Here is a 112967-nt window from a genome sequence, read left to right as displayed (position 1 = left end):
ACTGACCAGCGCAAACCCCTACCCGTGAGTAGTTTCTGAACCGGTCAAGCGTCAGAGCTTCTTTGCAAGATTTGCAATTCTTTGGAATTGGTTGGCCGAAATTTGCACGTGAAACGGGTGGACCTGCGCATATGGCATGAGGCATCCTCGGGTTAACACGACAGCGAAGCCGCAGCAGTGTTAACAAAGTTGATGAAGGAGCCGCCATGTCCACCGTTGGCACGCCGAAGAGCCCGGAGCAGATCCAGCACGACTGGGACCACAACCCGCGCTGGAAGGGCATCACCCGCACCTACACCCCCAAGGACGTCGTTGCCCTGCAGGGCTCGGTCGTCGAGGAGAACACCCTGGCCCGCCGCGGCGCCGAGGTGCTGTGGGAGCAGCTCCACAACATGGACTACGTCAACTCGCTGGGCGCGCTGACCGGCAATCAGGCCGTGCAGCAGGTGCGCGCGGGCCTCAAGGCGATCTACCTGTCCGGCTGGCAGGTCGCCGGTGACGCCAACCTGAGCGGCCACACCTACCCGGACCAGAGCCTGTACCCGGCCAACTCGGTGCCGCAGGTCATCCGCCGCATCAACAACGCGCTGCTGCGCGCCGACCAGATCGCCAAGGTCGAGGGTGACACCTCGGTGGAGAACTGGCTGGCCCCGATCGTCGCCGACGGTGAGGCCGGTTTCGGTGGCGCGCTCAACGTGTACGAACTGCAGAAGGCCATGATCGCCGCCGGTGTCGCCGGTTCGCACTGGGAAGACCAGCTCGCTTCGGAGAAGAAGTGCGGCCACCTCGGTGGCAAGGTGCTGATCCCCACCCAGCAGCACATCCGCACGCTGACCTCGGCTCGCCTGGCGGCCGACGTCGCCGACGTGCCGACCCTGGTCATCGCCCGTACCGATGCCGAGGCCGCCACCCTGATCACCTCCGACATCGACGAGCGCGATCAGCCGTTCATCACCGGTGAGCGGACCAAGGAAGGCTTCTACCACGTCACCAACGGTGTCGAGCCCTGCATCGCCCGCGCCAAGGCCTACGCCCCGTACTCCGATCTGATCTGGATGGAGACCGGTACCCCGGACCTGGAGCTGGCCAAGAAGTTCGCCGAGGCGGTCAAGGCCGATTTCCCGGACCAGATGCTGGCCTACAACTGCTCGCCGTCGTTCAACTGGAAGCAGCACCTCGACGACGCGACCATCGCCAAGTTCCAGAACGAGCTGGGCGCCATGGGCTTCAAGTTCCAGTTCATCACCCTGGCCGGCTTCCACGCGCTGAACTACTCGATGTTCGATCTGGCCCACGGCTACGCCCGCAACCAGATGAGCGCCTACGTCGAGCTGCAGGAGCGCGAGTTCGCCGCCGAGGAGCGCGGCTACACCGCGACCAAGCACCAGCGCGAGGTCGGCGCCGGCTACTTCGACAAGATCGCCACCACCGTGGACCCGACGTCGTCGACCACCGCGCTGGCCGGTTCGACCGAAGAGGGCCAGTTCCACTAAACCGATGACGCTCTGCACAACAGAGGGTTGGTAGCGTCAGGCCCCGTCCGTGTCCTGCGGGCGGGGCCTTTCGCGTGTCCGAACACCGAGGAGAATCTGTGAGCATCGAACGAGTCGGCGTCATCGGCGCCGGTCAGATGGGCGGCGGTATCGCCGAAGTGTGCGCGAAGGCCGGGGCGCAGGTCCTCGTGTTCGAACCCACCGACGACCTGGTCACGGCCGGCAGCAAGCGCATCACCGCGTCGTTGGACCGGGCCGCCTCCAAGGGCAAACTCAGCAAGGCCGACCGGGACGCGACGCTGGCACGGTTGGCGTACACCACCAGTCTGGCCGACATGGCCGACCGTCAGCTGACCATCGAGGCGATCGTCGAGGACGACACCGTCAAGGCGAAGGTCTTCGCCGAACTCGACCGCGTCATCTCCGACCCGGACGCCGTGCTGGCCTCGAACACCTCCAGCATTCCGATCATGCGGATCGCGGCGGCCACCCAGAACCCGCAGCGGGTGCTGGGTCTGCACTTCTTCAACCCGGTGCCGGTGCTGCCGCTGGTGGAGCTGATCTCCACCCTGGTCACCTCCGAGGCCGCGGTGACACGCACCGAGGAGTTCGCGGCGAACGTGCTGGGCAAGCAGGTCGTGCGCTGCGGGGACCGGTCCGGGTTCGTGGTGAACGCACTGTTGGTGCCGTATCTGCTCTCGGCGGTGCGCATGGTGGAGTCCGGCTTCGCCACTGTCGAGGATGTGGACAAGGCGGTTGTGGCCGGATTGTCACATCCGATGGGCCCGTTGCGGTTGTCAGATCTCGTCGGACTTGACACCCTGAAGCTTATTGCGGACAAGATGTACGAGGAGTTCAAGGAGCCGCTGTACGGGCCGCCGCCACTGCTGCTACGCATGGTCGAGGCCGGTCAGCTCGGCAAGAAGTCGGGCCAGGGGTTCTACACCTACTGAAATCGGCAGAAAGTTAGCCAGATTAACATGGGGTAGAGTTTCCGCGTTGCGGTGTGGATAACTTAAAAAGTGGGTAACCGACCGCCACAAAATTCGAGGGACACAGAGGGTTAATTTCGCATGTCAAAAGTTGAGACCGAGCTGGAGCCGTACTACGAGGAGTCCCAGTCGATCTACGACATCTCGAATGAGTTCTATGCCCTGTTCCTCGGGCCGACCATGGGTTACACCTGTGGTTACTACGAGCGCGAGGACATGAACCTCGAGGAGTCGCAGAACGCCAAGTTCGACCTGGCACTCGGCAAACTGGGCCTGGAGCCCGGCATGACGTTGCTCGATATCGGTTGCGGCTGGGGCGGCGCGCTGGAACGGGCGATCACCCAATTCGACGTCAACGTCATCGGCATCACGCTGAGCAAGGCACAGTCCGACTACGCCCGGGACCGGCTGGCGAAGCTGGAGACCAACCGGACCATCGACATCCGTCTGCAGGGCTGGGAAGAGTTCAACGAGCCCGTCGACCGGATCGTGTCGATCGGCGCGTTCGAGGCGTTCAAGGCCGAGCGCTACCCGGTGTTCTTCGAGCGCGCGTACAGCATCCTGCCCGAGGGCGGCACCATGCTGCTGCACACCATCCTGGCCCATACCCAGGAGTTCTTCCGCGAGAACAACATCAAGCTGACGATCAGCGACCTCAAGTTCATGAAGTTCATCGGCGAGGAGATCTTCCCCGGCGGACAGCTGCCCGCGGTCGAGGACATCGAGAAGCTGGCCGACGATTCGGGCTTCACCCTGCAGCGCACGCATCTGCTGCAGCCGCACTATGCCCGCACGCTGGACATGTGGGCGGCGAATCTGGAAGCCAAGAAGGACGAGGCCATCGCGTTGCAGGGCCAGGAGGTCTACGACCGGTTCATGAAGTACCTGACCGGTTGCGCGGACTTCTTCCGTCGCGGCATCACCAACATCGGCCAGTTCACCCTGGTCAAGTAGCCGCCGCGGACAGTCAGGCCTGGGCCAGCCGTTTCTTCTCCGCGTCGACGTCGAAATCGGCCGGCGGCCACTGCAGGTCCAGGCTCTTGAGCGCCTCGATCATCAACTCCAGCACCGCGAGTCGGCTGTACCACTTGCGGTTACACGGCACGACGTACCACGGCGCATGCTCGGTCGAGGTCTTGTCCAGCATGGCCTGATAGGCCTCCTGGTAGAGCGGCCACTTCAGCCGCTCGTCGATGTCGCCCGGGTTGTACTTCCAGTACTTGTCCGGGCGATCCAGGCGTTCGGCCAACCGCTTCTTCTGTTCGTCCAACGAGACGAACATCGCCACCTTGACGATCGTCGTCCCGGCGTCGACGAGTTCCTCTTCGAAAGCGTTGATCTCGTCGTAACGCGCACCCCACACCTCCGGTGGCACCAGATTGTGCACCCGCACGATCAACACGTCCTCGTAGTGCGAGCGGTCGAAGACCCCGATGTGCCCGGCCGCGGGAAGCGCCTTGTTGATCCGCCACAGGTAGTGGTGAGACAGCTCCTCGGGGGTGGGCTTGCCGAAGCTCTTGTACTGGATGCCCTGCGGGTTGCTCGCTCCGACAACGTGTTTGACGATCCCGCCCTTGCCCGCGGTGTCCATGCCCTGCAGCACCAGCAGCACCGAGCGGTGGTCGCCGCTGCGGCTGTTGGCATACAACATCTCCTGCAGGCCGGCGAAGCGTTCGTTGCGTTCGGCCATCAGCGCGGGCGCGTCGGACTTCGAACCGGTGAACCCGGGCGTGGCCTCGGCGTCGATCTCGGCGACCTTGTCCCCGGCGCGGAACTTCAGATGGGTGCCGGGTTCATGGCTCCACAGATCGGGCAGTTCGGAGGTCTTGTCCTGGCTCACGCCGCTAGTCAAGCAGGTGCGGAGGCAGGACGGGGGACGGATGGTTCTGGGAGTTGAACTTCTCCAGCGACCCGCCGACCTCGACGATGCCGCACAGCGAGCTCCACGACAACATCGTCAGGTAATCGATCAGCTCGTCGGTGCTCATCCGGGGATTCGACATCCAGGAGTGCGTGGCCAGCTGTACGCCGCCGACGATCATGAACGCCCAGGGCTCCACGCCGGAGGTGTCCATCCCGACGGCCTGCATCCGGCGGCGCAGCATCACCGCGAGCATCCGGGCGATGATCGTCTCGGAGTCGTTGATGGCTTTGGTCCGGCTTGAGCTGTTGTTGGACATCACGAACCGGTAGGGCTCCGGTTCTGAGGCGACGGTCTCGACGTAGACCCGGATGATCTCGCGCACCAGCGCGTAACCGTCCAGGTTCGACGACAGCGCGGCGGCCATGTTCGGGATCAGGGTCACCTGTGCGAACCGCATCATCACCGCGGTCGTCAGGTCGTTCTTGTCGACGAAATAGCGGTACAGAACGGTCTTGGAGACGCCGATCTCTGCCGCGATCTCATCCATGCTTACATTGGCGCCTCGCTGCCGGATAGCCTCCAGCGTGCCGTCCACCAGCTCGTTTCGTCGTTCGACTTTGTGCTGGTGCCAGCGTCGTTTGCGGCCGTCGGTCTTCACCGCTGTCGCGCTCTGCTGTGCCACAGTCGTGATAATTCCATTCACTAGGTCGCCTTGATACTACGGTGGATGGCCCACTGGCGCCGTAGCGGATGATGGGGGAGTGGTTCACACGAGTTTTGCGGAGTCGTTGGCCGGTGCGGATTCTGAGGCCGATCGGGAACGGCAGCGCGCGCTACGGCAGATGAAGGTCGTCGCACTGGGCTTCCTGCTCGGGGCGACGGTCATCTTCCTGGTCTGCACCTGGCTGCAGTCGCGCGGTGATGCGGGCCCGTGGGTGGGGTATGTCCGGGCCGCCGCGGAGGCCGGCATGGTCGGTGCGCTCGCCGACTGGTTCGCGGTGACCGCGCTGTTCAAGCATCCGCTGGGCATCCCGATCCCACACACCGCGATCATCAAACGCAAGAAGGATCAGCTCGGCGAGGGGCTCGGGGCCTTCGTGCGGGAGAACTTCATGTCGGCCGAGGTGATCGAGACCAAGCTGCGCGACGCCGAGGTCGCGGGTCGGATCGGTAAGTGGCTGGCCGATCAGCGGCACGCCGAGCGGGTGGCCGCCGAGGTGTCCACGGTGCTGCGGGTGCTCATCGAGATGCTGCGCGATGAGGACGTCCAGCAGGTGCTGGACCGGATGATCGTCAAGCGCATCGCCGAACCGCAGTGGGGCCCGCCGATCGGCCGGGTGCTCTCCAGCCTGCTCCAGGAGGGGCGCCAGGAGGCGCTGATCCAGCTGCTGGCCGACCGGGCGTTCCAGTGGTCGCTGAACGCCGGCGAGGTGATCGAGCGGGTGATCGAGCGGGATTCGCCCACCTGGTCACCGCGCTGGGTGGATCACCTGGTGGGCGACCGGATCCACCGCGAGTTGATGGACTTCACCGACAAGGTGCGCCGCGACCCGAACCACGAATTGCGTCGTTCGGCGACGAAGTTCCTCTTCGAGTTCGCCGACGACCTGCAGCACGATGACGCCACCATCGCGCGCGCCGAGAACGTCAAGGAACAGATCATGGCCCGCGACGAGGTGGCGCGGGCGGCCGAGACGGCCTGGGCCGCGGCCAAGCGCATCGTGCTCGAATCCGTCGACGACCCGTCCTCGACCCTGCGCACCCGGGTGGCCGGCACCGTGGTGCGCATCGGTGAGTCGCTGTGCGACGACCCGGAGATGCGCGACAAGGTCGACAACTGGATCGTGCGGGCCGCTCAGCACCTGGTCACCCAGTATGGGACGGAGATCACAGCGATCATCACCGAGACCATCGAGCGTTGGGACGCCGACGAGGCGAGCCGCCGGATCGAACTGCATGTCGGCCGTGACCTGCAGTTCATCCGGATCAACGGCACGGTGGTGGGTGCCTTGGCCGGTTTGGTCATCTACACGGTGGCGCAACTGCTTTTCTGAGAAGTGCTAGCAGAGTGCTTGCAATAGTTAGCACTGATGTGTCACGGTGGATTCGTCAGCCAAAAACCGACGGATCGAGGGTTCATCATGACGCAGGACGAAAATCTTGCAGCTGTGGTGAGCAACGCAGCACAGGACATCGGCAGTTACATCAGGGCCCAGCGTGAGGCGGCGCAGGTATCGGTGCGCCAGCTGGCCGAGAAGGCGGGGGTGAGCAATCCCTACCTGAGCCAGATCGAGCGTGGGCTGCGAAAGCCATCGGCCGATGTGCTCAACCAGATCGCCAAGGCGCTGCGTGTCTCCGCCGAGGTGCTCTACGTACAGGCTGGGATCCTCGAACCCAGCGACGCCAGCAAGGTGCGCGACGCGATCGTCACCGATACCGCGATCACCGAACGGCAGAAACAGGTGCTGCTCGACATCTACACCTCGTTCTGTCAACAGAACGAGGCCGAAGCCGAAGTGGAAGCGGCGGCCGAGGCGAGCGCAGAAGTCGAAGTAGCAGAACCGGATACCCAACCGCACACTCTCTGAAAGGAATCACCATGAGCGAGAAGACCCAGCCGACCGTCGAAGACCTCAAGGCTCCGTTGTTGGCGGCCGTCGGTGCTGCCGATCTGGCCCTGGCCAAGGTCAACGAGATCGTCGAGACCCTGCGTGACCGCGCCGGCGACGCCCGCACCGACGCCGAGTCGCGTGTCGAGGAAGGCCGTGCCCGGCTGACCAAGCTGCAGGAGGACCTGCCCGCCCAGTTCGACGAGCTGCGCGACAAGCTGACCTCCGAGGAGCTGCGCAAGGTCGCCGAGAAGTACGCCGACGAGGCGCAGAGCCAGTACAACAAGCTGGTCGAGCGCGGCGAGGCCGCCCTTGAGCGGCTGCGCAACCAGCCCGCGCTGGAGAGCGCCAGCGCCCGGGTCGAAGAGGTCACCGACCAGGCCGTCGAGCTGACCCAGGATGCGCTCGGCTCCGTGGCCAGCCAGACCCGCGCGGTCGGCGAGCGTGCCGCCAAGCTGGTCGGCGTGGAGCTGCCCAAGAAGGACGAGAAGCCCGCCCCGGCCAAGAAGGCCCCGGCCAAGAAGGCCGCCACCCCGGCCGCCAAGAAGGCCACTCCGGCCAAGAAGGCTCCGGCCAAGAAGGTCACCCAGAAGTAGGTTCGCCGGCTTCATTCGCCAACTCGAACGGCACCCGCATAGGCTTGCAGGCGTGATGCTTGCAAACCTGGCGGGTGCCATTCTTCTTGTGCTGGTCGGAGTCGTGGTGCTGGCCGGCGTGTACTCGTTCGTGCACGCCGCGATGCAGCGGCCCGACGCCTACACTGCCACCGGCAAGCTCACCAAGCCGGTGTGGCTGTTGATCCTCGGCGGCGGAGTGCTGCTCGCCCTGCTGCTGCAGGACGCGTTCGGCGCCGCCATCTGCGCCTGCGCGACGGGTATCTACCTCGTCGATGTGCGGCCCAAGATCCTGGAGATCCAGGGAAAATCGCGCTGAGCAGATGCGCCTCCTGATCGCCGCACTCGCTGCGGCCGCCGCGTGCGCCGCAGCGGCGCCCGTTGCACACGCCGACGCCCGCTACATCGACCGCACCGAATGGGCGGCCTGGGGCGATCTGAAGAGCCTGCGCGTGTACCCGACTGCCGCCGGCCGTGCCGAGGCCGCGATCCCGGGCACCCAACCGCAGCAGAACCAGGCCTGGGCCGAAGTGCTCGCGCTTTCCCCCGAGGCCGATATCCCGGGCATGCAAGCACAATTCAACTGTCACTGGCAGTTCGCCGAGTTCGTCGAACCCGGCAAGACCAGCTGGAATCTGGAGCCGTGGCGGCCCGTGGTCACCGACGCCGAACTGGTGGCCGCCGGCTGCAACCCGGGCGGCACCGAGGAACCGTTCTGATCGGTTACCCCCGGGCCGTGCTGGGCGGACTGTCCTGACCGGAGCGGTCAGGGCAGGCCGGCGAAGCAGGGATCGCCGCCGGAGCCGCTGCGCCCGGGCGGCATCGTCGCGTTGCGCGTCGAGTATTTCGCCGTCACGCCCTTGTCGGTGACGTCCACGCTGTCGGCGTGGATGCCCAGCGGAATGTTCTCGGTGATCTGCTTGATGAACGCGTCCAGGGCGGGCTGGACCGTCTCCCGGGGCAGCATGAAGCCCAGCCCGGTCAGGCTCTGCACGCTCAGCGCCAGCTGATCGTTGACGACCTCCGGCTTGACGACGATGCTGCCCAGCGTCGCCTCCAGCTCGATGGTGCCCGAACTCGGGTTGGTGGTCACATTGCTGACGAAGCCGCCCACCAGCGGGATCTGCTCCTGGATGGTCCGCTTGATGCCGTCGGCCGTCCAGCCGATCGAGGCGTCGAGCGCACCGATGGTGCCCGGCGAGTTCTGGTTGCCGGTCAGCCGGACATCGTTGATGACGATCTCGGCCTTCATGCCCTGGGCCTCGCGGACCCGGTTCCCGGCGGTGGTCACCGTGATGTTGTTGTAGTTCTTGCCGAAGTGCTGCAGCAGGAACGGGCGCGGCCCGAAAGACACGTCCACGTCGTCCTGGACCACACAGGAGGTGATCCGGGTGACGGTGCGGTCGGCGATCTGACGTGCGATCAGCTCGGAGGCGACGACCCCGGCGACGGCCAGTGCCACCACGATGACGACCACCAGCACGATCGACAGCGGGTCGCGGAACAGCCTCTTGAGCTTGCCCTGCTGCTCCGGTTGCGGCTGGGGCTCGGAGTGGCCCTCCTGCTGCGCCTGCGGTTCAGTCTGCGGGTGCGGTGGCTGCTCGGGCTGGGCGGGCTGTGGCACGGGCGGGGGCGGCGGCACCTGTTCGGTGGGGCGGGCCCAGGGATCGGTCACGGACTCGATTGTGCCTTAGCGAACCGAGTGCGGTTACCGAGCACCGCGATCGTCTCGCGGGCCTTCGCCGCGGCGGCCAGGTCCAGATCGGTCACCACCAGCTGCTCCTCGGCGCCGGCAGCCGCGATGACCTCGCCGGTTGCCGAGGCGACCAGACTGCCGCCCACACCGGTGGGACCCAGCGCGGCGACCTCGTCACCGGGGTAGGCCTGATCGACGGCGGCGACGATGCCGGTGGTGTCGATGGCGCGCGCCCGGGCCAGCAACGTCCACTGGTCGAGCTTTCCCGGACCGGTGCCCCAGGACGCATGCACGGTGATGAGCTGGGCACCCCGGTCGGCCAGGTCGAGGTACAACTCCGGGAACCGGACGTCGTAGCAGAGCGTCAGCCCGACCTTGACCCGCTCGGGTTGTTTCCCGTCGCTTCGCTCACCCTGGACCTCGATCACCGTCGGCTCGCTGCCCGGCGCGACCGTCTTGGACTCGGCGAACCCGAACGCGTCGTAGAGGTGGATCTTGTCGTAGTGCGCGTCCACGTCCGGGCCGGTCGCGATCAGGGTGTTGGTGACCCGCCCGTCGCCCGACGGGCGGAACATGCCCGCCACCACCGTCACACCGGAGCGCTGCGCGGCGGCACGGACCCCGTCGGCCCAGCGGCCGTCCAGCGGCTCGGCGACCGGAGCCAGCGGGACCCCGAACCGGCACATGGTGGCCTCCGGGAACAGGACGAGCGCGGCGCCGGCATCGGCGGCCCGGCGGCTGAACGTCTCGACGAGATCCAGGTTCGCCGCGGGGTCGGTGCCGGACCGGATCTGGGCCAGGGCAATCCGCATACCGCCCAGCCTAGGGCCCGTCGAACGGGCCCGTCGGGGACACCGCGGCCCACGGCACCGTGAGCACCCCGTCCCGCAACCGGCGGCGCGGCGGATCGACGGGAAAGCCCTCCGCACGCAGTTGCTCCAGCATCGCCCGCCAGCGCACCCGCGGCCCGAACACGCCGTGCCCGGCGGCGGTCGCCCAGGCGCGGTCCGCGGCCTGCAGCAGGGTGTGGACCGGCTGACCCGCGACATTGTGGTGGATCAGCACCTTCGGCAGTCGCTCGGCCAGATCCGAGGGCCGCTCGATGGCGAACGGATCGCAGGCCAGGGTCAGGCTCACCGGACCGTCGGCGTTGAGCAGCACCCAGCAGCACAGCCGGCCCAGTTCGTCACAGGTGCCGTCGACGAGCAGCCCGCCGGGGGACAGCCGGGTGCGCAACTGGGCCCAGGCGGTGTCCACATCGGTGACCGGGTACTGCCGCAACACGTTGAAGGCCCGGACCAGCACGGGGCGCAGGCCGGCGAGTTCGAAGCCGCCGAGCGCGAACTCGACCCCCGCGACGGCCGAGCGCTGCGCGAGGGCGACCCGCTCCGGGTGGATCTCCAGGCCGACCACCCGAACGTCTGGCCGCACGGTCTGCAGCCGCGCCGCCAGTTCCAGGGTGGTGACCGGCAGCGCGCCGTAACCGAGATCTACGACCAGCGGATCCGCGGCGCCCAGCAGGGCCGCCCGCACCCGCGCGGAGTGCACCAGCCAGCGATCGCTTCGACGCAGCCGGTTGTAACCGGTGGTGCCCCGGGTGGGCAGTCCTACCGGCCTCAGGCCCGGGCGCTGATCCATGCGGAGGTGAACTCTTCTTCCAACCGGACCATCTCGGCAAGCTGGCCGCCGATGAACTCCTCGACCTTGCCGCCCACCAGCGGGATCCGCACCGTGACGGTGGCCCGCACATCGGCCCGGGCGCCGGCCGGGGTGCTGGTCAGCTCGGCGGTCCCGGTCACCTTCACCGGGGCGCCGGGCACCGCGCCCGAGATGGTGGCGCCGACGCGGTTGTCCCGCACCGGGGTCCAGATCTCCTCGCGGACCAGGGTCAGGTCACCGGCGTGCAGCGCGCTGACGAAACCGGGCAACCGGTTGAAGCGGACCGTCTGGGTGGTGCCGATATCCAGGCCGCCGTCCGCGCGGACGGTCAACTTGTCCAGGGACACCGCATCGCAGCCGGACTTCTCCAGGCGCTCCAGCCAGTAGGCCTTCTCGGCGAACGCGCCGTAGACCTCGGCGACGCTGCACGGGTATTCGGCTGCCATGTCATAGGAGCGCGGCATGGCGGCCACGCTACCGTTAGCGTCCGTGGCCGGACCGAATTTCGCTGGCGCGGCGGTGACCGAGAACGCGCCGCTGGCCGAGCTGACGACCCTGCGTATCGGCCCCGTGGCGGAGCGGTTGATCACCTGCGCCACCACCGCCGAACTCGCCGCCGCGGCCTCGGCGCTGCCCGTCTGCGATGACGTGGTGGTGCTGGCCGGCGGCTCCAACGTGGTGCTGGCCGACGACCTGACCGGATTGACCGTCATCGCGGTGGCCAACACCGGCATCTCCGTCGACGGCGCCGTACTGCGCGCCGAGGCCGGCGCGGTCTGGGACGACGTGGTGGCCACCTCGTTGGCGCACGGCCTGGGCGGGCTGGAATGTCTGTCCGGCATCCCCGGGTCGGCCGGGGCCACCCCGATCCAGAACGTCGGCGCCTACGGGGCCGAGGTGGCCGACACCATCACCGCGGTCCGGCTGCTCGACCGCGCCACCGGCACCGACGAGTGGGTCCGGCCCGACCAACTGGGTTTCGGTTACCGGCACAGCGTGCTCAAGTACCAGTCCTCGGTGATCGTGCTGGAGGTCGAATTCACGCTGGACCCGGCCGGCCGCAGCGCGCCGCTGCGCTACGGCGAACTGGCCGCCGCGCTCGATGCGCAGCCCGGGGACACCGCGGACCCGGCCCGGGTGCGGGCGGCGGTGCTGGCCCTGCGCGGAGCCAAGGGCATGGTGCTCGACGCCCGCGATCACGACACCTGGAGCGTGGGCTCCTTCTTCACCAACCCCGTGGTGGCACCCGAGGTGTTCGAGCGGCTGCGCGAGCAGGAAACGGGGCGGGTGCCGCACTACCCGGCCCCGGACGGCGTCAAGCTGGCCGCCGGCTGGCTGGTCGAGCAGGCCGGTTTCGGCAAGGGATATCCGGGACCCGACGCGTCCGCCGGCCTGTCCACCAAACATGCGCTGGCCCTCACCAACCGCGGCACGGCCGGTACCGCCGACGTCCTGGCCCTGGCCAGGACCGTTCGTGACGGCGTGCGCGACCGGTTCGGGATCGAACTCACACCGGAACCGGTGCTGATCGGCTGTGAGCTCTAGGTACGCTGGGTCCACGTGAGAGACGCCGGGGAGTACCAGCACACGCCGTTGAGCCGGCGTCGTGCGCTCACGATCCTGGGAATCGGTGGTGCGGGCTTGCTGGCCGCCTGCGCGGGGACCGGTCCCGCCGGCAACGCGCCCGAATCCGAAGAACCCGCCGCGGCGCCGAGCATCACCCTCAATCCCGGTGACGCCGCCGAGGATGTGGTGCCCACCGAGCCGGTCGGTGCTGCCGTCCGCGACGGCTGGTTCCAGCGGGTCGCGCTGACCAATGCCGCCGGAAATGTGGTGGCCGGAAAGCTCAACCGCGACCGCACCGAATTCACCGTCACCGAGCCGCTGGGGTACGGCGGCGAGTACACCTGGTCCGGGTCGGTGGTCGGGCGGGACGGCCAGGCCGTGCCGGTCACCGGATCGTTCAGCACCGTCAACCCGCAGACCACCGTCAACGGTCGCTTCCAGCTCGCCGATCACCAGACCGTCGGGGTCGCCGCGCCGATCATCCTGCAGTTCGACGCCGCCATCGCCGAAGAGGACCGGGCGACCGTGGAGAAGGCGCTCAAGGTCACCACCACCCCGGAAGTCGAGGGCAGCTGGGCCTGGCTGCCCGATGAGGCCGGCGGTTCCCGGGTGCACTGGCGCACCCGCGAGTACTACCCGCCCGGGACCACGGTGCACGTCGACGCCGACTTCTACGGGGTGTCGTTCGGGCCCGACGCATACGGGGCGGCCGACTCGACGCTGGACTTCACCATCGGCAGGCGCCAGGTGGTCAGGGCGGAAGCGTTTAGTCACCGCATCCAGGTACTCGACGAGGCCGGCGCGGTGACCATGGACTTCCCGTGCAGCTACGGCGAGGGCGACCTGGACCGCAACGTCACCCGTAGCGGCATTCACGTGGTCACCGAGAAGTACGAGGACTTCTACATGACCAACCCGGCGGCCGGCTATGCCAACGTGCGGGAACGCTTTGCGGTGCGGATCTCCAACAACGGCGAGTTCATCCACGCCAACCCGGCCAGCTCCGGAGCCCAGGGCAACAGCAATGTCACCAACGGCTGCATCAACCTGTCGCTGACCGACGCCGAGCAGTACTTCAACACCGCGATGTACGGCGACCCGGTCGAGGTGACCGGCACCCGCATCCAGCTCTCCTACGCCGACGGGGACATCTGGGACTGGGCCGTTCCGTGGGACGAATGGAAGGCCATGTCCGCGCTGTCCGACGACGAGCCACCGGCGGACATCCCGGCGTCGGCACCGGTCACCCCCAGCGATGCGCCGACCCTGTCCGGCACGCCCACCACGACGTCGGCTCCGGCGACTACGTCGTCCGGCGGTTGACCCGTGAGCCGGCCGCGCCGGTGACCTGGTCGCGCGGCCGGACCACGATGAGGTCCAGGTCGACGTGCGACGGGCGGCTCGCGACGAACCCGATCACCTCGGCGATGTCCTCGGCGACCAGCGGGGTCACCCCCTCATAGACCTTGTCGGCGCGTCCGGCGTCCCCGTCGAAGCGGTTCACGGAGAAGTCGGTCTTCACCATCCCGGGCGCAACTTCGGTGAGCCGCACCGGCTTTCCGAACAGCTCACTGCGCAGCGTGCGGTGCAGGACGCCTTGGGCGTGCTTGGCGCTGGTGTATCCCGACCCGTTGTCGTAGACCTCGTGGGCGGCGATCGAGGTGACCGTGACGATCAGACCGTCGCCGGAATCGATCAGCTTCCCCAGCAGCGCCTTGGTCACATGCAGGGTGCCCAGCACGTTGGCCTCCCACATCCACCGCCAGTGCTCGATGTCGGCATCGGCCACCGACTCCAGTCCGCGGGCCCCGCCTGCGTTGTTGACGAGCACATCCACCCGGTCCAGCTGTTCGGCGAGCGCCGCCACAGCGGCGGGGTCAGTGACGTCCGCCACAATTGCGGTGCCGTCGATCTCGGCGGCCAGCGCCTCGATCGGCTCCTTGCGCCGGGCCACGCAGATCACGTGAAAACCAAGGCTGGCAAGGGTTTTCGCGGTTGCTTCACCGATCCCGGCGCTGGCTCCGGTGACTACCGCGACGCGGCGCTGATCTGTTGGGGTGCTCATGGTGACAACACTAGGCCCGGATATCCGACCTTCGCGTAAGTCCCGATAGTCGTGCTACGTTGACGGCGTGTCCCAGATCAGTCAGGCGAGCCGTCTCGCCGTGCGGCGTGCGTGTTGTTGTTGCGCACACGCCGCCGCGCCCTGCTGACCTCTAGGACCTTCCGGTCCCGCTGAGTCGCCCGGTGTGGCAGATGCCCACTCCTTTCAGACTCAGACCAGAGGACCCTCATCGTGAGCACCGCAACCGCCGCCACCACCCTTCGCCCGACCTCCGCCGCGCACGCCAAGCGCGCCCTGATGGCCCGGCACCACATCGTCGCTCCGTCACTGAAGGTCGCCGACGTCGCCGCGGCCTCCGTCTTCGGTGCGGCCCGCCAGCGCGGCCCGATCGCCCGTGACGCCATCGCCCGGGTCACCGGACTGAGCATCGCCACGGTGAACCGCCAGGTCACAGCCCTGCTCGACGCCGGAGTGCTGCGGGAACGCGCGGATCTCGCGGTGTCCGGGGCCATCGGCCGCCCCCGCGTCCCGGTCGAGGTCAACCACGAGCCGTTCCTGACCCTGGGGCTGCACATCGGCGCCCGGACCACCAGCATCGTGGCCACCGACCTGTTCGGACGCACCCTCGACGTCGTCGAAACCCCCACCCCGCGCGGCACCCAGAACGCTGCGCTGGCCTCGCTGGCCGGCAGCGCGCGCCGCTACCTGAGCCGTTGGCACCGTCGCCGCGCGCTGTGGGTGGGCGTCGCCGCCGGTGGCGTGGTGGACAGCACCTCCGGCTACCTCGACCACGCCCGGCTGGGTTGGTCGGAGGCCCCGGTCGGCCCGGTCCTCGCCGAGGCCCTGGGGCTGCCGGTGTCGGTGGCCTCCCATGTCGATGCGATGGCCGGCGCCGAGCTGCTGCTCGGGGTGCGTCGTCCCAGCACCCAGACGGGCACCAGCCTCTACGTCTACGCCCGCGAGACCGTCGGCTACGCGCTGTCCATCGGTGGCCGGGTGCACTCCCCGGCCAGCGGGCCCGGAACCATCGCCGCACTTCCGGTCACTTCCGAACTGCTCGGTGGCACAGGCAAATTGGAGTCGACGGTCAGCGACGAAGCGGTGCTGACCGCGGCCCGCGCCCAGCGCATCATCCCGGCCGACGGACCGAGCTCGACGCTGGCCTCGGTACTGCGTGCCGCCCGCAGCGGGCACGACGGCGCCCGTGCTCTGCTGGCCGAACGCGCGCGGGTGCTCGGCGAGGCCGTGGCGCTGCTGCGCGACATGCTCAACCCCGATGACCTGGTGGTGGGCGGCCAGGCGTTCACCGAATACCCGGAGGGCATGGAACTGGTCGAGAAGGCGTTCGCGGCACGGACTGTGCTGGGCGCCCGCGACATCCGGGTGACCGCTTTCGGTAACCGCGTGCAGGAGGCCGGCGCCGGCGTGGTTTCCCTCGGTGGGCTCTACGCCGACCCGATCGCCGCGATGCGTCGCGCCCAGCTGCGGCGCGAAGCCGGTGTGCTCGGCGCGTCCTGATCCGGCAGGTGTAGACATGAGCATGTGCGTGTCGTCCCCGAACCGTCCGGCCTGTTGGACACCGCCCGTCGCGTAGCGGTGCTCTCGGTGCACACCTCGCCTCTGGCCCAGCCCGGTACCGGCGACGCCGGCGGCATGAATGTGTATGTGCTGCAGACCGCGCTGGAACTGGCCCGGCGCGGTGTGGAGGTCGAGATCTTCACCCGGGCCACGTCCTCGGCGGACGCCCCGCTGGTGCAGTTCGCGCCCGGGGTGCTGGTGCGCAACGTGGTCGCCGGCCCGTTCGAGGGACTCGACAAGAACGACCTCCCCACCCAGCTGTGCGCGTTCACCGCGGGTGTGCTGCGGGCCGAAGCCACACAGGAGCCCGGCTACTACGACATCGTGCACTCGCACTACTGGCTGTCCGGACAGGTCGGCTGGTTGGCCGCCGACCGCTGGGCGGTGCCCCTGGTGCATACCGCCCACACCCTGGCCGCGGTCAAGAACACCGCGCTGGCCGAGGGGGATGCCCCGGAGCCCGCGCTGCGCTCGGTCGGCGAACAACAGGTGGTCGATGAGGCGGATCGGCTGATCGTCAACACCGAAATCGAAGCCCAACAACTGGTTTCGCTGCACAACGCGGACCGCCGCGGCATCGACGTCGTGCATCCGGGGGTCGACCTGGCGGTATTCACCCCGGGGGACAGGGCGGCCGCCCGCGCCGAACTGGGCATCGACCCGCGGGAGAAGGTGGTGGCCTTCGTCGGCCGGATCCAGCCGCTCAAGGCGCCTGATGTGCTGCTGCGCGCAGTGGCCAAGCTGCCCGACGTGGTGGTCCTCATCGCCGGTGGGCCGTCGGGCAGTGGGCTGGCCGCACCGGACTCGCTGGTTCGGTTGGCCGACGAACTGGGTATCAGTTCGCGCGTGCGTTTCCTACCACCACAGTCCCGGGCGGCGCTGGTGAACGTCTACCGTGCCGCCGACATCGTCGCGGTGCCCAGCTATTCGGAGTCCTTCGGCCTGGTCGCGGTCGAGGCGCAAGCCTGCGGAACCCCGGTGGTCGCCGCCGCCGTGGGTGGCCTGCCGGTGGCGGTGCGCGACGGGGTCAGCGGCAGCCTGGTCGACGGGCACGATCCCGGTGACTGGGCGCGGGCGATCGACGCGTTGTTCGAGCAGGATCCGGGAACCTTGCGCGCCGCCGCGGTGGCGCACGCCGCGACCTTCTCCTGGGCGCACACCGTCGACGGGCTGCTGGACAGCTACAGCCGCGCCATCACCGAGTATCGGGACCGGCATCCGCGCCGGGAGCCGTCCGGCCGGCGCACCGGCCGCCGTTTCGCACTGCGCAGAGGGGTTCGGGCATGAGTCCGGTCGCCAACCAGGTGGCCGAAGTCATCGAGCAGACGCTGCAGGACAACGATCTGGAATACACCCATCATCAGGGCACCGGCGGGGGGCTGCCCGGACTTGTGGTGGCGCTGCCGGGGGAGCGCAGGCTCAAGACCAACACCATCCTGAGCATCGGCGAACACTCGGTGCGGGTGGAGGCGTTCGTCTGCCGGCGGCCCGACGAGAACTTCGAGGCCGTCTACCGGTTCCTGCTCAAACGCAATCGCAGGCTCTACGGGGTCGCCTACACGCTGGACAATCTGGGCGACATCTACCTGGTCGGCTGGATGGCCAACGGCTCGGTGACCGCCGAGGAGATCGACCGGGTGCTCGGTCAGGTGCTCGAAGCTGTCGATGCCGACTTCAACACCTTGCTGGAGTTGGGTTTTCGCTCCTCCATTCAGAAGGAATGGGAGTGGCGGGTCGCCCGCGGGGAGTCGCTGAAGAACCTGCAGGCTTTCGAACACCTCATCGATCAGGACGACGATTCTCCCGCATGAGAAGATCTTCGCCATGGCGAATCTGATCCTGCTGCGCCACGGCGAAAGCACGTGGAACGAGAAGAACCTGTTCACCGGTTGGGTCGATGTCGACCTCACCGACAAGGGCCGGGCGCAGGCCGTCCGCGGTGGCGAGCTGATCGCCGAGCAGGGTGTGCTGCCCGACGTGCTCTACACCTCGCTGCTGCGCCGCGCCATCACCACCGCCAACCTCGCACTGGACGCGGCCGACCGGCACTGGATACCGGTGCACCGCGACTGGCGGCTCAACGAGCGGCACTACGGCGCCCTGCAGGGCCTGGACAAGTCCGAGACGCTGGCCAAGTACGGCGAGGAACAGTTCATGGCGTGGCGTCGCAGCTATGACACCCCGCCGCCCGCCATCGAGAAGGGCAGCGAGTACAGCCAAGACACCGATCCGCGGTACGCCGACATCGACGGCGGCCCGCTGACCGAATGCCTCGCCGACGTGGTGGCCCGGTTCGTGCCCTACTTCGAGCAGACCATCGTGCCCGACCTCAAGGCGGGCAAGACGGTGCTCATCGCCGCCCACGGCAACTCGCTGCGGGCGCTGGTGAAGTACCTGGACGGTATGTCCGACGCCGACGTCGTGGGTCTGAACATCCCGACCGGGATTCCGCTGCTCTACGAACTCGACGAGGAGCTCAAGCCGACGGTGCCCGGCGGGCGGTACCTGGATCCCGAGGCAGCTGCCGCCGGGGCGGCTGCGGTCGCCGCCCAGGGAACCAAGTGAGCTAACACCGGGTGAACTCAGGTGAACAGCGGTCGAACACCTGTCTTTGTGCGTGTGACTTATCCCGTTTCGGCCGCTCGCTGCTGGGTTGACGTTCACCCGATGCGTACGATTTTCGCGTGAGTGTCGGTTCCGCGTTGCTGTTGGCGGCAGCCCTGGCATTGCTTACGCTGGGGATCGGCGTAACCGCCGGACTGATCTTGTCCGCCCGGCTGGCCGAGCGCCGGGCTCGGCAGCTCGCCGCCGAGGGGCGCGGCATCACCATCTCGCAGATGCTCAGTCATATCGCCGCGATGTCGCCGATGGGCATCGTGGTGGTCGATGCGTTCCGTGACGTCGTCTACATGAACGACCAGGCCACCGCGCTCGGACTGGTCCGGGACCGGCTGCTCGACGACCGCGCCTGGCAGGCGGTGCAGCGATGCCTGGCCACCGGCGCGGACGTCGACGTCGACCTGTCGCCGCCGAAGCGGCAGACGCCGGGCCGCTCGGGGGTGTCGGTGCGCGGCCACGTGCGGCTGCTGGTCGAGGAGGATCACCAGTTCGCGGTGGTCTTCGTCGGCGACCAGTCCGAGCAGGCGCGGATGGAGGCGACCCGCCGCGATTTCGTCGCCAATGTCAGCCACGAGCTGAAGACCCCGGTCGGGGCGATGTCGGTGCTGGCCGAGGCGCTGCTGGCCTCCACCGACGACCCCGACAACGTCCGCCGGTTCGCCGAGAAGATGGTCGTCGAATCCAACCGGCTGGCCAGCATGATCGGCGAGTTGATCGAGCTGTCCCGGTTGCAGGGCGCCGAGCCGCTTCCCCAGCTGGAGATCGTCGATGTGGACACCGTGGTGGCCGAGGCGCTGTCGCGGTACAAGGTCGCCGCCGATAACGCCGATATCGCCATCACCACCGACGCGCCGACCGGATTCCGGGTGCTGGGCGACGAGCGGCTGCTGGTGACCGCCCTGGCCAACCTGGTGTCCAATGCCATCGCGTATTCGCCGAACGGTACGGCGGTGTCGATCAGCCGGCGCCGGCGCGGCAACGTCGTGGAGATCGCCGTCACCGACCGCGGCATCGGCATCGCCAAGGCCGATCAGGAGCGGGTGTTCGAGCGCTTCTTCCGGGTCGACAAGGCCCGCTCCCGGGCCACCGGCGGCACCGGGCTCGGCCTGGCCATCGTCAAACACGTGGCGGCCAACCACAACGGATCCATCCGGTTATGGAGCCAGCCGGGTACCGGCTCGACATTCACCCTGTCCATTCCGGCCATTCACGACGAAGTAGACGAGGAAGGTAGTGCTCCGTGACCAATGTTCTGATCGTGGAGGATTTCGCGGCACGCGCGATGACGGAAGGCGCGGCACGCTGATGACCAATGTGTTGATCGTGGAAGACTTCGCGGCACGCGCGATGACGGAAGGCACGGCTGTCTGATGACCAATGTGTTGATCGTGGAAGACTTCGCGGCACGCGCGATGACGGAAGGCACGGCTGTCTGATGACCAATGTGTTGATCGTGGAAGACTTCGCGGCACGCGCGATGACGGAAGGCACGGCACGCTGATGACCAATGTGTTGATCGTGGAAGACGAAGAGTCGCTTGCCGATCCGTTGGCATTCCTGCTGCGCAAGGAGGGGTTCGAGGCCACGGTCGTCTCCGACGGACCGTCGGCGCTGGCGGAATTCGACCGGTCCGGCGCCGACATCGTGCTGCTGGACCTGATGCTGCCGGGCATGAGCGGCACCGATGTCTGCAAGCAACTGCGGTCGCGGTCCAGTGTGCCGGTCATCATGGTCACCGCCCGCGACAGTGAGATCGACAAGGTGGTGGGTCTGGAACTCGGCGCCGACGATTACGTCACCAAGCCGTATTCGGCACGCGAGCTGATCGCCCGGATCCGGGCGGTGCTGCGCCGCGGTGCGGACACCGAGGATGCCGGCGTCCCGGACGGCGTGCTGGAGGCCGGCCCGGTGCGGATGGACGTGGAGCGGCACGTGGTGAGCGTCAACGGCGATCCGATCACGTTGCCGCTCAAGGAGTTCGATCTCCTGGAATACCTGATGCGTAACAGCGGCCGGGTGCTCACCCGCGGTCAGTTGATCGACCGGGTCTGGGGTGCGGATTACGTGGGCGATACGAAAACCCTTGATGTGCACGTCAAGCGACTGCGCTCGAAGATCGAGTCCGACCCGGCCAACCCGGTGCACCTGGTGACGGTGCGCGGCCTGGGCTACAAGCTGGAGGGCTGAGCGGCACCCAGGGTGTCCAGCACGGCCCGTGCCGAGCTCTGCCAGCGGTACCGGGAGGCGTTCTCGCTGCCGAGCCTGCGTAGCTCCGCCACCAGGGCCGGATCCGATTCCAGCCGGTCGAGCGCGGCCAGCAGGGTCTGCGGGTCGTCGGGATCGAAGTACACCGCGCCCGCCCCCGCGACCTCGGGCAGCGATGCCGCGGCCGAGGACAGCACCGGGCAGCCCAGCGATTGAGCCTCCAGCGGTGGCAGGCCGAATCCTTCGTATTTGGACGGGAACACCAGCGCGGCGGCGTTGCGGTACAGCCAGCTCAACTCGGCGTCGGACAACCTGCCGGCGATGACGGCCCGGCCGTTCAGCGGTGCCGCGTCGGAGAACACCTGCTGGTTGCCGGACGCACCGACCACCACCACCGTGCGGCCGGACTCCGCGACCGCGGTGACCGGAGCGGTCAGATTCTTGTGCCGGGCCATGGTGCCGACCATCAGATAGAACGGGCCGGTCAAACCGTCCAGGTCGGGACGGGCGGGAGTGATCCCGACGAGCGCGTCCGCCGCGCACCCGGCCACCGTGAAGCGCTCGGCCGGGATGCCCAGTACGTCGTCGAGTTCGGCTGCGCTGAAGTGCGATACCGTCACCAGCCGGTCCGCCCGCCGGCCCAGCAGAAAGTACGACACGTAGTAGAACCACACGAATGCCCTGCGGAAGGTGTGCGGGTGCCGGAACGGCGTGGCGTCGTGCATGGTCACCAGCTGGCGCTTCTTCAGCAACGGCGCCGGCCCGGCGAAGTTGAGCAGCAGGCGCCCCGCTGTGACGACAGGCAAATAAAGCTGTTCGAACACAACGCCTTTCACCGGGGCGATCCGTATCGTGGCGCGCGGGTGCGTCAGCCACTCCGGCACCGTGGCCCCGGCCGGGACATGCACGACCAGGTCGACGGAATCCTCGCGCAGAATGGCGTGCACGATCTCACCCGCATAGCGCTGTGTGCCGGTCAGCCGCTGCGCCAACCACTTTCCGTTGACGTGCAGAGTCGTCATCGAGATGCGCCGACCAACGGCCCGTAGAGCTGTTCCAGTGCCTCGGCCTGGTGGCTGTCCGAATTGCGGGACAACGCCGCCATCGTGTCGCGGCGGGCCCGGTCCAGACTCTTGGTGTCGAGCAGTGCACCGACCGCCGCGGTCAGGTCCTCGGGGGCGTCGATGATCACCGGCATGTCCACACCGGTGAGGTAGGGGCGACGACGGGACACCACCGGGATCCCCATCCCGGCGGCCTCCATGATGGAGATGGGAAAGCCTTCCCACAATGCGGTGTGCAGGTACAGATCGCAGGTCGACATGATGTCGAGGGCCTCCCGACGGGGCAGCCATCCGGTCACCTCGACACCCGCCTCGTGCAGCATGTCGATGTACTGGTTATCGCCGCCGCCGATCCATACACCTTCGATGTCCGGGTGGGATGCGACCGCCGCGGCGAACGCCCGGGCGAAGAACTCGGGGTCCTTCTGCGGGCCCAGCCGCCCGTTGCCGACGACACGCAGCTTGCGTTTCTCCCCGGACGGCTCCGCCCGGGGCAGATCGGGCGGCTGGACATTGGGCACGGTGACCACCCGCGGGGAAATACCCGCCCAACGCGACAGTCGCGCCTCGCGGGGTGAACAGGCGCCCACCGCGGTCGTGTTGAACGCCAGTACCCACTCCAGTGCGCGGAACGCCTGCCGAACCGGCCACGACACATCCCGACGCTCGAAGGAGTAGCAGTGCGGGGTGTACAGCAGCGGCCGCCGGCGTGAGCGGCGGACCGCCATCCGGACGTATCCGCCGGCCTTGCTGGAGTGCGCGTGCACGATGACCACCCCGTCGCCCGCGCGCTCCATCCGGCGCAGATGGTCGCGCAGGAACCGGATCCGGGGCACCGTCCCGGCGGGCATCTCGGTGACGGACGCGAATCCCGAGAACTCGGACGGGGCCACCACCGCCTCGGCTCGGAGGCTGTATACGAGGTGATGCTCGGCGTCTGGGTAGTTCCGGACGAAGTCCGAGATGGCCGATGCGGTACCGCTGGCGAAGGACTCGGCCACATGTACCACGGTGGGGTCCGTGTTCACGTACTTCCTCCTGGATATGCAAAAGCAGCAAATTGATGCATTGCGCGGGTGGGGCTTTGGCGCTTTCGGCGGAGAGCCGGTAGCGGCACTCCGGAAATCGACGCAACCGGCCCGACGGATTTTTGCTAACTTTACACAGAGCGGGGAGTTTGGCCAGCCTATATGTCGATCAACTGCAATTTAACGCGGCCGACATGTGATCAATTCCACCGGTCGATACTTTGCTGAGATATCGCTATCGGGTTCGTGACGCTGTATGTTCCGTCCGAGGCGATGGTCGCGTCGACGGGTGATCGGTAGTGCATAGGCAAAGTTTCTGCGGATCTCGGCAGTGGACGGAGTAGGAATGGGTGGCGAGCACATATCCCCAGGTAGGCCGACGTGGTTCGGGCCGCTGGATGCCTCGCTCTTCGGTGTGGTGCACACCCCCGACAACGGGTTGGCCCGGGCCGGGGTGGTCATCTGCCCGCCCCTGGGCAAAGAGCACCTCGACTCCTACCGGGGCCTGAAGCTGCTCGCGCAGCGGCTGTGCGCCCGTGGCTTCGCGGTGCTGCGCTTCGACTACGCCGGCACCGGCGACTCCGCCATGGAACAGGACGACCCGGCCGCGGTGTCGCGCTACCTGGAAAGCATCGCTACGGCGGTCGGCTACCTGCGCGACGCCGGTGTTCCCGACGTTGCGCTGGTCGGGTTGCGCGCCGGAGCGTTGTTGGCCGGCCTTGCCGCGGACTCGATCGACGGAGTCGCCGCCCTGGTGCTGTGGGATCCGGTGACCGACGGCCGCCGATACCTGCGGGAGCAACGGGCGCTGTACCGGATGACGGTCGGTGACGATCCCGGTGCGGAATCGGCCGAGTCGATCCTGGGCTGCAGTCTTGCGGTGCCGGCGGCCCGGCAACTCAAGACGGTGAAGCTTTCGGGCGCCTTCGATTCGGCGTTGCCGGTGCTCGTCATGGCGCGTCCGGAGCGGGTGTCCGACGCGCCGATCGCGGCGCTGGGGGCGGCCCCCAACGTCGTCGTGCGCACGGTCACCGGTCAGGCCGAGTTCGTCGAGCCCGTGTCCTTCGTCGTCGAGATCCCGGTCGGGTCGCTGTACGCGATAGCGGCCTGGCTGGACGAGACCCTGCCCGCGAGCAGGTGCCACGTCGCACCGGTGATCCGGACGGCTGCGACTGTCGCTCCCGGGGTGCGGGAAACCCTGGAATTCCTCGGGCCGGACCGGCTCTTCGCGATCCGTTCCACCGCAACCGAATCCGCGCCGGACGCACCGGCTCTGTTGATCCACAACACTGCCTGTGAGCACCGGGTGGGCCCGGGCCGGGTGTGGGTCGAGACGGCTCGGGAACTTGCTGCGACCGGCGTGACGGTGCTGCGTTACGACCGCCGGGGAATCGGTGAGACCGGCTACGCCACGACCGACTTCGCACGTGTCCATTCGAACCGCGCGAAAACCGATGTGGTGCATGCGATCGACGCCATCGGTGTGCCCGCGGACCGGTTGATGATGGCCGGCGTCTGCTCGGGAGCCTGGGATTCGGCCTACGGGGCGCTGACCCGCGGCGCGCGTTCGGTGGTGATGGTCAACCTGCTGACGTTCTCGTTGCGCAATGTCGAGGTCGGTCCCGAGGAGTTGTCCGGTCCGCAGACCGGTGCGGCCGAGGTGCGGGCCAAACAGCTGATCCGGAGGTGGCTGCCTTACCGGCTGTGGCTGCTGATGGGCAGGCTGGGACTGACGGAGGTGCCGGAGGTCCTGCTCGGGGCCTTGAACCGGGCCGGGGTTTCGGTGGATCTCGTGTTGTCACCGGAAGACCATGCGTGGTTCGACAAGCAGCGCGGCGGGCGCGGGATCAAACGATTGTCGCGACGGGGCTGGTCGGGGCGCATCGTGCGGGCCGACGGCGGTGATCACTCGTTGTTACAGCGCGAGATCCAGACCTTCACCCGGGAACGCCTGCGCGAGGTCGTCGAGCGCGAGTTCGCCGCGCTGCTGCCGATGCACGCGGACTGGCGGACCGAAAGCGTGGCGTGCAGAGGTGTCCAGTTGTGACCGCTGTCGTGGTCTTGCCGGCGGCTGCGGTACTGGCCGCCGCCGTCTATGCGATCTATCGACGCCCGCAGCGCGGACTCTTGCTGGCCGCGCTGCTGGTCCCGTTCCACGGCCTGCTGCTGATCGTGCCGAACGGGCAGTCGTTCGTGTGGTGGAAGGAAGCGCTGTTGGGGGTGACCCTGCTGGCCGCGCTCATCACCCCGTACCGACGCCTCAACACCGGCGTGTCGATGCCGTGGCTGCCGATCGCGGTCCTCTTCGTCGCCGTCGGTGCGGCCTCGGCATTACTCACCACCGGATTCCCGGGTGCCGTCTACCCGTTGAAGATCACCTTCTTCTACCTGGCGGTCGTGCCGCTGATCTGCTGGTACGCCCCACTGACCGCCCGGGACCGGGACAATCTGGTCACCATCATCATGGCGGTGTCGGTCCTCACCGCGGCCTGGGGCCTCGCCCAGCAGTTCCTGGGACAGGACTTCCTGCACGATCTGGGCTACGAATACAACACCGCGCTGCGCACCAGCGGTTCGTTCATGCGCAGCTTCAGCACCTTCGTCCAGCCCTTCCCGTTCGGCCTCTACGTCGCCATGGCCATCCTCGTGGGAGGCGCAGTCGCACTGCATGACCCGGCCCGACTGCGCAACCGGATCTTCCTCCTGCTGATCCCCGTCCAGTTGGCCGGCATGGGCATGTCGATCGTGCGGGCCGCGTATCTCGCGGTCTTCGTCGGTGTGCTGTGGCTCATCGTGCACCGCTATCGGCAGCTGGCCGTCGGCGTGCTGCTGGCCGTGTTGGCCGGCGGGATCGCCCTGGTCTACATACCGGGGAAGTACGTCGACAGCCTGTTCTCCTCGTCCAGCCTGGGACAGCGCACCAGCGGCTGGTCCACGATCTGGGACTCGGTGCTGACCAGTCCATTCGGTGCGGGACTGGGCAGCACCGGCTCGGCGGCGGAGAAGTTGGAGACCGCCACCCAGAACACACCGACCGCCTATCTGGCGATGTTGCAGAATCTGAACCCCGAACTGGCGTATCAGCCGGACAACTACTACGTGAAGGTCCTGATCGAGCTGGGGCCCATCGGGTTGTGGGCGTTCGTGACTCTCCTTGTGGTGGTTCTGGTTTCGACGCTGCGGGCGTCGCGGTACACCCAGGGCGTGGATTCGGCCTTCTGCCTGGGGGTCAGTGCCGCGATCGTCGGGGCGTGTGTGGCATCGGTGGTGAGCACCTACTTCGAGATCTTCCCGATGGACTTCTACTTCTGGCTGCTGATCTCGGCAGCGGGGTGTGCCGTGGTGCAGACCCCGGCCGGGCCCGAGCGGTGGAATGTGCCGGAGTCCGATGAGTTGGCGGTGGTCTGATGGACGCCCACCGCGATGGCGCGGTACTGCAGGACAATCCGGCGACGCCGTCCGACCATGCCGCCGCCGCCGGCCGAAACACCTTGGCGCTGTTGCTGAGTCGGTTGGCCATCTCCATCATGGGTTGGGCCGGTACGGTCCTCATCGCCCGCCTGTTGTCCCCGACGGACTGGGGTGTGTTCTCCTTCGTCTTCGGTCTGCTCGGGATGATGTCGATCATCACCGACCTCGGTGTCGGCCGTGTGGTGCTGGCGCGGTTGCTCGACGAGGACTCCGATCCCGAGGCATTCGCGAGTTCGTTCGTCGCCCTGCGGGCCGCACTCGGACTTCTCGGCTACGGCATCGCGGTCGGCTATGTCGTCCTGATGGGGTACTCCGGTGACGTGGTCCGGGCCACCGCCATCGCCGGGTTGGTGGTGGTGATCGCCACCCCCAGCAATGCACTGTCGGTGCTCTACCAGAGCCGGATGAAAATGGTGACGGTGGCGACCGCCGAGGCGCTCGCGCAGCTGCTCCAGCTCGGCCTGACCATCCTCGCTGCGACGACGCATCCCGGCTTGTTGATCTTCATCCTGCCCGCCATTGCCAACGAGATCTTCTCCGGCGTCTGGAAATTGACCGGGGTGCGCCGGGGCGCGGTCGGCCCGCGGATCACCCGCGGGCCCAAGCTGCGGCATTGGCGGGAGATGCTCGTCGAGGCGATCCCGCTGAGCATCGGGCTGGGCATGATGACGCTGCTGTCCAAGGTGGACGTGCTGATGCTCGGCAAGCTCGACGAGTTCGATGCAGTGGGGCTCTACAGCGTCGCGTACAAGTTCGCCGATGTGATGTCCTACGCCGTGGTCGCCATCCTGACGCCGGTCGCCACCCTGTTGGTCGCCGCCTGGCCGCTGCTGCACGACGACTTCCGCAGGCACGTCCGCACCGCGGCGATCACCGTCGCGCTACTCACATCGCTCGCCGCGGTGGGCATGTGGGCGTCCGGACGGGAGATCGTATCGCTGTTGTACGGGCAGCGTTTCGGAGAGAGTGCGGATGCTGCCTGGATGTTGTTGATCGGGGCGGTGTTCGCCGCGCTGACCCAGGTTGTCCTGGTCGCCCTGATCTCGGCTGGGCGACACCGGGTTTATCCGTGGGTCGCCTTCGGTGCCCTGCTGCTCAATATCGTCCTGAATGTGATTCTGATACCGCACTATTCGTACAACGGAGCCGCTGCCGCCACCGTCGCGACCGAGGTTCTGATGTTCGTGGCGATGTGGGTCCTGGCCGCGCGGACACTGCCGGTTGACCGGTTGCTTCCGGCAGGGAAGTTGGCGCTGGTCGCGCTGCTCACAGTGGTCGTCAGCGCGGCGAGCTGGATGCTGGACGGCCGGGTGTCCTGGCTGGTGAACGCCATCGTCGCGGTCGTGTTGTTCCTCGCCGGCGCCTTCGTGACCCGCGTCCTGGACTGGCGGCGGTTGACCAAACTGCGGACCGGGAAGGTGGCATGAGCGTGTCCCCGATCGTCTTCGTGAACCGGGCCGGTCGGTTCTCCGGTGCCGAGGTGGTGCTGCTCGAGCTGGTGCGGGCCGCCTGCGCACGCGGCGAGAACGTGCGGGTCGTCTGCCCGAACGGTCCGCTGGCCGAACGCCTGCCGAAAACGGTGCACCACTACGCGATCGACGAACTCGACCTGGGCGGTTCGTCCGGCCCCGCGCGGGTCCGGGCCGCGGGCACCCTGATCCGCCGCTGGGCCCGGGCCGCCGCGGTGATCAGGCGCGCGACGGACACCGACAGCCCGATCATCGTCAACTCGCTGCTCGCGTTGCCCGCGGTAAGACTGGCCCGGCTCCCGCAGCGGGCGTCCTGGCTGGTCCACGACACCGTGCACGAGTCCAAACAGCGGGCGATGATCCGGATCGGTAAGCCCGCGATCGGGCGCATCTTCGCGGTGTCGCCCCCGGCGGCGGCGCCGGTCCGGGCGCTCGGACTCGACGTGGAGGTCGCGCCGCTCGGTGTCGACCTCCCCGCCACCGCCGCCGCACGCGCCGGGCGGCCCCCGGTGGTGGGCATCATGGCGCTGCTGACCCCGTGGAAGGGCCACCGTGTGTTGCTCCGTGCACTGGCCACGGTCCCCGGCGTGCACTGTGAGATCGCCGGTACCGCAATCGAAGCCGATGCGGAGTATGCCGCAGAACTGCGGCAGCTGTCCGAGACCCCGGAGCTGTCCGGTCGGGTCCGTTTCCTCGGGCACGTCGACGCGGTGGCGACCATGTCGACCTGGGATGTGCTGGTCAATGCCAGCACCTCCCCGGAAGCCAGCCCGGTGTCGGTGCTGGAGGCGATGAGCGTCGGCCTGCCGGTCATCGCCACCGATCACGGCGGCTCCTCCTGGCTGCTGCGGGACGGCGCGGGAACGCTGGTGCCCGTCGGCGACGTCGATGCCCTGGCCCAGGCGATCAGCTGGACGGTGGCCCATCCGGGCCCGGTGACCGAGATGGTCGACGTTGCGCGCCAACGGATCGCGGATGTGCACGATGCCAGGACCGCGTACCCGGCGATGCTGGACATGCTGCTGGGCCGGGTGGGGGATCGGGCGTAGTGCGCGCACAGCTTGCCACGGTCCTGGCTTCCGCCCTCACCATGGTCCTCACCGTCACCGGGTGCGCGCGACCGGACCCGGCCCACGAGCATCGTTCGGTGACCGCGTCCCCGCGTCCGACGGCGCACTGCCCAACCGACATCGGCATCGCACCGGCCTGGATACTGCGCGCGTCCGACGCCGACCTCGAACGCGATATGGCCGCCGCGCGGGATGCCGGCGCGACACGCTTCCGCTTCGATGTGGACTGGTCACTGGTCGAACCGAAACGCGGACAGTTCGATTGGGCGCCGATCGACCGCCTCGTGCAGGCGGTCACCGGCCACGGCATGCGGCCGCTCGGTGTGCTGGCCTATACACCGGAGTGGGCGCGGATCGCCGGTGCCGTGGACCGGCCCGACGCCCCGGCGAGCCACTATCCGCCCGCCGAGCCGGGGGACTTCGCGGCGTTCGCCAAGGCTGCCGCGACCCGGTACGCGGACGTGATCACCGACTGGGAGATCTGGAACGAGCCGAACCGCGCGAGCTTCTGGGCTCCTGCCCCGGACGCCGGTGCCTACACGGCACTGCTCATCGCGGCGTCGCAGGCGATCCGCACGGTACAACCGCAGGCCAACATCATCGCCGGAGCGCTGGCGCCGGGGGAGAACCATGCCGACGGCGAGATCGACCCGATCACCTTCGCGCAACGCATCTACGACGGTGGCGGACGGCGCGCCTTCACCACGATGTCCATCCATCCCTACACCTACCCGTGGATGCCCACCGATCCAGAGACGACGAACTGGAGTACGTTCCAGAAGATTCCACGACTGCACGATCTCATGGTGTCCAAAGGCGATGGAGCGAAACCGATCTGGATCACCGAGTTCGGGGCACCAACGGGGTCGGATTCCACGTCGATGTCGCGGACCGCGCAGGCCGAGTACCTCACCGCCGGCATCTCCGCCGCTCGCCGGCTCGGATACGTCCCGGTGATCCTGATCTATTCGATCCGTGATTCCGGGACCGATCCGAACGATCCCGAACATCATTTCGGGCTGCTGACCAAGGATTTCGAACCCAAGCCGGGATATCGGGCAGTGCAGCGACTCGCTGAAGTCGGACTTTGCTAAACATGCGCGATTGTGCGCGTGAATTCGATACAGGGCTTGCAATCAAGCGAAAAGGCTGATGTGCAAGATGAGTCTGAAGTTTGCTACAGTCCTGGGGAAGTGCGGGGAGACCAGGAAACCGAAGGGTCCGGTGAGTTGACGGTGACTAGTCATGTGACGATCGAGCGGGAACTGAGGCGGCATTTCAACGCGCCTCCCACGCTCGACATCGGCAACCACCTACGCGAGTTGGGGCGGGTGTTCCTCCCGGCCCTGATCGGCGCGATCGTCGTGGCGTTCGGCACGTACGCCGCCGTCTCGTCCGGGCCCGCCCAGTATCAGGTCGGCGTCACCGCCAAGATCGACTCGGGCAACGTCACCAACATGACCGACGTGACGGTGAACATGTTGGCGCCGCCGTATCTCGCGCTCAGCGAATCGAAGGCGGTGCTCGACGACATCGTCAGGCGGTCCGCGACACCGATGAGCTCCGAGGAGTTGGCGCGCAATCTCAGTGTCGCGGTGGAGACCTCACCGGCCCTGGTCCAGCTCAGTGTCACAGCGCAATCGCCCGAGGACGCGGCCACGCTGGCCGAGAACGCGGTCAAGGCGCTCGACGAAGCGGGCATCAACGTGTGGAACGACAAGGTCAAGAAGGATCTGATCGACCTGCAGTCCAGCGCCGCGGCCACCGCCGAGCAGATGGCGACGCTGCCCGATCCGTCGCCCGCCCGCGACGTGCTGCTCGCCGACTACCAAGCGCAGTTGCAGCGCGCCAATCAACTGCAGGCCGCCGTCCCGACCCGGCTCGGCTTGCTGTCCTCGCCGGGCAACGCGGTGAAGGTGGCGCCCAAGCCGGTTCAGCAGGCGCTGGTCGCCGGAGTGGTCGCGCTACTCGTGCTGCTCGAGGTGCTGGCCTTGCTCAACGGCCGGGTCGGGCGAAAGACCAATGCCGCGTGGGTTCGTCGGATCGCGGCGAAGCGGGGCTACGCCGTCTCGCCCGCATCCGGCGGCGGCTGGCCCCCGTCGACGCGGATCCTGATGAACAAGGTGGCCGGGTGGCCCGCCGAACCATTGGTGCTGTACCCGGATACCTCAAGTGCGGCCATCAGATTCGTGGACGACGCCGCCGGCCCGGACGTGGTCGTGCACACCGCCGCATCGGACTGGTGGGCCGACGGCGCCACCGCCGACCGGCCGCTCGCCGTGGTGGTGGTGGATCTCAAAGACGGTAGCCGTGCGTCCCTGGTGTCGGCATTCGATGCGCTGGACGGCTACGGGATACCCGTGCAACTCGTGACGATCACGCCGGCCAGGCGCGGATAGCCGGGCAGCGCGTTCTCATGTCTGTGGTGTCAGTTCCGACAGGACGCGTTCGATGCTGCTGATCGATGCGAAAGTGGCCTTCTTCATGGCGTCGTCGGGAAATTCGACGCCGAACTCGTCCTCAAGGGCGAGCATGACGTTGACCGATGCATGCGACGTGAGTCCCTGTTCGTACAGGTCCGCGGCGCTGTCGATGTCCAAGGGATCAGCGGCCATTCGGCCGTGTGCCGCAAGGACCTGGCGGATTCGCTCCTGCATGGTGACCATTCTAGGCTGGCCGAGCCCGGTGGGGGACCGTTGACCATGTCGAACGACGCGCCGCACACCGATCTGTCCGTTGCGCGGCTGGCATTCCGCGATGAACTCATCGCGACCGACCTGCTCGTCCCGATGGGGATAGACGGTCTCTACGGCCGCAGCGGGACCTTCGAAGAGATCGTCGAGGATGTCGATGCGCTGGTGCGGCGCACCGGCTATCGGGTGCACGGCGAGGAACCGAAGGTGCGCCGGTTCCCGCCCGTCTATCCGCGGGAAGCCTTCGAACGAACCGATTACATCGCCTCGTTCCCGAACCTGACGGGGGCGGTGTCCACGTTCACCGGCGGGGACAGGCAGCATCGGGCGCTGCTGGCCGACCGTGATGCCGGCCTGCCCTGGGACGGTCACCTCGCGGCCGCGGGCACCATGCTGGTGTCGGCGGCCTGTCATCCGGCGTATGCCACGCTGCCCGGCGTGCTGCCGGAAAATGGTGTCCTGCTCGACATCTACGGATACTGCTTCCGGCACGAACCGGCGGTCGACCCGGCTCGGATGCAGGCGTTCCGGATGCACGAGTATGTGTTCGTCGGAGACGCGCAGCGCGCACAGCAGCATCGGGACGCATGGGTGGGCCACGGCCTGTCGGTACTGGAACAACTCGGGCTCAGTGCGCACGCGATGCCCGCCAACGACCCGTTCTTCGGGCGGGTCGGGAAGATGCTGGCGACCAACCAACGTGCGGACGACCTGAAGACCGAACTCGTGGTCCGCCTGTACGGCGACCTCGACGACGGCACTGCGCTGGTATCCGCCAATTGTCATCGCGACCACTTCGGGGAGACGTTCGGGTTGCGTACCGTAGGCGGGGCCGTGGCGCACAGCGCGTGCGTCGGCTTCGGGATGGAGCGCATCGCTCTGGCGCTGTTGCGCACGCACGGCACCGATCCGTCCTGCTGGCCGGCCGACGTCCGGGCCGCACTGCGCCGCTGAACCGAAGGTCACAGTTTCATCACGGCGCCACGATCGGGCCGGAACGCGAACGGCAAACACCTCTTCACGGAGCAACCCTGGCGAACAACGGTGGTGGCCGGGTGAGTGGCAAACTCCGCACCCAGAGGCATATCTAGCAAATGCACCCTCGGGTAGGCCCGGCGCAACCTTCGCGTCGGATTCCCTGTTCAGCGCCACGATGCCCGGCGTAAGTCGCCGAAAAGATCGATGAACCACCCGCCGATCCGACATGATCGCAAACCCCGGCACGGTGCACTCCGCGTCGATGTCGTCGCACCTTGGGAAAGGGTGGCAATGGTTGACGCGAGTCGTATCGGCCGAGTAGGCGGCCTGGCAGTGGCGCTGGGGATCGGGTCCGCGATGGTCGGTGCACCCGGAATGGCATGGGCCGACCCGGAGACCGGAACGGCCGGGGCGTCCTCAGAGTCCCGGTCGGCCCGGCCGGTCGAGCGGACGATGAAACCGTTCGCCGGCAGGAAGGCCGCCGCCGGATGCGATACCTGTCGGATGTCGGCGCGCCAGGGACGACCCGCCGCACCGTCGCGACCCGCAGTCAGGGAAGTCCGAGACACCGCCGAACCGGATGACGACGTCGACACCCTGCAGCCGAGCGTCCGGAACGCCACCGAGAAGAGCGATCCGGCAACGGAAGCCACGACCGGTGCCGCGGAGTCGGTGAACCTCGAGCCGACACCGCCCTCGTCGCAACCGATTCGGGCGTCCTCTGCGCGCCCCACCATCCTGACCACTCTGACTAAGGCGGTATCGAACCTGTTCCGCTCGAACACCCGGGCCGGCACCGGCGGGCAGTTGCCCGCGGACTCCCCGGCCGACTGGGCGCTGCTGGCCTGGGCTCGCCGTACCGCAGACACCGACACCCAGTCGGCGGAATTGACCAGTGTCGTCTCCGAAACCACTGGCACCGTGGGCAAGAAGGCTCTGGGCGTGGCGGTCTCGGACACCAAGATCTACGTCGCCAATTCGGGCAGCAACACCGTGTCGGTGGTCGACCGAGCCAGCGGCGCGGTGCACACCATCCCGGTGGTCGGTACCCCGCGCGCGGTGGTGATCAGCCCAGACGGGAGCCGCGCGTATGTTTCCGGCTATCAGGGCGTCTCGGTCATCGACACCGGTACGGACACTGTGCTTACCAGGGTGGTGACCAACGGGGGCTATTCCTACGGCATCGCCATCTCCGGCGACGGTCGGCGGCTGTACGTCGGCAACGCGGGCAACAACACCGTCTCCGTCATCGACACGACGCCGACACTGCCCACGGTGATCGCGACCGTCAAGGTCGGCTCCGCGCCGCGCACCCTGGCCGTCTCCGCCGACGGCACCGGTGTCTACGTCGCCAACTGGAACGCCGGGACCGTCTCGGTGATCAGCACAGCCAGCAACACCAATGTCGGCACGATCAAGGTGGGCGCCAACCCGTTCGGTGTCGCAGCCGGTGCCGACGGCATGGTGTACGTCGCCAACTACGGCAGCAACAATGTCTCGGTCATCGATCCGGCAACGTCGGCGGTGGCCGCCACCATCGCGGTCGGGGCGCGGCCGCAGAGCGTCGCGGTGAGCGCCGACGGCGCCGTGCTGTACGTGGCGGAAGGGCGCGACACCGTCAAGCTGATCGCCACCGCCACCCGGGCGGTGATCACCACCCTCGCAATCGACAAAGCCCCCGAGACCGACTGGCACCAGCTCGCATTGAGTCCCGATGGCCACCAGCTCGTCGTCACCGACATGGCCGACAAGGTGGTCCGGGTACTGACCCTGGGGCGACCCAACGGGGCGCCGGTGGCCGGAACACCGACGGTCGGGTTGCCGGACCCGGATACCGGTGTGGTCACCGGCTCACTGAACGTCACCGACCCCGACGGAGACCCACTGAGCTACACGGTCACCACCGCACCGCGCAGCGGAACCGTCGTCGTGGATGGCTCCGGGACATACACTTTCACGCCCGGGCCGGTGGCCGGTTCGATGACGTTCACGGTCGCGGTCAGCGACGGCCGGGCCGCCACCTCCACCACCGTCACCGTGGCGGCCACACCGCCGGTCGACAGCACCACCGCGCTGCAGGCGCTGTTCGACAATCTCAAACCCGGCGACACCCTCACCCTGGAGACCCGGACCTACCGGTACTCCGGAGTGCTGTACATCCGGGTGCCGGGGGTGACCATCGACGGCAACGGTGCCACCCTGGCCGCGACCGACGATCTCACCGCACAGTTGCAGATCCTGGCCGACGGCGTCACCGTGCACGACCTGACGATGTCCTCCCCACTGATCGAGTCCCGCTCGCCGATCTCCACCGTCTACATAGCCGCCGACCATGTCACGATCCGTGACCTCACCATCGACGGGTCCGCCGGTGCGGGTGTGTACCTCACCGGCGCAGGCTATTTCGAGATGGACAATGTCCGGGTCATCCGATCCCTGGCCGACGGTATCCACATGACCAACGGCTCCCACGACGGTGTGGTGAACAACGCCTACACCGAATGGACCGGCGACGACGGCATCGCGGTGGTCTCCTACCGCAGTGACGGAGTCATCTCGAAGAACATCGTGATCAACAATCCCGTCGTCAACGGCACCACCTGGGGACGCGGTGTCACCGTGGTGGGCGGGGAGAACATCACCTACAACAATGTGACGATCGCCAACACTGATGCCGCTGGTGTGTACATCGCCACCGAACCGAGCTACGACACCTATTCGGTGACCGACGTACGGGTCGTCGGCGGCACACTGATCAACTGCAACACCAACCCTGAAGTGGTACACGGCGGGGTGCTGCTGTGGGCGGGCAATCCGAACACATCCATCTCCGCGGTGACGATCGCGGGCCTGACCGTCACCGACACCCCGGGTACCGCCACCTGGATCCTCGGCCTGATCGCGGAGAATGGTGCGACCCTGCGCGACATCTCCTTCGACACGCTCACCCTGGAGCAGGACGGCCCGCTGATGCCGAGCTACACCAACGTGTCATCGGGGGGCTACTCGTTGAATCACGTACTGCTGAACGGGATTGCGCTGCAGACGTTGTGACGGAGCTCAGTAGGCGCCGCTGCCGCGCAGCACGGTGGTCACCGTCTTGGCGATGATCACCATGTCCTGCATCAGCGACCAGTTCTCGACGTAGGACAGATCCAGCCGGACGGCGTCCTCGACTTCCAGGTCCGAGCGCCCGCTGACCTGCCACAGGCCGGTCAGGCCGGGTTTGACGGTGAGCCGGCGGCCCACCAGGTCGTCATAGGAGTCCACCTCGCGGCGCACCTGCGGGCGCGGACCGACCACGCTCATATCGCCGCGCAGCACATCGAAGAACTGCGGCAGTTCGTCGATGCTGTACTTGCGCAGGAACTTCCCGACCCGGGTCACCCGCGGATCGTTCTTGAGTTTGAAGTACAGGCTGCTTCCGTTGTTCTTGGCGATCAGGTCGGCGACCATCGCATCCGCGCCGGTGATCATGCTGCGGAACTTGGTCATCTGGAACTCGGTGCCGTCGATACCGATGCGCTCGGACCGGTAGAAGATGGGTCCCGGGCCGGACCTCTTCACGGCGACGGCGGCGGCGATCAGCACGGGGGAGACCAGCAGTAGCGCGGTCGTCGAGAAGAGGATGTCGAAGGTGCGCTTGAGCAACGAATTGGCGCGGCTGTACTGAGGTTTGGTGACCTCCAGCATGGCCATTCCGGCCACCGGGCTGCTGACCAGACGCTGGTTGGCGACATCGATGAGACCGGGAGCGATCATCAGATCGACGCCGACCTCGTCGAGTTCCCACATCAACCGGCGGATCTCGACGGGCCGCAGATGGTCGGTGGCGGCCAGGGCGACGGTCTCGGCACCGGTACGTGCGACGGCGTCGAGGATGGCCTGATCCATCCCGACGATCGGCACGGTTGCGCCGTTGATCGACATCGACCCGTTGGCCGGCGTCGGGCCGGCGGGGGTGCAGACACCCGCGATGCGGTAACCCGCCCAGGGATCCTTGCCGAATTCGGTGGCGATGTCGCGGGCCGCGGCTTCGGTCCCGACGATCAGCAGTGGCGCCTGGTCCAGCCCCTGTCGGCGCCGGCGGGCAGACGCCCGTCGCCACAGCCACCGGTTGATCATCAGGCCCGTCAGGCCCAGCGCCAGCACGATCCCCAGGAAGCGGGCCGGGATGTCGATGGACAGCAGTAACGACAGGGCCGCGAACAACCCGAAGACCTGCAGGGTGGCCATGCCGAGCACCACGTAGTCGTCGGCGCCGCGGCCCGTGTTCCGCGGGGACCAGCTGCCCACCGCCAGGAAGGCGGCCCAGACCAGCACCAGGCTCAGCGACAGCCAGGCGCAGCTGACATCGCCGAGGCCGGTGGCCCCGAGGCTGAACCGGGCGGGTGTCCCCCCGAACATCAGAATGTGCCCAAAGATCGTGGCACAGCAAATAGTGATCAGATCGCTGGTGATCATCACCCTGACCGCCTTCCGGCGGCGCTGCTCCTTCGGGGAGCGGCTTCGGCGGCCGGTCACCCGGGATCCGCGGCCCGCGGTCGTGGCCTGTTCGTCATCGGTGCCGGTGAGCTGCTGGAATACCGGATTCCGGGGCTTGCTCAGGTCGATCGATGTCATCGCGTATTGCCCGTCGTCATGTGCAGAATCCCTGGTGAATGCCCTGCAATATGAAGGGACTTTAGCGAGGCTCGGCTATCCACACAACCGCTCCGGATGTGACACCGACCACCCAAAAGTTATTAACTGATATGACAATAGCAAAGCTAACATCGGTATCTAATGCGAACGAAAAGAAATCCCGGAGCCGGGCGGCTCCGGGATCTAGATGGCTCGGTGGCTACTCCGCGGCGCGAGTGGCGGGATGCACGGCGACCAGTCCGAGTTGCCCGCGCCGCTTGCACATGGCGGCCAGCTCCGCGTACGCCTTGTCGCCGAGCAACTCGGTGAGCTCGGGTCGGTAGGACTGCCAGACCGGGCGCTCGCCGACGTGCGCGGCCGGGTCCCCGGTGCAGTACCAGTGCAGGTCGGATCCGCCTTCGCCCCAGCCGCGACGGTCGTATTCGGTGATCACCGTCTTGAGGATCTCGGAACCGTCCGGCCGGGTCACCCAGTCCTGAGTGCGCCGGATCGGCAGTTGCCAGCAGACCTCCGGCTTCATGGTCAGCGGCTCGACACCCAGCTTGAGTGCCTTCGAGTGCAGTGCGCAGCCGATGCCGCCGGCGAAACCGGGCCGGTTCAGGAAGATGCACGCGCCCTTGTACTTGCGGGTCCGGAGGTTGGGCTTGCCGTCGTACTCGTCCTGTTCCAGGTAGCCCTTCTTGCCCAGACCCTTTTCCCGGTACTGCCAGTCCTCGGCGGTCAGCTTCTTGACCGCGTCGTCGAGCATCGCGCGGTCGTCGTCATCGGAAAGGAACGCGCCGTGCGAGCAACATCCGTCGTCCGGCCGCCCGGCCACGGTGCCCTGGCATGCGGGGGTGCCGAAAACGCACGTCCACCTGGACAGCAGCCACGTCATATCGGCCTTGATCAGATGGTTGGGATTCTCCGGGTCGTAGAACTCGACCCATTCCCGGGCGAAGTCCAGTTCCACTTCGCCACCGATGCCTCCGACGGGTGATGTCCTCACAGTTGTCAACGGTAAACCCACTAACCTTGGTCGCGTGCGATTGGGCGTGCTGGATGTGGGCAGCAATACGGTGCATTTGTTGGTGGTCGACGCCCGTCGCGGTGGCCATCCCACCCCGATGAGTTCCACCAAGGCTGCGCTGCGTCTCGCGGAGGCGATCGACAGCTCCGGCAAGCTCACCCGGCGGGGTGCGGACAAGCTGGTCGAGACCGTCGACGAGTTCGCCAAGATCGCGACCAGTTCCGGTTGCTCGGAACTGATGGCGTTCGCCACCTCGGCGGTGCGCGATGCCACCAATTCCGAGGCGGTACTGGCCCGGGTGCAGGCCGAGGCCGGGGTCGGGCTGCAAGTTCTCAGCGGTGTCGACGAATCCCGGCTGACCTTTCTCGCGGTCCGCCGCTGGTACGGCTGGAGCGCCGGGCGGATCATCAACATCGACATCGGTGGTGGATCACTGGAACTGTCCAGCGGTGTCGACGAGGAGCCCGAGGTGGCGATGTCGCTGCCGCTCGGCGCCGGGCGGATGACCAGGGAATGGTTGAGCGAGGACCCGCCGGGGCGGCGTCGGGTCGCCATGCTGCGCGACTGGCTGACCACCGAGCTGTCCGAGGCCGGTGCGGTGATGCAGAGCGCGGGCACCCCGGATCTGGCGGTGGCCACCTCGAAGACCTTCCGTTCGCTGGCCAGGCTCACCGGGGCCGCGCCCTCGGGGGCCGGGCCCCGGGTGAAACGCGAGCTCACCGCCACCGGTTTACGGCAGTTGATCGCGTTCATCTCTAGGATGACTACGGCCGATAGAGCAGAACTGGAAGGGGTGAGTGCCGAACGGGCGCCACAGATCGTGGCGGGCGCATTGGTAGCTGAGGCGAGTATGCGGGCTTTGGGTCTCGAAACGGTTCAGATCTGTCCTTGGGCGTTGCGGGAAGGTCTGATCCTGCGGAAACTCGACAGTGAAGCCGACGGGACCGCCCTGGTCGAGACCACCCCAGCCACTCCCAAGGGCAACACAAGATGACAGAACCCAGCGATAACACCGCTACCCGTCCGATATCCGTCGCAGAACTGCTCGCCAAGAACGGCAACATCGGGGCCCCGGCTCCCGGTGGGCGGCGCAGGCGTCGCCGTGGCAACGCGGACGCCGTCACTGTCGCCGAACTGACCGGCGAGATCCCGGTCATTCGGCTCGACGAGGCCGAAGAGCCGGCCGTGGCCGAGCCGCCGACGGTCGAGGAGACCGCGGTCGACGCTCCGGATCCCGCGGCGGAAGTCGCCGTCGACGGGCCGGCCGAACAAGAACTCGAGGCCGCAGAAGGCGACGAGGCCGAGCCCGACGTGCAGGAAGCCGAAGCCGAGGCCGCGGCTGCGGAAACCGTCGAGGCCGACATCGTCGAGAGCCACACCGTCGAGACCAGTGCCGTCGAGACCAGCGCCGTCGAGCCCGACACCGACGAGGTCGCGCCGGTGGAGGCCCCGCGTCGGCACGCGCACCTGCTGAAGAAGCAGCACGCGCCGCACAGCCCGTCCGGGGGCGCCGAGGAGATGACCTTCGACCCGCTGCTCGACGACGAACTGGACGCCGCCGAGGACGGCGATGAGGCCGTCCAGGACAAGGACGCCACCGCCAAGAGCCGGCTGTCGTTCCTGAAGTCGCCCGCCGACACACTGTTCGGCGGGGATTCGGTCGCCGACGACGCCGCCCGCCGCGATCTCGTCGACACCCAGGACGACACCCAGAAGGTGGCGATCGACTTCGGCGAACCGCTGGATGAGGCCTCCGATCACGAGTCCGAGCAGTCGCCGTTCATGCACGGGTTCTGGATCGTCGTGCAGAGCGTCCTGGCCGTCGCGCTGGGCGCGGGCCTGTTCATCGCCTTCGACCAACTGTGGAAGTGGAACAACATCGTGGCCCTGGCGCTGTCGGTGCTGGTGATCCTCGGCCTGGTGGTGGGCGTGCGGGTGGTTCGTAAGACCGAAGACATCGCCAGCACGCTGATCGCGGTGGCGGTGGGCGCGATGGTGACGCTCGGACCGCTGGCGCTGCTGCAGTCCACCTAGTGCGCCCCGCGATCAAGGTCGGCCTGTCCACCGCCTCGGTGTACCCACTGCGCATCGAGGCGGCCTTCGAGCACGCCGCGCGGCTCGGTTACGACGGTGTCGAGTTGATGGTCTGGGCCGAACCCGCCAGCCAGCAGGTCGCCGCGGTCGAGGAACTGTCCCGTCGCTACGGCATCCCGGTGCTCTCGGTGCATGCGCCGTGTCTGCTCATCTCCCAACGGGTTTGGGGTGCGGACCCGATCGCCAAGTTGGAACGCAGCGTCCGCACCGCCGAGCAACTCGGCGCCCAGACGGTGGTGGTTCATCCGCCGTTCCGCTGGCAGCGCCGCTACGCCGAGGGATTCAGCGATCTGGTCGCCGAGTTGGAGGCCGGCAGCGATGTGCTGGTCGCGGTGGAGAACATGTTCCCGTTCCGGGCCGACCGGTTCTGGGGTACCGGGCAGCCCTCGATCGAGCGGATGCGCAAACGCGGTGGCAAGCCGGGTCCGGCGATCTCGGCGTTCGCGCCGTCCTACGACCCGCTCGACGGCGGGCATGCGCACTTCACCCTCGACCTGTCACACAGCGCAACGGCCGGTACCGACGCACTGGAGCTGGCGCAGCGGATGGGCGACGGCCTGGTGCACCTGCATCTGTGCGACGGCAGTGGCGCGTCCACCGACGAGCACCTGGTGCCCGGACGTGGCAGCCAGCCCGCCGCCGAGATCTGCCGACGGTTGGCGGCAAGCGATTTCACCGGCCACGTCATCCTGGAGGTCACCACCTCGGGTGCGCGCAACGCCGCCGAGCGGGAGGTCCTGTTGACCGAGTCCCTGCAGTTCGCCCGGGAGCACCTGCTGCGATGAGTGTGTTGTTCAGCGATGCGATGCGGCTGGAGTCCGCAGGCGACGGGGTGTATCACGGCGTGCTCGACGAGCACTGGACGATCGGGCCCAAGGTGCACGGCGGGGCGATGCTGGCGCTGTGCGCGAACGCGGCCCGTACGGAGTTGGATACACCGGGCGTGGAGCCCATTGTCGTGTCCGGGAACTTTCTGTGGGCGCCGGATCCCGGTGCACTGCAGGTGGTGTCGACCGTTCGTAAGCGAGGCCGACGGATCAGCCTGGTCGACGTCGAACTGATGCAGGGCGACCGGGTCGCGGTGCGGGCGGCGATCACGCTCGGCGTGCCAGAGCACGAGGTGCCGCCGTTGCTGTCGACGAACCCGGTCGTGCCGTTGATGACGCCGGAGCCCCCGCCCGGGCTGGAACCGATCGGCCCCGGGCATCCGATGGCCGACATCGTGCACTTGGCGCATGGCTGCGACATCCGGCCGTCGCTGACCACCATGGAACCGCGCTCCGACGGTGGGCCGCCGGTCATCGAGTACTGGGTGCGACCGCGCGGCGGCGCTCCCGACGTCCTGTTCGCCCTGCTGTGCGGCGATGTGTCGGCTCCGGTGACCTTCGGGGTGAGCAGGTTCGGCTGGGCGCCCACGGTGCAGCTGACGGCCTTCCTGCGGGCGCGGCCGGCCGACGGCTGGCTGCGGGTGCTGTGCACCACCACCCAGATCGGACAGGAGTGGTTCGACGAGGACCACGTGGTGGTGGACTCCGCGGGCCGCATCGTGGTGCAGACCCGCCAACTGGCACTGGTGCCATCGACGTAGATCTCGGCCACCGTGGGAAACTGCACCCCGTGGCAAGAATTGCGATCATCGGCGGAGGAAGTATCGGCGAAGCACTGCTCTCGGGGTTGTTGAGGGCAGGCCGGCAGGTCAAGGATCTGGCCGTCGCCGAGAAGAATCCGGACCGGGCCAAACAGCTGGCCGAAACCTATTCGGTGCTGGTGACGTCGGTGGCCGACGCCGCCGAGAACGCCACCTACATCGTCATCGCGGTGAAGCCCGCCGACGTGGAGTCGGTGACCGCGGAGATCGCCGAGGCGGTGGCCAAGGCGGACGGCGAGAGCGAGGAGCAGGTCTTCGTCAGCGTGGCGGCCGGCGTCAGCACCGCGTTCTACGAGGCCAAGTTGCCCGCAGGCGCCCCGGTGGTGCGGGTCATGCCGAATGCCCCGATGGTGGTCGGCGGCGGCGTCAGCGCGCTGGCAGCGGGCCGCTTCGCGACGGCCGAACAGCTCAAGGAGGTGTCGGCGATCTTCGACACCGTCGGCGATGTGCTCACGGTGGCCGAGACGCAACTGGACGCGGTCACCGCGGTGTCCGGTTCTGGTCCCGCGTATTTCTTCCTGATGGTCGAGGCGCTCGTGGACGCCGGGGTGGACGCCGGCCTCAGCCGGGAGGTCGCCACCGAACTCGTGGTGCACACCATGGCCGGGTCGGCAGCGATGCTGCTCGACCGCCGCGACAGCAACCCGCCGGGTGTCATGGACACCTCGGCGGCCGCCCTGCGGGCCATCATCACGTCCCCGGGCGGCACCACCGCGGCTGGTCTGCGGGAACTCGAGCGAGGAGGGCTGCGCAGTGCCGTCTCCGACGCCATCGCGGCCGCAAAAAAGCGCTCTGAGCAGCTAGGAATTACATCCGAGTAGTTCACCAATTTCGGACGGATTAGCCCACACCCGTCGCAATAACCCCAATGGCCACGCTATTCTCCTCGTGTATGCACGCGTACGTGCCAGCGGTGGGGAAGCCGCTGGCCCGGCCGTGCCTTATGGATTGGGTTGCGATGACGTCATTGAACGGGCCATCGGCGCGGGATTCCGCCGGCGACGGCCAGCCGAAGGCGCAATTTCTCACTGTTGCCGAAGTGGCAAGTCTGATGCGGGTGAGCAAGATGACCGTCTACCGGCTGGTGCACAACGGCGAACTGCCGGCGGTGCGGGTCGGTCGGTCGTTCCGGGTGCACGCCAAGGCGGTTCACGATCTGTTGGAGACGTCGTACTTCGACGCAGGCTGATCGCACCGGGACCAGGGCAGGTCCGAGGGCATTGCGGGGACGCGTTTTCCGCTATGCCAGGGTGCCCGGGTAAGGTAATTCGGTCAGTTCACTCATCGGTAGGTAGCGGAGTTCATGGGTTCAGTCATCAAGAAGCGGCGTAAGCGCATGTCGAAGAAGAAGCACCGGAAGCTGCTTCGTCGCACTCGGGTGCAGCGCAGAAAACTCGGTAAGTAGTTTTCGGCTCTCGCCGATAGGCTGGCCCGATGGATGCGCAGGCGACCGAACCCAAGGTGGTGCTGGTCACCGGCGCCTGCCGGTTCCTGGGCGGTTACCTGACGGCCCGCCTGGCGCAGAACCCCGCGATCGACCACGTCATCGCGGTCGATGCCATCGCGCCGAGCAAGGATCTGCTGCGCCGGATGGGGCGCGCCGAGTTCGTGCGCGCCGACATCCGCAACCCGTTCATCGCCAAGGTCATCCGAAACGGTGACGTCGACACCGTCGTGCATGCCGCGGCGGCCTCGTACGCGCCGCGGGCCGGCGGTCGGGCGACCCTCAAAGAGCTGAACGTCATGGGCGCGATCCAGTTGTTCGCGGCCTGTCAGAAGGCGCCGTCGGTACGCCGGGTGATCCTCAAGTCCACCTCCGAGGTGTACGGGTCGAGCCCGCGGGACCCCGTGCTGTTCACCGAGGACACCGGCGCGCGCCGTCCCCCGGCGGACGGGTTCGCTCGTGACAGCATCGACATCGAGGGTTACGCCCGTGGGCTGGCCCGACGTCGTCCGGACATCGCGGTGTCTATTTTGCGGCTGGCCAACATGATCGGACCCGCCATGGACACCGCGCTGTCCCGGTACCTGGCCGGCCCGGTGGTGCCCTCGGTGCTGGGACACGATGCGCGTCTTCAGTTGCTGCACGAACAGGACGCCCTGGGTGCGCTGGAGCGGGCCACCATCGCCGGCCGGCCCGGCACCTTCAACATCGGCGGGTCCGGGATCATCATGATGAGTCAGGCGATCCGCAGGTCCGGCCGCATCGCGTTGCCGGTGCCCCGGTCCGCGCTGGCCGCAGTCGATTCACTCAGGCGCGCAACGCGTTACACCGAACTTGATCGTGAGCAGTTGAATTACCTGAGCTACGGCCGGGTGATGGACACCGCGCGCATGCGCAACGACCTAGGGTATAACCCTAAGTGGACGACAACGGAGGCTTTTGACGATTACGTGCGGGGACGTGGTCTGACTCCGATCGTCGACCCGAAATGGGTACGCTCGATGGAGAGTCGTGCAGTGGCGTTGGTACAACGCGTCGGTGGGTGATCAGACTCGATATCGGGCCGGGGAGAGGGATATCGCGTGTCGGGTGATTCAAAGGCGAAAGTGATTCCACTGCATGCCAATTCGAGTCGATCCACGGCTGCGCGCCGGGCAGCTCAACGCGCCGACAGTGCACGCAGACATCCGTCCCTGCTGACCGATCCCGATACCCGGGCTTCCGCTGATCAGATGGCCGCGGTGGTCCGCGAGATCGATCAGAGCAGGGGAGCCGCGGCCGCCGAGGACACTCCCAACGACTGGGCGAAAGCGATCACCGCTCTCGCCGATTTCGTCACCAAGCGGATGACCGGCGACTACACCGTCGACGAGTTCGGCTTCGACGAACACCTCAACGACGCCGTCGTGCTGCCCGTGCTGCGCACCCTGTTCCGGTCCTGGTTCCGGGTCGAGGTCAGCGGTATCGAGAATCTCCCGCTGGACGGGGCTGGGCTCGTCGTCGCCAATCACGCCGGTGTGCTGCCGTTCGACGCGTTGATGCTGTCGGTGGCGGTGCACGATCATCACCCGCGCAACCGGGTGTTGCGCTCGCTGGCCGCGGACCTGGTCTTCGACCTGCCGGGGGTCGGCCAGGCCGCGCGCAAGGCGGGCCACACCGTCGCGTGCACCTCCGATGCGCACCGACTGCTCGGCGCCGGTGAGCTGACCGCGGTGTTCCCGGAGGGTTTCAAGGGGCTGGGCAAGCCCTTCAAGGATCGCTACAAGCTGCAGCGGTTCGGCCGGGGTGGGTTCGTCTCGGCGGCCCTGCGCGCCCAGGTGCCGATCGTGCCGTGCTCGATCGTCGGATCCGAGGAGATCTACCCCAAGGTCGGGGACCTCAAGCTGCTGGCGCGGGTGCTGGGCCTGCCGTATTTCCCGGTGACCCCGTTGTTCCCGCTGGCCGGGCCGCTCGGGCTGGTCCCGTTGCCGTCCAAGTGGCACATCAAGTTCGGCGAGCCGATCTCCACCGACGGCTACGACGAGTCGGCCGCCGATGATCCGATGGTGACCTTCGAGCTGACCGACCAGGTCCGCGAGACCATCCAGCACACCCTCTATCAGCTGCTGGCCAACCGTCGGAACACCTTCCTGGGCTGAGCTCATCGCTCGCGTGAGATCGACGTTTTCGCGGTCGAATGTGCGTCTCGAGCGCAAAAGTGTCGATCTCACGAGTTCAATGGAGCCGATCCGGCTTCGGGTGCGTCTGAACAGATGTGCAGATCCCGTTCGTCGGCGCCGACGCGGTCGCTTCCGGTGAGCTGACTCCGTTCGCGTTGCGTCGCTGGTATCGGCCCATCTATCGGGGGATCTATGTGCCGGCCGAGCATGAGGTCTCGTTGCGGGACCGGGTGCGCGGCCTTGGCTTGACCGCACCCGGCGCAGTCGTCGCCGGGGTCGCGGCGTCCGCGGTGCATGGGGCGAGGTGGGTGGCCGCCGACGAGCCGATCGAAGTTGTCATAAGCGGCCGCCGGACCCAACCCGGTCTGATCGTCCGAAATGACAGCCTGCACCCTGACGAGATCACGAGCGTTGCGGGAGTGCGGGTCACCACTTTGGCACGGACCGCCTTCGACCTGGCCAGATGCCGTCCGCGTGACGAGGCGGTGGCCAGGTTGGATGCACTTCGGCGGGCCCGCAGGTTCGCCACCGGTGACGTGCTGATGCTGGGCGAGCGCCATCCGCGGGCGCGGGGGTTGAGGCGGCTTCGCACCGCGTTACCGCTGGTGGACGGCGGCGCGGAATCCCCGAAGGAAACCTGGTTGCGGTTGCTGTTCGTCGATGCCGGGTTACCCAGGCCGACAACCCAGTTGGTGGTCTACGACGAGGACGGGTTCTACGTCCGGCGAATCGACATGTGCTGGCCGGAGTTCAAGGTGGGCGCGGAGTATGACGGTCAGCAGCATCTGACCAGCCGCAACGATTACGTGAACGATGTGCGGGTGGCGCGGATTCTACGGCGGCTCGGGTGGCACATCTTGCATGTGATCAAGGAAGACAGACCCGGCGACATTGTCGCGGAGGCGCGTGAAGCACTGCTGGCACGAGGCTGGCGTCCGTGAAATCGACGAAAATGCGCTCGAAACGGCCCCGGGGCCGCGGAAACGTCGATCTCGGCGCGCAGCGCGGTTCACGCCCGCTGGTTGGCGACCATCTTCGCGATGGCCGCGTCGCGGGCCGCGGCGATCTGCGCGCTGACCTCACTGGCCTCGCTGTCGCTCTGGGCCTCGCCGAGCATGGTGACCACCGTGGTCATGATCGGGTTGCCGTCGTCGTCGCTGACCTCGGTGCGGATCTCGCTGATCACGGTGCCGTGCGATTCGATGACCGAATCCAGGTACGTGTCGAACCACAGCTTGTCGCCGACCTTGATCGGGCGGTGGAAGATCAGCTTCTGATCGCGGTGCAACACCCGCTCCAAGTTGATCGGCACATCGAAGTGGTTGAACAGCTCCAACTGCACCCGGCGGCCGGCCACCGCGATGAAGGTCAGGGACGCGACCAGCCCGTCGTGACCGTGCTCGGCGGCGGCCTCCTCGGAGTGATGCGCGGGATGCTCGTCCTGGACGGCGGTCGCGAACTCGCGGACCTTCTCGCGTCCGACCTCGAAATAGTCGGGGTACCGGAAGTGGGTTCCGACGATTTCCTCAGCGATTCCCATGGCCGGTCAGCCTAGCAGCGCGCAGATCAGCGACCCGCGTCGCGCCGGGAGGCCACCGCGGCCAGCGCCCCGCCGACCGCGCCCAGCGCGAGCGCCGACGGCACCCCGATCCGGGCCGCCTTGCGGGCGGTCCGGAAGTCACGGATCTCCCAGCCGCGTTCGCGGGCCACATCGCGCAGCGCTGCGTCCGGGTTGATCGCCACCGCCGTCCCGACCAGGGACAGCATCGGCACGTCGTTGAAACTGTCCGAGTAGGCCGTGCACCGGCGCAGGTTCAGGCCTTCCCGGATGGCCAGAGACCGCACCGCGTGCGCCTTGCCCGCCCCGTGCAGGATGTCGCCGACCAGCCGCCCGGTGAACACCCCGTCGACCGATTCCGCGACGGTGCCCAGGGCACCGGTCAGACCGAGCCTGCGCGCGATCGTGTCGGCCAACTCGAACGGCGTCGCGGTCACCAGCCACACCTGCTGACCTGCGTCGAGGTGCATCTGCGCCAGTGCGCGGGTGCCGGGCCAGATCTTGTCGGCGATGATCTCGTCGTAGATCTCCTCGCCGAGCTCCACCAGTTCCGCGGTCGACCGGCCCTCGATGAAGGCCAGCGCCTTCTGCTTGCCCTCGGCGACGTCGTCGCTGTTCTCCTTGCCGGTGAACTGGAACTTGGCCTGCGCGTACACGATCCCGAGGATGTCGGAGTAGGTGAAGTACTTACGGGCGGCCAGCCCGCGGGCAAAGTGCACCAGCGAGGACCCGTGCACCAACGTGTTGTCGACGTCGAAGAACGCGGCCGCGGTCAGATCCGGCGGCGGCGGCGGGGGCGTCTCGGACACCGTTCAACATTAGGTCACCGACGCGCGATACTGGGGGCGTGGACCATCAGGTGGTGTTGCTCACACGAGCCGGCTGCAGCATGTGCCAGCGCGCGGCTCAGACGTTGACCGCGCTGGCGGACGAACTGGGCTTCACGCTCGATTCCACCGACGTGGACGCCGCGGCGGCGGCCGGGGATAGCACCCTGCGGGCCGAGTTCGGAGACCGGCTGCCGGTGGTGCTGCTGGACGGGGCCGAGCACAGCTACTGGGAAGTGGACGTACCCCGGTTGCGTACCGACCTCAGCTAATTTGGTAGCTACGTGGTGAACGATTAACTTAGATCTGTGGTGATGATGCCGTGAGCGTGCTGCTATTCGGGGTTTCGCATCGCAGTGCGCCGGTATCCGTACTGGAGCAGTTGAGCACTGACGAGTCCGATCAGGCCAAGATCATCGACGAGGTTCTGCGGTCGTCGCTGGTCACCGAGGCCATGGTGCTTTCGACCTGCAACCGCGTCGAGGTATACGCGGTGGTCGAGGCCTTCCACGGTGGCCTGTCGGTCATCGGCCAGGTGCTCTCCGAGCACTCCGGGATGGGACTCAACGATCTAACCAAATACGCCTACGTGCGGTACGCCGAGGCTGCCGTCGAGCATCTGTTCGCCGTCACCAGCGGTCTGGATTCCGTGGTCATGGGTGAACAGCAGGTGCTCGGCCAGGTGCGACGCGCCTACGCGGCTGCCGAAGCCAACCACACCGTCGGCCGCACCCTGCACGAGTTGGCCCAGCGCGCACTGTCGGTGGGCAAGCGGGTGCACACCGAGACGGGCATCGATTCCGCCGGAGCCTCGGTGGTCTCGGTGTCGCTGGAGATGGCCCAGAAGCGGCTCGACCAAGGCCTGGTCGGCAAGACCGCCGTAGTGGTCGGCGCCGGCGCCATGGGCGCGCTGGCCGGCAAGCACCTGGTTCGCGCCGGGGTGGACCGCATCGACGTGGTGAACCGCTCGCTGCCGCGGGCCCGTCGTCTCGCCGAGAACATCGCCGAACTCGGCGTCACCGCCAACGCCTACTCCCTCGACGACATCTCCACCGTGCTGGCCACGGCCGACGTCGTGGTCAGCAGCACCGGCGCGGTGCGCCCGGTGATGTCGCTGGCCGATGTGCACCACGGTCTGGCGGCCCGCGACGGCGACCGGCCGCTGGTGATGTGCGACCTCGGTATGCCCCGCGACATCGACCTCGCGGTGGCTGGGCTGCCCGGCGTGCACGTCATCGACATGGACCGCATCCAGCGCGAGCCGACCGCCCGCGCGGCGGCCTCGGACGCCGATGCGGCCCGGTCCATCGTGGCCGCCGAGGTTGCCAACTACCTGGCCGGCCAGCGAATGGCCGAAGTCACCCCGACCGTCACCGCGCTGCGCCAGCGCGCGGCCGACGTCGTCGAGGCCGAACTCCTCCGCCTGGACAACCGCTTGCCCGGCCTGGACGCGACGCATCGCGACGAGGTGGCCCGGACGGTACGCCGAGTGGTCGACAAACTGCTGCACGCCCCCACGGTGCGGGTGAAGCAGCTGGCCGGCGCCCCCGGTGGCGACAGCTATGCCGAAGCCCTGCGGGAGCTCTTCGAGCTCGACCCGCAGGCCGTCGACGCGGTTTCCGGCGGCGAATTGCCGCTGATCGCAACAGATAACGACAAGCCTGAGTAGCAGATTGGCTACTCAGCAGACGGAGCCCCAACAGTGATCAGGATCGGCACCCGCGGGAGCCTGCTCGCCACCACTCAAGCCGGGACCATCCGGGACGCACTCATCGCCAACGGCCACCCCGCCGAGTTGGTGATCGTGTCCACGGAGGGCGACCGCAATCAGGGCCCGATCGCCGACATCGGTGTGGGGGTTTTCACTGCCGCGCTGCGCGAGGCGATCCTGGACGGCACCGTCGACATGGCGGTGCACTCGCACAAAGATTTGCCGACCGCGGAGGACCCGCGGTTCAACATCGCCGCCATCCCGGCCCGTGAGGACCCCAGGGACGCACTCGTGGCGCGCGACGGTCTGGTGCTCGGGGAGTTGCCGGTCGGCTCCGTGATCGGGACGTCGAGCCCGCGACGGGCGGCGCAGCTTAGAGCACTGGGTCTCGGTTTGGAAATCCGCCCCCTACGAGGCAACCTAGACACCAGGTTGAACAGGGTAAGTAGCGGTGATCTCGACGGCGTCGTCGTCGCTCGTGCGGGTCTTGCCCGCGTCGGGCGGTTGGACGTTGTCACCGAGGCTCTGGAACCGGTGCAGATGTTGCCGGCACCGGCTCAAGGGGCTCTCGCGGTGGAGTGTCGCGGTGACGACACCGAGCTTGCCGCGGTGCTGGCGGAGTTGGACGACGCCGACACTCGCGCCGCGGTCACCGCTGAACGTGTCCTGCTCGCCGAACTGGAGGCGGGCTGTTCCGCGCCGGTGGGCGCGATCGCTGAGGTGGTCGAGTCCATCGACGAGGACGGCCGGGTCTTCGAAGAGCTGTCGCTGCGCGCGTGCGTGGCGGCGCTGGACGGATCCGACGTGATCCGTGCGTCCGGTATCGGGACTCCGGAACGGGCACGGGAGCTGGGGCTCTCGGTGGCCGCGGAGCTGTTCGAATTGGGTGCACGGGACGTGTTGGCAGATTCTGGGAGTGACAGATGACTGGGCAGGCAGGTAGCCGAGGCCGAAAGATCCGGCCCGGCCGCATTACGTTCGTGGGCTCAGGCCCGGGTGATCCAGGCCTGTTGACAACCCGTGCGCGAAACATACTCGCCAACGCGGCGACGGTCTTCACCGACCCCGATGTGCCCGAGGCGGTGCTCGCGCTGGTCGGTTCCGAACTGCCGCCGGCCTCGGGTCCCGAGCCCGCCGCCGCGGACGGTTCGGCCGCCGAGAACGCCGAGGCGGTGATGCCCGGTGGACCGGACATCCGGCCTGCCCTGGGGGACCCGGCCGAGGTCGCCAAGACCCTGGCCACCGAGGCCCGGCACGGCTACGACGTGGTCCGGCTGGTGGCCGGCGACCCGCTGTCGATCGATGCCGTCATCACCGAGGTCAACACCCTCGCCCGCACCCACCTGAATTTCGAGATCGTGCCCGGCCTGCCGGACACCACCGCGGTGCCGACGTACGCCGGTCTGCCGCTGGGCTCCTCGCACACCGTGGCCGACGTTCGGGACCCGAACGTGGACTGGGCCGCGCTGGCCGCTGCACCCGGGCCGCTGATCCTGCACGCGACGGCCTCGCACCTGGCCGACGCCGCCAAGACCCTGGTCGAGTTCGGGCTGGCGGAGAACACCCCGGCAGTCGTCACCGCACACGGCACCACCTGCCAGCAACATTCGGTGGAGACCACGCTGATCGGCTTGGGGGACAAGACGATTCTGGCTGCTGCGGAATCCAGCGGCGGAACCCCCGGCCCGCTGGCCGGGCCGCTGGTGGTGACCATCGGCAAGACCGTGGCCAACCGCGCCAAGCTGAACTGGTGGGAGAGCCGCGCACTGTACGGCTGGACCGTGCTGGTGCCGCGCACCAAGGATCAGGCCGGCGAGATGAGTGACCGCTTGGTCACCCACGGCGCGCTGCCGATCGAGGTGCCGACCATCGCCGTCGAGCCGCCGCGTAGCCCGGCCCAGATGGAAAGGGCCGTCAAGGGTTTGGTCGACGGTCGGTTCCAGTGGGTGGTGTTCACCTCCACCAACGCGGTGCGCGCGGTGTGGGAGAAGTTCAACGAGTTCGGGCTGGATGCGCGTGCGTTCTCCGGCGTGAAGATCGCCTGCGTCGGACAGGCCACCGCGGACCGGGTGCGCGCGTTCGGCATCAACCCGGAGTTGGTGCCCGCCGGTGAGCAGTCCTCGCTGGGCCTGCTCGACGAGTTCCCGCCCTACGACGAGATTTTCGACCCGGTGAACCGGGTGCTGTTGCCGCGCGCCGATATCGCCACCGAGACGCTGGCCGAGGGTCTGCGCGAACGTGGTTGGGAGATCGAGGATGTCACGGCGTACCGGACCGTGCGTGCCGCTCCGCCGCCGGCGCAGACCCGCGAGATGATCAAGACCGGTGGGTTCGACGCGGTCTGCTTCACCTCCAGCTCCACGGTGCGCAACCTGGTCGGCATCGCGGGCAAGCCGCACGCCCGCACCATCGTCGCGTGCATCGGGCCGAAGACGGCTGAAACCGCCGTGGAATTCGGTCTCCGGGTCGATGTGCAGCCGGAGACGGCAGCGGTCGGACCGCTGGTCGAGGCGCTCGCGGAGCATGCGGCGCGACTGCGTGCCGAGGGGGCGTTGCCTCCGCCGCGCAAGAAGAGCCGCCGCAGGTAAATCTCGCCGGAACAAGGAGGCGCGCGCTAGTGGCATTCCCGCTGCATCGTCCACGTCGGCTGCGCTCCACGCCCGCGATGCGCCGGCTGGTGGCGCAGACGTCGCTGGAGCCCAGGCATCTGGTGCTGCCGATGTTCGTCGCCGACGGGTTGACCGAACCGCGGCCGATCGCCTCGATGCCGGGAGTCGTTCAGCACACCCGGGATTCACTGCGCCGGGCCGCCGCTGATGCGGTGACCGCCGGCGTGGGCGGGCTGATGCTCTTCGGTGTACCGCGCGATGAGGACAAGGACCCGCAGGGTTCGGCGGGGATCGATCCGGACGGCATCCTGAACGTCGCACTGCGTGATCTGGCTGCCGACCTCGGTGATGCCACCGTGCTCATGGCCGACACCTGCCTCGACGAGTTCACCGACCACGGCCACTGTGGCGTGTTGGATGCCCGGGGCCGGGTGGACAACGACGCCACGAACGAGCAGTACGTGAAACTGGCTGTCGCGCAGGCACACTCGGGTGCGCACGTGGTCGGGCCCAGCGGGATGATGGACGGCCAGGTCGCCGCCATCCGGGAAGGACTCGACGAGGCCGGTCACGACGACGTCGCGATCCTCGCCTACGCCGCGAAGTTCGCGTCGGCGTTCTACGGTCCGTTCCGGGAGGCCGTGAGCTCGAGCCTGACCGGTGACCGGCGCACCTACCAACAGGATTCCGGCAACGCCCGCGAAGCCGTGCACGAGATCGCACTGGACATCGACGAGGGCGCGGACATGGTGATGGTCAAGCCGGCGATGAGCTACCTCGACGTGGTGGCAGCCGCCGCCGACATCTCACCGGTGCCGGTTGCCGCGTACCAGATCTCGGGGGAGTACTCGATGATCTGCGCGGCCGCCGCCAACGGCTGGATCGACCTGCAGGCCTCGGCGCTGGAATCGCTGATCAGCATTCGTCGCGCCGGTGCAGACATCGTGCTGACCTATTGGGCGGCGGAGGCCGCCGGATGGCTGGCGTGACCGAACCGTCGAGCAGCACGGACCCGGACGGGCGCCCCGAGGACATCGATACGGGTTTCTGGTTGTGGATCGCGGCGCTGCCGCTGATGGTGCTCGGGTATGTCATCGACCTGTCGACCGCGCGTCTGCCCGACGCTTCGGGCTTCATCTACGCGGTGTCCGGATTGTTCGTGGTGGTGATCGCCGCGGTGGTGGCCACCTTCGCGGTGCTGATGCGACTGGGTTATCGGTGGCCGCGCACGGTGCTGACCGCCGCCGGTCTGACCTCGGTGTTCTATTCGGTCGCCAGCCTGTTCACCGTGGACCGTCCCGAGTTGGCCGCCTTCGGCTTCGCGGCCTGCACCATCATCGGGTCGGTGCTGATCGTCGGGGGCATCGTGCTGCTGCACCGCAAAGACGCTCATCAATACCTCACCCGTTAGGCTGGCCCGGATATGACCCAACCCACATCTGCGCCGCGTCCGGCCATCGTCAACATCGCATTCTGGCTGGTAGCCGCCGGTGCGGTGCTGCTATTGGCCGGTGGCTTGCTCGGCCTGACCAGTGCGTTCGGCACGCCGCGAAGCGCGTTCGCGCCCGAACTGTCCGACGGTGAGGTGCGCAGCATCGTCATCATGCGTGGCGGGATCAGTGGCCTGCTGGTGTTGGCGGGGGTGGCGCTGAGCTTCCTGGCCGGCCGGGCCCGCAACGGAGATCTGCGCTTCCGCCGCTCGACGGTGTGGCTGTCCGCATCGCTGGTGGCACTTGTGTTCGTGCTGACGTTGCTCGCCCCGTTCGCGATCACGCCGGTGGCGCTGTTCGGGATTGTGCCGGTGGCCATCGGGGCGACGTTGTTCATGCGGCCCGCGGCCTCCGACTGGTTCCTGGAGGTGCAGTGAACGAGGGCGATACGAGCGACCCGGTGACCGCCGAGGAGGTGCTCTTCAGTGAGCCCGGCGGGACCTGGTGGTGGTTGCTGGCCGGTCCGGCGGCGGGCGGCGCGATGATGGCGATCCAGCTGTCCGGCGGCGTGGGTGTCCAGCTCGGTGTGCCCGTGGCGTTCATGATTCTGGTCAGCGGATTCTTGGCGATCCAGATCAAGGCGGCGCGGATCCACACGTCGGTGGAGTTGACGCCCACCACGCTGCGGCAGGGCACCGAGCTGGTGAACATCGCCGACATCGTCCGCATCTTCCCGGAACCCAAGCGGCACGAGACCGAGAAGTGGCAGACCTACCGTGCCTTCGGCGAGCTCAGCGGTGTGCCGCGCGGGCGCACCGGCATCGGGATCAAGCTCACCGAGGGTCGCTCTGGGCAGGCCTGGGCTCGCCGGCATCGCACCCTGCGCGCGGCGTTGGAGCAGTTGGTGGGAGAGCCGAGCTCGTGAAGCGCATCGCGCTGATCCAACTGGTGGTGGCCGGCCTCGCCCTGGTGGGGGCGGTCGTGAGCTGGCTGGCCGCGGGTTCGACCGAAAAGGTGCCGCCGATCCTGGAGGGTCAGCCCGAAATGACCACGGTGGTCTACTACCCGCCGCTGGTCGTGCTGGCGTTGTCCCTGCTCACCGCGGCCGGGGTGCTCGCGGTGCTGGGTGTCGCGAGGTTGCGCGCCTCCCGTTAGAACGGTGGCGGGTCGGGGTCGCCGTTGTTGGTGGCCCGGCTGTTGACAATGCCGCCGGGTGTGGCGTCACCTGCTGCGGTTTGTGCGAGGGCGAGTTCGGTTGCGTTGCGGGTGCGTTCGGCGTTGATGCGGTATTCGCGGTCTTGGGCGCGGGTGCGGGCCCGGGTGGGCATCATGGCGTCCCGGTGCTCGTCGTGGAGCAGGCTGATGTGTCGTGGTGGTGGGACGTCGGTGTGGATGTTCCAGTGCGGGAACAGGATCGCCGCGCCCGCGGTGGTGACATAGGTGTGTCCGGTGGGTGCGCGCCATTCTGTGCTGCCGTCGGGTCCGGCGGTGACGGTCCAGCCGTTGGGGCCGGTGCGAAATGTCTTGAGTAGATGATGTTCGCGGCAGAGCGGGCGTAGGTTGCCGGGGTGGGTGGGCCCGGCCGGCCAGGGGGTGAGGTGATCGAGGTCGCAGCGGTGCGCGGGTTTCGAGCAGCCGGGGAAGCTGCAGGTTTGCGATTGCATGCGCACGAACGCGGCCAGTGCGGTGGAGGGCCGGTATTGACGTTCGGCGGGTAGGTTCGCGGCCTCGGCCAGGGGCCGGACCTTGGCACCGGTGGCGATGAGGTCGGCCAGCATGGCCGCCGGGATGATGGCGCCGTCGAGAGTGATTCCGGCGCCGGCGCCGGCGCCGGGGTGGGTGGCCGCCGGCCGGGACTCGGGTGGCACGTGTGCGGCGGGGTCTATCGCAGGCTGGGGCTCCGGCCCCGAGGGCGCGGCCGACTGCGCCGCGGGCTGATCCGGTGTGTCCGGTTCAGGGGCCGGCTCCGGCGTGGTCTCGGGTTCGGATTTCGGCGCGGCGGACTCGGGCTCCGGCCATCCGGGTCCTTGCGGTGCCGGGGTGGGCTGGGGCCCAGTCTCAGGCGCGGGCCGTGCGCCGGATCCGGGCACCTGGTCGCTGAGTGCATAGATGACGACCGCCGTGGATCGCGGGTCTTTGCCGCTGCCTTCGCAGTCGGGGTCTCCGCATTGGCATGCCAACCGCTGTAGGGAGGGGCCGATGATGCCGAGGGTGCCCAGGGCGGCGGCGAGGCGTTCGCGCAGCGGCCGCGGATCATTGGGGCACACGGTGGCGGCCAGATCGTGCAGGCGCTGTTTGACCGCTTCCTTGTCGGTGGCCCGCAATCGCCCCCAGAACGAACACACCCCGTTCGGGTCATTGCGGTCGTCGAATTCGACGTAGAGATCCTTGGCGGCGGTCTTGGAGCGGATCACCGCGATGGGATCGAATTTCTGGACCCACAGATCGACTGCCCGGGTCAGTTTTGTTTCTGACAGGGTGCCGTAGCGGGCGGCCTCGCACGAGATCGCGGCGTCGATCAACGCCAGGGCTTCCTCGTCGATGACCAGTCGGGTGCGCCAGGCGATCTCGGCGATCACCTTCGTCGAGACGGCCCCGGTCGCGAACACCGCCGCGGTGCGGGGTAGCCGCTCCCGCAGTGCCCTGCCGATGTGCATCTGGGTGGAGGCGGCATGTTCGCCCAGGTTGCAGGCCGCGCTCACCTGGGCTTTGGCGTAGGCCCAGCCATCGATCACCACATGGGCGCTGCCGTCGTCCTCGTCATCACACTGGCGGGCGGTCACCTCGGCGATCAACGCGAGTCGGTCTGCGGCCGCGATCGCCTCGGCCCGGGTCGCGGCCGTCACCGCCGAGATGAGCGCCTCATCACTCATCCCCGCCAACGCGACCCTATCGAACATATGTGCGATTCTACCTCGACCCACCGACGCGGTATGACGCGCGCCACATCCGATTGGAACAAAGTTCAAAATCTGTAACACTGTGCCCATGACGGAACTGGTCGAGAACACTCCCGAGGCTCTGGACGACGCGTTACCGCTCGGGCCCGACTCCCTGGTGTGGAAATACTTCGGTGAGAACCGGATGTACCTCATCGGCCCTCGCCCCGCGGTGCTGCAGAACATGCTGGCCGAACTCGGCCAGGGCGTCCTGGACCACTCGGTGTTCTTCTCTGATACCGCGGCCCGGGTCAAGCGGTCGTTGCCGCCGATCTTCATGACCGTCTACGGGACCGATAGTGACAACCGGGGAACCCAGGTCCGGGACTTTCACAAGGAGATCAAGGGCGACATGCCCGACGGGAAGCGCTACCACGCCCTGGACCCGGAGACCTACTACTGGGCGCACGCCACCTTCGTCGAGCAGGTGCTGTACTTCGCCGACACCTTCGTCAAGCGCCTGACCGAGGCCGAGAAGGAGCAGATCTACCTGGAGTCCAAGACCTGGTACCGCCGCTACGGCGTGAGCGACCGCCCGATGCCGGCCACGTACGCCGACTTCGTGCAGTACTGGGACCGGATGATGAGCGAGATCCTGGTGGCCCACAAGACCGCCCAGTACGGCGTCGGCTACGTGACCAAGGGCTTCCCGCGCCCGAAGGGTGTGCACCCGCTGGCCTGGAAGGTCATCGCCCCCGTCTTCAATCCCGTCGCGGCGTTCCTCACCACCGGCGGCATGCCGCCGCAGGCCCGGGAGATGCTGGAGCTGCCCTGGAGCGATCGCAAGGAGAAGGCCTACCAGGCGTTCGCCGCTTTCTGGCGGTCCCGCCCGGTGAACTGGCTGTGGGATCGGCTGCCAATGTCGGTGCGGTACAACAAGTACGCGCTCAAGGGTTATGCCAACGCCTGACGCGACGCAGTCCATCCTGGATGCGGCGCTGATCGAATTCGAACGCCACGGTATCCGGCGTGTCGCCCTCGACGACGTCGCGCGCCGTGCCGGGGTCAGCCGGACCACGATCTACCGGCGCTTCGCCAACCGCGACGAACTGGTCAGCGCCGTCATCGAACGCGAGAATGAGTCGTTGTTCGCCGACATCGCGGTTGCGCTGAAAAATGCTGGGCCGCAATCGAATTATTACGTGGAGGCCTTCACGTTGTCGATCATGCGGTTCCGGCGTCACCGGGTGCTCAACCAGATGATCGCCGAGGACGCGGCGCTGGCGCAGGAGATGCTGCACCAGCACTATGGGGCCGCCGTCGAGCGGATGGCCGCCGCGCTGCGGGTGATCTTTCCGGAGGGTTTCGCGGAGCGGATCGGCGCGCCCGTGGTCAACGACCTCGCCGACACGATCCTGCGGTACGCGGCCATGGTCCTGCTACTGCCGAGCATGCAGCCGGTCCAGACCGAGGACGAGGTGCGCGCCTTCGCCACCAGGCATTTTCTGCCCAGTTTGCCGGCGGCGCTGCGGTCGGTATCCGCCTGATTGTTTCGTGGGTCACGTGAGCGGTCATTCCGTATCCCATGACCGAAACACCAGATCCCGAAGAAATAGCAGGCTACGAGGACAACCGTCCGACGTCCGTGCTGCCCGGCAGCGACGGAACCGTGAGCGGCACCGCCGTCAGCGACTGGCTCGACGAAGAGGGAAAGCCGATCTACAACGAGGACTCCAAAGAATAAGCTGATCGGGTGACTTCACCCCCGCAGACAAAGTTGGAGAAGACCACCACCGCGTTCATCGAGATGGCCCACTCCATCGTGTGGGCATCGGTGGCCACCGTGGATGCCGACAGCAGACCCCGTACCCGGATCCTGCATCCCATCTGGGAGTGGGACGGTACCGACCTGTTCGGTTGGGTGGCGACTGTGCCGTCGAAGGTCAAACACGACCATCTCGCCGTGAACCCCTACGTATCGGTCAGCTATTGGGCCACCAACCACGACACCTGCAGTGCCGATTGCCTGGTCGAATGGTATTTCGACGAGGACACCCGAACGGCGGTGTGGGACAAGTTCGTCAACGCCCCTCCGCCCCTGGGTTATGACCCCACGATCATCCCTGGCTGGGACTCGCCGATGTCGCCGTCGTTCGCCGTGCTGCGGCTGGCGCCGTACCGGCTACGGGTCATGCCCGGCACGGTGATGACCGCGGGGCGGGGCGCCGTTCTCAGCTGGACCGCGTGAGCAGCAGCGCCGAACCGATTGGCGCAACGCGCAGTACATGTCGCCAAGGCGCATCCATCGCCGCGACGGCCTCCCTCAGCGACACCACCCGGGGCTGCTCGACCAGCAGGCTGCGGCCATCGATCTGTAACCGCCCGGAACCGGAAGCCATCAGATTGCGGACCCAGTCGGTGTCCGAACCGTAGGGCAGCAGCACCGCAACACCGTCGGCCGTCGGGAAAGCGGTCACCGGTGTGCGGTAACCGGTTCCGGTCTTGCGGCCGACGTGGTCGACGGCCGACCACAGCGGGACGTACCCGGCAAGGGGCTCGACCAGCGGGTTGACGTATTTGCGGTTGAACTCGGCCCGTTGGCGCGCAAACAACATGCCCCGAATCCTAGAGCCGGCGCAGCGTCGCCGCAGGATTGTCACAGACATTGCGGAGCAGATTCTCGAACTGCGCCAGCAGATTACGAATCAGCTCTGCACTGTAGAGCGCGGTGCGGTAGCTCGCCTCCAGCACCATGGTGGTGCCGTTGTCCACGACGTTGATGAACAGTTCGAACGTCTCGGCCTGACGCACCAGGGTCTGGTAACCCACGGTCAACCCGGTATGCCGGATGTCGTCATCGCGGACATCGATGTTGAAGACGATGCTGACCAGTGGCGGTCGATTCCCGACCCGGGGCAGATTGAGTTCCTGCAACAACGTGCCCATGCTGACGCCCTGGTGCTCGAAGGCGTCCAACAACGCTCCCCGGGTGCCGCGCAACACGTCGGTGAAACTGTCCGCGTCGCTGATCTGCAAGCGCAGCGGCAGCAGATTCACACAGTGCCCCACCAGATGTCCTTGACCATGGAACGACTGTCCGGCGGCGGCCAATCCGATGACGAGATCGTCCTGCCCGGTGCGCCGCTGCAGCAGTCCGGCGAAACCGGCCAGCATGGTGGCCACCAGGCTGGCCCCGTGTGCGCTGCCTACGCCGCGCAGCCGGGCCACCAGTTCGGCATCCAGCGGGCGGTCCTCCCGGGCCGCCGACAGATCGTCTTCGTCCGCCCTGGTGATATCACCGGGGATCTGCGGCGGTGCCGGCACCTCACGCAGCTGCTTGAGCCAATAGTCCTGGTGCAGTTGACCTTCCTGCGATTGCAGAAAGCGATGCTCGATCGCGCTGTAGTCCGAGTATCGCGGTGCCGCCGGTAGCTCGGCCTCACGACCCTCCACCTGCGCGGAGTACAAGGCGGCCAATTCGCTCAGTACCACCGCGCCGGACCAGCCGTCGCACACTGCGTGGTGAGTGACGAACAGCAGTGTGTGACGGTCGGTGCCGAGGCGCACCAGCCGGAACCGGACCAGCGGGCCGTTGCGCAGATCGAATCGGCTGCTCATCTCGAGTTCTCGGATCTGGTTCAGCGCTTCCGCGCGGGCCCGGTCGTCGTGACCGGACAAGTCGTGCACCGGCAGGTCCAGGTCGAGTCGGGTGTCGATCAGCAGTGAGCGGCCGTCCCGGGAGAACCTGGCGCGCAGCGATTCATGCCGGTCCAGCAGGGTCTGCAGGGCGTGCCGCAGGGCACCCTCGTCGAGCTTGCCGTCCAGACTCAGGCTCAGCCCCTCGTTGTAGGCCACGCTGTTGTCCCCGACGAAGCGTGCGGCCAGCCACACCTCGCGCTGTGATTCGGTGCTGGGCACCGACATCGTCGACCCGTCCTCGCTGACGGTGGCGCCGAACAGTTCGGCCGTGGGTGTCACGTCGTCGAAGAACCCGCCCTGCTTCATCTGGGCGATGGCGTAGGCGAAGGCGTCGACGATGAACTGCACCTCGGCCTCGCCGTGCTCGGTGGTCAGGTAGTTCGGCCGGGCGTCCCAGGCGTTCACCCCCGCCTCGCGCAGGAAGTAGTAGAACAGTTCCCCGAACGCGAGTTCCTGGGTCCACTCCGGTTTCATCAGCGAGCCGAACCGACCGATGTGCATCGGCACACCCTCGGACCGGAACAGCCCGTTCAGCCGGTCCACCAACCCCTTTGCGGTGTGATTCACCTGTTCCTGCAGACCGGGATTGGCCTTCATGTGCTGCAGCGTGGCGTGCACCACGGCCATCGTCAGTGGGTGCCGCACGAAGGTGCCGGCGAAGTAGGTGACGCCGACCTCGGGCATCGAGTCGTCGCCGAACTGCCAGCTGCCCCCGTCCAGCGCATCCATGAACCGTGGGGTGCCGGCCAGTGCGCCGACCGGTAACCCGGCGCCGAAAACCTTTCCATAGCAGCCGATATCGGCCTTCACGCCCCACACGCCCTGAGCTCCGGCCCAGTGCACCCGGAACCCGCAGACCACTTCGTCCATGATCAGCGCGGTGCCGCTCTCGTCGCAGATCTTGCGGACCTCGCGCACATAGTCGGCGGGCTGCAGGTCGGGCTTGCGGGACTGCACCGGTTCGATGAGCACCGCCGCCAGCTCGTGCGCACGCTCCCGCAGCACTGCAAGCGATTCCGCGGTCCCGTACTCGAGCACGATGGTGTTGGCCACGCTTTCGGGCGGGACACCCGGTGCGGCGGGCACGGTGCGCCCGCTCGGGGTGCTGCGCACCAGTACCTCGTCGGTGATGCCGTGGTAGTCGCCTTCGTGCTGCACGATCAGGTTGCGTCCGGTCACGGTGCGGGCCAACCGGATCGCGGCCAGCACAGCTTCGGAACCGGTATTGCAGAACGCCACCCGCTCGTGACCGACCATCTCGCCGAACAGCTTCGCGCATTCACCCGCCACCGGGTTCTGCGGGCCGATGATGATGTCGCGTTCGACCTGCGCGTGGACGGCGTCTACCAGGAAATCGGGCCGGTGCCCGAAGAACACCGAGCCGAACCCGTTGGTGATGTCGACGTAGTCGTTGCCGTCGATGTCGGTGAACCGCGGGCCCTTCGAGGTGTCCGCCACGATCGGGTACACCAGGTCCTTCCACAGCGGGCGGAAGCCCGACACCGCACGTGGGTCGGCCAGGTGGGGGCGGTGCTCATCGGCATACGCGCGGCTGCGGGCGGTCCGCGCGGTGTAGCGGCTGACGAACTCGTCCAGCGCCGCGCGTTGCCGCGGCGTCAGAGCTTCGTCGGCGTTCGTGCTGATCCGGGTACCGGCGCCGAACACCTTCGGCGCCGCGGCGTCCGCGCCGGCCTCCAACTGAACCAACTGCGCGGCAAGGGCTGCGGGAGTGGGGAATTCCTCCAGCAGCTGCCGGAACCGCAGTGATACCGAGCGCCGCTGGTTGATCTGGGTGGTGATCTGGGTGAGCAGCAGCGAATCGAACCCCATCTCCAGGAAGGAGCGGTGATCGTCGTCGGGGCCGATGTCGACGCCGGCGACTTCGGCGAACAACGTCCGCACGAAGGTGGTCATCCGATCCGCCGGGTCGGTGTCGGTGTCGGTGTCCTGTTCCACGACAGCGGATTCCGGAGCGCCCGCGGCCGTCACTGGCAGCGCCGCCGTCGGCGTCAGCCAGTGCCGGGTTTTGGCGAACGGATAGGTGGGCAGGCTGACCCGGGTGCGCGTCTCACCGGCGTGCACCCGGCGTGCGTCGGTGTGCACCCCGGCCAGGAACAGCCGGGCCACCGCGGTGCCGAGATGCTCGGCGTCGTCGGCATCGGCGGCTCCGGCGTGCGGCAGCGATGCGACCGCGGTGATCCCGGACTGGCGGGCACTGGTCGTGAGGTTCTGGCCGGGCCCGCATTCCAGCAGCACGCAGCCCGGTGTCTCGGCGGCGTGCAGCAGCGCGGGGGCGAAGCGCACCGCATTACGCAGTTGCTGTGCCCAGTAGTTCGGGTCCTGGGCCTGGTCGTCGGTGATCGGCAGACCGGTCAGGCTGGAGTAGAACGGCAGTGTCGGCGCGCTGCGCGGGTACTGCGCGACCACCCGGGTGAACGGATCGACGATCGGGTCCATCATCGGGGAGTGGAAGGCATGGCTGGTGTGCAGTGCGGTGGTGGGCACCCCCGCCGCCTCCAGCCGGTGCCGGACCGCGTCGAGTTCGGCGTGCGGGCCGGACAACACGGTCAGCTTCGCGGAGTTCACGCCCGCGATCGCCACCGATCCGCCCAGGTACTGCTGCGCATCCTGTTCGGACAGCCGGACCGCGAGCATCCCACCCGAGGGCGTCGACTGCATCAGCCGGGCCCGCTCGGCCAGGATCAGCAGGGCATGTTCGAGCTCGAACACGCCGGCCAGGGTGGCGGCCACGAACTCGCCGACGCTGTGGCCGATCATGTTGTGCGGCTTCAGTCCCCAGCTCATCCACAGCTTCGCGGTGGCATAACTGATGGTGAAGATGGCCGGCTGCGCCAACTGGGTGTCGCGCAGGACGTCACCGGATTCGTCCCCGAACATCACCTCGCGCAGGTCGACATTCAATGCGGGCAGCAGGATGTCGGCGCACTGGTTGACCGTGCTGCGGAACACGCTCTCGGTTTCGTACAGTCGCCAGCCCATCCCGGCGTGCTGTGCACCCTGGCCCGGGAAACCGAACACCAGGTGCGGTCGGGGATGCGGGTCGCCTCCGGTGACGACGGCCCGGCGATCGTGCAACCGCGCGGCCGCCTCCGCCGCGGTACGTGCCACCACGGCGGCGCGGTATTGGTGGCGGTTGCGGCCCACATCGAGTGTGTAGGCGACGTCGGCCAGAGACTCCCCGGAGTCCGTCAGAACGTCGGCGAGTTCGGTGATCTGGGTCTGCAGCGCCTCGAGCGAGCGTGCCGACAACCGCAGCACCTGCCAGTCCCGGCGGGCCGGGCTGACCACACGGTCCGGCCCCTGCTCGAGGATGGCGTGGAAGTTGGTGCCGCCGAACCCGAATGAAGACAGTGCGCCACGGCGCGGTCCGTCGGTGACCCAGCGGCCACGGGTGTCGTTGACGAAGAAGGGGGAAGATTCGAACGCGCAGTCCGGGTTGGGTTGCGCGAAGTTCAGCGTCGCCGGGCGTTCGCCGTGGCGCAGCATCAATGCCAGCTTGATGGCCCCGGCCATCGCGGCTGCGGCATCGAGGTGGCCGATATTGGACTTCACGCTGCCGATCGCGCAGAAGCCGGTGTCGGCGGTGTCCTCCCGCCAGGATTCGGTGATCGCGGCGACCTCGATGGGATCCCCGAGGGGCGTGCCGGTGCCGTGCGCCTCCAGCACCCCGATGCTGCGGGCGTTGACCCCGGCCCGGTCCAGTGCGCTGCGCACGACGGCCCGCTGACCGGCGATGCTCGGCGCGGTGAAACTGGCGCGCGCGGCGCCGTCGTTGTTCAGCGCGGTGGCCCGGATGACGGCGTGGATGGTGTGCCCGTCGGCGATCGCGTCCGGCAGGCGGCGCAACACCACACAGGCGCCGCCACCGGTCAGCACCATTCCGGTGGCGGCGGCGTCGAAGGCGCGTACCTTCCCGTCGGCGGACAGCGCCCCGCCGGGAAGGTGCTCGTGTCCGTGCCGGTACTGCCACGGCAGCGACGCGCCGCCGGCCAGTGCGACGTCGCAGTCGTCGGCCAGCAGCGCCTGGCACGCCAGATGCAGTGCCGCACCACTGGATGAGCACGCCGTCTGCACACTCATCGCGGGACCGGTCAGGCCGAGCTTGTAGGCGATGCGGGTGGCGGCGTAGTCCTTGTCGTTGCCCACCAGCGCGTAACCCAGCCCGAGATTGCCGGTCTGATCGTGGGGCAGCACATTGCGGGTCAGGTAGCTGTTGGCGGCCACCCCGGCGTAGATGCCGGTGCGCAGGGTGCTGGTGGCGGTGGCCAGTCCGGCGTCCTCGAAGGCAGCCACCGCGGTCTGCAGCAGTAGCCGCTGCTGCGGGTCGATGCGCTCGGCCTCATGCGGGGTATAGCCGAAGAAGGTGTGGTCGAAGGTTTCGGTGTCCGCGGCCCAGCCGCTCACCGGAACCCAGTCCGGGCGACACGGATCCGGGTCGAGCAGTTCCAGGGAGTCCACCCCGTCGAGCAGATTGCGCCAGAACGTGCGGACGTCCGGAGCGCCGGGCACCCGGGCGGCCATGCCGACGATCGCGATCAACTCCCCGTCGGCCGGGCGCGGGTGTCGAGGTGGGCGAGGTGCCGGTGCGGCCACCGGCTCGGGTGTGGCAAGTTTGGCGGCCACCCCGGCGATCGTCGGTGATTCGAAGAACTCGGTGATGCTCAGTGCCGCACCGAGTTCGGTGTTGACTCGGGTGACCAACCGGGTCGCCAGCAGCGAGTTGCCGCCGAGTTCGAAGAACGGGTCGTCGGCGCCGACACCGCCGAAGCCGAGCAGGTCCTCCCAGAGATCGGCCAGCGTGCGCTCCAACTCGGAGGCGGGCGGCCGGTGCGCGGTGGACAACGCGGGGCGACCGAGGACCGGCTCGGGCAGGGCCTTGCGGTCCACCTTGAAGCTGGCGTTGACCGGGAAGACATCCATAAAGGTGTAGCTCGCCGGCACCATGAAATCCGGCAGCGTCTGTGCCAGTTGGGTGTTCAGTGTGGTCGGTAGCAGCGGGGCGCTGCCGGAGGTACGCAGGTAGGCCGCCACGAAACGTTCCCCGTCGGGGCGCGACGGGGCGGTCACGACGCTCTCCAGAACCCCGGGGATGCGGTTGAGTGCCTGTTCGATCTCACCGAGTTCCACCCGGTGGCCACGGATCTTGACCTGATGGTCCAGCCGACCGTGGTAGCGGAATACGCCGTCGGGGCGTTGGCTGACCAGATCGCCGGTGCGATAAAGGGTGCCGCCGCCGAGCGGATCGGCGACGAACGCCGCGGCGGTCTGCTCGGGCAGATTGCGGTAGCCGGCGCCGACACAGACGCCCTGTACACACATCTCGCCCTTCTCGCCGGGCGGGACCGGGTGCAGGTCGCGGTCGCGCACGGTCAGCACGATATTGGGCAGCGGGGTGCCCAGCGGGCAGTCGCCGCCGGTGCTCAGATCGGCATCGGTCACCTCGTGGGCGGCGATGGTGTCGGCACATTCGGTGGGCCCGTAGCCGTTGAAGAGCACCGGGCGGGTGTCGGCATGGGTGAGCCAGCGCCGGAACCGGTCCAGCCGCAATGCTTCTCCGAGGATCAGCAGCCGACGTACACCGGCCATCTGTGCGTAGGCCTGGGCAGTGCTGTCCTCGATCAGGCCGAGCAGTCCGGTGGGGGTGTGGTTGAGGGTATTGACCTCGAAGTCCACGATGGCCTGCCGGATCCGCGCCGGGTCGTAGATGGGGGAGTCGTAGAGCACGACGGTGCCGCCGCACAGTAGCGGGGAACAGATGGCCTTGCTGGTGATGTCGAAACCGATGGAGGTGGCCACCAGCGCCCGGGTGTCCGGCCCGACGCCGAATCCGTCGATCATCCAGCGGTTGACGTTCACCGCGCCGCGCTGAAAGTTCAGGGTGCCCTTGGGTTTTCCGGTGGATCCGGACGTGTAGATGGAGTACACCAGGTCGTCGGCGCTGCCCTCGGGCGGGTTGACCGGGTCCGCCCCGTCGTGCGGGCCCAATGTCATCACGGGTACATCGGTGGAGATCCCTACCGCGCCCAGTGCGTCTGCGTCGCGGTCGGTGACGAGGACGAACGGCTGGGCGTCGACCATGATCCCGTTGATGCGGGCGGCCGGATAGGTCGGGTCCAGCGGGATGTAGTAACCGCGGGCCTTCAGGATGCCCAGCAACGCGATCGGTAGCAGTGGGGTGCGGTCGCACAGGAAGGCCACCCCGGTACCCGGGGTCAGCCCGGCGTCGATCAGCCGGTGTGCGAGACGGTTGGCCCGGCCGTTGAGCTCGGCGTAGGTCAGGGTGGCCTCGCGGTGCACGATGGCCTCGGCGTCGGGGGTGCGGGCGGCCTGTGCGGCGAACAGATCCTGGACGGTGCTCATGCGGTGGCCCTGCGCGCGCATACGGTCAGGAAGCGCATGCCGGCCACCTCGGTCTCGTACTGCTCGGCCACGTCCCAGCCCGCCCGGCCGAGCAGATACGGGTGGTTGTGGCAGAAGCTGAACTCCCCGCCGTGCGGGCGGGAGGCGGTCTCGGTGGCCAGGTCGTAGCCGGCGTAGACCGGCTCGGTGATCAGCCACCAGCCGCCACGTTGGGCGGTGATGCGGTACAGCTCGGTCACCTTCTCCTCGGGCAGGTACTCCAGAACGCCGGCATTGGCGAAGTACGCCCAGTCCATGCCCGCGTTGGCGGCGATCCAGGACACCGCGTCGGCGGCGACGAACCCCAACCGGTCGTCGTGCTGCCAGCGGCGGGCGTTGTTGCGGGTCGCCTCGGCATTGATGTCGACGCCGACGAAGCGGCCGATCTGGGGGAGTTGGCGGCTGACGTACTCCAGAGCCAGGCCGTTGCCGCTGCCGATCTCGCAGAGCGTCGGGCAGGTCCGGCCGCCCAGTTCGCCGCGCAGGAATTCCAGCGGGCGGGCGTGCTCGGCCAGGAACCACTGTTCGAACCGGTCGGCGACGCCCGGATCGCTGCTGAACCGGGTGCCGCCGGGACCGGCCCAGAATCGCTGGTGCAGCGCGCTCAGGGCCGGCCAGTCGGCGGGGGTGGCGCGGTGGGTCCAGCCGGCCATCATCAGCCGGTCGGTCAGCGAGAAGGTGGCCGGGTCGCCGTGTTCGAGCAGCGACCGGCCGTGGCGGGGCCGCAGCCGCAGCAGCACGCGACCGAGGCTGATCTTGACGGCTCTGCGCCGGCCACCCGAGGGAAGTGCGAACGGATAACGGATCCCGGGTTCGCGAACAGGTAGCTGATCATTCACAGAGATTTCCCTATCTACGCATTGGCGGGATGTTTATCCGCTAAATCGGGCATTTTGCACGAAGTAGTGAGTTTGCGAAACTCATGTGTGGGATTTGCCACGCCACCGCTTGTCGGGCCGGTCCGGCGACGTCCACTACACCCTGTAGTTGCCGGGGCGGCGCTGACTGGGACACTGGGGGCCATGAGTAGTACCGGTTTGTCCGTTTCGGCATCCGCAGCGCTATTCGCCGACGCGTCCGCGGTGATCCCCGGCGGGGTGAACTCCCCGGTCCGGGCGTTCAGTGCAGTCGGCGGTACGCCGCGCTTCATCACCTCGGCCAACGGCTACTGGCTGACCGACGCCGACGGCAATCGCTACGTCGACCTGGTGTGCTCGTGGGGTCCGATGATCCTCGGTCACGCCCACCCGGAGATCGTCGAGGCCGTGCAGCGCGTCGCCGCCGACGGGCTGTCCTTCGGCGCCCCCACCCCGGCAGAGACCGAACTGGCCCGCGAGATCGTCGACCGTGTCGGCCCGGTCGAGCGCATCCGGTTCGTCAACTCCGGCACCGAGGCGACCATGAGCGCCATCCGGTTGGCCCGCGGGTTCACCGGGCGCCCGAAGATCATCAAGTTCTCCGGCTGCTACCACGGCCACAGCGATGCGCTGCTGGCCGACGCCGGCTCCGGGGTCGCGACGCTGGGGCTGCCGTCCTCGCCCGGGGTCACCGGAGCGGCCGCGGCCGACACCATCGTGCTGCCCTACAACGACGTCGCCGCGGTCGAAGAGACCTTCGCGGCCCTCGGCGAACAGATCGCCTGCGTGATCACCGAGGCCAGCCCGGGCAACATGGGCACCGTGGCGCCGCTGCCCGGTTACAACGCGGCATTGCGCCGGATCACCGCCGAGTACGGCGCGCTGTTGATCCTCGACGAGGTGATGACCGGCTTCCGGGTCAGCCGGGCCGGCTGGTACGGCCTCGACCCGGTCGACGCCGACCTGTTCACCTTCGGGAAGGTGATGAGCGGCGGGCTGCCCGCCGCCGCATTCGGGGGCCGCGCCGAGGTGATGGAACGGCTCGCGCCGCTGGGCCCGGTCTATCAGGCGGGCACGCTGTCCGGGAACCCGGTGGCCATGGCCGCCGGCCTGGCCACTCTGCGCGCCGCCGATGACGCCGTGTACACCACCCTCGACGCCAACGCAGACCGGTTGGACGCCCTGCTCACCGCGGCGCTCACCGAAGCGTCCGTCGCACACCGCATCGCGCGGGCCGGAAGCTTCCTGACGGTTTTCTTCGGGGAGACCACCCCCACCGACTTCGCCTCCGCCAAGGCCACCGAGACCTGGCGTTACCCGGCCTTCTTCCACGCGCTGCTGGACGCCGGGGTGTACCCGCCCTGCAGCGCCTTCGAGACCTGGTTCGTGTCAACGGCTCTCGACGACGACGCCTTCGACAAGATCGCCGCCGCCCTGCCGCACGCCGCCCGGGCTGCTGCGCAAGCCGCCAGGCCCACTCGGTGAGCGCGCCCATCCGCACGACGGTGCACGTCATGCGCCACGGCGAGGTGCACAACCCGGAGAAGGTGCTCTACGGGCGGTTGCCCGGCTACAACCTGTCCGACCGCGGCCGCGCGCAGGCCCAGTCCGCGGCGGACTGGCTGGCATCCAAGGACGTCACCTACGTGGTGGCGTCCCCGCTGGAGCGGGCCCAGCAGACCGCGGCGCCGATCGCTGCCGTGCACGGGCTGGACATCGCTACCGACAACGATCTGATCGAGTCGTGGAACGACTTCGAGGGAAAGCGGGTGGCGCCCGGCGACGGTGCCCTGCGTGACCCGCGGAACTGGCCCCGGCTGCGCAACCCGCGCAAGCCGTCCTGGGGCGAGCCCTACGACGAGATCGCGCCGCGGATGATCGCCGCGCTGCACCGGGCTCGCAAGGAGGCGGCCGGGCACGAGGCCGTCTGCGTCAGCCATCAGCTGCCGGTGGAGACGCTGCGCCGGGCGATGACCGGGCGCACGCTGCCGCATCTTCCGCTGCCGAACAGCCGGCTGTGCAATCTGGCGTCGATCACCTCGTTCACGTTCGACGACGACCGCCTGATCCGGTGGGGCTACACGGAGCCCTGGGGTATCTAGTGAAGTTGCTTGTCGCCCTGGCAATGTCGCTGGCGCTACTGGTCACCGGCTGTAGCACCGGCGACGACGCCGTCGCTCAGGGCGGGACGTTCGAGTTCGTCGCGCCCGGCGGGAAGACCGACATCTTCTACGATCCGGCCGAATCACGAGGTACCCCGGGGCCGCTGACCGGCCCGGATCTGATGGACCCGGAGCGGACGCTGGCATTGTCGGACTTCCCCGGCAAGGTCGTCGTGATCAACATCTGGGGTCAGTGGTGTGGGCCGTGCCGTTCGGAGATGCCGCATCTGCAACAGGTCTACGACGCGACGCGTGACCTGGGTGTGGAGTTCCTGGGCATCGACGTCCGCGACAACAACCGGGCCGCCGCAGTGGATTTCATCACCGACCGCAACATCACCTTCCCGTCGATCTACGACCCGTCGATGCGCACCATGATCGCCTTCGGCGGAAAGTATCCGACCACCGTCATCCCGTCCAGCCTGGTCCTGGACCGTCAACACCGGGTCGCCGCGGTGTTCCTGCGTGAGCTGTTGGCCGAAGACCTGCAACCGGTGGTCGAACGCCTGGCAGCCGAAAAGTGATTGTGCGATGACCGATCTCATCACCGGTGGGCCGCTGCTGCTGGCCATCGGGCTGAGTCTGCTGGCCGGACTGGTGTCCTTCGCGTCGCCGTGCGTGGTGCCGCTGGTGCCCGGATACCTGTCCTACCTCGCGGCGATCTCCGGGGGACCGGGCCGCTGGCGGGTGGCCGGCGCGGCCGGCCTGTTCGTCGCGGGTTTCACCGTGGTGTTCCTGCTCGGCAGCGTCGCGGTGCTCGGCATGACCACCGCGCTGATCACCAATCAGGAACTGCTGCAACGCATCGGCGGTGTGGTGACGATCGCGATGGGCCTGGTGTTCATCGGCTTCGTCCCGCTGCTGCAGCGCGAGGCACGTTTCGCGCCGCGTCAGCTGTCCACCCTCGCCGGGGCTCCACTGCTGGGGGCGGTCTTCGCGCTGGGCTGGACGCCGTGCCTGGGGCCGACCCTGACCGCGGTGATCGCGGTGTCCTCGGCGACCGAGGGCTCCGCGGTCGCCCGCGGCATCACCCTGGTGATCGCCTACTGCCTCGGCCTGGGGCTGCCGTTCGTCCTGCTCGCCTTCGGGTCGGCGCGGGCCGTCCGCGGACTGGGCTGGCTGCGGGCGCATACCCGCGGCATCCAGATATTCGGCGGGATTCTGATGATCGCCGTCGGCGTCGCACTCGTGACCGGACTGTGGGGAGACTTTGTGGCCTGGGTACGCGATGCCTTCGTCAGCGACGTGAGGTTGCCGATATGAAAGCCCTCCAACGCATTTGGGCGCTGATCCGCAACACCTGGCGCACGCTCACCTCGATGGGCACCGCGCTGGTGCTGCTGTTCCTGCTGGCGCTGGCCGCGATCCCGGGCGCGCTGCTGCCCCAGCGCAGCCTCAACGCCTCCAAGGTCGACGCGTACCTCGTCGAGCACCCCACCATCGGGCCCTGGCTGGACCGCTTGCAGGGCTTCGATGTGTTCTCCAGCTTCTGGTTCACCGCCATCTATGTGCTGCTGTTCGTCTCGCTGGTGGGCTGTCTGACCCCGCGCCTGTTCGAACACATCAAGAGCCTGCGCGCGGTGCCGGTGGCCGCGCCGCGCAACCTGTCCCGGCTACCCAAGCACCACGAGGCCGAGGTCGTCGCCGAGCCGGCGCAGCTGGCCGCGACGGTCAACGAGCGGTTGCGGGGCTGGCGGCGCACCACCCGCGCCACGGGCGAGGCCGCCGGAGCCGCTCCGGCGGCGACATCCAGCATCGAAATTTCCGCGGAGAAGGGCTATCTGCGCGAGTTCGGCAACATCGTCTTCCACTTCTCGCTGCTGGGGCTGCTGGTCGCCATCGCCGCGGGCAAGTTGTTCGGTTACGAGGGCAACGTCATCGTCATCGCCGACGGCGGACCCGGCTTCTGCTCGGCATCGCCGGCCGCCTTCGATTCGTTCCGCGCGGGCAACACGGTGGACGGCACCTCGCTGTACCCGATCTGCGTGAAGGTCAACGACTTCGATGCCGACTACCTGCCCAGCGGGCAGGCGCTCACCTTCGCGGCCAACATCGAGTACCAGGCCGGTGACGACCTGACCACCAACACCTGGAACGACTACCGGCTCGAGGTCAACCACCCGCTGCGGGTCGGCGGGGACCGGGTTTACCTGCAGGGCCACGGTTATGCGCCGACGTTCACCGTCACCTTCCCGGACGGTCAGTTCCGCACCCAGACCGTGCAGTGGCGTCCCGACGATCCGCAGACGCTGCTGTCCTCCGGGGTGATCCGGGTCGACCCGCCCGCCGGCAGCTATCCCGACGCCGACGAACGCCGCAAACAGCAGATCGCGATCCAGGGCCTGTTCGCGCCGACCGAGTCCCTACACGGCACCCTGCTGTCGTCCAGCTTCCCGGCACTGAACAAGCCGGCGGTGGCCGTCGACATCTACCGCGGCGACACCGGGCTGGACACCGGCCGCCCGCAGTCCATCTTCGATCTGGATCCCCGGCTGATCGGCCAGGGCCGGCTCAACAAGGAGGCCCGGGTCAACCTGGGGGTGGGTGAGGAGAAGCGGCTCGACGACGGCACCACCGTGCGCTTCGACGGCGCCGTGCCGTTCATCAACATGCAGGTGTCCCACGATCCGGCGCAGATCTGGGTGCTGGTGTTCTCGCTGACCATGATGGCGGGGTTGGTGGTGTCCCTGCTGGTGCGGCGCCGACGCGTCTGGGTTCGGATTACCCCCGGTCCTGCGGGTACCGTGAGCGTCGAGCTCGGGGGATTGGCCCGCACCGACAACTCCGGGTGGGGCGACGAGTTCGAGCGGTTGACGGACCGACTGCTCGGTGACGGAGGCAGTGCAACCGGCCGGGCACTTGGCGACGGAGGAAAGACAGCGTGAACAGCACGGACATCGACATCGAGCTGGCCCGATACTCGGACTGGGCGTTCACGTCATCGGTCGTGGTGCTGGTGCTGGCACTGCTGTTGTTGGCGGTGGAGCTGGCCTACTCGCGCAGCCGCAAGGTGGAGGCTCGCGAACTGGTCTCGGCCGGCGCCGGCTCCGCGGTGGATCGCGCCAGCGCGACACCGGGCATCGTGGTCGACTCCGCCCGCACCGTCGACGAACGCATCGGCCGGGCCGGTGTGGCCCTGGCCTATGCCGGCATCGTCCTGCTCGCGGCGTGCATCGTGTTGCGCGGGCTGGCCACCGCGCGGGTGCCGTGGGGCAACATGTACGAGTTCATCAACCTGACCTGCTTCTCCGGTCTGGTCGCGGCCGCGGTGGTGTTGCGCCGTCCCCAGTACCGCGGGCTGTGGGTGTTCGTGCTGCCGCCGGTGTTGATCCTGCTCACCGTGTCGGGCAAGTGGCTCTACACCCACGCCGCACCGGTGATGCCCGCCCTGCAGTCCTACTGGCTGCCGATCCACGTCTCGGTGGTCAGCCTCGGTTCGGGGGTGTTCCTGGTCGCCGGTGTGGCCAGCGTGCTGTTCCTGCTCAAGATGTCGTCCTTCGCCCAGCGCGACAACGGCTTCGGCCGGATGCTGTCGCGGCTGCCGGATGCGCAGCTGCTGGATCGGATCGCCTACCGCACCACGATCTTCGCCTTCCCGGTGTTCGGTTTCGGCGTCATCTTCGGCGCCATCTGGGCCGAGGAGGCATGGGGCCGGTACTGGGGCTGGGACCCCAAGGAGACGGTGTCGTTCATCGCCTGGGTGGTCTACGCCGCGTACCTGCACGCCCGCTCGACCGCGGGCTGGCGGGACAAGAAGGCGGCCTGGATCAACGTCGTCGGGTTCGTCGCGATGATCTTCAACCTGTTCTTCATCAACCTGGTGACCGTGGGTCTGCACTCATACGCCGGGGTGGGCTGAGCCGTGCCCGGCGGGGACAGCTTCAGGGCGCAGCAACGGTTTTCCGACCCGGGGCAGCAGCTGCCCCCGGAGTGGACCGCGCCGACGCCACCGCACGGATTCCCGGCGCAACCGCACGCGGCGCCTGCGGGTGCAGCGTCCGGTCCCGCACCGGATCCGCCCCCGCAGACCAGCCCGGTGCCGTTACCCGCGCCGTACCTGGACCTGTCCACCGTCGCCTTGCTCGGGCAGCCCAAACAGGCGCCGACGAGTGGCTGGCGGCGATGGCTTTATCTGGGCACCTTCAAGCTGGTCAACGTCGGCGAGAGCCCGAAGGTCACCAACCAGATCACCCTGATCGAGGATGCCAGCCGGCCGCTGCGCGGCTGCTACCGGATCGCGGTGCTGTCCCTCAAGGGCGGTGTCGGCAAGACCACTGTCACCGCGACGCTGGGTGCCACGTTCGCCTCCACCCGCGGGGACCGGGTGATCGCGGTGGATGCCAACCCGGACCGCGGGACCCTGAGCCAGAAGGTGCCGCTGGAGACACCGGCCACCGTGCGGCATCTGCTGCGCGACGCCGAGGGCATCGCCAGCTACAGCGATGTGCGCCGCTATACCTCGCAGGGTCCGAGCCGGCTGGAGGTGCTGGCCTCGGAGTCCGATCCGGCGGTGTCCGAGGCGTTCAGTTCACAGGACTACGCCCGGACCGTGGAAGTGCTGGAGCGGTACTACAGCCTGGTGCTCACCGACTGCGGCACCGGGATGTTGCATTCGGCGATGGCGGCAGTGCTGGCGAAGGCCGATGTGCTGGTCGTCGTGAGCTCCGGATCGGTGGACGGTGCGCGCTCGGCCTCGGCGACGCTGGACTGGCTGGACGCCCACGGTCACCAGGACATGGTGCGCAACGCGGTCGCGGTGGTCAACGCGGTGCGTCCGCGATCCGGCAAGGTGGATCTGCAGAAGGTCGTCGACCACTTCTCGCGGCGGTGCCGCGCGGTGCTGCAGGTGCCATTCGACCCGCACCTGGAAGAGGGGGCGGAGATCAGCCTGGAACGCCTCAAACCGGCGACCCGTCAGGCGCTGCTCGAGTTGGCCGCGGTGGTCGCACGCGGCTTCCCCACTCCGGGGCATCCGGCGAACTGACCCGTCGCGCTACGGCGCGGGTCAGTTGCGCGGGTTGTCCTTGGGATCCAGCCGGCGCAGGAAGTCGGGATCGTCGTCGGGCCCGATCACCCGGGGGCGTGGGCGGTTTGCCGATGCGCGGAGCAACCGGTACGTCGCGAATGCCAGCCCGGCCACCATCAGAGCCAGGAGTAAGTACTGCAAGCCAATAACCTCCTTGCTCCGAATATACGCGCCTCCTCGGTAGGCTCGGACCGTGTCTGATTCTCGGCTGGGTCCCCGGATGCTGCGTGATGTCGGTGCCTACCTGTTCGCCCGCCTGGCGCTGGCCGCGGTGCTCACCGCGGTGATCCTCGGCGTCGGCCATCTCGTCGGTCTGCGCGAGTTCCCGGTGGTGGTGGCCGTGCTGTTCGCGATCGTGCTGGCGTTGCCGTTGGGCATCTGGGTCTTCGCGCCGCTGCGCCGGCGGGCGACGATGAGCATCGCCGAATTCGACGAGCGCCGCCGGCAGGACAAGCAGGATCTGCAGGCGCGCCTGCGCGGCGAGGACGGCTAACCCGGCGCCCGTTCGAGACCCACCAGCAGCACGACCGCCAAGACCCCGTTCCCGAGGAAACTCAGGAAGTGCGAGCGACGACGATCGGTATGCCGCCACTTACGGCTTGCCGCTGCGGCAGTGTCAAATAGTGCTCGAGGTCCCGGGCGTGCGAAGCGACTGGAGACTTGACCATGCCGCTACGTCCGGGTGTTGCCTGACGGTGTGACTCGCATCCTGACCGACTCCGATTACGCACGCGCCGAGCAACTGCTCGCGCCCTACCGGGCGCGCAAGGTCCCGGGCAGCAGGCTGGCGCCGCAGTGGCTTTCCGGCGGCACCCGGTTCTGGTACCAGGTCGGCACCCGCTACGTGCTCGTCGATCCGGCCGCAGGTGCCCGCCGCCCGGCATTCGATCACGACCGGTTGGCCGCGGCGCTCTCGGTGGCATCGGGACATGCGGTGAACGGCGACGATCTGCCGATCGCGGCGGTCGAGTTCCACGGCGATGCGGTGCGGTTCAACGCGCTCGAGCAGGCATGGGAATGGTCGGACGGTCTGGGCTTGCGCAAGTCCGACCATGTGACGCCCCTGCCCGGTGAGGTGCCGTCCCCGGACGAGCAGTGGGTGGCGTTCAGCCGGGACGGGAACATCTGGGTCCGGCCCGCCGGGGGCGGCGAGGAGTTTGCGCTCACCGAGGACGCCGAACCGCACTTCGACTACGGCAGTCTGCCCGAGACCACCGGGGCCAAGGCCTTGATGCGGCTCCTCGGCCTGCCGGGCCCGCTCTTCTTGCACTGGTCACCGGACTCCACGCGAATCCTGGTGCAGCGCATCGATCAACGTGACCTGCCGGAGTTGGTGCTCGTCGAATCCACACCGCGTGACGGTGGCCGCCCGGTCGAGCACCGCACCCGCTACACGATGCCCGGTGAGGAGGCCGTGGCGCACATGACGTGGAACGTGCTGGACGTCACCGATCGTTCCGTGGTCCGCCAGCAGGATCCACCGACGCCGATCATGCACAACACCGCGCTCGTCTACGCGTGGTGGACCGGCAAGTCAGGCGACGCCGTGCACTTCCTGCACCATTCCCGCGACGCCCGCACCCTTGCGCTGCGCCGCCTCGACCCGGCGACGGGCGCCACCACCACGCTGATCACCGAGACCGGCGAAACCCGCGTCGACCCCGCGGTGCAACTGGGCGACCCGCAGATGGTGCACGTGCTCGACTCCGGTGAGATCGTCTGGTGGTCGCAGCGCGACGGCTGGGGACACCTGTATCTCTACTCGGCCGACGGGCGCCACAGCACCCAGATCACCAACGGGCCGTGGCTCGTCCGCTCGCTGCTGTGGGTCGACGAGGAGCACAGGCAGGTGTGGTTCGTCGCCGGCGGACTCGTCGAGAGCGACCCGTACCTCCGGCAGATCTGCCGGATCGATCTCGACGGTTCCGGGTTCACCCGGCTGACCGACGACCATCTCGACCATGACGCCGTCAGCCCACCCGAGGGCGGCTACATCGTGGATCGGGCATCGTCGTCGAGCGTGGCCCCCCGATCTGTTGTGCTCGACGCCGATGGGGCGGTGACCGTCGAGCTGGAGTCACCGGGAACAGCTGCGCTGGAGGCACTCGGCTGGAGCCCGCCCGAACGCTTCCGCACCACCGCCGCCGACGGCACCACGCCGATCTACGGTCTGCTCTGGCGCCCACACGATTTCGATCCGCAACAGCGCTACCCGATCGTCGAGCACATCTATCCCGGCCCGCAGATCTACCGGGCCGGACCGTCGTTCGATCCGCCGCATCAGGGCGAGCCGGAGGCGTTCGCGGCGCTCGGTTTCGCCGTCGTGGCGATCGACGGACGCGGTAGCGCGGCGCGCGGCAAGGCATTTCAGGACCATTCCTACAATGACCTCGGCAATGGCGGCGCCCTGGACGACCATGTCGCGGCGATCCGGGAACTCGGGCACCGGTATCGGTGGCTGGATACCGCACGGGTCGGCATCACGGGTCAGTCCGCGGGCGCCTTCGCCGCCGCGCGTGCGGTGCTGATGTATCCCGAGGCCTACCACGTGGCGGTCGCGACATCGGGCAACCACGACAACAACATCAACCTCGCCATGTGGGCCGAGCACTACCACGGTGACCTCAGCGACGAGGGCAGGCGAGCCATCTCGAATACCACATTGGCCGCCAACCTCACCGGCAAGTTGCTGCTCATCCACGGTGAGCTCGATGACAACGCGCACCCGTACATGACGATGCGTCTCGTCGACGCACTCATCAAGGCCGACAAGGATTTCGACCTGATCATGATTCCCGGTGCCGAGCACGCGCTGATCGGCCGACAGCACTACTTCCTGCGTCGCACCTGGGACTATTTCGTCCGGCACCTGCACGGCACCGAACCGCCCAGCCACCGGCTGGCGCCGCTGCCGCTACCGAACCTGGGTGGCTGAGCCGCGCAGAATCTCGCCGGCTCGGCGCAGTACGTCGAGCTGGGCGGGGTTGTAGAGATCGGTCATCGCATCGTCGATGGTCTTCTCGGCGAAGCGCGCACCGCGCGGGGCGTCGAAGCGGGCCTCGCTGAGGCCGGGATGGTCCTGGCGGACCGACCGGATGTAGGGGGCCAGGCGCTCGGCGAGGTCCTGGCGGGTGGCCTCATCGACATCGGCAGGCAGAGTGTCGAACTCGCGGGCAGCCGGGTCCTCCCGGGCGTCGCGGATCAGGTCGGCGTAGGCCTGCCTACCCCGGGGGCCCAGTACCCGGCTCAGCACCACGATCAACTTGCGGTCCGCGTCGGTCATCTTGGCGACCGCCTCCGCCGGCGCGAAATCGGACGGCAGATCCGTGGGCGCCGAGGTGGTCAGAAGTTCGGCCAGTTCGTCGCGGGCCCGCTGCAGCCGGTCGATCGTCGCGGCCAGTTCGGCGTCGAGTTCCCGAAGCGCCTGCTCGGGATGGTCGTCCTCGTCGCCCAGCGCCGCGATCTGCGGTAGCGAGAACCCGAGATCGACAAGTCGTTTGATGCGTACCAGCCGGACCAGGTGCGCCACCCCGTACTGCTTGTAGCCGTTGGATCGCCGTTCGGGCTCGGGAAGCAGACCGACCTGGTGATAGTGCCGGACGGCCCGCAGGCTGGTGCCGGCGAGTTCGGCGATCTCACGGGTACTCCAAGTCACCGGTCCATCTTGGCCCAGGCCCGGACTTGACTGTGCCGCTACGTCCGAGTGTCCGATGAGGACATGAACAAACCTGAGCCGACGATGCTGGAACGGGTGGGCGGGGTGCCCGGCCTGGTGCTCGCCGGCGTGCCCACCGTCGCCTACGTGCTCGCCAACGCCGTCGCGGGACTCGACGTCGCCGTGGTGGTGGCCGTGGCCGTGAGCGTGGGGCTGATCCTGTTCCGGTTGGTGCGCAGGCAACCCCTGCAGCCCGCGGTCTCCGGACTGCTCGGTGTCGTCATCGCCGCGCTCATCGCGTACTACACGGGCTCGGCCGAGAACTACTTCCTGCCGGGCATCTGGATCAGCCTGGCCATGGCTGCCGCATTCACGGTGTCGGTGTTTGTGCGCCGCCCACTGGTCGGGGTGATCTGGAATCTCCTGCGCAGCAGTGGACCCGACCCGCAGTGGCGCGACGACCGGACGGTGCTGCGGGGGTTCGATATCGCGACGCTCGCTTTCGTGGTGCTCTTCGCGGCGAGATTCGTTGTCCAGCAGTGGCTCTACGAGGGTGGCCACACCGGCTGGCTGGCCTTGGCGCGGATCGGCATGGGCTATCCACTGCTCGGGGTCGCGCTGCTGGTGGTGTTCTGGGCGGTCCGCCGGGCGAACCGTCGGTCAGTTACGGCGGCTCAGGAGCGTGAGCCGGCACCGCCGACCACGCTGGCGCCTGCGGCGATGCGCTCGGAGTGCTCAGGCCGCGATTGAGCTCGCGGTGATCAACCGAATGCCAGGGCCGCCGTGACCGCGATCGCCAGTACCAGCATGGTCAGGCCGGTGTCCCGGAGCACCGGGATCAGATCCTTGCCGCCCAGTCCGCGCCGGACCGGCCCGGCCGCCCGGACCGCAAGGGGCAGCGCCAGCAGTCCGGCCGCCGCCCACGGTGTCGCCGCGATGAGCGCCAGTGCCGCCACGAACGCCGCCGCCAGCAACACCTGGAACAGCACCTGGGTACGGGCGTCCCCGAGTCGCACCGCCAGGGTGATCTTCCCGGACTCGGTGTCGGTCGGGATGTCTCGCAGGTTGTTGGCCACCAACACCGCCGAGGACAACGATCCCATCGCGACGGCCAGCAGCAGGCCGACCCAATCCACCCGCAGCGCCTGGGTGTACTGGGTGCCCAGCACCGCGACCAGCCCGAAGAACACGAACACCGCGATCTCACCGAACCCGCGGTAGCCGTACGGTTTGGAGCCGCCGGTGTACAGCCAGGCCCCCGCGATACAGGCGGCGCCGATCGCGATCAGCCACGGTTGGCTGACGATCGCCAACGCCAGGCCGGCCGCGGCGCCGACTGCCAGGCTCACCAGCGCGGCGGTCAGGACCGCGCGCGGGGAGGCCACCTTGGAGCCCACCAGCCGCAGCGGCCCGCTGCGCACATCGTCGGTGCCGCGGATGCCGTCCGAGTAGTCGTTGGCGTAGTTCACGCCGACGATCAGGGCCAGCGAGACCAGCAGCGCGAGCAGCGCCTTCCACCACACCGCTTCCCCCAGCCACGCCGCGGCGCCGGTGCCGGCGATGACCGGTGCCACCGCGTTCGGGAGAGTGCGGGGACGGGCCCCCTCGATCCATTGCGCGAAGCTAGCCACGCCGCCAATCGTTGCATGCTGCCCACCGCCGGTTACCAGGGGTGACGTGGCGCACCTTGTCACATCGGTGGGTCCGCATGAGACTGAGCAGATGACTGACCGACTCAGCAAGAGTGAAATCGCCAAGGACGCGCTGCAAGAGGGCGTGGAATCGGTGGCATCCACGGTGGGGGAGGTGGCGTCCATCATCACCACCGCGGTCAAGGACGTGGCCGGCGCGATCGGTGGGCTGGCCACCGACGCCTTCGCCATCCGGGATGCGGCCATCCAGGCGGCCGAACGTGCCGATCTGGATGGTCAGTCCGACGACTGATGCTCGGGGTCATCGGCGGTAGCGGTTTCTACACCTTCTTCGGCCCCGACGCGCGGGCCATCAACCTGGACACCCCGTACGGGGCTCCGAGCGCGCCCATCACGGTCGGCACCGTGGCCGGCCACGAGGTGGCGTTCCTGCCCCGGCACGGTCTCAACCACGAGTTCTCGCCGCACACCGTGCCGTACCGGGCGAACATGTGGGCGCTGCGGGCGCTGGGCGTGCGGCGCATCTTCGCCCCGTGTGCGGTCGGCAGCCTGACCCCGGAGCTGGGGCCGGGCTCGATGGTGGTGCCGGACCAACTCGTGGACCGGACCAGCGGCCGTGCCGACACCTATTTCGATGCCGGCGGCATCCACGTGGGGTTCGCCGACCCGTACTGCCCGACGCTGCGGGGGGCGGCATCGGATCTGCCCGGTGTCGTCGACGGCGGCACCATGGTCGTCATCCAGGGCCCCCGGTTCTCCACCCGCGCCGAGAGCCGGTGGTTCGCCGGCCAGGGCTTCACCCTGGTCAACATGACCGGATACCCAGAGGCCGTGCTCGCCCGCGAACTCGAAATGTGTTATGCCGCATTGGCATTGGTGACAGATCTCGATGCCGGGGTGGAAGCCGGCGCGGGGGTGCGGACCGTCGACGTATTCGCGGAGTTCGAGCGCAACATCGCCGGCTTCAAGAAGCTGGTGCACGAGGCGATCGCGCGGGTCGATCCCGAACGCAGCTGTACGCACTGCCTGGCGCACGAGGGCGTCACCCTGCCGTTCGAACTTCCGTAGGGACCCCGCCGCCCCGGCACTTGACGGGTGTCGATAATGGGCGGATGACGTCTACATCCGGGGCCTTCTGCGCGCAGTACGGCATCGACTTCCCGCTGTTCGCCTTCAGCCACTGCCGCGATGTGGTGGCCGCGGTCTCCAACGCCGGCGGTTTCGGCGTGCTCGGCGGGGCCGCCTACACCCCCGAACAGCTCGACCAGGAACTGACCTGGATCGATGAGCATGTCAACGGCAAGCCGTACGGCATCGACATCATCGTGCCCGCCAAATTCGAGGGCAAGGGCGAGAAGCTCTCCAGCGACGATCTGGCATCGCGGATCCCGGAGGGCTACCGCGAGTTCGTCAACAAGCTGCTCGCCGACCACGGCATCGAACCCGACGGCCGGGTGCGTACCGGCCGCCCGCTGCTGGCCGGCGGCAACGGCAAGGAACTGCTCGAGGTGGCGATGAGCCACCCGATCAAGATGATGGCCAACGCCCTGGGCGTGCCGCCGGACTACATGATCGAGGCGGGTCGCGAGCGCGGCATCCCGGTGGCCGCGCTGGTCGGCGCCAAGGAGCACGCCCTCAAGCAGGTGGCCGCGGGCGTGGACCTGATCGTGGCGCAGGGCACCGAGGCGGGTGGGCACTGCGGGGAGGTCAGCACCCTGGTGGTGGTTCCGGAGGTCATCGAGGCCATCGACGATGCGGTGCCGGTGCTGGCCGCCGGCGGCATCGTCACCGGACGGCAGATGGCCGCCGCGGTGGCGATGGGCGCGGTCGGCGCCTGGACCGGTTCGGTGTGGCTGACCACGGAGGAAGCCGAGACCGAGCCGCACACCGTCACCAAGATGCTGGCCGCCGGCTCTCGGGACACCGTCCGTTCGGCCGGGCGCACCGGTAAGCCCTCCCGCCAGCTGCGCTCCGACTGGACCGATGCCTGGGCCCCGAATCCCGGTGGGCAGCAGCCGCTTCCGCTGCCGTTGCAGAACATGCTCTCCGAGCCGGTGCTGCGCCGTATCGACAACCTGGCCTCCCAGGGCCACGAAGGCGCGCAGGCGTTGTCGACCTACTTCGTCGGCCAGGGCGTGGGCCTGATGACCAAGGTCAAGCCGGCCCGGGACGTGGTGCTGGAGTTCATCGAGGACTATCTGGCGGCCACCGAACGGCTGAGCAGCTCGCTGCCCGACTGAGGCGCTGATCGATACTGGACGCGTGCCGACCGCCGAACTCGTCCTGTTGGGGTCCGTCGCGCTGTTGGCCGGTGGGCTGATCACCTTCCTGGTGCTGTTCCTCGTCGCGCGGCACCGGCTGGGTGACGCCCGGCGCGAACTCGACCGGTTGCGCAGCGAGCAGGACGAGCGCCGGCGCAGGCGCCGCCTCGGTGTCGCGCCGCTGGCGATCAAGACGGTGTTCCAGACCGCGGACATGTTGATCAACAAGGGGCTGGGTGCGGTCGTACGCAACTCGATCGAGGACCTCGCGGGCTGGGCCCAGGTGGAGCGGCCCGACCTGGCCCGGCTCACCGCAAACGGCCGGGTGGTCATCGTGTTCTCCGATATCGAGGGGTCGACGGAACTCAACGAGTCGATGGGCGACAAGGCCTGGGTTCGCCTGCTGGGCAAGCACAACAAGCTGATCGAGTCGTCGGTCGGCAGGCACCGCGGGCACGTCGTCAAGAACCAGGGTGACGGTTTCATGATGGCCTTCGCCGACCCGGAGAACGCGGTGCGCTGCAGCGCCGATGTGCAGGACGCGCTGGCGCAGCAGCCGTTCCGGGTGCGCATCGGCGTGCACATGGGCACCTCGGTGCGGCGCGGGGAGGATCTGTTCGGTCTGGACGTCGCGCTGGCGGCGCGGGTCGCCGCTCAGGCCGCGGGAGGCGAGATCCTGGTCAGCGCACCGGTCGCCGAGGCCGTCGCGGATCTCGACGGCTTCCGCCTGGGTGTGCCGCGGGAGGTCGAACTCAAGGGGTTGCGCGGCACCCACCTGGTGTACCCGGTGGCCGGGTCAGCGGGTACTGGTGGCTGAGGTGCCCTGGGTCGCGTCAGTTCCGGGTGTCACCGGCTTCTGTTCGGCAGCCTTGATGAGCTTGGCGGCCCATTCGGCGCCCAGCTTGACCAATCCGGACTCCTGGTAGCGGACGTGGGAGTCCCAGTCGCGGCCCAGTGAGCAGACCGGGTCGGCGGGCGCGCACAGGTCGGCGGTGCGCGCGCCGTAGACCATGCTCATCCGGGTGAGTGGGTTGCCGATGCGGGCCGACGGGTTGCCGAACACCACGATCGAGGTGATGCGCGGGGCCAACGCGGCGGGCAGGGGCGCGGTGTAGCCCAGGCCGGCGACCGGCGCGGTGGCCACCACGTCGACGACGGCGGCACCCTGGGAATAGCCGCCCAGCACGATCTTGGTCTTGGGGCACTGGGCGGCCACGGTCTGCACGCGCTTGCTCATGTCGTTGGCGCCGATCGCGGCCTTCATGAAGTCCCAGGTTGCGGGGTATCTGACCGCGTAGGTGCTGACGGACTTGCCCTTGACCATGGGTTTGAGGGTGTCGACAAAGGCCTTGCCGACCTTGCCGATGCCTGGCTTCTCGTCGGTGCCGCGGGCGAAGATGACTTCGACATCCGAGCATTCCGGGGCCGCCGAGGCGGGCGGGGCGACGAATGAACTGATGGCAAATGCCACCGCCGCCGCGGTGAGCGCAGCCGATGTACGGGCGGCCATTCTGGTTTCTCCCTCGCCGTGGACCTGTCCGTTACCTGCCCCGGTCAATACCCATCATTATTCACAATAGTCACTCTATTAACATTCGTGGCAATTCTGTGACCAAGGCGGCGGGCGGCCCCGCGCGAATCGTGGGATGCGGAAGCGTCAGGAGGAGACCGGGCTGACCTGGGAAATCTCCCCGGTCGCCTGGAACAGGACCCGGCGTGCGATGTCCACCGCGTGATCGGCGAACCGCTCGTAGAACCGGCCCAGCAGCACCACATCGGTGGCCGCGGCGACCCCGTCGGACCACTCGCCGCCCAACACGAGCGCGAGCAACCGGCGGTGCAGGCCATTCATCGCCGCGTCGCCGTCCTGGATCCGACGGGCCTCCTCGACGTCACCGGTGACGACGGCCTGCTCGGCCCATTCGGCGAGTTTGACGGCGCGCTGCCCCATCTCCGAGAACAGGCCCAGGGTTGCCGCGGGGGAGGCCATCCCGGTGCGAGCCCGGGTGCTGATGCCGGCGATGTTGGTCGCCAACGCGCCCATCCGGTCGGCGTTGGCCGCGATCGAGAAGGCGGACATGACCACCCGCAGATCGTGGGCCACCGGGGCGTGCCGGGCCAGCAGGGAGAACGCGCGTTGGTCCACGCATTCGTTGAGCTCGTCCAATCGAGTGAGTTCGGTGCGGACGCGGCGGGCCGCCTCGGTGTCGGCATGCACCACGGCCGCGGTGGCATCGGCTGCGGTGGTCGCGGCGATCCCGCACATCTCACCGAGCTCGGCAGTCAGCCGCTCCAACTGTGCGTGGAATTCGGTGCGCATGGTCGCCTCGGAGTACCCGATTGCGATGCTGCCAAACTAGCCAGATGTCGGTACTGCGGCTGGCGGCCCCGGTCGGCTTGGCCTTTCTGCCCCTGGGCATGGCGCTGGGTTTGCTGGTCGTGCACGCCGGGTTGGCCTGGTGGTGGGCGCCGGTGTTCGCGGCCGTGATCTACGCCGGGTCGCTGGAATTCCTGATGGTCGGCCTGGCCGCGACCGGAGCCCCGGTCGCGACGGCGGCCCTGACGGCGTTGATCGTCAACTCGCGGCACGTCTTCTATGCGCTGTCCTTCCCGCTGCACCGGGTCCGCGGGGTGCCCGGCAAGATCTACAGCACCTATGTGCTCTCCGACGAGGCGTACGCGGTGGCGGTCAGCCCGGTTGCCGAGCACTGGACCGGGCGCCAGATCCTGACTGTGCAGGCGGCTCTGCACCTGACCTGGACGGTGTCCGCCGCGGGCGGCGGGCTGCTCGGGGTGGCGCTGCCACTGGAGCGGTTGCACGGGTTGGAGTTCGCCCTGACCGCCCTGTTCATCGTGCTGGCGATCGACGCCTACCGGCAGCACCCCGACCCGCTCACCGCGGTGGCCGCGGTGCTGTGCGCGGTCGCTGCGTGGATGCTGGTGCCCGGACAGATGCTGGTGTGGGCGTTCGCGGCGTTCACCGTCCTGCTGCTGGCCCGCTTCCTGATCCGGCCGGGGCGGGCCGATGCCTGATCCGGGGCACATCGCCGTTCTGGTGGTGGCCAGCGCCGCCGTCACCTGGGCGCTGCGGGCGCTGCCCTTCGCGGTGCTGGCGCCGATGCGGCACAGCGCGGTGATCCGCTACCTGAGCCTGCACATGCCCCTCGGCGTGATGGCGATGCTCGCTCTCTACACCGTCCGCGACGTCCCGCAAACGCCTGGGCGCCAACAACTCTGGCTGCTCATCGCGGTGCTGGTGACCGCCGGTCTGCAGCTGTGGCGCCGGCACGCGCTGCTGTCCATCTTCGTCGGCACCGGTATTTATGTGGCGCTGATGTCGCTGTAGGTGGAACAGTGGCGTGCCGTGGGCACACTGTTCTGCGGCACCGAGTTGGGCCGACGCATCGAGCGCGCCGAGGCGATACTCATCGGCGCCGCCGTCAGCGCGGCCAGGCGCCGCGGCACCGACGGTTTCGCCCTGCCGGTGGCCGGTGGGCTCGCCGCATTCGCCGAACCGGGTGCACCTTTCAACAAGGTGGTCGGGCTCGGTTTCGGTGGCGTACCGGCCGAGGCCGACATGGACGAGATCGAACGCGCCTATGCGGCACACGGTTCGCCCACCCCGGTCGAGTTGAGCACGCTTGCCGACCCGCAGATCGCCGAACTGCTCGGGTCCCGCGGCTATCGGGTGGTCGCCTTCGAGGATGTGCTCGGCCGCCTGCTCGCCGGGGGCCCGGAGGAGGATCCGCCCGGTGTCACGGTACGCCCGGCCGGTGCGGACGAACTCGATGCCTGGGTCGACGCCCTGGTCGAGGGTTTCGCCCATCCGGACAACGAAGGGGTTCCCGCACCCGAGGACTTTCCGCGTGATGTGGTGGACCGCGCCGAACGCGACTTCGAGGAGGCCGGTGTGACACCGTATGTCGCGTTGATCGACGGGCGGATCGTCGGCGCCGGTTGCCTGTGTGTCACCGACGGGGTGGCCCAGCTGGCCGGAGCGGCCACGGTGCCGACCCACCGGCGCCGCGGTGTGCAGACGGCGCTGCTCAACACCCGGCTGCGCGCCGCCGGACGGGCCGGTGCGGATATCGCGGTGGTCACCACCGCGCCGGGCTCGCCCTCACAGCGCAACGCGCAGCGCCGTGGGTTCGCACTGCTCTACACCCGTGCCATTCTCCTCAAAGACGCTCAGTAGAGCATCTTTCGGTAGTTCTCCTCGCTGTAGTAGGCCTGCAGCTCGGCGATGCTCTGTTCGGGCCGGAACGACTTGGCCAGCTCGGCGGTGCTCGGCATCACCTCCGGTGTCCAGGTCTGCGGCTGCCACGCATCCGAGCGCAGGAAGGCCTTCGAACAGTGGAAGAAGACCTCCTCGACCGCCACCTCCAAGGCCAGGATCGGCCGCTTGCCCTGCACTGCGAGCGTGTCGAAATAGTCGGCGTCCGAAAGGATCCGGGCTCGACCGTTGATCCGCACCGTGTCACCGCGGCCCGGGATCACGAACAGCGTGCCCACCTGCGGATTGCTCAGCACGTTCAGATAACCGTCCACGCGCTTGTTGCCGGGCCGCTCGGGTATCGCGATGGTGGTGTCGTCGATGACGTGCACGAAACCCGGTGGGTCGCCCTTGGGGGAGACGTCCACCCGCCCGTCGGCGTCGGTGGTGGCCACGAAACACAACGGGGAGTGCGACACCCAGTCCCGGTGCACGTCCAGCAACCGCGGGCTCACCTTGTTGGCGACCGCGGGGACGGGATGGCCGACGATCGCCCGGAGCCGGTCGACGGAGGTGACCTCAACGCGTTGGGTGCCCATGGCTACCCATCATGCCCGGAAACGGTCGATCAGTGCTCGCCTGTCCACCTTGCCGATGCCGCGGCGGGGGAGTTCGGCCACGACGTGCACCTGGCGCGGCGCGGCGGTGACGTCCATGGTCTGGCGGATGTGGGCGCGCAGCTCGTCGACAGTGGGTGCGATTCGCCCGGCGGACAACACGATTGCCGCCACCACCCGCTGCCCCAGCCGCGGGTCCGGTACGCCGAAGACAGCGCACTCGGCGACGGCCGGGTGCCGGGCCAGGGCGTTCTCCACCAGCTGGGGAAGTACCGTGAGTCCTCCGGTGACGACCGCGTCATCGATGCGGCCGAGAATGCTCAGAACTCCCGAATCACTCACTGCGCCAAGATCGTCCGTGCGGAACCAGCCCGGCTCGGCGAATGGGTCGGGGTCTACCGGATTGCGGTAGCCCGAGGCGAGCGTCGGCCCGCCGAGATTCACCCGTCCGTCCGCCTCCTCCAGGCGGACGGTCACCCCGTCCAGCGGGATCCCGTCATAGACGCAGCCGCCGCAGGTCTCGCTCATGCCGTAGGTGCGCACCACCGCGATCCCCGCGGCGGCCGCCTGCTCGCGGGTATCGCCGGGCAGCGGACCCCCGCCGATCAGTACCGCGTCGAGTTCGGCGAGGGCGGCGGCGGCCGCCGGATCATCCAGTGCCTTGCTCAGTTGATTGGACACCAGCGAGGCGTATCGCCGGCCGGTACCCAACGCGGAGACCGCCGCCACCAGATCGGCCGGGCCGAAACTCGGGTGCAGAGCCACCGGCGTGCTGCCGGCGAGGACACTGCGCACCAGCACCTGCACGCCGGCCACGTGGTAGGCGGGCAATGCCAGCAACCACCGGCCCGGCCCACCGAGACGCTGATGGGTGGCGCTGGCGCCGGCCGTCAGCGCGGCGGCGGAAAGCATGGCGCCCTTGGGGGTTCCGGTGGTTCCCGAGGTGGAGACCACCACGGCGATCGTCTCGTCGATCGGTTCACCGGCACGCAGCGAGGACGTCAGCAGGGTGCGCTGCCGGTCATTGCCGGCGGGCACCGGCAGCCGCGCGTCGCCCCCGCCGAGTGCGGTCTCCAGATCCGGGAGGATGTCCAATGCATCGGCGCCGGTGCCGACGGGCAGGGGTCTCAGGATGGCGATGCCGGATCCTCCGGTTCGGTGTCCCGGGGATCATCGAGTGGCCAGCTGCCCTGGGCCGCGAGCCGGGCCCGGACCCGCTCGACGTCCTCCTCGCGCGGCAGTTCATCGGTGACCTCGGTGATCAGCACACCGATGTCGATGTTGTCGAAATCCCCGCGGTTCATCAGATCCTGCGCGACCTCGCGGACCTCCTCGCCGGACAGCCGCCGGGAGAGCAACGCCAGCAGGGGCACCCGGTCGGGTCCGGGCACACCCTCGGGGTAACCGGCCGTCAGCCAGGCGGCGATCCTGGCCAGGAATGCATTCACTGTCCCAGCCTGCCAGATCGGTATCACCCGCGCCGATGTTGCCGTCCAATTCCAACGCAGCGCGTCCGTTGGATGAACGCTGAGTGAACAAGTTCACGGGTCCGGTGAAATTCGCAGGTGGGCGGGGTTGATGTAGTTGGGAGAAATTGCGCGAATCGCCGTGTGATGACCCAGAATTGCGGCATGAGCGCTGAGCTGATCATCCTGGTGCTGTTGATTGCCACCGCGCTGGCATTCGACTTCACCAACGGCTTCCACGACACCGGGAACGCGATGGCCACCTCCATCGCCACCGGCGCGCTCAAGCCGAAGACCGCGGTGTTGCTGGCCGGCGTGCTCAACCTGGTCGGCGCGTTCCTGTCGGTGGAGGTCGCGGTGACCGTCACCACCTCGGTCCTCAAGGTCCAGGACGCCAAGTCCGGGGAACTGCTCTCCGGAATCGACGCCTCCACCGGGCTGACCATCATCTTCGCCGGCCTCATCGGCGGCATTCTGTGGAACCTGCTCACCTGGCTGTTCGGCATCCCGTCCAGTTCCTCGCACGCACTCTTCGGCGGTTTGATCGGTGCCGGTCTGGCCGCACTCGGAACGTCGGGGGTCAACTGGTCCGGGGTCACCCAGAAGGTGTTGATCCCCGCGGTCGCCGCCCCCGCGATCGCCTGCCTGGTCGCGGCGTCCGGCACCTGGTTGGTGTACCGGCTGACCCGTCGGGTGGCCGAGAAGCGGCGCCGGGACGGTTTCCGCTGGGGCCAGATCGCCACCGCCTCCCTGGTCGCGTTGTCGCACGGCACCAACGATGCGCAGAAGACCATGGGCGTCATCGCGCTCGCGCTCATCACCACCGGGCATCTGACCGGTGACGTCAAAGAGCAGGGCCTGCCATTCTGGATCATCTTCAGCTGTGCGGTCGCCATCGGCCTGGGCACCTATCTGGGCGGCTGGCGGGTCATCCGCACGCTCGGCAAGGGGCTGGTGGAGATCGAGTCCCCGCAGGGTTTCGCCGCCGAGGCATCGTCGGCCGCCATCATCCTGAGTTCCAGCGCCGCCGGTATGGCGTTGTCGACCACCCATGTCGCCACCGGCTCGATTCTCGGCAGCGGCGTCGGCAAGCCGGGCGCCGAGGTGCGCTGGGCGGTCGCCGGTCGGATGGCGGTGGCGTGGTTGATCACGTTGCCCGCGGCCGGGCTGGTCGGAGCGCTGTCGTTCTGGCTGTCCCACGGTGTGGAGTCGCTCACCGGCACCGCGCTCGCCGGTGACGGCCTGATCTTCCTCATCCTGGTCGCGGCGTCCTTCTACATGTGGTGGCGGGCCCAGCAGCAGAAGGTCGACAGCAGCAATGTCAACGCCGACTGGGACTCGTCGACCAATTCGGTCCTGCCGGCCGACCTGCGCGACAACCCGACCGACAGCAAACCCACTGCCGCGGTCTGACCGCCGATCGAAGGAACTCGCAGATGATGTATCTGGACAGCATCCTGAAGGTGCTCGGCGTCGGCCTGCTGCTCGGCGCGGGGCTGCCCGCACTCTTCGCGGTGGGGCTGGTGGCCTACGCGCGCGGCGTCGGTGACGACGGCCGCGACGGCGACCCGATCGTCGCCCCGACCCCGGCCCTCAAATTCGTCGGTATCGCGCTGTTCGTCTTTGTCGGCTGGGTGATCCTGACGGCGGTCCTGTGGATCACCCGGGCGACGATCATTCACCACACCGGAGTGGACCTGTTCCCGTTCCTGCCCGAGAAGTGAGCACCGACATGACCGAGAACAAGAGTTTTCTGGACAGCGTGCTGGGCTGGCTGCACGCCGGCTACCCCGAGGGTGTGCCGCGCACCGATTACTTCGCGCTACTGGCGCTGTTGAAGCGGTCGCTCACCGAGGAAGAGGTGGTCCAGGCGGCTCAGACCGTGCTGCGTTCCAGCAACGGTGACCAGCCGGTGACCGAGGCGGAGATCAGCGGTGCGATTCAGATGATCACCGCCAAGGAGCCCAACCCGGAAGAACTGCACCAGGTTTCGTCCCGACTGGCCTCGGTGGGCTGGCCCTTGGCGGCGCCGGCGCGCTGATTCTCGCGCCGGTTCTGCGATACGCAGCGACTGAAGAGATCGCGAAGCAGCACGCTCAACTGTTCGGCGGGGATGTCTGCAAGGTCGGGATCGGTGGCGCAGTGGTAGACGCCGGCGAGCGCCATGGTGACGGCGATACGTGCCGCGGGATCGGGATCGGGTCCCAGCAGCAATGCGTGGAACCGGTCGAAGACGGATTGGAACCGGGGATCGCGCGCGATCAACTCATCGATGTGGTGGTCGCGGCGGAACGGGAACGAGGCGCGTCGCCGGCGAACCGCCAACCCGACCAGTCCCTCGATGGCGGCCGCCCGCCGCAAGCGCTGGGGCAATAGCGATTCGGCGCTGCTGACGAGCTCCGCGATGTCGTCGAAGACGGGCGTCAGGATGGCCCGCACGATGTCGTCCTTGGAGCGGAACTGGTAGTAGACCGCGGCTTTCCCGACGCCGATCCGGTCGGCGATCATGCGCAGTGACGTGCCTTGCACTCCGTGTTCGGCAAACAATTCGGCAGCGGTCTCCAAGACGCGCTCGCGGGCCGCTCCGTCGCTTTTGGCCACCTCACCCCGCCTTCCCGGTCATGCCGGACATGCTTCGAGCTGTCTGATCGGCTAATCGATATCAGTCATGTGACCAGCAACACTTAGCCGTTCGGCTTGTATCAAGTAAGCCGAGTGTATAGCTTTACTTCCACTTACGGCTGACGCGTGGCTGTCCGCGCATGGGCCGGTCGGGGACTTCATGTGCAGGAGGAACGTCGGGAATGCAACTGCTCAAAAGAGTGTGGCTGCCACTGGTCATGGTCGTGGTGGTCGGCGTCTCGGCCTTCGCCGTCGTCCGCGTCCGCGGCATCTTTGCTTCCGACCCGCCCCTGGTCACCCCGGTGGAGTTCGCCAACGACCCGGAGCCGTTCGATCCGAAAGTGTTGACGTACGAGATCTTTGGTCCGGAAGGGGCTGCCGTGGATGTGAACTACCTGGACCTCGAAGGCGAGCCGCAGCGCGTCGACGACGCCATCCTGCCGTGGTCGATCACACTGCAGACCACCGATGCCTCGGCTGCGGCGAACATCGTCGCGCAGGGCAAGACCAGCTTCCTGGGTTGCCGGGTGATCGTCGACGGTGAGGTGCGCGACGAACGCACCGCCACCGGCACCAATGTCCAGACGTTCTGCATCGTGAAGTCCGCATGAGCGCGCACAGCGCGGAAGCGCCCACCGGGCCCATCGCCACCGCCTCGGCCCCGCACCAGACTGCGCACTTCGGGCGGATCGCCCGGGTGTTCCGCAAGCTGGCCATCCCGTTCATCCTGGGCTGGATTGCGATCGCGGTGTTCCTGAACGTCTCGGTGCCCCAGCTCGAGGCGGTCGGCGAGGCGCGGTCGGTCTCGATGAGCCCGCAGGAAGCGCCGGCGGTCATCGCCACCCAGCGCATCGGCCAGGTCTTCGACGAGTACACGTCCAACAGCTCGGCCATGATCGTGCTGGAGGGCCAGGAGAAGCTGGGTGAGGACACCCGCCGCTACTACGCCGAACTGATCGAGAAGCTGCGTGCCGACACCAAGCACGTCGAGCACGTCCAGGATCTCTGGAGCGATCCGCTGACCGCCTCCGGCGTGCAGAGCGGTGACGGCAAGGCCGTCTACGTATCGGCCAACCTGGCCGGCGACCAGGGCCAGTCGCTGTCCCTGGAATCCATCGAAGCCGTCAAGGACATCGTCAAGAGCATCCCGAGGCCCGAGGGCGTGGACGTCTACGTCACCGGGTCGGCGGCACTGACCGCCGAACAGACCGAGGCCAGCCACGGCAGCATGCGGATGGTCGAGGCGCTGACCTTCGCGGTCATCATCATCATGCTGCTCATCATCTTCCGCTCCTTCATGACGATGCTGTTGATCATCGGCATGGTCGCGGTGTCCCTGATGACGGTGCGCGGTGCGGTGGCGTTCCTGGGCTGGTACGAGGTCATCGAACTCTCCACCTTCGCGACCAGCCTGCTGGTCACTTTGGCGATAGCCATCTCGGTGGACTACGCCATCTTCCTGGTCGGCCGCTATCAGGAGGCCCGGGGCAGCGGTGAGAGCCGAGAGTCGGCGTACTACACCATGTTCGGCGGTACCGCACACGTGATCGTCGGCTCCGGTCTGACCATCGCGGGTGCCACCTTCTGCCTCAGCTTCACCCGGCTGCCGTACTTCCAGACCCTCGGTGTGCCGCTGGCCGTCGGCATGCTGGTGCTCATCGTCACGGCCATGACCTTCGGTCCGGCCATCATCACGGTCGGCGCCCGGTTCCTGGATCCCAAGCGCGGCATGCGCGTTCGTGGCTGGCGCAAGGTGGGTGCGGCCGTCGTGCGGTGGCCCGGACCCATCCTGATCGCGTCCATCGCGGTCTCACTGATCGGCCTGCTGGCCCTGCCGGGATACAAGACCAGCTACAACGATCGGCTCTACCTGCCGGACGACATCGCGTCCAACCAGGGCTATGCCGCCGCCGAACGGCACTTCTCCCCGGCCCGGCTGAATCCGGAGATCATGATGATCGAGAGCGACCGGGATCTGAGGAACCCGGCCGACTTCCTGGTCATCGAGAAGATCGCCAAGGCCATGTTCCAGGTCGACGGCATCGGCCGGGTCCAGACCATCACTCGGCCCGACGGCGCGCCGATCGAGAACACCTCGATCCCGTACGCGATCAGCCAGCAGAGCACTCTGCAGAAGTTGAACGACAAGTACAACGCCGACCGCACCGCCGATATGAGCAACCAGGTCGCGCAGATGCAGAAGACCATCGAGAACATGGATCGGATGCAGGAGATCACCATCCAGATGGCCGAGACCACCAACAAGATGGTCACGGACATGGACGGCATGGTGCTCAACATCGAGGAACTGCGCGACAACATCGCGAACTTCGATGATCAGTTCCGCCCCATCCGTAACTACTTCTACTGGGAACCGCACTGCTTCAACATCCCGATGTGCTGGGCGATCCGCTCGGTGTTCGACGTCATCGACGGCATGGACGTGATGACCACCGACATGAACGAGATGATGCCGAGCATGCACCGGCTCAATGAGCTGATGCCGCAGATGATCGCGATCATGCCCGAGATGAAGCAGACCATGGTCGTCATGAAGGAAATGATGCTGACCATGCAGCAGACCCAGCAGGGCATGCAGGAACAGCAGCGCATCATGCAGGAAACCTCCACCGAGATGGGCAAGGCCTTCACCGAGGCGATGAACGACGATTCGTTCTATCTGCCGTCCGAGGCCTTCGACAATCCGGACTTCGCGCGAGGTTTGGAGCAGTTCCTGTCCCCGGACGGGCACGCGGTGCGGTTCATCATCAACCACGAGGGTGACCCGATGTCCCCGGAAGGCATCGACCGGATCGAGCCGCTCAAGAACGCGGCGAAGAAGGCGATCAAGGGGACGCCGCTGGAGGGCTCGACGATCTACCTTGGCGGCACCGCGGCGACCTTCAAGGACATGTCCGACGGCACCCAGTACGACCTGCTGGTCGCCGGGATCGCCGCCATCGCACTGATCTTCCTGATCATGTTGCTGCTGACCCGGGCGATCATCGCCGCGGCCGTCATCGTCGGCACCGTGGTGCTCTCGCTCGGCGCGTCCTTCGGTGTCTCGGTCCTGTTGTGGCAGCACCTACTCGGCATCGAGTTGCACTGGATGGTGCTACCGATGGCGGTGATCATCCTGCTGGCGGTGGGCGCGGACTACAACCTGCTGGTGGTGTCCCGCCTCAAGGAGGAACTGCATGCGGGCTTGAACACCGGCATGATCCGGGCGATGGGCGGCAGCGGATCCACCGTGACCGCGGCCGGCATGGTGTTCGCCTTCACCATGATGGTGATGGCGGTCAGCGACCTGACGATCATGGGTCAGGTCGGCACCACCATCGGACTGGGCCTGCTCTTCGACACCCTGATCATCCGGTCGTTCATGACGACCTCGATCGCCGCGCTGCTGGGCAAGTGGTTCTGGTGGCCACAGCGTGTCCGTCAGCGGCCGAAGGCGCAGCCCTGGCCCCCGATTCAGCGACGACCAGAGGATGCGTTGGTGTGATGAGGATTTCGACGAAGATCAGTTCTGTCCTGGTTGCCGGCGCGGCGGCCCTGGCAGTCGCCGGCGCGCCGGTGGCACACGCCGACCCGGATACCGCCTTCGCCAAGCAACTGCAGGGCTACGGGATCTACGGGCAGAAGGACTACAACGCCTGGATCGCCAAGATCATGTGCAAGCGTCTGCACAAGGGGGTGGACCGGGATGCCTTCGCCTCCGCGGAGTTCGTACACGCCCAGCTGAATAAGGAGTCCAGCACCGAACAGGCCTGGCAGTTCGTCGGAGCCGCGATCCCGGTGTACTGCCCGGACCAGGCGCCGGTCCTGCACCGTGCCGCCGAGACAAAGGAGTAAGGCCATGCGCCGCAAGAGATTCGCAGTGACCGGTCTGGCTGCCGTCGCCGCCGCCACCTCGCTGGCATTGTCGCCGGCCGCCTCGGCCGACGCCACCGACGAGTACCCGATCCCCAGCAACATGCTCAAGACCACCTGCACCGTCGACCAGTACATGGCCGCGGTGCGGGACACCAATCCGGTGTACTACGAGCGCTACATGATCGACTACAACAACAAGTCGCCCGAGGTGCAGAAGTGGGCCCGGGACCGCATCACGTGGTTCTTCTCCATGGATTACGCGGGGCGCCGGCAGTACTCCGAGGACACCGCCACCAATGCGTTCTACGAGACGCTGGCGTGGAACTGGCCGAACTGGGCCAAGCTGTTCTTCAACAACAAGGGCGTCGTCGCGCACGGCACCAAGAACTGCGCCACCTACCCGCCCGTGGATCCCGGCGTCTGGGTCTGGTAGTCCCGCCCCTTCCCGCCGAAACGTACAAACGGGCGCCGAAGTGCGAACAGCTCCCGCCATTTCGTCAATCTCGGCGTCGGTAGGCGGGCCGGCCCTCACTCGAAATAGGTTGCGGTGCGCAGTAATTGCTGCGCGGCCGCCAGCAGGGTCTGGTGCAGGTCGTCATCGCTGACGTCCTGCACCGCCTTGTCGGTGACGGCGCCGTGGATGCCGTTGGTGACCATCGAGATGATGACCCGGCCGGCCGGGCCGTGGCCGGTGCCGAGCAGCAGGTCGGTGAACCGCTCGATCAGTTCGGTGAGATCGGCGCGCGACTCGATCAGGCTGTCCAGCGCCGGGTCACCGTTGAGCACCGCCGCCCACCGGCGGTTACGCACGCACAACTCGATGAATCCGCTGATGGCGATCTCGCGGCGGGTTTCGGTGTCCTCGACGGCCTCGGCGATCGTCACCACCCGGGCGATGTCGTCGAACATCGGTTGGGCCGCGGCCGCGACGATGTCTTCCTTGGAGTGGAACTGGTAGTAGACCGAGGCCTTACCCACGCCGATGCTGTCGGCGATCATCTGCAGGGTGGTGGCGCCCACACCGTGCTCGCCGAACAGGGTGAGCGCGGCCTCCAGCACCCGTGCTCGTGCCGTGCCGCGCCCCAGCACCGATCTGGCCACGGTCGTCAGTCCCGGATGTCCCGCCGCAGCGGATGGTCGTCGGGCACCTGCACGAAGATCAGCGTGACGCCGTCCGGATCCGAAACGTGCATCTCGTGCAGCCCCCACGGCTCCTGGGTGGCGGCCCGGTCGATCCGCACCCCGCGCTCGGACAGTTCGGTCTGGGCGGCGTACACATCGCGCACCTGCAGCCAGATGGCTCCGCCGGCGGAGGGGCCGCCGTGGCCGGCCAGTTCGATCAGCGACTGCCCGGCGTAGAACACCGTGCCGCCGCCGTACTCCCGCGCGACGGCCAGGCCGATCCGGTCGCGGTAGAACTCAACGGACTTCGGGTAGTCGCCCGGCCGTATCAGCACCCGGCTGGCCAGGATCTCCATACGTCAGTGTCTATCACGGGCCGGACACCTCCAACACCGGTCGGCCCGTTGTGTCGCGACCCGTCGGCAGCCGTCACAGCCGGTCGGCGGCCCGCAGCCCGATCGTGAAGGCCGCCTGGTCCTCGAACTTCAGCGGATCGCGGCCGGTGATCTGGCTGATCCGGGCCAGTCGGTGCCGCACGGTGTTGGTGTGCAGGAACAGCTCGCGGGCGGTATCGATCAGCGAGCCGTTGGCGGCCAGGAACACCCGCAGGGTCCGGACGTGCTGGGTACCGCGGTCGCGGTCGAGTTCGATGAGCGGGTCGATGAGCTGTGTCCGGAACGGCGCGAGCCGGCTCAGCGGCAGGCCCTCGAGCAGGCTGCCGAAGGTGCTGAGCTGGTCGGGTCCGATACTGCCGCCGCGCTGCCGGGCCAGATCCAGTGCGATCCGTGCCTGGCTGATCGAGGAGCCCAGCTCGGTCAGCGGCACCGCGGCCGCATGCCCGGACGGCAGCGACAGATCCGCGGAGATGTCGGCGAGTCGGTTGGTGCCGGTGGTGAGCACCAGGCACACCTCGGGGGCGTCCGCGACCAGCGCATCGGGCAGGGCCATGGACAGCAGCGCGCCGGCGCCGGCCGGCCACGCCGAGCAGTCGATCTCCCGCTCGGCCAGCCCGGGCCAGTCGAGAAGTTGGTGCAGCGCGTCGGGCAGCAGCATCCGGCGCTCCACCAGGGACAGCAGCTGCCCGACCCGTTCCCGGGCCAGCGCGGCCTCGATGTCCCGTTCACCCTGGGCGGCCGCGACGAAACGGGCGATGACCTCCAGGACCGCGGACTCGGGCGGATCGCCGCGTCCGACCCACACCACCGTGCCCATCTCGTCCACCGGGATCGATGCCGGGGATTCGACCGTCGTCCCGGGCGGCTCCAACAGGAAGTAGCAGTCCAGAACCTGCCCGGCCCGGTCCAGAAGCTGGCGCACCGACTCCCGCCGCCGTTGAGAGGAGAGCAGTTCGGGCACCAGGGCGTTGGTGGCGCGGGCGGTGGCGATCGCACCACCGAACTGGAAGTCGGCGATATAGCGGCTGACGGTCGCAAACGGGATCTGCGGCGGCGCGATGAGCAGTGGGAGGCCGGCGCGCAGGCACGCGTCGACCAGGGCCCGGGGGGCGCTGTCGTGCACATCGCCGATTCCGAAGCAGAGCCCGGCCGCCCCGGCCCGGGCCAGCGAATCGACGAAGGTGTCGCAGTCGGCGGGGCTCTGCAGACTGATCCCGACGGTGCAGACGAGCTCCCCGCCGCGCAGGTAGCGGGACGGATCGTGCAGTTCGGTGGTGTGCGACCAGGTGATCGGCCGACTCAGATTCCGGGCGCCGGCACGGTCGGGCGGGTGGACGAGTTGCAGCCCGAGACCGGAGCGCTCCAGCAGATCGTGGAAGGTCGGAGCCTTGACCTGATGGTCAGTCCCCGTCGCGGTCATCAGTTGATCGTAACGTCAGCGTCATCTGAACGGCCCGATTCATTGTGCGATCGTCCAATGGTCGTGTCAGGGGGCGGTGGGTTTGCAGCGTCTTCGTCCCGATCGTTGGCGATCACGTCCGGCGGGCGTGATAGTTCGTCCAACGAGTAGAGGAGCTTCGATGACAACAACCGAGGTTGACGCTCCGCAGGTGTTGCGGCGCGAGTTCTCCCTGTGGTCGGCGTTCGCGTTCGCATTCGCGTTCATCTCGCCGATCGTCGCGCTGTACGGCATCTTCGGTTTGGCGTTGTCCGCGGCGGGGCCCAGCTTCTGGTGGGGATTCGGGCTGGTCTTCGCGGGCCAGTTCCTGGTCGCCCTGGTCTTCGCGATGCTGGTGTCGCGGTGGCCCCTGGAGGGCTCCATCTACCAGTGGTCGCGCCGGTTGTTGGGCACCACCTACGGCTGGTTCGCCGGCTGGGCCTACATGTGGACGCTGGTGATCGCGATGGCCACCGTCGCGTTGGGCGCCGCCGGGTTCACCGCCAACATCCTCGGCATCGAAGCGCCCTCGGGCACCACCCTGGCGCTGATCGCCCTGGTCATCCTGCTGGCCGGCACCGCGGTCAATCTGGCCGGGCGGCAGGCCCTGAAGATCTTCATGCTGGGCAGCATCATCGCCGAGGTGATCGGGTCCGTGGTACTGGGCACCTGGCTGTTGGTGTTCCACCGGCAGAACTCGCTGTCGGTGCTGTTCTCCTGGGGGCAGACGGACTCCGGCATGCCCATGGACACGCTGGCCTACCTGACCGGTCCGTTCATGCTGGCGGTGGCGTTCATCGGTTGGTCGTTCGTCGGATTCGAGAGCGCCGGGTCCATCGCCGAGGAAGTGCACGAACCGCGGCGTTACCTGCCCAAGGCGGTGCTGTTCTCGCTGACCTTCATCTTCATCGTGGTGGCCTACTCCGCCCTGGCGATCATCCTGGCCATCCCGGACCTGGATGCCGTCGCCGAGGGCGCCGTCGGCGATCCGGTGTATGAAACCCTCACCGCCGCACTGGGTCACGGCGTGGCCAAACCCGTCGAGGTGATGTTCGTGATCGGCTTCCTGGCCAGCTTCCTGGCGCTGCAGACCTCCGCGTCCCGGGTGATCTGGGCCTACGCCCGCGACGGTGCGCTGCCGGCCTCCGGTGTGCTGTCCCAGCTGCGCGGCGCGGCCCGCATCCCGCGGGTGGCGATCCTGGTCACCACCGTGGTCGGGGCGATGTTGTTCCTGCTGAGCATCGTCGCCGGGGACGTCTACTCACTGATGGTCAACTTCACCGCCGGCGGGTTCTATCTGGCTTTCCTGTTCCCGCTGATCGGATTCCTGGTGGTGCTGGTGCGTCGCGGGTGGACGCCGGGCAACTTCTCGCTGGGCCGCTTCACGCTGCCGGTCGCGGTGGTGGCCGTGGTGTGGGCAGTGCTGCAGTTCCTCAACATCTCCTGGCCGCGGGTGGCTTTCGACCAGCGGTACCTGGACTGGTCGGTGTGGATCGGGATCGGGGCGTTGTTGGTGCTCGGGACGGCGATCCTGGTGACGGTTCGGGACCGGATCGTGGCGGCCGCCGTGATCGAGGAAGCCGAGGAACGCGACGAGTTGGCCGAGAACCGGTGAGCGATCTCGGGCCGGTAGCTGTGGTCACCGGGGCCGCCAGCGGCATCGGGGCGGCGGCCGCCGCGACCCTGCGCCGCCGTGGGTACCGGGTTGGTGCACTGGATCTGTCCGGCGGCGCCGACGCTGATGTCAGTGTCGCGGTGGATGTCTCGAACGGACGCGCGGTCGCCACCGCGATCGACCGGATCCGTGGTGAGCTCGGGCCGATCAGCGCGCTGGTCACCTCCGCCGGCCACTACGAGACGGGGCGGATCGACCAGATCGACGTGATGTCCTGGCAGCGCATGTTGCGCGTGCATCTGGGCGGGTTGTTCAACGCGGCCCGGGCGTGCCTGCCCGACATGCTGGCCGCCAGGTCGGGCGCGGTGGTCGCGGTGGCCAGTGAACTGGCCGTCGGCGGTGGCGATGAGGAGGCGCACTACGTGGCGGCCAAGGGCGCGATCCTCGGGCTGGTGCGCAGCCTGGCTGCCGAGGTCGCCGGTGCCGGGGTACGGGTCAATGCGGTCGCGCCCGGCCCTACGGATACCCCGCTGCTGAGCGCGGATTCGCCGTGGCGCGCCCAGGCCTACCTGGACACCCTGCCACTGCGTCGGCTGACCACGCCGGCCGAGGTGGCGCGCTGCATCGAATTCCTGGTCTGTGACGGGACATTCAGTGTCGGCGACGTCGTCAACGTCAACTCGGGAGCGGTGATATGACGATGCTGGACGGCCGTGTCGCGCTGGTGACCGGCGCTGCGCAGGGGATGGGTGCGGCGCACGCAAGACGGCTGGCCGCCGCCGGAGCAACAGTGGCGGTCAACGACATTCGGGGCGGAGCAGTCCTCGACGCGCTGGCCGCCGAGATCGGCGGGGTGGCGGTGCCCGGTGATGTCGCGGACCCGTCGGAGTGCCGTCGGATCGCCGCCACGGTGGCCGAGACCACCGGTCGGCTCGATGTGCTGGTCGCCAACCACGCCTACATGACGATGGCACCGTTCCTCGACCACGATGAGCAGGACTGGTGGCGCATCGTGGACACCAACCTGGGCGGCACCTTCCATCTGGTGCAGGCGGTGCTGCCGCACATGCGCCGCCGCGGGGAGGGCCGCATCGTGGTGATCTCCAGTGAATGGGGGGTCACCGGATGGCCCGAGGCCACCGCCTATTCCGCGGCCAAGGCCGGGTTGATCGCCTTGGTCAAGGGCCTGGGCCGGGAACTCGCGCCCGAGGGCATCATCGTCAACGCGGTCGCACCCGGGGTCACCGACACCCCGCAGCTGCAGGTGGACGCGGATGCGGCCGGAGTCGACCTGGCGGTGATGCACGCCCGCTACGCCGCGGGGATCCCGCTGGGCCGGATCGGTGTCGCCGACGAGATCTCCGCGGCGGTGGAATTGCTGGCCGACTTCGAGGTGGCGGCCATCGTCGGACAGGTGATCGCGTGTAACGGCGGAACGGCCCGGGTGCGGGCATGACAGAAGGAGATCGGGTGGGAAGCCAGCCGTATGTGCTTTCGGCACAAGGTAAAACGGGGCAGGTCGATGCGACGGCGGTGCCGCGCTATGCCGGTCTGGCCACCTTCGCGCGGCTGCCGCAGTTGCGGGAGGTGCTCGATTACGACATCGCGGTGGTCGGGGTGCCCTTCGACAGCGGGGTCACCTACCGGCCCGGCGCCCGGTTCGGACCGGCCGCGATCCGGGAAGCCTCCCGCCTGCTCAAGCCCTACAACCCGGCACTGGACGTCAGCCCGTTCGCCCAGGCCCAGGTCGTCGACGCCGGCGACATCGCGGCCAACCCCTTCCACATCGACGAAGCGGTGAACCAGGTGCGCGAAGGTCTGGCCGCGCTGCTGACCAGACCGGAGCAGCGCGTCGTCATGCTCGGCGGTGACCACACCATCGCGTTGCCGGCCCTACAGGCGGTCAACCGGGTGCACGGCCCGGTGGCGCTGGTGCACTTCGACGCGCACCTGGACACCTGGGACACCTATTTCGGCGCGCCCTGCACGCACGGCACCCCGTTCCGGCGGGCCGTCGAGCAGGGTCTGCTGGTGAAGGATCGCTCGGCGCACATCGGCATCCGGGGCTCGCTGTACGACCGGGCCGACCTGCTCGACGACGAGTCGCTGGGATTCACCATCGTGCACTGCCGCGATCTGGACCGCATCGGATTCGACGGTGCGGTGCAACGGATCCGGGACCGCGTCGGCGATCACCCGGTGTACGTGTCCATCGATATCGACGTGCTGGATCCGGCCTTCGCACCGGGCACCGGCACACCGGAGATCGGCGGTATGACCAGCCGGGAACTGGTGGCGATCCTGCGCGGCATGCGCGGGTTGAACATCGTCGGCGCCGATGTGGTGGAGGTGGCGCCCGCCTACGACGGGGGTGACATCACCGCGGTGGCCGCGGCCAACCTGGCCTACGAACTGATCACCCTGATGGCCGACGATGCCTGAGAACTTCTGGCCGGAAGGCAAGACCGCGGCGGCCGCGTTCACCTTCGATGTGGACGCCGAGTCGGCGGTGCTGTGGGGCGACGACGGCACGGTGGCCGCCCGCATGAGTGTGCTGAGCCACCAGGCCTACGGTCCGCTGGTGGGCATCCCGCGCATCCTCGATCTGCTGGACCGCCACCAGATTCCGTCCACGTTCTTCGTGCCCGGGCATACCGCGCATCGTTATCCCGAGGCAGTACGGTCCATCGTCGCCGCCGGCCACGAGATCGCCCACCACGGCTATCTGCACGAGCAGCCCACCGCGCTGACCCTGGAGCAGGAGATCTCCGCGCTCGACCGCGGGCTGGAGGCGCTGGCCGAGGTCGCCGGGGTGCGCCCGCTCGGATACCGCGCCCCGATGTGGGACCTGTCCTGGCGCACACCGGAATTGCTGGCCGAACGTGGCTTCCTGTACGACTCCTCGCTGATGGACGCCGACCTGCCCTATGAGCTCGCGGTGGGGGACCGGTCGCTGGTGGAGATCCCGATCCAATGGGCGCTCGACGACTGGGAGCAGTACTGCTATCTGCCCGACATCTCCGGCTCGGGATTGATCGAGAGTCCGCGCAAGGCCCGCGAGCTGTGGCAGCTGGAGTTCGACGCGCTGCGCCGGGTGGGGGCGTGCTGGGTGCTGACCGGTCATCCGTTCCTGTCCGGACGGGCTTCGCGCGCAGCGGAACTCGGTGATCTGATGCGCTACGTGACCGAGCATACGCAGGTGTGGACCACCAGTCTCGGTGCGATCGCCGAGCATGTGCGCACCCTGCGGTTGCCCCCGCGCAGCATCACACCTCCCTGACCCTTCCCGCGAGCGTGCGTGTCTGCGGCCGACACACCGCGCGCGACGGGGAGTTTCCGCACGCTCGGCGGACTCAGCCGCGCGGATAGAGCAGTTCGAGCTCGCCGAGGTGCGCGGCCACGGTGAGCAGCGGCAGCGCGGCAGACACCGCGAGTTCGTCGCGGCCGGCCTCGGCGCGCAGCGCGAGCACGAAGTCATCGCTGATCGGGATGCGTGCCCCACCTTCGGCGCACACCATGTCGGCATGCAGCTCGAGCAGTTCGCGGGTCCGCGGATACACCCCGAGCGGCGGCGGCACCACGTCGGCCACCAGCTCGGCGGCCGCCCGCAGACGCACCGCCCGGTTGGCCGCCCGCACGATGGGTGCCCGCACGTCGTCCTGGCTGTTCTCCGAAAGATATTGCCGCACCGCATCATCGAGCACCCTGCTGGCCTCCAGGGCGCTGCGGCTCAATGAGAACACCCGGTCGTCGGCGGCCTCGGAAGCCCCTCGGATCACCCGGTGTACCGCCGCCTTGAGCAACGCCGCGCCCGCCGCGCGGGCGGAGTCCACCGCCCGGGACACCGGCGCCGATGCGCCGCGGGGCCACAACAACACCGACACCGTGACACCGACCAGCGCGCCGACCACGACGTCCTCCACGCGGATCAGACCCACCGCCCAACCCGACGGCTGGATGAGATTGAAGATGATCAGCACCATCATCGTGAACGCGGCCTGCCCGGCGATGAAGGACGCCACCTCCGGGACGAACGCCGAACCGAACGCCACCGCCGGCAGCAGGATCCACATCACCACCGGATCGACGCCCACCAACTCGATCACCGCGACGCCCAGCCCGAATCCGATTGCGGTGCCCGCCACCGCGCGCACCACCCGGGTGCCGGTGGTGAGTGCACTACTGCGCAAGACCGACAGCGCCCCGAGGACCACCCAGAATCCGTGTTCCACCGGAAACGCGTGTGTCACCGCGACCGCCAGGGCCAGTCCCAGCCCGGTGCGCAGGCTGTTGCGCACCACCAGGGCTCGGGTGGCCAGGTAGCCCTTGGTGATCTGCGCGACGGCCGTGGTCTCGGGCATCACCCAGTCCGCGGCACCGGTCCGGGGCAGCCGGCGCCCCAGCACCCGGGCCCACACCGGCCGGGCGTCGGCCAGGGCCGCGTTGCGGATGATGCGTCCGGTGACCCCGACAGTGGCCGAGAACGTGCGGCGCCCCAACAGGGTTCGGCCGACCTGCACCGCGGTCGCGTCGTCGGGCACGCCGAGGATCTGTTCGATGTCCTCCCGGTACCGGCCCCGGGCGATCAGCCGCAGGTCGGCCAGGGCGTCGTCGAGTTCGGCGCTGCGGGTGGCCCGCTGCTTCGGAGCGGAGACGTCCAGCACGGCTGCGCTGTTGCGCAACACCGCGACGATGGGCGGCAACAGATCACCGAGGGCGGCGCCGGTCCGGTCGGTGATCCGGTCGGACAGCCAGCCGAGGTCGTCGACGACGCGCACCAGTGCGCGGCTGCCCGCGGTCAGGGCCACCGGGCGGAAGTCGGCGTTGACGAAGTTGGCCCACAGCGCGTTCATCGCCCGGGTGACATCCCTGGTGGACCCGACGCCCTCCAGACAGTCGGTGAGCGCCCGGCACACGTTTGCTGCGTGCATGCGCAACTCGTCGTGATGCTGCGGGGGCAGCAGGAACAGCGCCGCCGGGACACAGACCACCAGCGCGATCAGCCACCCCGTCAGCCGTTCGCCGATGGGCCCCGGCGGTGTGCAGGCCGGCAGCACGAAGGTCAGCAGGGTGGCCCGCTGCCCGGCGGCCACCGTCTCGCTGAGCACCCCGCTGAACATCACCGTGACACCCAGGACGAACATCAACCCGACCGCGAGCCAGGGGTGCGGTGCCACCAGGGTGCCGACGGTGATCAGCACAGCGCCGTTGAAACCCAGCCCGCCGTAGGCCAGGGCACGCGACGACCGGTTGCCGGGGAAATCGGCCACGATCAGCAGGGCCACCGAACCGAAGATGGCGAACATCGGGGCCTGGGTGCCGCCGGCGGCCACGAAGCTGACGGCCGCCGCGAGGGGAACGACGATCGCGGCCCGGATGGCGCGGCGCAGCGCGTCGTACTCGGGGTCGCGCTGCGCGATCCAGTCCCGAGCCAGCTTCAGCGCCGACGGCACGGCGATCAGGACGGCTCGGTGACGCCGCGCTTCATGATGACGCCCAGCAGGCCGGGTGCCACGCTGTCGATGGCCTTGGCGGTCACCGCCATTCGCGGTGCGATGCGCACCGGCCGGGTGCGGGCCGCGGTGACCATCCACTCGGCGGCCTCCTCGGCGGACAGACCCGGCATCGCCACGAACTCCTTGGTCGGCTCGATCATCGGGGTCTTCACCAGCGGGTAGTAGAGCGTCGTGGAGTGCACGCCCTTGCCCGACCACTCGGTCTCGGCGACCCGGCTCACCGCGGTCAGCGCGGCCTTGGACGCCTGGTACGCGCCGAACAGCGGTGAGGATTCGTTCATCACGCCCCAGGTCGAGACGTTGATGACGTGCCCGTCCCCGCGTTCGACCATGCCCGGTACCAGCGCCCGCATCAACCGCAGCGGCGCATAGTAATTCAGCGTCATGGTGCGTTCCAGATCGTGCCAACGCTCCAGCGATTCCAGCAGCGGGCGACGGATGGACCGGCCGGCATTGTTGACCAGGATGTCGACGCCGCCGTGGCTTTCCAGCACCCGGGCCGACAGCGCGTCGACGGCATCGAGATCGGACAGATCGGCGGTCACCGCCTCGGCGATGCCGCCGTCGCCGCGGATCCCGGCGGTGACGTCCTCAAGCAGGTCGGCCCGCCGGGCGACCAGGATGACACTGGCGCCGAGCTTGGCGAGCCGCACCGCCGACGCCGCGCCGATGCCTGAGGACGCGCCGGTGATCAGGATGCGCTTGCCCCGCAGTTCGACCTCGGGGCCGCGGCCCAGGTATTCGGTCAGCGGCGGCCGCATGCTCGTCAGCATCACCTGGTCGGTCAGCCGGCGCAGTGGGTTCTTGCTCACGCCGCCGAGTCTAGAGAGTGCGATTTCGGCGCGTTACGGACGTCTCGCGCAGGGGAGCGCGCCGAATCGCTGCTCAGAAGTAGCGGGGGAAGCCACTCCAGTCGGGGTCACGCTTTTCCAGGAAGGCGTCGCGGCCCTCCACGGCCTCATCGGTCATGTACGCCAAACGCGTTGCCTCACCGGCATACACCTGCTGGCCCACCAGTCCGTCGTCGATCAGGTTGAAACCGAACTTCAGCATCCGGATGGCTTGCGGGGACTTGCCGTTGATCTCGGCGGCCCACTGCAGGCCGGCGTTCTCCAGCTCGGCGTGGTCGACGACCTCGTTCACCGCGCCCATCTGGTACATGGTCGCCGCGTCATAGGACCGGCCGAGGAAGAAGATCTCGCGGGCGAATTTCTGGCCGGTCTGCCGCGCCAGGTAGGCACTGCCGAAGCCGCCGTCGAAGCTGCCCACGTCGGCGTCGGTCTGCTTGAACCGGGCGTGTTCGCGGCTGGCCAGGGTCAGGTCGCAGGTCACGTGCAGGCTGTGCCCGCCGCCGGCCGCCCAACCGTTGACCAGGCAGATCACCACCTTGGGCATGAACCGGATGAGCCGCTGCACCTCGAGGATGTGCAGTCGTCCGGCGCGGGCCGGGTCCACCGTCTCAGCCGTCTCACCGTCGGCGTACTGGTAGCCGGTGCGTCCCCGGATGCGCTGGTCGCCGCCCGAGCAGAAGGCCCAGCCGCCGTCCTTGGCCGACGGGCCGTTGCCGGTCAGCAGGATGACGCCGACGTCGGGCGACATCCGGGCGTGGTCGAGCACCCGGTAGAGCTCGTCTACGGTGTGCGGCCGGAAGGCGTTGCGCACCTCGGGTCGGTCGAAAGCGATCCGGACGGTGGGTTGCGGCACCCCGTCAGCGACGTGCCGGTGGTAGGTGATGTCGGTCAGCTCGAAGCCGGCCACAGGCTGCCAGAGGGACGGATCGAACGGGTTGTCGGTGCTCACGGAGTCGACTGTATCGGCTGTGATCCACCCGATGATTGGATCGCACCCCTGCGGGGTACAAAGGTCGGGACGATGCGTATGGGACGCACGAGGTAGGAGAGCACGATGAAGCGGTCGGCAAGTGTGTTGCTAGCGGGTATGGCGGTCGGCGCCGTGCTGGTCGGGTGCTCGCCGTCGGTCACCGGTGGCGACACCAAGTGCGAGGACTTCATCGGCTCGGACGAGAAGACACAGAACGAAGCGATCTCGAAGATGCTCAAGGACGAGAAGGGCGCCGACGCCGCGCAGCTGGAGGTCACCGGCACCCGGCTGGCGGTCCAGACCTGGTGTCAGACGGTCGGCACCCCGGAGGCGAAGATCAAGGAAGCCCCGCACCTGTAAGGGGCCGGGTCAGGACCTGCGGTGCGCCGTCGGTGACGGCAATGGTGTGTTCGGAATGGGCGGTGCGCGAGCCGTCGGCGGACCGGATGGTCCAGCCGTCGGGGTCGTAGACGATCTTGCTGGTGCCCTGGGCGAACCAGGGCTCCAGGGCGAGGGTCAATCCCGGGCGTAGCACCAGCCCGCGTCCGGCGCGTCCCCGATTGGAGACGTGCGGGTCCTCATGCATGGTGCGGCCGAGCCCGTGCCCACCGAAGTCGGTGTTCACCGGGTAGCCGTACTCGTCGGCGACCGCGCCGATGGCCGCGGAGATGTCACCGAGCCGGCCACCGGGCAGGGCCGCCGCGATCGCGGTGGCCAGCGCACGCTCGGTCGCCTCGATCACCCGTTGATCCTGCGGCCGTGGCGTGCCGACGATCAGGCTGCGCGCCGAGTCCGCCACCCAACCGTCGATCGAGACGGCGATGTCCATACTCAGCAGGTCTCCGTCGCGAAGCGTGTAATCGTGCGGAAGTCCGTGCAGCACTGCGTCATTCACCGACAGACAGATGACGTTGCGGAACGGCCCGCGACCGAACGAGGGCGCGTAGTCCCAGTAGCAGGACACCGCGCCGCGGTCCTCGATCAATGCCCGGGCCCGGTATTCGAGGTCGAGCAGGTTGACGCCCACCGCGGCGCGCGCCTGCAGGTCGTCGAGCAGTCCGGCGATGAACGCCCCGGTGGTGCGCATGGCCTCGATCTCTCGCGGCGTCTTCAGTTCCAGCACCCGCACGCTTCCTCTCCGTGATCCGGTATAGAAATACCACGGTAGCGGACGTGACGGTATTTTCATACCGCGTGACGTATCCTCGGTGCATGGTCCGCTCGCCCCTGACTCCGCAGCAACGCGCCGCCGGCCGGCGGCTCGGCGCCTTCCTGCGGGCGCGCCGGGGCGAGCGCCGCCCCGACGAGGTCGCGCATGCGGCGGGAATCTCCCCGGAGACGCTGCGCAAGATCGAGACCGGGCGCCTGGCCACACCCGCCTTCACGACGGTGGCCGCGCTTGCAGCGGTGCTCGGCATCGCACTGGACGACCTGGCCAGGATCTGTCTGCCTGAGCAGGACCTCACACGCACCGGATAGCTGGTCGGTCAGGCACTGCCCGTCCCGGTGGAAAAGGCAGAGCCGTACTCCGGCACCCTGATCGAGTCGTAGAGCCGAATACCCTTGCGGTTGAGTCCGGCCAGCGCGTCGGTAAGCGGCCGGGGCAGCGCTGAGACCAACCGCATGCCGCCGATGAACGACCGCACACCCAGCGGCGAGGACGGCAGGATGCTCTTTGCCACGTTCTTGGCGAGCACGCGGGCGCCCAGCACCGGCTCCCGCATCACATTCTCGTAGGCGGGAAACGCCGTGGTGTGGTCACCGTCGGCCGCGGCCAGCTCACCGGCCAGGATGTATGCGCCGATCACCGCGAGGCTGGTGCTACCGCCGACGGCGGGGCCGGGACAGTATCCGGCGTCGCCGACGAGGGTGACCCGGCCGCGCGACCAGCTGGTGAGCTGGAGCTGGGTGATGGCGTCGAAGTAGAACGCCGGTGTGCGTCCGAGTTCGTCGAGCCAGCCGTCGACCTCGGCGCTCATGCCGGCGAAGCGTTCGGTCAGCTGGCGTTGCTGAGCCGCGGTATCGCGGTGGTCATGGTGAAACGGTCCCGCCGGCCGGAACAGGAACACCGCCCGGGCGTCATCGAGATGGTCTGCGGTGTAGATCATCGCCGTCCGGTCGATGTCGATGTAACCCGTCATCTCACCCGCGGTGACCAACGATTTGGGCAGCGACACCACCGACAGGTACGCACCCAGGAACTCGGTGTGCCCGGAGTCCTCTCCGAACACCAACTGCCGCACGCCCGAATGCAATCCGTCGGCGCCGATGACCAGATCGAACTTCCGCGACCCGGCGCCGGCGAACTCGACCCGTCCGTCCGGATCGATCGCGGTCAGGTGGTCACCGAATAGGTACTCGATATCGTCGCGGCCGGCGTCGTAGAACATCTGGCTCAGGTCGTCGCGCATGATCTCGACATGGCGGGCCGAGATCGTCGAGGACAGCTTGCCGTAGTCGATGTGCGTCGGCCGGCCCCTGCCCGGGCGGCGGAAGGTGATGCGGTTGGTGCCGGTGGCGTGCGCCAGAACCGCGTCCGACACGCCCATCTGCTCGGCGATGTCCATGGCGGGACCGAACAGGTCGATGGCGTGGCCGCCGGTCTTGCGCAGGTGTGGAGCGCGTTCGACCACGGTGACTTCGAATCCGCGCCGGGTCAACCAGTAGCCAAGCACCGGTCCCGCGATGCTGGCCCCCGAGATGAGCACGTGCATGACATTCTCCTTACTTAACGATAGGTAAGTGGTCGGCCATCAGCTTACTTAACGATCGGTCAGTTAGGCTGGGTACGTGAGCGTGCCCCGACCGGACACCCGGCAGAAGATCCAGGATGTCGCCCGCGAGCTGTTCGCGGAGAAGGGGGTGCAGCGCACCAGCCTGCAGGACATCGCCGCCCGGCTCGGCATCACCAAACCGGCGCTGTACTACCACTTCGCATCCAGAGAAGACCTGGTGCGCAGCATCGTCCAGCCGCTGGTGGACGGGGGAGAAGACTTTGTCGCCCGCTGCGAACAGGCCGGCCACCTGACGCCTGCGCAGCTGCTCGGGGAGTATTTCGACTACTTCCATGCCCACCGGGTCGACCTGGTCACGGTGGTTTCCGAGCTCAGCACCATCGCGAATCTCGGTCTGATCGACAGCATGCTGGCCTGGCGGGAACGCCTCGGCCGGGTGATCTTCGGACCGGATCCGACGCTCGATCAGTCGGTACGTTCGGTGATCGCGCTCGGCGGGCTGCAGGACTGCTGCCTGCAGTTTCCCGATGCGCCGACCGACGAGTTGCGGGACCGGGCGGTGGCGGCGGCGCTGGCGGCGCTATTCGGCTAGCTCGAGGCGAATCCCGTGGGTCCGCAGGGCCGCGATCAGGCCGTCCGGCCGTTGCGCCGTCGGGAGCGGATCGACCAGCGCGAAGCCGCACCCCACCGCGCGGGCCCCGCCGTCGGCCTCCTCGCTGTCACCGACCATCAGTGCCTGCGCGGCGTCGACACCGAGCCGGGTGAGCGCGGTCTGGAAGATCGCCGGATCCGGTTTCACCGCACCGACTTCGAAGGACAGCACGTACTCGTCGACCGGCGCGCCCGCGGCCGCGAGTGCGGGGCGCAGATCGAATGCGATGTTCGACACCACCGCAGTCCTGATACCGGCGGCGCGCAGGCCGTTCAGGGTCTCGGCGGTATCGGGATACGGGGTCCAGGACGCGGGGTCGACCAGCTTGGGATACAGCGCCGCGGCATCCTCGCCGGTGAGCCCGGATTCCCGCAACACGTGCAGATAGGCCTCCCGGTGCAGATGCGGCTCCAGGTCGCGGTTGGCCCAATTGTGCTGCTGCTCTTCCGACATCGGTACCGAGCTGCCGGTCGGCGCGGTCACCCGGCGCATCAGCTCGGCCTGCACGTGGCCGTCCACCACCTGCTCGTCCACGGTGATGCCGGCGAACCAACTGTCGTCTTCCTCGAGCCGGAACAGCGTGCCGGAGAAATCGAAGAGCACAGCGCGGATCACGGGGGAGTCCTCTCTAGAAATGGTCGGGGATGGCCGGCGCGACCGGCCAGCCGAACGCCGCGGCCGCGCGGTGCGCCGAACCGGGGGTGCGTTCGGCGACCAGACCGGCCGTGACCAGTTGCGACACACTGACCCCGCCCAGATAGATGGCGCCGAGATCGCGCGCCGAGATGGTGAGATCCGCTGGTGTGGTGGTCTTCTCGCACTCCGCTCCGTCGATGTCGGCGCGCAGCCGGTACCCGCCGGCGTTCCACGGGCAGAATTCGTCCCGCACGTCCAGCACGATGTCGACGGGGCAGGCGTACCGGCGCAGTGCGAGGGCACGGTCCACCTCGACCAAGCGGACGAATACCCCGTCCTGCAGCCGGCATTGCAGTGCCCGCGGGTCGGCCACCAGCTGACGCAACGGGTCGTCGACCGCCGCACCGTCGAACGTGATGCTGCGCACCAGGTCCATCTCCAGCAGGAAACGCCAAAGCCGGGCGTAGGCACGGGGATTCGTGGCACGTACCTCCGCGATGTGTAGTTCGGCGTTGGGTCCGGTGCTCGACCAGGAGGACTTGGGCCGGTAGATGGCGTACCCGGTCGGGCTGCCGTCGGGCTCATGGTGCAGCGCGAACCGGATCCGGCCACTGTCCCTGCGCCGGGCCTCGTTGTCGTAGATCACGTCGTCCCACCACGGCCGCGGCCGGCTCATCCGTCCGGGCAGCGCGGGCAGAACCCGGTCGAAGATCGCCGGACCGTGCGTCATCAGCGTCGCGGCATCGGTCTCGGCCACGGTGCCGGACCCCAGTTCCACCTCGGGCCGGAAGTCCAGGTCGCGAACCTGCCCCGACAACACGGCGTTCTGGCTGGCCATGCCGTACCCGAACCGGCCGTAGATCATCGACTCGGAGGCGAACAGCATGGCCAGCGATTCGTCCTCGCGAGCCCGGATGGTGTCCAGCTGATGGCGCATCATCCGGGTGAGCAGGCCACGGCGACGGTGCGCGGGCGATACGGTCACCACGGTGACCGCGGCGACCGGGACCAGCTCCCCGCCGGGCAGACACACCTCCTTGCGGAAGTCGCCGGCGGTCGCCGCCCACCGGGTCCCATCGTGGAATCCGAACATCCGGTCCAGATCGGTGAACTTGCGGGCCAACGCGAGTTCGTCGGGTTGCGGCTCTTCCAGGAATACCGAGTACAGCGCGGCGGTGAAGGCGGCGTAGTCCTCATCGTCGCGGACGGTGCGCAGAGTCAGGTCAACCACACACTCATGTCTACCGTGCCGCCCCGGAGGCGCGCGCGGCCTTTTTCAGCAGCACCTCGCGCTCGGCCGCGTTGGCGGTCAGCGCGGCAGCGGCGGTGAACTCGGTGGCGGCCTCGGCGTCGCGACCCAACCGCGCCAGGAGTTCACCGCGCACGCTGGGGATCAGGTAGGAATCCGCCAGGCCGACGATGCCGTCCACGATGGGCAGCGCCCGTGCCGGACCGTCGGCCATCGCGATGGCCACTGCCCGGTTGAGCTCCACCACCGGTGACGGCGCGATCTGCAGCAGGGCGTCGTAGAGAGCGACGATGCGGGTCCAGTCCGTGTCGGCGGCGGTCGGGGCCACCGCGTGGCACTCGGCGAGTTCGGCCTGCAGTGCGTACGGCCCGCGCCGCACATCGTGCTGTTCGCGGGCGCGGGCGGCGCGCCGCAACGCGTGGACACCGCGCTGGATCTGGGACCGGTCCCAGCGGGTGCGATCCTGATCTTCCAACAGGATTGGATGACCGTCGGCATCGGTGCGGGCGGCGAACCG

The 112967-nt window shown here is 68.0% G+C and carries 117 protein-coding genes (1 of these 117 only partly in view); 79 read left to right on the top strand and 38 right to left on the bottom strand.

Features of this window, described 5'->3' with window-relative positions; genetic code table 11:
• Positions 1 to 206: 206 nt before the first annotated feature.
• The 3 genes from aceA (at position 207) to V4U86_RS24485 (ending at position 3439) form a co-directional block, all read left to right on the top strand.
• A complete protein-coding gene (aceA, locus tag V4U86_RS24495; RefSeq protein ID WP_395308446.1) occupies positions 207 to 1493 on the top strand; it encodes an isocitrate lyase in 1287 nt (428 codons plus the stop codon).
• Between the two features lie 137 nt (positions 1494 to 1630).
• Entirely contained in the window at positions 1631 to 2446 is an 816-nt protein-coding gene (locus tag V4U86_RS24490) for a 3-hydroxybutyryl-CoA dehydrogenase (RefSeq protein WP_395312200.1), read from the top strand.
• Between the two features lie 120 nt (positions 2447 to 2566).
• Positions 2567 to 3439 (top strand): cyclopropane mycolic acid synthase family methyltransferase, encoded by an 873-nt coding sequence (locus tag V4U86_RS24485; RefSeq protein ID WP_395308445.1) that lies wholly within the window; start codon positions 2567 to 2569, stop codon positions 3437 to 3439.
• Positions 3440 to 3452: 13 nt separating this feature from the next.
• On the opposite strand, the gene V4U86_RS24480 is transcribed toward V4U86_RS24485, so the two are convergent.
• Entirely contained in the window at positions 3453 to 4325 is an 873-nt protein-coding gene (locus V4U86_RS24480; protein ID WP_395308444.1) for a polyphosphate kinase 2 family protein, read from the bottom strand.
• A gap of 4 nt (positions 4326 to 4329) precedes the next feature.
• Positions 4330 to 5031: a TetR/AcrR family transcriptional regulator gene (locus V4U86_RS24475; protein WP_395308443.1), complete on the bottom strand. Its 702-nt coding sequence runs from the start codon at positions 5029 to 5031 to the stop codon at positions 4330 to 4332.
• A 79-nt stretch (positions 5032 to 5110) separates the two neighbouring features.
• On the opposite strand from V4U86_RS24475, the gene V4U86_RS24470 reads away from it, so the two are divergent.
• The 5 genes from V4U86_RS24470 (at position 5111) to V4U86_RS24450 (ending at position 8291) form a co-directional block, all read left to right on the top strand.
• On the top strand, positions 5111 to 6403 hold the full coding sequence (locus V4U86_RS24470) for a DUF445 domain-containing protein (RefSeq protein WP_395308442.1): 1293 nt from the start codon (positions 5111 to 5113) through the stop codon (positions 6401 to 6403).
• A gap of 87 nt (positions 6404 to 6490) precedes the next feature.
• Positions 6491 to 6937 carry a helix-turn-helix domain-containing protein gene (locus V4U86_RS24465; protein ID WP_395308441.1) on the top strand — a complete coding sequence of 149 codons (447 nt, stop codon included), beginning with the start codon at positions 6491 to 6493 and terminating at the stop codon, positions 6935 to 6937.
• Between the two features lie 11 nt (positions 6938 to 6948).
• Positions 6949 to 7554: a heparin-binding hemagglutinin gene (locus tag V4U86_RS24460; protein WP_395308440.1), complete on the top strand. Its 606-nt coding sequence runs from the start codon at positions 6949 to 6951 to the stop codon at positions 7552 to 7554.
• Positions 7555 to 7609: 55 nt separating this feature from the next.
• Positions 7610 to 7891: a DUF2516 family protein gene (locus tag V4U86_RS24455; RefSeq protein ID WP_395312199.1), complete on the top strand. Its 282-nt coding sequence runs from the start codon at positions 7610 to 7612 to the stop codon at positions 7889 to 7891.
• A 4-nt stretch (positions 7892 to 7895) separates the two neighbouring features.
• The gene (locus tag V4U86_RS24450) at positions 7896 to 8291 is read left to right on the top strand and encodes a DUF2599 domain-containing protein (RefSeq protein ID WP_395308439.1); all 396 of its coding nucleotides are present in this window, start codon (positions 7896 to 7898) and stop codon (positions 8289 to 8291) included.
• Positions 8292 to 8338: 47 nt separating this feature from the next.
• Here the strand turns inward: V4U86_RS24450 and V4U86_RS24445 are convergent, their stop codons facing one another.
• The 4 genes from V4U86_RS24445 to V4U86_RS24430 are packed head-to-tail and all read right to left on the bottom strand — an operon-like array spanning position 8339 to position 11391.
• A complete protein-coding gene (locus V4U86_RS24445; protein WP_395308438.1) occupies positions 8339 to 9247 on the bottom strand; it encodes an LmeA family phospholipid-binding protein in 909 nt (302 codons plus the stop codon).
• A complete protein-coding gene (locus tag V4U86_RS24440) occupies positions 9244 to 10080 on the bottom strand; it encodes a carbon-nitrogen hydrolase family protein (RefSeq protein ID WP_395308437.1) in 837 nt (278 codons plus the stop codon). The genes V4U86_RS24445 and V4U86_RS24440 overlap by 4 nt, the downstream gene beginning before the upstream one ends.
• A 10-nt stretch (positions 10081 to 10090) precedes the next feature.
• Entirely contained in the window at positions 10091 to 10906 is an 816-nt protein-coding gene (locus V4U86_RS24435) for a class I SAM-dependent methyltransferase (protein ID WP_395308436.1), read from the bottom strand.
• Positions 10885 to 11391, bottom strand: a complete 507-nt coding sequence (locus V4U86_RS24430; protein WP_395308435.1) for a DUF2505 domain-containing protein — start codon at positions 11389 to 11391, stop codon at positions 10885 to 10887. The genes V4U86_RS24435 and V4U86_RS24430 overlap by 22 nt, the downstream gene beginning before the upstream one ends.
• A gap of 25 nt (positions 11392 to 11416) precedes the next feature.
• Between V4U86_RS24430 and V4U86_RS24425 the strand changes: the two genes are divergently transcribed.
• Together V4U86_RS24425 and V4U86_RS24420 are read left to right on the top strand one after the other, a co-directional pair.
• Positions 11417 to 12472: a UDP-N-acetylmuramate dehydrogenase gene (locus tag V4U86_RS24425; protein WP_395308434.1), complete on the top strand. Its 1056-nt coding sequence runs from the start codon at positions 11417 to 11419 to the stop codon at positions 12470 to 12472.
• A gap of 15 nt (positions 12473 to 12487) precedes the next feature.
• Complete coding sequence (locus V4U86_RS24420) at positions 12488 to 13816, top strand: L,D-transpeptidase (protein ID WP_395308433.1); 1329 nt, start codon at positions 12488 to 12490, stop codon at positions 13814 to 13816.
• On the opposite strand, the gene V4U86_RS24415 is transcribed toward V4U86_RS24420, so the two are convergent.
• The gene (locus V4U86_RS24415; protein ID WP_395308432.1) at positions 13797 to 14558 is read right to left on the bottom strand and encodes an SDR family oxidoreductase; all 762 of its coding nucleotides are present in this window, start codon (positions 14556 to 14558) and stop codon (positions 13797 to 13799) included. The two genes, V4U86_RS24420 and V4U86_RS24415, sit on opposite strands and share 20 nt — an antisense overlap.
• A gap of 297 nt (positions 14559 to 14855) precedes the next feature.
• Here V4U86_RS24415 and V4U86_RS24410 point away from each other — a divergent pair, with 297 nt between their 5' ends.
• From V4U86_RS24410 to regX, 6 genes are all read left to right on the top strand, one after another.
• Positions 14856 to 16076 carry an ROK family protein gene (locus tag V4U86_RS24410; RefSeq protein WP_395312198.1) on the top strand — a complete coding sequence of 407 codons (1221 nt, stop codon included), beginning with the start codon at positions 14856 to 14858 and terminating at the stop codon, positions 16074 to 16076.
• 24 nt (positions 16077 to 16100) lie between these two features.
• Positions 16101 to 17423: a D-inositol-3-phosphate glycosyltransferase gene (gene mshA / locus V4U86_RS24405; RefSeq protein WP_395308431.1), complete on the top strand. Its 1323-nt coding sequence runs from the start codon at positions 16101 to 16103 to the stop codon at positions 17421 to 17423.
• Positions 17420 to 17947 carry a YbjN domain-containing protein gene (locus V4U86_RS24400; protein ID WP_395308430.1) on the top strand — a complete coding sequence of 176 codons (528 nt, stop codon included), beginning with the start codon at positions 17420 to 17422 and terminating at the stop codon, positions 17945 to 17947. The genes mshA and V4U86_RS24400 overlap by 4 nt, the downstream gene beginning before the upstream one ends.
• 13 nt (positions 17948 to 17960) lie before the next feature.
• Positions 17961 to 18701, top strand: a complete 741-nt coding sequence (locus V4U86_RS24395) for a phosphoglyceromutase (RefSeq protein ID WP_395308429.1) — start codon at positions 17961 to 17963, stop codon at positions 18699 to 18701.
• Positions 18702 to 18820: 119 nt separating this feature from the next.
• The gene (locus V4U86_RS24390; protein WP_395308428.1) at positions 18821 to 19999 is read left to right on the top strand and encodes a sensor histidine kinase; all 1179 of its coding nucleotides are present in this window, start codon (positions 18821 to 18823) and stop codon (positions 19997 to 19999) included.
• A gap of 256 nt (positions 20000 to 20255) precedes the next feature.
• Positions 20256 to 20942: a two-component sensory transduction protein RegX gene (regX, locus tag V4U86_RS24385; protein WP_395308427.1), complete on the top strand. Its 687-nt coding sequence runs from the start codon at positions 20256 to 20258 to the stop codon at positions 20940 to 20942.
• Here the strand turns inward: regX and V4U86_RS24380 are convergent.
• Both V4U86_RS24380 and V4U86_RS24375 read right to left on the bottom strand, forming a co-directional pair.
• Positions 20924 to 21982: a glycosyltransferase family 4 protein gene (locus V4U86_RS24380; RefSeq protein ID WP_395308426.1), complete on the bottom strand. Its 1059-nt coding sequence runs from the start codon at positions 21980 to 21982 to the stop codon at positions 20924 to 20926. The genes regX and V4U86_RS24380 overlap by 19 nt on opposite strands.
• Entirely contained in the window at positions 21979 to 23052 is a 1074-nt protein-coding gene (locus tag V4U86_RS24375; protein ID WP_395308425.1) for a glycosyltransferase family 4 protein, read from the bottom strand. Before V4U86_RS24375 ends, V4U86_RS24380 begins: the two co-directional genes overlap by 4 nt.
• Before the next feature lie 346 nt (positions 23053 to 23398).
• Between V4U86_RS24375 and V4U86_RS24370 the strand changes: the two genes are divergently transcribed.
• From V4U86_RS24370 to V4U86_RS24345, 6 genes are all read left to right on the top strand, one after another.
• Complete coding sequence (locus V4U86_RS24370; RefSeq protein WP_395308424.1) at positions 23399 to 25099, top strand: serine aminopeptidase domain-containing protein; 1701 nt, start codon at positions 23399 to 23401, stop codon at positions 25097 to 25099.
• A complete protein-coding gene (locus V4U86_RS24365; RefSeq protein ID WP_395308423.1) occupies positions 25096 to 26460 on the top strand; it encodes an O-antigen ligase family protein in 1365 nt (454 codons plus the stop codon). The genes V4U86_RS24370 and V4U86_RS24365 overlap by 4 nt, the downstream gene beginning before the upstream one ends.
• Positions 26460 to 27950 (top strand): flippase, encoded by a 1491-nt coding sequence (locus tag V4U86_RS24360; RefSeq protein WP_395308422.1) that lies wholly within the window; start codon positions 26460 to 26462, stop codon positions 27948 to 27950. Before V4U86_RS24365 ends, V4U86_RS24360 begins: the two co-directional genes overlap by 1 nt.
• Positions 27947 to 29041 carry a glycosyltransferase family 4 protein gene (locus V4U86_RS24355; RefSeq protein WP_395308421.1) on the top strand — a complete coding sequence of 365 codons (1095 nt, stop codon included), beginning with the start codon at positions 27947 to 27949 and terminating at the stop codon, positions 29039 to 29041. The genes V4U86_RS24360 and V4U86_RS24355 overlap by 4 nt, the downstream gene beginning before the upstream one ends.
• The gene (locus V4U86_RS24350; RefSeq protein ID WP_395308420.1) at positions 29041 to 30156 is read left to right on the top strand and encodes a cellulase family glycosylhydrolase; all 1116 of its coding nucleotides are present in this window, start codon (positions 29041 to 29043) and stop codon (positions 30154 to 30156) included. Before V4U86_RS24355 ends, V4U86_RS24350 begins: the two co-directional genes overlap by 1 nt.
• Positions 30157 to 30309: 153 nt before the next feature.
• Positions 30310 to 31461 carry a hypothetical protein gene (locus V4U86_RS24345; RefSeq protein ID WP_395308419.1) on the top strand — a complete coding sequence of 384 codons (1152 nt, stop codon included), beginning with the start codon at positions 30310 to 30312 and terminating at the stop codon, positions 31459 to 31461.
• A gap of 15 nt (positions 31462 to 31476) precedes the next feature.
• On the opposite strand, the gene V4U86_RS24340 is transcribed toward V4U86_RS24345, so the two are convergent.
• Positions 31477 to 31719 carry an acyl carrier protein gene (locus tag V4U86_RS24340; RefSeq protein ID WP_395308418.1) on the bottom strand — a complete coding sequence of 81 codons (243 nt, stop codon included), beginning with the start codon at positions 31717 to 31719 and terminating at the stop codon, positions 31477 to 31479.
• A gap of 45 nt (positions 31720 to 31764) precedes the next feature.
• On the opposite strand from V4U86_RS24340, the gene V4U86_RS24335 reads away from it, so the two are divergent.
• A complete protein-coding gene (locus tag V4U86_RS24335) occupies positions 31765 to 32709 on the top strand; it encodes an amino acid--[acyl-carrier-protein] ligase (RefSeq protein WP_395308417.1) in 945 nt (314 codons plus the stop codon).
• 315 nt (positions 32710 to 33024) lie between these two features.
• Positions 33025 to 35787: a beta-propeller fold lactonase family protein gene (locus tag V4U86_RS24330; protein WP_395308416.1), complete on the top strand. Its 2763-nt coding sequence runs from the start codon at positions 33025 to 33027 to the stop codon at positions 35785 to 35787.
• A gap of 6 nt (positions 35788 to 35793) precedes the next feature.
• Here the strand turns inward: V4U86_RS24330 and V4U86_RS24325 are convergent, their stop codons facing one another.
• A complete protein-coding gene (locus V4U86_RS24325; protein WP_395308415.1) occupies positions 35794 to 37356 on the bottom strand; it encodes a sugar transferase in 1563 nt (520 codons plus the stop codon).
• A gap of 220 nt (positions 37357 to 37576) precedes the next feature.
• Complete coding sequence (locus tag V4U86_RS24320) at positions 37577 to 38386, bottom strand: hypothetical protein (protein ID WP_395308414.1); 810 nt, start codon at positions 38384 to 38386, stop codon at positions 37577 to 37579.
• Between the two features lie 13 nt (positions 38387 to 38399).
• Here V4U86_RS24320 and V4U86_RS24315 point away from each other — a divergent pair, with 13 nt between their 5' ends.
• From V4U86_RS24315 to V4U86_RS24270, 10 genes are all read left to right on the top strand, one after another.
• Entirely contained in the window at positions 38400 to 39380 is a 981-nt protein-coding gene (locus V4U86_RS24315) for a hypothetical protein (protein WP_395308413.1), read from the top strand.
• Positions 39377 to 40420: a hypothetical protein gene (locus V4U86_RS24310; RefSeq protein WP_395308412.1), complete on the top strand. Its 1044-nt coding sequence runs from the start codon at positions 39377 to 39379 to the stop codon at positions 40418 to 40420. Before V4U86_RS24315 ends, V4U86_RS24310 begins: the two co-directional genes overlap by 4 nt.
• Positions 40420 to 41265 (top strand): sugar phosphate isomerase/epimerase family protein, encoded by an 846-nt coding sequence (locus V4U86_RS24305; protein ID WP_395308411.1) that lies wholly within the window; start codon positions 40420 to 40422, stop codon positions 41263 to 41265. The genes V4U86_RS24310 and V4U86_RS24305 overlap by 1 nt, the downstream gene beginning before the upstream one ends.
• On the top strand, positions 41262 to 42068 hold the full coding sequence (locus V4U86_RS24300) for a thioesterase family protein (protein ID WP_395308410.1): 807 nt from the start codon (positions 41262 to 41264) through the stop codon (positions 42066 to 42068). The genes V4U86_RS24305 and V4U86_RS24300 overlap by 4 nt, the downstream gene beginning before the upstream one ends.
• A 29-nt stretch (positions 42069 to 42097) precedes the next feature.
• The gene (gene proC, locus V4U86_RS24295) at positions 42098 to 42949 is read left to right on the top strand and encodes a pyrroline-5-carboxylate reductase (RefSeq protein WP_395308409.1); all 852 of its coding nucleotides are present in this window, start codon (positions 42098 to 42100) and stop codon (positions 42947 to 42949) included.
• Positions 42950 to 43086: 137 nt separating this feature from the next.
• Positions 43087 to 43317, top strand: coding sequence for a cell division/environmental response transcriptional regulator (locus tag V4U86_RS24290; RefSeq protein ID WP_057170115.1), 231 nt, complete (start codon positions 43087 to 43089; stop codon positions 43315 to 43317).
• 114 nt (positions 43318 to 43431) lie between these two features.
• Positions 43432 to 43533 carry a 30S ribosomal protein bS22 gene (locus V4U86_RS24285; protein WP_003402602.1) on the top strand — a complete coding sequence of 34 codons (102 nt, stop codon included), beginning with the start codon at positions 43432 to 43434 and terminating at the stop codon, positions 43531 to 43533.
• 29 nt (positions 43534 to 43562) lie between these two features.
• Positions 43563 to 44618, top strand: coding sequence for an SDR family oxidoreductase (locus V4U86_RS24280; RefSeq protein ID WP_395308408.1), 1056 nt, complete (start codon positions 43563 to 43565; stop codon positions 44616 to 44618).
• A 36-nt stretch (positions 44619 to 44654) separates the two neighbouring features.
• A complete protein-coding gene (locus V4U86_RS24275; RefSeq protein WP_395308407.1) occupies positions 44655 to 45710 on the top strand; it encodes a lysophospholipid acyltransferase family protein in 1056 nt (351 codons plus the stop codon).
• 116 nt (positions 45711 to 45826) lie between these two features.
• Entirely contained in the window at positions 45827 to 46672 is an 846-nt protein-coding gene (locus tag V4U86_RS24270) for a hypothetical protein (RefSeq protein WP_395308406.1), read from the top strand.
• Positions 46673 to 46740: 68 nt separating this feature from the next.
• Here V4U86_RS24270 and V4U86_RS24265 read toward each other — a convergent pair whose 3' ends face one another.
• Both V4U86_RS24265 and V4U86_RS24260 read right to left on the bottom strand, forming a co-directional pair.
• Complete coding sequence (locus V4U86_RS24265; protein ID WP_395308405.1) at positions 46741 to 47271, bottom strand: FAS1-like dehydratase domain-containing protein; 531 nt, start codon at positions 47269 to 47271, stop codon at positions 46741 to 46743.
• 26 nt (positions 47272 to 47297) lie between these two features.
• Positions 47298 to 48098, bottom strand: a complete 801-nt coding sequence (locus V4U86_RS24260; RefSeq protein WP_395308404.1) for an HAD family hydrolase — start codon at positions 48096 to 48098, stop codon at positions 47298 to 47300.
• 38 nt (positions 48099 to 48136) lie between these two features.
• Between V4U86_RS24260 and V4U86_RS24255 the strand changes: the two genes are divergently transcribed.
• From V4U86_RS24255 to V4U86_RS24215, 9 genes are all read left to right on the top strand, one after another.
• A complete protein-coding gene (locus V4U86_RS24255) occupies positions 48137 to 48388 on the top strand; it encodes a glutaredoxin family protein (RefSeq protein ID WP_395308403.1) in 252 nt (83 codons plus the stop codon).
• Positions 48389 to 48438: 50 nt separating this feature from the next.
• Positions 48439 to 49785 (top strand): glutamyl-tRNA reductase, encoded by a 1347-nt coding sequence (locus tag V4U86_RS24250; protein ID WP_395308402.1) that lies wholly within the window; start codon positions 48439 to 48441, stop codon positions 49783 to 49785.
• Between the two features lie 33 nt (positions 49786 to 49818).
• Complete coding sequence (gene hemC / locus V4U86_RS24245) at positions 49819 to 50754, top strand: hydroxymethylbilane synthase (protein ID WP_395308401.1); 936 nt, start codon at positions 49819 to 49821, stop codon at positions 50752 to 50754.
• The gene (locus tag V4U86_RS24240; RefSeq protein ID WP_395308400.1) at positions 50751 to 52415 is read left to right on the top strand and encodes a uroporphyrinogen-III synthase; all 1665 of its coding nucleotides are present in this window, start codon (positions 50751 to 50753) and stop codon (positions 52413 to 52415) included. Before hemC ends, V4U86_RS24240 begins: the two co-directional genes overlap by 4 nt.
• A 77-nt stretch (positions 52416 to 52492) precedes the next feature.
• Entirely contained in the window at positions 52493 to 53425 is a 933-nt protein-coding gene (hemB, locus tag V4U86_RS24235; protein WP_395312197.1) for a porphobilinogen synthase, read from the top strand.
• A complete protein-coding gene (locus V4U86_RS24230; protein ID WP_395308399.1) occupies positions 53413 to 53847 on the top strand; it encodes a hypothetical protein in 435 nt (144 codons plus the stop codon). Before hemB ends, V4U86_RS24230 begins: the two co-directional genes overlap by 13 nt.
• A 12-nt stretch (positions 53848 to 53859) precedes the next feature.
• Complete coding sequence (locus V4U86_RS24225) at positions 53860 to 54303, top strand: hypothetical protein (protein ID WP_395308398.1); 444 nt, start codon at positions 53860 to 53862, stop codon at positions 54301 to 54303.
• Positions 54300 to 54791 carry a DUF3093 domain-containing protein gene (locus tag V4U86_RS24220; protein ID WP_395308397.1) on the top strand — a complete coding sequence of 164 codons (492 nt, stop codon included), beginning with the start codon at positions 54300 to 54302 and terminating at the stop codon, positions 54789 to 54791. Before V4U86_RS24225 ends, V4U86_RS24220 begins: the two co-directional genes overlap by 4 nt.
• Positions 54788 to 55021 carry a hypothetical protein gene (locus tag V4U86_RS24215; protein ID WP_395308396.1) on the top strand — a complete coding sequence of 78 codons (234 nt, stop codon included), beginning with the start codon at positions 54788 to 54790 and terminating at the stop codon, positions 55019 to 55021. Before V4U86_RS24220 ends, V4U86_RS24215 begins: the two co-directional genes overlap by 4 nt.
• Here the strand turns inward: V4U86_RS24215 and V4U86_RS24210 are convergent.
• Positions 55018 to 56766, bottom strand: a complete 1749-nt coding sequence (locus V4U86_RS24210; RefSeq protein WP_395308395.1) for an HNH endonuclease signature motif containing protein — start codon at positions 56764 to 56766, stop codon at positions 55018 to 55020. The two genes, V4U86_RS24215 and V4U86_RS24210, sit on opposite strands and share 4 nt — an antisense overlap.
• Positions 56767 to 56854: 88 nt before the next feature.
• On the opposite strand from V4U86_RS24210, the gene V4U86_RS24205 reads away from it, so the two are divergent.
• From V4U86_RS24205 to V4U86_RS24190, 4 genes are all read left to right on the top strand, one after another.
• The gene (locus tag V4U86_RS24205) at positions 56855 to 57715 is read left to right on the top strand and encodes an oxygenase MpaB family protein (protein WP_395308394.1); all 861 of its coding nucleotides are present in this window, start codon (positions 56855 to 56857) and stop codon (positions 57713 to 57715) included.
• The gene (locus tag V4U86_RS24200) at positions 57702 to 58292 is read left to right on the top strand and encodes a TetR/AcrR family transcriptional regulator (RefSeq protein WP_395308393.1); all 591 of its coding nucleotides are present in this window, start codon (positions 57702 to 57704) and stop codon (positions 58290 to 58292) included. Before V4U86_RS24205 ends, V4U86_RS24200 begins: the two co-directional genes overlap by 14 nt.
• 38 nt (positions 58293 to 58330) lie before the next feature.
• Positions 58331 to 58489, top strand: a complete 159-nt coding sequence (locus V4U86_RS24195) for a hypothetical protein (RefSeq protein ID WP_395308392.1) — start codon at positions 58331 to 58333, stop codon at positions 58487 to 58489.
• A gap of 63 nt (positions 58490 to 58552) precedes the next feature.
• Positions 58553 to 58993 carry a pyridoxamine 5'-phosphate oxidase family protein gene (locus V4U86_RS24190; protein WP_395312196.1) on the top strand — a complete coding sequence of 147 codons (441 nt, stop codon included), beginning with the start codon at positions 58553 to 58555 and terminating at the stop codon, positions 58991 to 58993.
• Here V4U86_RS24190 and V4U86_RS24185 read toward each other — a convergent pair.
• Genes V4U86_RS24185 through V4U86_RS24175 form a run of 3 tightly spaced genes read right to left on the bottom strand, consistent with a single transcriptional unit; the run spans position 58977 to position 67703 of the window.
• Positions 58977 to 59360 (bottom strand): nitroreductase family deazaflavin-dependent oxidoreductase, encoded by a 384-nt coding sequence (locus V4U86_RS24185; protein ID WP_395308391.1) that lies wholly within the window; start codon positions 59358 to 59360, stop codon positions 58977 to 58979. The two genes, V4U86_RS24190 and V4U86_RS24185, sit on opposite strands and share 17 nt — an antisense overlap.
• A 10-nt stretch (positions 59361 to 59370) precedes the next feature.
• The gene (locus V4U86_RS24180; RefSeq protein ID WP_395308390.1) at positions 59371 to 66825 is read right to left on the bottom strand and encodes an amino acid adenylation domain-containing protein; all 7455 of its coding nucleotides are present in this window, start codon (positions 66823 to 66825) and stop codon (positions 59371 to 59373) included.
• Positions 66822 to 67703: a class I SAM-dependent methyltransferase gene (locus V4U86_RS24175; RefSeq protein WP_395308389.1), complete on the bottom strand. Its 882-nt coding sequence runs from the start codon at positions 67701 to 67703 to the stop codon at positions 66822 to 66824. Before V4U86_RS24175 ends, V4U86_RS24180 begins: the two co-directional genes overlap by 4 nt.
• A 183-nt stretch (positions 67704 to 67886) precedes the next feature.
• Here V4U86_RS24175 and hemL point away from each other — a divergent pair, with 183 nt between their 5' ends.
• Genes hemL through V4U86_RS24140 form a run of 7 tightly spaced genes read left to right on the top strand, consistent with a single transcriptional unit; the run spans position 67887 to position 74867 of the window.
• Positions 67887 to 69206, top strand: a complete 1320-nt coding sequence (gene hemL, locus V4U86_RS24170; RefSeq protein ID WP_395308388.1) for a glutamate-1-semialdehyde 2,1-aminomutase — start codon at positions 67887 to 67889, stop codon at positions 69204 to 69206.
• Positions 69207 to 69235: 29 nt separating this feature from the next.
• Complete coding sequence (locus V4U86_RS24165) at positions 69236 to 69823, top strand: histidine phosphatase family protein (RefSeq protein WP_395312195.1); 588 nt, start codon at positions 69236 to 69238, stop codon at positions 69821 to 69823.
• Positions 69824 to 69846: 23 nt separating this feature from the next.
• Positions 69847 to 70407, top strand: coding sequence for a TlpA disulfide reductase family protein (locus V4U86_RS24160; RefSeq protein WP_395312194.1), 561 nt, complete (start codon positions 69847 to 69849; stop codon positions 70405 to 70407).
• A gap of 7 nt (positions 70408 to 70414) precedes the next feature.
• A complete protein-coding gene (locus tag V4U86_RS24155) occupies positions 70415 to 71146 on the top strand; it encodes a cytochrome c biogenesis CcdA family protein (RefSeq protein WP_395308387.1) in 732 nt (243 codons plus the stop codon).
• On the top strand, positions 71143 to 72768 hold the full coding sequence (resB, locus tag V4U86_RS24150) for a cytochrome c biogenesis protein ResB (RefSeq protein ID WP_395308386.1): 1626 nt from the start codon (positions 71143 to 71145) through the stop codon (positions 72766 to 72768). The genes V4U86_RS24155 and resB overlap by 4 nt, the downstream gene beginning before the upstream one ends.
• Complete coding sequence (ccsB, locus tag V4U86_RS24145) at positions 72765 to 73742, top strand: c-type cytochrome biogenesis protein CcsB (RefSeq protein ID WP_395308385.1); 978 nt, start codon at positions 72765 to 72767, stop codon at positions 73740 to 73742. Before resB ends, ccsB begins: the two co-directional genes overlap by 4 nt.
• A gap of 3 nt (positions 73743 to 73745) precedes the next feature.
• Positions 73746 to 74867: a MinD/ParA family ATP-binding protein gene (locus V4U86_RS24140; RefSeq protein WP_395308384.1), complete on the top strand. Its 1122-nt coding sequence runs from the start codon at positions 73746 to 73748 to the stop codon at positions 74865 to 74867.
• 21 nt (positions 74868 to 74888) lie between these two features.
• Here the strand turns inward: V4U86_RS24140 and V4U86_RS24135 are convergent, their stop codons facing one another.
• Positions 74889 to 75050 carry a hypothetical protein gene (locus V4U86_RS24135; RefSeq protein WP_395308383.1) on the bottom strand — a complete coding sequence of 54 codons (162 nt, stop codon included), beginning with the start codon at positions 75048 to 75050 and terminating at the stop codon, positions 74889 to 74891.
• A 79-nt stretch (positions 75051 to 75129) separates the two neighbouring features.
• On the opposite strand from V4U86_RS24135, the gene V4U86_RS24130 reads away from it, so the two are divergent.
• Together V4U86_RS24130 and V4U86_RS24125 are read left to right on the top strand one after the other, a co-directional pair.
• The gene (locus V4U86_RS24130; protein WP_395312193.1) at positions 75130 to 75402 is read left to right on the top strand and encodes a DUF4229 domain-containing protein; all 273 of its coding nucleotides are present in this window, start codon (positions 75130 to 75132) and stop codon (positions 75400 to 75402) included.
• A 204-nt stretch (positions 75403 to 75606) separates the two neighbouring features.
• Complete coding sequence (locus V4U86_RS24125) at positions 75607 to 77844, top strand: S9 family peptidase (protein WP_395308382.1); 2238 nt, start codon at positions 75607 to 75609, stop codon at positions 77842 to 77844.
• Here the strand turns inward: V4U86_RS24125 and V4U86_RS24120 are convergent.
• Positions 77824 to 78564, bottom strand: coding sequence for a MerR family transcriptional regulator (locus tag V4U86_RS24120; protein WP_395308381.1), 741 nt, complete (start codon positions 78562 to 78564; stop codon positions 77824 to 77826). The two genes, V4U86_RS24125 and V4U86_RS24120, sit on opposite strands and share 21 nt — an antisense overlap.
• Positions 78565 to 78627: 63 nt before the next feature.
• On the opposite strand from V4U86_RS24120, the gene V4U86_RS24115 reads away from it, so the two are divergent.
• Positions 78628 to 79314 (top strand): DUF3159 domain-containing protein, encoded by a 687-nt coding sequence (locus tag V4U86_RS24115; RefSeq protein ID WP_395308380.1) that lies wholly within the window; start codon positions 78628 to 78630, stop codon positions 79312 to 79314.
• An 11-nt stretch (positions 79315 to 79325) separates the two neighbouring features.
• Here the strand turns inward: V4U86_RS24115 and V4U86_RS24110 are convergent, their stop codons facing one another.
• On the bottom strand, positions 79326 to 80195 hold the full coding sequence (locus V4U86_RS24110; protein WP_395308379.1) for a 1,4-dihydroxy-2-naphthoate polyprenyltransferase: 870 nt from the start codon (positions 80193 to 80195) through the stop codon (positions 79326 to 79328).
• 91 nt (positions 80196 to 80286) lie between these two features.
• Here V4U86_RS24110 and V4U86_RS24105 point away from each other — a divergent pair, with 91 nt between their 5' ends.
• The 4 genes from V4U86_RS24105 to V4U86_RS24090 are packed head-to-tail and all read left to right on the top strand — an operon-like array spanning position 80287 to position 83294.
• Entirely contained in the window at positions 80287 to 80508 is a 222-nt protein-coding gene (locus V4U86_RS24105; protein ID WP_395308378.1) for a hypothetical protein, read from the top strand.
• Positions 80505 to 81284: an S-methyl-5'-thioadenosine phosphorylase gene (locus tag V4U86_RS24100; RefSeq protein ID WP_395312192.1), complete on the top strand. Its 780-nt coding sequence runs from the start codon at positions 80505 to 80507 to the stop codon at positions 81282 to 81284. Before V4U86_RS24105 ends, V4U86_RS24100 begins: the two co-directional genes overlap by 4 nt.
• Before the next feature lie 44 nt (positions 81285 to 81328).
• Positions 81329 to 82456, top strand: coding sequence for a nitronate monooxygenase (locus V4U86_RS24095; protein ID WP_395308377.1), 1128 nt, complete (start codon positions 81329 to 81331; stop codon positions 82454 to 82456).
• Between the two features lie 22 nt (positions 82457 to 82478).
• Complete coding sequence (locus tag V4U86_RS24090) at positions 82479 to 83294, top strand: adenylate/guanylate cyclase domain-containing protein (RefSeq protein WP_395308376.1); 816 nt, start codon at positions 82479 to 82481, stop codon at positions 83292 to 83294.
• On the opposite strand, the gene V4U86_RS24085 is transcribed toward V4U86_RS24090, so the two are convergent.
• Positions 83274 to 83987: a cutinase family protein gene (locus V4U86_RS24085; RefSeq protein WP_395308375.1), complete on the bottom strand. Its 714-nt coding sequence runs from the start codon at positions 83985 to 83987 to the stop codon at positions 83274 to 83276. The two genes, V4U86_RS24090 and V4U86_RS24085, sit on opposite strands and share 21 nt — an antisense overlap.
• 147 nt (positions 83988 to 84134) lie before the next feature.
• Entirely contained in the window at positions 84135 to 84797 is a 663-nt protein-coding gene (gene phoU / locus V4U86_RS24080; protein ID WP_395308374.1) for a phosphate signaling complex protein PhoU, read from the bottom strand.
• Between the two features lie 44 nt (positions 84798 to 84841).
• Here phoU and V4U86_RS24075 point away from each other — a divergent pair, with 44 nt between their 5' ends.
• From V4U86_RS24075 to V4U86_RS24065, 3 genes are read left to right on the top strand one after another with little or no spacing between them, the layout of a single operon-like run.
• On the top strand, positions 84842 to 85510 hold the full coding sequence (locus V4U86_RS24075) for an AzlC family ABC transporter permease (RefSeq protein ID WP_395308373.1): 669 nt from the start codon (positions 84842 to 84844) through the stop codon (positions 85508 to 85510).
• Positions 85503 to 85823, top strand: coding sequence for a branched-chain amino acid transporter permease (locus V4U86_RS24070; protein WP_395308372.1), 321 nt, complete (start codon positions 85503 to 85505; stop codon positions 85821 to 85823). The genes V4U86_RS24075 and V4U86_RS24070 overlap by 8 nt, the downstream gene beginning before the upstream one ends.
• Before the next feature lie 27 nt (positions 85824 to 85850).
• Positions 85851 to 86672 (top strand): GNAT family N-acetyltransferase, encoded by an 822-nt coding sequence (locus V4U86_RS24065; protein ID WP_395312191.1) that lies wholly within the window; start codon positions 85851 to 85853, stop codon positions 86670 to 86672.
• Here V4U86_RS24065 and V4U86_RS24060 read toward each other — a convergent pair.
• Genes V4U86_RS24060 through V4U86_RS24050 form a run of 3 tightly spaced genes read right to left on the bottom strand, consistent with a single transcriptional unit; the run spans position 86666 to position 88755 of the window.
• Positions 86666 to 87289: a pyridoxamine 5'-phosphate oxidase family protein gene (locus tag V4U86_RS24060; RefSeq protein WP_395308371.1), complete on the bottom strand. Its 624-nt coding sequence runs from the start codon at positions 87287 to 87289 to the stop codon at positions 86666 to 86668. The genes V4U86_RS24065 and V4U86_RS24060 overlap by 7 nt on opposite strands.
• 9 nt (positions 87290 to 87298) lie before the next feature.
• A complete protein-coding gene (gene menE, locus V4U86_RS24055; protein WP_395312190.1) occupies positions 87299 to 88396 on the bottom strand; it encodes an o-succinylbenzoate--CoA ligase in 1098 nt (365 codons plus the stop codon).
• A 38-nt stretch (positions 88397 to 88434) separates the two neighbouring features.
• The gene (locus V4U86_RS24050; RefSeq protein WP_395308370.1) at positions 88435 to 88755 is read right to left on the bottom strand and encodes a DUF3349 domain-containing protein; all 321 of its coding nucleotides are present in this window, start codon (positions 88753 to 88755) and stop codon (positions 88435 to 88437) included.
• A gap of 183 nt (positions 88756 to 88938) precedes the next feature.
• Here V4U86_RS24050 and V4U86_RS24045 point away from each other — a divergent pair, with 183 nt between their 5' ends.
• Genes V4U86_RS24045 through V4U86_RS24035 form a run of 3 tightly spaced genes read left to right on the top strand, consistent with a single transcriptional unit; the run spans position 88939 to position 90814 of the window.
• A complete protein-coding gene (locus V4U86_RS24045; RefSeq protein ID WP_395308369.1) occupies positions 88939 to 90186 on the top strand; it encodes an inorganic phosphate transporter in 1248 nt (415 codons plus the stop codon).
• Positions 90187 to 90209: 23 nt separating this feature from the next.
• Positions 90210 to 90497, top strand: coding sequence for a hypothetical protein (locus tag V4U86_RS24040; RefSeq protein WP_395308368.1), 288 nt, complete (start codon positions 90210 to 90212; stop codon positions 90495 to 90497).
• Between the two features lie 8 nt (positions 90498 to 90505).
• Positions 90506 to 90814 (top strand): DUF3349 domain-containing protein, encoded by a 309-nt coding sequence (locus tag V4U86_RS24035; protein WP_395308367.1) that lies wholly within the window; start codon positions 90506 to 90508, stop codon positions 90812 to 90814.
• Here the strand turns inward: V4U86_RS24035 and V4U86_RS24030 are convergent.
• A complete protein-coding gene (locus tag V4U86_RS24030) occupies positions 90715 to 91374 on the bottom strand; it encodes a TetR/AcrR family transcriptional regulator (protein WP_395308366.1) in 660 nt (219 codons plus the stop codon). The genes V4U86_RS24035 and V4U86_RS24030 overlap by 100 nt on opposite strands.
• A 203-nt stretch (positions 91375 to 91577) precedes the next feature.
• On the opposite strand from V4U86_RS24030, the gene V4U86_RS24025 reads away from it, so the two are divergent.
• Genes V4U86_RS24025 through V4U86_RS24010 form a run of 4 tightly spaced genes read left to right on the top strand, consistent with a single transcriptional unit; the run spans position 91578 to position 95704 of the window.
• Positions 91578 to 92006: an MmpS family transport accessory protein gene (locus V4U86_RS24025; protein WP_395308365.1), complete on the top strand. Its 429-nt coding sequence runs from the start codon at positions 91578 to 91580 to the stop codon at positions 92004 to 92006.
• A complete protein-coding gene (locus tag V4U86_RS24020) occupies positions 92003 to 94900 on the top strand; it encodes an RND family transporter (protein ID WP_395308364.1) in 2898 nt (965 codons plus the stop codon). Before V4U86_RS24025 ends, V4U86_RS24020 begins: the two co-directional genes overlap by 4 nt.
• Positions 94900 to 95250 (top strand): DUF732 domain-containing protein, encoded by a 351-nt coding sequence (locus tag V4U86_RS24015; protein ID WP_395308363.1) that lies wholly within the window; start codon positions 94900 to 94902, stop codon positions 95248 to 95250. The genes V4U86_RS24020 and V4U86_RS24015 overlap by 1 nt, the downstream gene beginning before the upstream one ends.
• Positions 95251 to 95254: 4 nt before the next feature.
• Positions 95255 to 95704, top strand: coding sequence for a DUF5078 domain-containing protein (locus V4U86_RS24010; protein WP_395308362.1), 450 nt, complete (start codon positions 95255 to 95257; stop codon positions 95702 to 95704).
• Between the two features lie 95 nt (positions 95705 to 95799).
• Here V4U86_RS24010 and V4U86_RS24005 read toward each other — a convergent pair whose 3' ends face one another.
• The 3 genes from V4U86_RS24005 to V4U86_RS23995 all read right to left on the bottom strand — a co-directional run bounded on the left by V4U86_RS24005 (position 95800) and on the right by V4U86_RS23995 (position 98208).
• On the bottom strand, positions 95800 to 96372 hold the full coding sequence (locus tag V4U86_RS24005; RefSeq protein ID WP_395308361.1) for a TetR/AcrR family transcriptional regulator: 573 nt from the start codon (positions 96370 to 96372) through the stop codon (positions 95800 to 95802).
• A 5-nt stretch (positions 96373 to 96377) separates the two neighbouring features.
• Complete coding sequence (locus V4U86_RS24000; RefSeq protein WP_395308360.1) at positions 96378 to 96749, bottom strand: VOC family protein; 372 nt, start codon at positions 96747 to 96749, stop codon at positions 96378 to 96380.
• 73 nt (positions 96750 to 96822) lie between these two features.
• Positions 96823 to 98208 (bottom strand): PucR family transcriptional regulator, encoded by a 1386-nt coding sequence (locus V4U86_RS23995; RefSeq protein ID WP_395308359.1) that lies wholly within the window; start codon positions 98206 to 98208, stop codon positions 96823 to 96825.
• A gap of 160 nt (positions 98209 to 98368) precedes the next feature.
• Between V4U86_RS23995 and V4U86_RS23990 the strand changes: the two genes are divergently transcribed.
• The 5 genes from V4U86_RS23990 to V4U86_RS23970 are packed head-to-tail and all read left to right on the top strand — an operon-like array spanning position 98369 to position 103121.
• Positions 98369 to 99841 (top strand): APC family permease, encoded by a 1473-nt coding sequence (locus V4U86_RS23990; RefSeq protein WP_395308358.1) that lies wholly within the window; start codon positions 98369 to 98371, stop codon positions 99839 to 99841.
• On the top strand, positions 99838 to 100539 hold the full coding sequence (locus tag V4U86_RS23985; protein WP_395308357.1) for an SDR family NAD(P)-dependent oxidoreductase: 702 nt from the start codon (positions 99838 to 99840) through the stop codon (positions 100537 to 100539). The genes V4U86_RS23990 and V4U86_RS23985 overlap by 4 nt, the downstream gene beginning before the upstream one ends.
• Positions 100536 to 101297, top strand: a complete 762-nt coding sequence (locus tag V4U86_RS23980) for an SDR family NAD(P)-dependent oxidoreductase (protein ID WP_395308356.1) — start codon at positions 100536 to 100538, stop codon at positions 101295 to 101297. Before V4U86_RS23985 ends, V4U86_RS23980 begins: the two co-directional genes overlap by 4 nt.
• Positions 101294 to 102283, top strand: coding sequence for an agmatinase (gene speB / locus V4U86_RS23975; RefSeq protein ID WP_395308355.1), 990 nt, complete (start codon positions 101294 to 101296; stop codon positions 102281 to 102283). The genes V4U86_RS23980 and speB overlap by 4 nt, the downstream gene beginning before the upstream one ends.
• Positions 102276 to 103121 carry a polysaccharide deacetylase family protein gene (locus V4U86_RS23970; protein WP_395308354.1) on the top strand — a complete coding sequence of 282 codons (846 nt, stop codon included), beginning with the start codon at positions 102276 to 102278 and terminating at the stop codon, positions 103119 to 103121. Before speB ends, V4U86_RS23970 begins: the two co-directional genes overlap by 8 nt.
• Before the next feature lie 73 nt (positions 103122 to 103194).
• Here V4U86_RS23970 and V4U86_RS23965 read toward each other — a convergent pair whose 3' ends face one another.
• The 3 genes from V4U86_RS23965 to V4U86_RS23955 form a co-directional block, all read right to left on the bottom strand.
• Positions 103195 to 105294 carry an FUSC family protein gene (locus V4U86_RS23965; RefSeq protein WP_395308353.1) on the bottom strand — a complete coding sequence of 700 codons (2100 nt, stop codon included), beginning with the start codon at positions 105292 to 105294 and terminating at the stop codon, positions 103195 to 103197.
• A 5-nt stretch (positions 105295 to 105299) separates the two neighbouring features.
• Positions 105300 to 106169: an SDR family oxidoreductase gene (locus V4U86_RS23960; RefSeq protein WP_395308352.1), complete on the bottom strand. Its 870-nt coding sequence runs from the start codon at positions 106167 to 106169 to the stop codon at positions 105300 to 105302.
• A gap of 73 nt (positions 106170 to 106242) precedes the next feature.
• Positions 106243 to 107157: a 1,4-dihydroxy-2-naphthoyl-CoA synthase gene (locus V4U86_RS23955; protein ID WP_395308351.1), complete on the bottom strand. Its 915-nt coding sequence runs from the start codon at positions 107155 to 107157 to the stop codon at positions 106243 to 106245.
• Between the two features lie 105 nt (positions 107158 to 107262).
• On the opposite strand from V4U86_RS23955, the gene V4U86_RS23950 reads away from it, so the two are divergent.
• The gene (locus tag V4U86_RS23950; protein WP_395308350.1) at positions 107263 to 107538 is read left to right on the top strand and encodes a hypothetical protein; all 276 of its coding nucleotides are present in this window, start codon (positions 107263 to 107265) and stop codon (positions 107536 to 107538) included.
• On the opposite strand, the gene map is transcribed toward V4U86_RS23950, so the two are convergent.
• Positions 107516 to 108301, bottom strand: coding sequence for a type I methionyl aminopeptidase (gene map / locus V4U86_RS23945; protein WP_395312189.1), 786 nt, complete (start codon positions 108299 to 108301; stop codon positions 107516 to 107518). The two genes, V4U86_RS23950 and map, sit on opposite strands and share 23 nt — an antisense overlap.
• Before the next feature lie 89 nt (positions 108302 to 108390).
• Between map and V4U86_RS23940 the strand changes: the two genes are divergently transcribed.
• Positions 108391 to 108657, top strand: a complete 267-nt coding sequence (locus V4U86_RS23940) for a helix-turn-helix domain-containing protein (RefSeq protein WP_395308349.1) — start codon at positions 108391 to 108393, stop codon at positions 108655 to 108657.
• An 8-nt stretch (positions 108658 to 108665) separates the two neighbouring features.
• Here the strand turns inward: V4U86_RS23940 and V4U86_RS23935 are convergent, their stop codons facing one another.
• A complete protein-coding gene (locus V4U86_RS23935) occupies positions 108666 to 109892 on the bottom strand; it encodes an FAD-dependent monooxygenase (RefSeq protein ID WP_395308348.1) in 1227 nt (408 codons plus the stop codon).
• A 76-nt stretch (positions 109893 to 109968) separates the two neighbouring features.
• On the opposite strand from V4U86_RS23935, the gene V4U86_RS23930 reads away from it, so the two are divergent.
• The gene (locus tag V4U86_RS23930) at positions 109969 to 110505 is read left to right on the top strand and encodes a TetR/AcrR family transcriptional regulator (RefSeq protein ID WP_395308347.1); all 537 of its coding nucleotides are present in this window, start codon (positions 109969 to 109971) and stop codon (positions 110503 to 110505) included.
• On the opposite strand, the gene V4U86_RS23925 is transcribed toward V4U86_RS23930, so the two are convergent.
• The 3 genes in view from V4U86_RS23925 to V4U86_RS23915 are tightly spaced (at most 13 nt apart) and all read right to left on the bottom strand, a layout consistent with a single transcriptional unit that may run on beyond the window.
• Positions 110494 to 111180, bottom strand: coding sequence for an HAD family hydrolase (locus V4U86_RS23925; RefSeq protein ID WP_395308346.1), 687 nt, complete (start codon positions 111178 to 111180; stop codon positions 110494 to 110496). The genes V4U86_RS23930 and V4U86_RS23925 overlap by 12 nt on opposite strands.
• Positions 111181 to 111193: 13 nt before the next feature.
• Complete coding sequence (locus V4U86_RS23920; RefSeq protein WP_395308345.1) at positions 111194 to 112432, bottom strand: GNAT family N-acetyltransferase; 1239 nt, start codon at positions 112430 to 112432, stop codon at positions 111194 to 111196.
• Positions 112433 to 112442: 10 nt separating this feature from the next.
• On the bottom strand, positions 112443 to 112967 hold the final stretch of the coding sequence (locus V4U86_RS23915) for an RNA polymerase sigma factor (protein ID WP_395312188.1). The gene runs 681 nt beyond the window's last position; only the last 525 of its 1206 coding nucleotides appear in the window; the start codon falls outside the window, past its right edge; its stop codon occupies positions 112443 to 112445.

Origin of the sequence: Mycobacterium sp. AMU20-3851 (genome assembly GCF_043974665.1) — a bacterium.
In the GTDB taxonomy this organism is placed as follows: Bacteria; Actinomycetota; Actinomycetes; order Mycobacteriales; family Mycobacteriaceae; genus Mycobacterium.
The sequence above is the reverse complement of the archived record's forward strand: the minus strand, read 5'-3'. Positions and strand labels throughout refer to the sequence as shown.

Bases quoted from the DNA above. Each gene is read 5' to 3' on its own strand.
- aceA (WP_395308446.1), top strand. From the start codon at position 207: ATGTCCACCGTTGGCACGCCGAAGAGCCCGGAGCAGATCCAGCACGAC.
- V4U86_RS24490 (WP_395312200.1), top strand. From the start codon at position 1,631: ATGGGCGGCGGTATCGCCGAAGTGTGCGCGAAGGCCGGGGCGCAGGTC.
- V4U86_RS24485 (WP_395308445.1), top strand. From the start codon at position 2,567: ATGTCAAAAGTTGAGACCGAGCTGGAGCCGTACTACGAGGAGTCCCAG.
- V4U86_RS24465 (WP_395308441.1), top strand. From the start codon at position 6,491: ATGACGCAGGACGAAAATCTTGCAGCTGTGGTGAGCAACGCAGCACAG.
- V4U86_RS24460 (WP_395308440.1), top strand. From the start codon at position 6,949: ATGAGCGAGAAGACCCAGCCGACCGTCGAAGACCTCAAGGCTCCGTTG.
- V4U86_RS24455 (WP_395312199.1), top strand. From the start codon at position 7,610: ATGCTTGCAAACCTGGCGGGTGCCATTCTTCTTGTGCTGGTCGGAGTC.
- V4U86_RS24450 (WP_395308439.1), top strand. From the start codon at position 7,896: ATGCGCCTCCTGATCGCCGCACTCGCTGCGGCCGCCGCGTGCGCCGCA.
- V4U86_RS24440 (WP_395308437.1), bottom strand. From the start codon at position 10,080: ATGCGGATTGCCCTGGCCCAGATCCGGTCCGGCACCGACCCCGCGGCG.
- V4U86_RS24435 (WP_395308436.1), bottom strand. From the start codon at position 10,906: ATGGATCAGCGCCCGGGCCTGAGGCCGGTAGGACTGCCCACCCGGGGC.
- V4U86_RS24430 (WP_395308435.1), bottom strand. From the start codon at position 11,391: ATGCCGCGCTCCTATGACATGGCAGCCGAATACCCGTGCAGCGTCGCC.
- V4U86_RS24415 (WP_395308432.1), bottom strand. From the start codon at position 14,558: ATGAGCACCCCAACAGATCAGCGCCGCGTCGCGGTAGTCACCGGAGCC.
- V4U86_RS24410 (WP_395312198.1), top strand. From the start codon at position 14,856: ATGGCCCGGCACCACATCGTCGCTCCGTCACTGAAGGTCGCCGACGTC.
- V4U86_RS24400 (WP_395308430.1), top strand. From the start codon at position 17,420: ATGAGTCCGGTCGCCAACCAGGTGGCCGAAGTCATCGAGCAGACGCTG.
- V4U86_RS24395 (WP_395308429.1), top strand. From the start codon at position 17,961: ATGGCGAATCTGATCCTGCTGCGCCACGGCGAAAGCACGTGGAACGAG.
- regX (WP_395308427.1), top strand. From the start codon at position 20,256: ATGACCAATGTGTTGATCGTGGAAGACGAAGAGTCGCTTGCCGATCCG.
- V4U86_RS24380 (WP_395308426.1), bottom strand. From the start codon at position 21,982: ATGACGACTCTGCACGTCAACGGAAAGTGGTTGGCGCAGCGGCTGACC.
- V4U86_RS24370 (WP_395308424.1), top strand. From the start codon at position 23,399: ATGGGTGGCGAGCACATATCCCCAGGTAGGCCGACGTGGTTCGGGCCG.
- V4U86_RS24360 (WP_395308422.1), top strand. From the start codon at position 26,460: ATGGACGCCCACCGCGATGGCGCGGTACTGCAGGACAATCCGGCGACG.
- V4U86_RS24355 (WP_395308421.1), top strand. From the start codon at position 27,947: ATGAGCGTGTCCCCGATCGTCTTCGTGAACCGGGCCGGTCGGTTCTCC.
- V4U86_RS24340 (WP_395308418.1), bottom strand. From the start codon at position 31,719: ATGCAGGAGCGAATCCGCCAGGTCCTTGCGGCACACGGCCGAATGGCC.
- V4U86_RS24335 (WP_395308417.1), top strand. From the start codon at position 31,765: ATGTCGAACGACGCGCCGCACACCGATCTGTCCGTTGCGCGGCTGGCA.
- V4U86_RS24330 (WP_395308416.1), top strand. From the start codon at position 33,025: ATGGTTGACGCGAGTCGTATCGGCCGAGTAGGCGGCCTGGCAGTGGCG.
- V4U86_RS24325 (WP_395308415.1), bottom strand. From the start codon at position 37,356: ATGACATCGATCGACCTGAGCAAGCCCCGGAATCCGGTATTCCAGCAG.
- V4U86_RS24310 (WP_395308412.1), top strand. From the start codon at position 39,377: ATGACAGAACCCAGCGATAACACCGCTACCCGTCCGATATCCGTCGCA.
- V4U86_RS24300 (WP_395308410.1), top strand. From the start codon at position 41,262: ATGAGTGTGTTGTTCAGCGATGCGATGCGGCTGGAGTCCGCAGGCGAC.
- V4U86_RS24290 (WP_057170115.1), top strand. From the start codon at position 43,087: ATGACGTCATTGAACGGGCCATCGGCGCGGGATTCCGCCGGCGACGGC.
- V4U86_RS24285 (WP_003402602.1), top strand. From the start codon at position 43,432: ATGGGTTCAGTCATCAAGAAGCGGCGTAAGCGCATGTCGAAGAAGAAG.
- V4U86_RS24280 (WP_395308408.1), top strand. From the start codon at position 43,563: ATGGATGCGCAGGCGACCGAACCCAAGGTGGTGCTGGTCACCGGCGCC.
- V4U86_RS24265 (WP_395308405.1), bottom strand. From the start codon at position 47,271: ATGGGAATCGCTGAGGAAATCGTCGGAACCCACTTCCGGTACCCCGAC.
- V4U86_RS24240 (WP_395308400.1), top strand. From the start codon at position 50,751: ATGACTGGGCAGGCAGGTAGCCGAGGCCGAAAGATCCGGCCCGGCCGC.
- hemB (WP_395312197.1), top strand. From the start codon at position 52,493: ATGCGCCGGCTGGTGGCGCAGACGTCGCTGGAGCCCAGGCATCTGGTG.
- V4U86_RS24230 (WP_395308399.1), top strand. From the start codon at position 53,413: ATGGCTGGCGTGACCGAACCGTCGAGCAGCACGGACCCGGACGGGCGC.
- V4U86_RS24225 (WP_395308398.1), top strand. From the start codon at position 53,860: ATGACCCAACCCACATCTGCGCCGCGTCCGGCCATCGTCAACATCGCA.
- V4U86_RS24210 (WP_395308395.1), bottom strand. From the start codon at position 56,766: ATGTTCGATAGGGTCGCGTTGGCGGGGATGAGTGATGAGGCGCTCATC.
- V4U86_RS24205 (WP_395308394.1), top strand. From the start codon at position 56,855: ATGACGGAACTGGTCGAGAACACTCCCGAGGCTCTGGACGACGCGTTA.
- V4U86_RS24200 (WP_395308393.1), top strand. From the start codon at position 57,702: ATGCCAACGCCTGACGCGACGCAGTCCATCCTGGATGCGGCGCTGATC.
- V4U86_RS24195 (WP_395308392.1), top strand. From the start codon at position 58,331: ATGACCGAAACACCAGATCCCGAAGAAATAGCAGGCTACGAGGACAAC.
- V4U86_RS24190 (WP_395312196.1), top strand. From the start codon at position 58,553: ATGGCCCACTCCATCGTGTGGGCATCGGTGGCCACCGTGGATGCCGAC.
- V4U86_RS24185 (WP_395308391.1), bottom strand. From the start codon at position 59,360: ATGTTGTTTGCGCGCCAACGGGCCGAGTTCAACCGCAAATACGTCAAC.
- V4U86_RS24180 (WP_395308390.1), bottom strand. From the start codon at position 66,825: ATGAGCACCGTCCAGGATCTGTTCGCCGCACAGGCCGCCCGCACCCCC.
- hemL (WP_395308388.1), top strand. From the start codon at position 67,887: ATGAGTAGTACCGGTTTGTCCGTTTCGGCATCCGCAGCGCTATTCGCC.
- V4U86_RS24165 (WP_395312195.1), top strand. From the start codon at position 69,236: ATGCGCCACGGCGAGGTGCACAACCCGGAGAAGGTGCTCTACGGGCGG.
- V4U86_RS24160 (WP_395312194.1), top strand. From the start codon at position 69,847: ATGTCGCTGGCGCTACTGGTCACCGGCTGTAGCACCGGCGACGACGCC.
- V4U86_RS24155 (WP_395308387.1), top strand. From the start codon at position 70,415: ATGACCGATCTCATCACCGGTGGGCCGCTGCTGCTGGCCATCGGGCTG.
- resB (WP_395308386.1), top strand. From the start codon at position 71,143: ATGAAAGCCCTCCAACGCATTTGGGCGCTGATCCGCAACACCTGGCGC.
- V4U86_RS24130 (WP_395312193.1), top strand. From the start codon at position 75,130: ATGCTGCGTGATGTCGGTGCCTACCTGTTCGCCCGCCTGGCGCTGGCC.
- V4U86_RS24115 (WP_395308380.1), top strand. From the start codon at position 78,628: ATGAACAAACCTGAGCCGACGATGCTGGAACGGGTGGGCGGGGTGCCC.
- V4U86_RS24105 (WP_395308378.1), top strand. From the start codon at position 80,287: ATGACTGACCGACTCAGCAAGAGTGAAATCGCCAAGGACGCGCTGCAA.
- V4U86_RS24095 (WP_395308377.1), top strand. From the start codon at position 81,329: ATGACGTCTACATCCGGGGCCTTCTGCGCGCAGTACGGCATCGACTTC.
- V4U86_RS24085 (WP_395308375.1), bottom strand. From the start codon at position 83,987: ATGGCCGCCCGTACATCGGCTGCGCTCACCGCGGCGGCGGTGGCATTT.
- phoU (WP_395308374.1), bottom strand. From the start codon at position 84,797: ATGCGCACCGAATTCCACGCACAGTTGGAGCGGCTGACTGCCGAGCTC.
- V4U86_RS24075 (WP_395308373.1), top strand. From the start codon at position 84,842: ATGTCGGTACTGCGGCTGGCGGCCCCGGTCGGCTTGGCCTTTCTGCCC.
- V4U86_RS24070 (WP_395308372.1), top strand. From the start codon at position 85,503: ATGCCTGATCCGGGGCACATCGCCGTTCTGGTGGTGGCCAGCGCCGCC.
- V4U86_RS24060 (WP_395308371.1), bottom strand. From the start codon at position 87,289: ATGGGCACCCAACGCGTTGAGGTCACCTCCGTCGACCGGCTCCGGGCG.
- V4U86_RS24045 (WP_395308369.1), top strand. From the start codon at position 88,939: ATGAGCGCTGAGCTGATCATCCTGGTGCTGTTGATTGCCACCGCGCTG.
- V4U86_RS24040 (WP_395308368.1), top strand. From the start codon at position 90,210: ATGATGTATCTGGACAGCATCCTGAAGGTGCTCGGCGTCGGCCTGCTG.
- V4U86_RS24035 (WP_395308367.1), top strand. From the start codon at position 90,506: ATGACCGAGAACAAGAGTTTTCTGGACAGCGTGCTGGGCTGGCTGCAC.
- V4U86_RS24025 (WP_395308365.1), top strand. From the start codon at position 91,578: ATGCAACTGCTCAAAAGAGTGTGGCTGCCACTGGTCATGGTCGTGGTG.
- V4U86_RS24020 (WP_395308364.1), top strand. From the start codon at position 92,003: ATGAGCGCGCACAGCGCGGAAGCGCCCACCGGGCCCATCGCCACCGCC.
- V4U86_RS24015 (WP_395308363.1), top strand. From the start codon at position 94,900: ATGAGGATTTCGACGAAGATCAGTTCTGTCCTGGTTGCCGGCGCGGCG.
- V4U86_RS24010 (WP_395308362.1), top strand. From the start codon at position 95,255: ATGCGCCGCAAGAGATTCGCAGTGACCGGTCTGGCTGCCGTCGCCGCC.
- V4U86_RS24000 (WP_395308360.1), bottom strand. From the start codon at position 96,749: ATGGAGATCCTGGCCAGCCGGGTGCTGATACGGCCGGGCGACTACCCG.
- V4U86_RS23995 (WP_395308359.1), bottom strand. From the start codon at position 98,208: ATGACCGCGACGGGGACTGACCATCAGGTCAAGGCTCCGACCTTCCAC.
- V4U86_RS23990 (WP_395308358.1), top strand. From the start codon at position 98,369: ATGACAACAACCGAGGTTGACGCTCCGCAGGTGTTGCGGCGCGAGTTC.
- V4U86_RS23980 (WP_395308356.1), top strand. From the start codon at position 100,536: ATGACGATGCTGGACGGCCGTGTCGCGCTGGTGACCGGCGCTGCGCAG.
- speB (WP_395308355.1), top strand. From the start codon at position 101,294: ATGACAGAAGGAGATCGGGTGGGAAGCCAGCCGTATGTGCTTTCGGCA.
- V4U86_RS23970 (WP_395308354.1), top strand. From the start codon at position 102,276: ATGCCTGAGAACTTCTGGCCGGAAGGCAAGACCGCGGCGGCCGCGTTC.
- V4U86_RS23950 (WP_395308350.1), top strand. From the start codon at position 107,263: ATGAAGCGGTCGGCAAGTGTGTTGCTAGCGGGTATGGCGGTCGGCGCC.
- V4U86_RS23940 (WP_395308349.1), top strand. From the start codon at position 108,391: ATGGTCCGCTCGCCCCTGACTCCGCAGCAACGCGCCGCCGGCCGGCGG.
- V4U86_RS23935 (WP_395308348.1), bottom strand. From the start codon at position 109,892: ATGCACGTGCTCATCTCGGGGGCCAGCATCGCGGGACCGGTGCTTGGC.